This window comes from Polaromonas sp. CG_23.6 (assembly GCF_029892315.1).
In the GTDB taxonomy this organism is placed as follows: Bacteria; Pseudomonadota; Gammaproteobacteria; order Burkholderiales; family Burkholderiaceae_C; genus Polaromonas.
In genome coordinates this window covers 2,222,501-2,337,843 of record NZ_JARXUY010000001.1, presented here as the reverse complement: position 1 = coordinate 2,337,843, position 115,343 = coordinate 2,222,501, and the positions used below count along the sequence as shown (strand labels likewise).

Annotated in this window: 97 protein-coding genes, 3 tRNA genes, 5 rRNA genes, 8 pseudogenes and 1 riboswitch (2 of these 114 running past the window's edge); of the genes and pseudogenes, 48 read left to right on the top strand and 65 right to left on the bottom strand. The window is 56.4% G+C overall.

What is annotated here, in order from left to right:
• The 5 genes from H4V98_RS11025 to H4V98_RS11005 all read left to right on the top strand — a co-directional run.
• Positions 1–794, top strand: partial view of an ABC transporter permease subunit gene (locus tag H4V98_RS11025; protein ID WP_196863209.1) — the 3' portion only. The gene continues 217 nt to the left of window position 1, outside the view; the window shows 794 of its 1,011 coding nt (coding positions 218–1,011); its start codon lies beyond the left edge, outside the window; the stop codon is at positions 792–794.
• On the top strand, positions 791–1,696 hold the full coding sequence (locus H4V98_RS11020; protein WP_196863210.1) for an ABC transporter permease subunit: 906 nt from the start codon (positions 791–793) through the stop codon (positions 1,694–1,696). The genes H4V98_RS11025 and H4V98_RS11020 overlap by 4 nt, the downstream gene beginning before the upstream one ends.
• Positions 1,697–1,829: 133 nt before the next feature.
• The gene (locus H4V98_RS11015; protein ID WP_196863211.1) at positions 1,830–2,846 is read left to right on the top strand and encodes an ABC transporter ATP-binding protein; all 1,017 of its coding nucleotides are present in this window, start codon (positions 1,830–1,832) and stop codon (positions 2,844–2,846) included.
• Positions 2,843–3,841: a peptide ABC transporter ATP-binding protein gene (locus H4V98_RS11010; protein ID WP_196863212.1), complete on the top strand. Its 999-nt coding sequence runs from the start codon at positions 2,843–2,845 to the stop codon at positions 3,839–3,841. The genes H4V98_RS11015 and H4V98_RS11010 overlap by 4 nt, the downstream gene beginning before the upstream one ends.
• A 131-nt stretch (positions 3,842–3,972) precedes the next feature.
• Positions 3,973–5,610, top strand: a complete 1,638-nt coding sequence (locus tag H4V98_RS11005) for an ABC transporter substrate-binding protein (RefSeq protein ID WP_280757504.1) — start codon at positions 3,973–3,975, stop codon at positions 5,608–5,610.
• Between the two features lie 146 nt (positions 5,611–5,756).
• On the opposite strand, the gene ygiD is transcribed toward H4V98_RS11005, so the two are convergent.
• A complete protein-coding gene (ygiD, locus tag H4V98_RS11000; RefSeq protein WP_196863213.1) occupies positions 5,757–6,611 on the bottom strand; it encodes a 4,5-DOPA dioxygenase extradiol in 855 nt (284 codons plus the stop codon).
• Positions 6,612–6,939: 328 nt separating this feature from the next.
• On the opposite strand from ygiD, the gene phaZ reads away from it, so the two are divergent.
• Both phaZ and rsxB read left to right on the top strand, forming a co-directional pair.
• The gene (phaZ, locus tag H4V98_RS10995) at positions 6,940–8,637 is read left to right on the top strand and encodes a polyhydroxyalkanoate depolymerase (RefSeq protein ID WP_280757503.1); all 1,698 of its coding nucleotides are present in this window, start codon (positions 6,940–6,942) and stop codon (positions 8,635–8,637) included.
• 70 nt (positions 8,638–8,707) lie between these two features.
• Complete coding sequence (gene rsxB, locus H4V98_RS10990) at positions 8,708–9,388, top strand: electron transport complex subunit RsxB (protein ID WP_348535223.1); 681 nt, start codon at positions 8,708–8,710, stop codon at positions 9,386–9,388.
• A 235-nt stretch (positions 9,389–9,623) separates the two neighbouring features.
• Here the strand turns inward: rsxB and H4V98_RS10985 are convergent, their stop codons facing one another.
• The 5 genes from H4V98_RS10985 to scpA are packed head-to-tail and all read right to left on the bottom strand — an operon-like array spanning position 9,624 to position 16,932.
• Entirely contained in the window at positions 9,624–10,106 is a 483-nt protein-coding gene (locus H4V98_RS10985) for a VOC family protein (RefSeq protein WP_196863302.1), read from the bottom strand.
• Complete coding sequence (locus tag H4V98_RS10980; protein WP_196863215.1) at positions 10,106–12,154, bottom strand: acetyl/propionyl/methylcrotonyl-CoA carboxylase subunit alpha; 2,049 nt, start codon at positions 12,152–12,154, stop codon at positions 10,106–10,108. The genes H4V98_RS10985 and H4V98_RS10980 overlap by 1 nt, the downstream gene beginning before the upstream one ends.
• A 20-nt stretch (positions 12,155–12,174) precedes the next feature.
• Positions 12,175–13,707, bottom strand: a complete 1,533-nt coding sequence (locus H4V98_RS10975; RefSeq protein ID WP_196863216.1) for an acyl-CoA carboxylase subunit beta — start codon at positions 13,705–13,707, stop codon at positions 12,175–12,177.
• 49 nt (positions 13,708–13,756) lie between these two features.
• A complete protein-coding gene (gene meaB / locus H4V98_RS10970) occupies positions 13,757–14,779 on the bottom strand; it encodes a methylmalonyl Co-A mutase-associated GTPase MeaB (RefSeq protein WP_280757502.1) in 1,023 nt (340 codons plus the stop codon).
• Positions 14,776–16,932, bottom strand: a complete 2,157-nt coding sequence (scpA, locus tag H4V98_RS10965; RefSeq protein WP_196863217.1) for a methylmalonyl-CoA mutase — start codon at positions 16,930–16,932, stop codon at positions 14,776–14,778. The genes meaB and scpA overlap by 4 nt, the downstream gene beginning before the upstream one ends.
• Positions 16,933–17,084: 152 nt before the next feature.
• On the opposite strand from scpA, the gene H4V98_RS10960 reads away from it, so the two are divergent.
• A complete protein-coding gene (locus H4V98_RS10960; protein ID WP_196863218.1) occupies positions 17,085–17,720 on the top strand; it encodes a GntR family transcriptional regulator in 636 nt (211 codons plus the stop codon).
• Positions 17,721–17,723: 3 nt separating this feature from the next.
• On the opposite strand, the gene H4V98_RS10955 is transcribed toward H4V98_RS10960, so the two are convergent.
• The 5 genes from H4V98_RS10955 to H4V98_RS10935 all read right to left on the bottom strand — a co-directional run bounded on the left by H4V98_RS10955 (position 17,724) and on the right by H4V98_RS10935 (position 24,063).
• The gene (locus tag H4V98_RS10955; protein WP_231374698.1) at positions 17,724–19,319 is read right to left on the bottom strand and encodes a SpoVR family protein; all 1,596 of its coding nucleotides are present in this window, start codon (positions 19,317–19,319) and stop codon (positions 17,724–17,726) included.
• The gene (locus H4V98_RS10950; RefSeq protein WP_196863219.1) at positions 19,316–20,587 is read right to left on the bottom strand and encodes a YeaH/YhbH family protein; all 1,272 of its coding nucleotides are present in this window, start codon (positions 20,585–20,587) and stop codon (positions 19,316–19,318) included. Before H4V98_RS10950 ends, H4V98_RS10955 begins: the two co-directional genes overlap by 4 nt.
• A 57-nt stretch (positions 20,588–20,644) precedes the next feature.
• The gene (locus H4V98_RS10945; RefSeq protein ID WP_196863220.1) at positions 20,645–22,567 is read right to left on the bottom strand and encodes a PrkA family serine protein kinase; all 1,923 of its coding nucleotides are present in this window, start codon (positions 22,565–22,567) and stop codon (positions 20,645–20,647) included.
• A 213-nt stretch (positions 22,568–22,780) separates the two neighbouring features.
• A complete protein-coding gene (gene dusA, locus H4V98_RS10940) occupies positions 22,781–23,794 on the bottom strand; it encodes a tRNA dihydrouridine(20/20a) synthase DusA (protein ID WP_196863221.1) in 1,014 nt (337 codons plus the stop codon).
• Positions 23,795–23,931: 137 nt separating this feature from the next.
• Positions 23,932–24,063 (bottom strand): hypothetical protein, encoded by a 132-nt coding sequence (locus H4V98_RS10935; protein ID WP_255532164.1) that lies wholly within the window; start codon positions 24,061–24,063, stop codon positions 23,932–23,934.
• Positions 24,064–24,256: 193 nt separating this feature from the next.
• Here H4V98_RS10935 and H4V98_RS10930 point away from each other — a divergent pair, with 193 nt between their 5' ends.
• Positions 24,257–25,777, top strand: coding sequence for a M14 family metallopeptidase (locus tag H4V98_RS10930; protein WP_280757501.1), 1,521 nt, complete (start codon positions 24,257–24,259; stop codon positions 25,775–25,777).
• A gap of 177 nt (positions 25,778–25,954) precedes the next feature.
• Positions 25,955–26,332, top strand: coding sequence for an RNA-binding protein (locus tag H4V98_RS10925; protein WP_231374699.1), 378 nt, complete (start codon positions 25,955–25,957; stop codon positions 26,330–26,332).
• Between the two features lie 133 nt (positions 26,333–26,465).
• Here H4V98_RS10925 and dnaB read toward each other — a convergent pair whose 3' ends face one another.
• The 10 genes from dnaB to ppsA form a co-directional block, all read right to left on the bottom strand.
• Positions 26,466–27,875, bottom strand: a complete 1,410-nt coding sequence (dnaB, locus tag H4V98_RS10920; RefSeq protein WP_196863222.1) for a replicative DNA helicase — start codon at positions 27,873–27,875, stop codon at positions 26,466–26,468.
• Positions 27,876–28,073: 198 nt separating this feature from the next.
• Complete coding sequence (gene rplI, locus H4V98_RS10915; RefSeq protein ID WP_196863223.1) at positions 28,074–28,526, bottom strand: 50S ribosomal protein L9; 453 nt, start codon at positions 28,524–28,526, stop codon at positions 28,074–28,076.
• Between the two features lie 12 nt (positions 28,527–28,538).
• Positions 28,539–28,823 carry a 30S ribosomal protein S18 gene (gene rpsR, locus H4V98_RS10910; RefSeq protein WP_011801778.1) on the bottom strand — a complete coding sequence of 95 codons (285 nt, stop codon included), beginning with the start codon at positions 28,821–28,823 and terminating at the stop codon, positions 28,539–28,541.
• 10 nt (positions 28,824–28,833) lie between these two features.
• Positions 28,834–29,151, bottom strand: a complete 318-nt coding sequence (gene priB, locus H4V98_RS10905; protein WP_196863224.1) for a primosomal replication protein N — start codon at positions 29,149–29,151, stop codon at positions 28,834–28,836.
• A 46-nt stretch (positions 29,152–29,197) separates the two neighbouring features.
• Positions 29,198–29,563 (bottom strand): 30S ribosomal protein S6, encoded by a 366-nt coding sequence (gene rpsF / locus H4V98_RS10900; RefSeq protein ID WP_196863225.1) that lies wholly within the window; start codon positions 29,561–29,563, stop codon positions 29,198–29,200.
• Between the two features lie 79 nt (positions 29,564–29,642).
• The gene (locus tag H4V98_RS10895) at positions 29,643–31,823 is read right to left on the bottom strand and encodes a sodium:solute symporter family protein (RefSeq protein WP_196863226.1); all 2,181 of its coding nucleotides are present in this window, start codon (positions 31,821–31,823) and stop codon (positions 29,643–29,645) included.
• Between the two features lie 2 nt (positions 31,824–31,825).
• Positions 31,826–32,089, bottom strand: coding sequence for a DUF4212 domain-containing protein (locus tag H4V98_RS10890; protein WP_196863227.1), 264 nt, complete (start codon positions 32,087–32,089; stop codon positions 31,826–31,828).
• Positions 32,086–32,715 (bottom strand): tetratricopeptide repeat protein, encoded by a 630-nt coding sequence (locus H4V98_RS10885; protein WP_196863228.1) that lies wholly within the window; start codon positions 32,713–32,715, stop codon positions 32,086–32,088. Before H4V98_RS10885 ends, H4V98_RS10890 begins: the two co-directional genes overlap by 4 nt.
• Entirely contained in the window at positions 32,706–33,002 is a 297-nt protein-coding gene (locus tag H4V98_RS10880) for a hypothetical protein (RefSeq protein WP_196863229.1), read from the bottom strand. The genes H4V98_RS10885 and H4V98_RS10880 overlap by 10 nt, the downstream gene beginning before the upstream one ends.
• Positions 33,003–33,112: 110 nt before the next feature.
• Complete coding sequence (gene ppsA / locus H4V98_RS10875) at positions 33,113–35,512, bottom strand: phosphoenolpyruvate synthase (protein ID WP_196863230.1); 2,400 nt, start codon at positions 35,510–35,512, stop codon at positions 33,113–33,115.
• Between the two features lie 177 nt (positions 35,513–35,689).
• Here ppsA and H4V98_RS10870 point away from each other — a divergent pair, with 177 nt between their 5' ends.
• The 3 genes from H4V98_RS10870 to ahpF all read left to right on the top strand — a co-directional run bounded on the left by H4V98_RS10870 (position 35,690) and on the right by ahpF (position 39,029).
• Positions 35,690–36,511 (top strand): pyruvate, water dikinase regulatory protein, encoded by an 822-nt coding sequence (locus H4V98_RS10870; RefSeq protein WP_196863231.1) that lies wholly within the window; start codon positions 35,690–35,692, stop codon positions 36,509–36,511.
• A 263-nt stretch (positions 36,512–36,774) separates the two neighbouring features.
• A complete protein-coding gene (gene ahpC / locus H4V98_RS10865; RefSeq protein ID WP_196863232.1) occupies positions 36,775–37,347 on the top strand; it encodes an alkyl hydroperoxide reductase subunit C in 573 nt (190 codons plus the stop codon).
• A gap of 83 nt (positions 37,348–37,430) precedes the next feature.
• Positions 37,431–39,029: an alkyl hydroperoxide reductase subunit F gene (ahpF, locus tag H4V98_RS10860; RefSeq protein ID WP_196863233.1), complete on the top strand. Its 1,599-nt coding sequence runs from the start codon at positions 37,431–37,433 to the stop codon at positions 39,027–39,029.
• A 291-nt stretch (positions 39,030–39,320) separates the two neighbouring features.
• Here ahpF and H4V98_RS10855 read toward each other — a convergent pair whose 3' ends face one another.
• Genes H4V98_RS10855 through H4V98_RS10810 form a run of 10 tightly spaced genes read right to left on the bottom strand, consistent with a single transcriptional unit; the run spans position 39,321 to position 48,420 of the window.
• Complete coding sequence (locus H4V98_RS10855) at positions 39,321–40,535, bottom strand: glycosyltransferase family 4 protein (RefSeq protein WP_280757500.1); 1,215 nt, start codon at positions 40,533–40,535, stop codon at positions 39,321–39,323.
• Positions 40,532–41,281: a polysaccharide deacetylase family protein gene (locus H4V98_RS10850; protein WP_196863235.1), complete on the bottom strand. Its 750-nt coding sequence runs from the start codon at positions 41,279–41,281 to the stop codon at positions 40,532–40,534. The genes H4V98_RS10855 and H4V98_RS10850 overlap by 4 nt, the downstream gene beginning before the upstream one ends.
• An 18-nt stretch (positions 41,282–41,299) precedes the next feature.
• Positions 41,300–42,799, bottom strand: a complete 1,500-nt coding sequence (gene rng / locus H4V98_RS10845; protein ID WP_196863236.1) for a ribonuclease G — start codon at positions 42,797–42,799, stop codon at positions 41,300–41,302.
• Positions 42,800–42,817: 18 nt separating this feature from the next.
• Positions 42,818–43,420: a Maf family protein gene (locus H4V98_RS10840; RefSeq protein WP_196863237.1), complete on the bottom strand. Its 603-nt coding sequence runs from the start codon at positions 43,418–43,420 to the stop codon at positions 42,818–42,820.
• Between the two features lie 21 nt (positions 43,421–43,441).
• Positions 43,442–43,909 carry a 23S rRNA (pseudouridine(1915)-N(3))-methyltransferase RlmH gene (gene rlmH, locus H4V98_RS10835; RefSeq protein WP_196863238.1) on the bottom strand — a complete coding sequence of 156 codons (468 nt, stop codon included), beginning with the start codon at positions 43,907–43,909 and terminating at the stop codon, positions 43,442–43,444.
• The gene (gene rsfS / locus H4V98_RS10830) at positions 43,906–44,772 is read right to left on the bottom strand and encodes a ribosome silencing factor (RefSeq protein ID WP_196863239.1); all 867 of its coding nucleotides are present in this window, start codon (positions 44,770–44,772) and stop codon (positions 43,906–43,908) included. Before rsfS ends, rlmH begins: the two co-directional genes overlap by 4 nt.
• A gap of 29 nt (positions 44,773–44,801) precedes the next feature.
• Positions 44,802–45,434 (bottom strand): nicotinate (nicotinamide) nucleotide adenylyltransferase, encoded by a 633-nt coding sequence (gene nadD / locus H4V98_RS10825; RefSeq protein WP_196863240.1) that lies wholly within the window; start codon positions 45,432–45,434, stop codon positions 44,802–44,804.
• On the bottom strand, positions 45,431–46,354 hold the full coding sequence (gene hemF / locus H4V98_RS10820; RefSeq protein ID WP_196863241.1) for an oxygen-dependent coproporphyrinogen oxidase: 924 nt from the start codon (positions 46,352–46,354) through the stop codon (positions 45,431–45,433). The genes nadD and hemF overlap by 4 nt, the downstream gene beginning before the upstream one ends.
• A gap of 9 nt (positions 46,355–46,363) precedes the next feature.
• Positions 46,364–47,656 carry a phosphoribosylamine--glycine ligase gene (gene purD / locus H4V98_RS10815; RefSeq protein ID WP_196863242.1) on the bottom strand — a complete coding sequence of 431 codons (1,293 nt, stop codon included), beginning with the start codon at positions 47,654–47,656 and terminating at the stop codon, positions 46,364–46,366.
• 38 nt (positions 47,657–47,694) lie between these two features.
• Positions 47,695–48,420: a YebC/PmpR family DNA-binding transcriptional regulator gene (locus H4V98_RS10810; RefSeq protein ID WP_196863243.1), complete on the bottom strand. Its 726-nt coding sequence runs from the start codon at positions 48,418–48,420 to the stop codon at positions 47,695–47,697.
• A 92-nt stretch (positions 48,421–48,512) separates the two neighbouring features.
• Here H4V98_RS10810 and H4V98_RS10805 point away from each other — a divergent pair, with 92 nt between their 5' ends.
• The 5 genes from H4V98_RS10805 (at position 48,513) to H4V98_RS10785 (ending at position 53,223) form a co-directional block, all read left to right on the top strand.
• Complete coding sequence (locus tag H4V98_RS10805) at positions 48,513–50,030, top strand: helicase HerA-like C-terminal domain-containing protein (protein ID WP_196863244.1); 1,518 nt, start codon at positions 48,513–48,515, stop codon at positions 50,028–50,030.
• Positions 50,031–50,067: 37 nt separating this feature from the next.
• On the top strand, positions 50,068–50,697 hold the full coding sequence (upp, locus tag H4V98_RS10800) for a uracil phosphoribosyltransferase (RefSeq protein ID WP_196863245.1): 630 nt from the start codon (positions 50,068–50,070) through the stop codon (positions 50,695–50,697).
• Positions 50,698–50,829: 132 nt separating this feature from the next.
• Complete coding sequence (aat, locus tag H4V98_RS10795) at positions 50,830–51,594, top strand: leucyl/phenylalanyl-tRNA--protein transferase (protein WP_196863307.1); 765 nt, start codon at positions 50,830–50,832, stop codon at positions 51,592–51,594.
• Entirely contained in the window at positions 51,591–52,349 is a 759-nt protein-coding gene (locus H4V98_RS10790) for an arginyltransferase (protein WP_196863246.1), read from the top strand. The genes aat and H4V98_RS10790 overlap by 4 nt, the downstream gene beginning before the upstream one ends.
• 94 nt (positions 52,350–52,443) lie before the next feature.
• A complete protein-coding gene (locus tag H4V98_RS10785) occupies positions 52,444–53,223 on the top strand; it encodes an IclR family transcriptional regulator (RefSeq protein ID WP_196863247.1) in 780 nt (259 codons plus the stop codon).
• Between the two features lie 133 nt (positions 53,224–53,356).
• Here H4V98_RS10785 and pbpG read toward each other — a convergent pair whose 3' ends face one another.
• The 6 genes from pbpG to H4V98_RS10755 form a co-directional block, all read right to left on the bottom strand.
• Complete coding sequence (gene pbpG, locus H4V98_RS10780; protein ID WP_196863248.1) at positions 53,357–54,445, bottom strand: D-alanyl-D-alanine endopeptidase; 1,089 nt, start codon at positions 54,443–54,445, stop codon at positions 53,357–53,359.
• 193 nt (positions 54,446–54,638) lie between these two features.
• A complete protein-coding gene (locus H4V98_RS10775; RefSeq protein WP_196863249.1) occupies positions 54,639–56,177 on the bottom strand; it encodes a 2-isopropylmalate synthase in 1,539 nt (512 codons plus the stop codon).
• Between the two features lie 259 nt (positions 56,178–56,436).
• On the bottom strand, positions 56,437–57,249 hold the full coding sequence (pssA, locus tag H4V98_RS10770; RefSeq protein ID WP_196863250.1) for a CDP-diacylglycerol--serine O-phosphatidyltransferase: 813 nt from the start codon (positions 57,247–57,249) through the stop codon (positions 56,437–56,439).
• Positions 57,250–57,484: 235 nt separating this feature from the next.
• Complete coding sequence (gene ilvC / locus H4V98_RS10765; protein ID WP_196863251.1) at positions 57,485–58,501, bottom strand: ketol-acid reductoisomerase; 1,017 nt, start codon at positions 58,499–58,501, stop codon at positions 57,485–57,487.
• A gap of 66 nt (positions 58,502–58,567) precedes the next feature.
• On the bottom strand, positions 58,568–59,059 hold the full coding sequence (gene ilvN / locus H4V98_RS10760; RefSeq protein ID WP_196863252.1) for an acetolactate synthase small subunit: 492 nt from the start codon (positions 59,057–59,059) through the stop codon (positions 58,568–58,570).
• A gap of 113 nt (positions 59,060–59,172) precedes the next feature.
• Positions 59,173–60,951 (bottom strand): acetolactate synthase 3 catalytic subunit, encoded by a 1,779-nt coding sequence (locus tag H4V98_RS10755; protein WP_280757499.1) that lies wholly within the window; start codon positions 60,949–60,951, stop codon positions 59,173–59,175.
• 326 nt (positions 60,952–61,277) lie between these two features.
• On the opposite strand from H4V98_RS10755, the gene H4V98_RS10750 reads away from it, so the two are divergent.
• The 6 genes from H4V98_RS10750 to H4V98_RS10725 all read left to right on the top strand — a co-directional run bounded on the left by H4V98_RS10750 (position 61,278) and on the right by H4V98_RS10725 (position 64,733).
• Positions 61,278–61,844, top strand: coding sequence for an RNA polymerase sigma factor (locus H4V98_RS10750; protein WP_196863308.1), 567 nt, complete (start codon positions 61,278–61,280; stop codon positions 61,842–61,844).
• Positions 61,841–62,290, top strand: a complete 450-nt coding sequence (locus tag H4V98_RS10745; protein WP_196863254.1) for a DUF3619 family protein — start codon at positions 61,841–61,843, stop codon at positions 62,288–62,290. Before H4V98_RS10750 ends, H4V98_RS10745 begins: the two co-directional genes overlap by 4 nt.
• Positions 62,287–63,045: a DUF3106 domain-containing protein gene (locus H4V98_RS10740; protein ID WP_280757498.1), complete on the top strand. Its 759-nt coding sequence runs from the start codon at positions 62,287–62,289 to the stop codon at positions 63,043–63,045. Before H4V98_RS10745 ends, H4V98_RS10740 begins: the two co-directional genes overlap by 4 nt.
• Before the next feature lie 119 nt (positions 63,046–63,164).
• Complete coding sequence (locus H4V98_RS10735) at positions 63,165–63,677, top strand: RDD family protein (protein ID WP_280757853.1); 513 nt, start codon at positions 63,165–63,167, stop codon at positions 63,675–63,677.
• Between the two features lie 43 nt (positions 63,678–63,720).
• Complete coding sequence (locus H4V98_RS10730) at positions 63,721–64,125, top strand: diacylglycerol kinase (RefSeq protein WP_196863257.1); 405 nt, start codon at positions 63,721–63,723, stop codon at positions 64,123–64,125.
• Positions 64,126–64,142: 17 nt separating this feature from the next.
• Positions 64,143–64,733: a TIGR00730 family Rossman fold protein gene (locus tag H4V98_RS10725; RefSeq protein ID WP_196863258.1), complete on the top strand. Its 591-nt coding sequence runs from the start codon at positions 64,143–64,145 to the stop codon at positions 64,731–64,733.
• A 4-nt stretch (positions 64,734–64,737) separates the two neighbouring features.
• On the opposite strand, the gene H4V98_RS10720 is transcribed toward H4V98_RS10725, so the two are convergent.
• Positions 64,738–65,076, bottom strand: a complete 339-nt coding sequence (locus H4V98_RS10720; protein WP_196863259.1) for a P-II family nitrogen regulator — start codon at positions 65,074–65,076, stop codon at positions 64,738–64,740.
• A gap of 86 nt (positions 65,077–65,162) precedes the next feature.
• Entirely contained in the window at positions 65,163–66,851 is a 1,689-nt protein-coding gene (locus H4V98_RS10715; protein ID WP_196863260.1) for an NAD+ synthase, read from the bottom strand.
• Between the two features lie 35 nt (positions 66,852–66,886).
• Between H4V98_RS10715 and H4V98_RS10710 the strand changes: the two genes are divergently transcribed.
• The 5 genes from H4V98_RS10710 to H4V98_RS10690 all read left to right on the top strand — a co-directional run bounded on the left by H4V98_RS10710 (position 66,887) and on the right by H4V98_RS10690 (position 72,059).
• Positions 66,887–68,173, top strand: coding sequence for a GNAT family N-acetyltransferase (locus H4V98_RS10710; protein ID WP_196863261.1), 1,287 nt, complete (start codon positions 66,887–66,889; stop codon positions 68,171–68,173).
• Entirely contained in the window at positions 68,170–68,499 is a 330-nt protein-coding gene (locus H4V98_RS10705; protein ID WP_196863262.1) for a hypothetical protein, read from the top strand. The genes H4V98_RS10710 and H4V98_RS10705 overlap by 4 nt, the downstream gene beginning before the upstream one ends.
• An 80-nt stretch (positions 68,500–68,579) precedes the next feature.
• Complete coding sequence (locus H4V98_RS10700) at positions 68,580–69,380, top strand: hypothetical protein (protein ID WP_231374700.1); 801 nt, start codon at positions 68,580–68,582, stop codon at positions 69,378–69,380.
• 421 nt (positions 69,381–69,801) lie between these two features.
• Positions 69,802–70,770 (top strand): cation diffusion facilitator family transporter, encoded by a 969-nt coding sequence (locus tag H4V98_RS10695; RefSeq protein WP_196863264.1) that lies wholly within the window; start codon positions 69,802–69,804, stop codon positions 70,768–70,770.
• Between the two features lie 131 nt (positions 70,771–70,901).
• Complete coding sequence (locus H4V98_RS10690) at positions 70,902–72,059, top strand: YihY/virulence factor BrkB family protein (protein ID WP_196863265.1); 1,158 nt, start codon at positions 70,902–70,904, stop codon at positions 72,057–72,059.
• A gap of 368 nt (positions 72,060–72,427) precedes the next feature.
• Here the strand turns inward: H4V98_RS10690 and H4V98_RS10685 are convergent.
• From H4V98_RS10685 to H4V98_RS10655, 7 genes and pseudogenes are all read right to left on the bottom strand, one after another.
• Positions 72,428–72,664, bottom strand: a pseudogene (locus H4V98_RS10685) (tetratricopeptide repeat protein); the annotation flags it as partial.
• A gap of 31 nt (positions 72,665–72,695) precedes the next feature.
• On the bottom strand, positions 72,696–73,322 hold the full coding sequence (locus tag H4V98_RS10680; protein WP_280757185.1) for a plasmid pRiA4b ORF-3 family protein: 627 nt from the start codon (positions 73,320–73,322) through the stop codon (positions 72,696–72,698).
• A 44-nt stretch (positions 73,323–73,366) separates the two neighbouring features.
• Positions 73,367–74,971, bottom strand: a complete 1,605-nt coding sequence (locus H4V98_RS10675; RefSeq protein WP_280757186.1) for an IS66 family transposase — start codon at positions 74,969–74,971, stop codon at positions 73,367–73,369.
• Between the two features lie 137 nt (positions 74,972–75,108).
• Positions 75,109–75,456 carry an IS66 family insertion sequence element accessory protein TnpB gene (gene tnpB / locus H4V98_RS10670; RefSeq protein ID WP_280757187.1) on the bottom strand — a complete coding sequence of 116 codons (348 nt, stop codon included), beginning with the start codon at positions 75,454–75,456 and terminating at the stop codon, positions 75,109–75,111.
• Complete coding sequence (locus tag H4V98_RS10665; protein WP_280757188.1) at positions 75,453–75,848, bottom strand: transposase; 396 nt, start codon at positions 75,846–75,848, stop codon at positions 75,453–75,455. Before H4V98_RS10665 ends, tnpB begins: the two co-directional genes overlap by 4 nt.
• A gap of 108 nt (positions 75,849–75,956) precedes the next feature.
• Positions 75,957–76,826: pseudogene (locus H4V98_RS10660) on the bottom strand (DUF6817 domain-containing protein); the annotation flags it as partial.
• 134 nt (positions 76,827–76,960) lie between these two features.
• Positions 76,961–77,458 carry a hypothetical protein gene (locus H4V98_RS10655; RefSeq protein WP_196863267.1) on the bottom strand — a complete coding sequence of 166 codons (498 nt, stop codon included), beginning with the start codon at positions 77,456–77,458 and terminating at the stop codon, positions 76,961–76,963.
• A gap of 444 nt (positions 77,459–77,902) precedes the next feature.
• Here H4V98_RS10655 and H4V98_RS10650 point away from each other — a divergent pair, with 444 nt between their 5' ends.
• The gene (locus tag H4V98_RS10650; protein ID WP_196863268.1) at positions 77,903–78,685 is read left to right on the top strand and encodes an extensin family protein; all 783 of its coding nucleotides are present in this window, start codon (positions 77,903–77,905) and stop codon (positions 78,683–78,685) included.
• A gap of 123 nt (positions 78,686–78,808) precedes the next feature.
• On the opposite strand, the gene H4V98_RS21590 is transcribed toward H4V98_RS10650, so the two are convergent.
• Positions 78,809–79,081, bottom strand: coding sequence for a hypothetical protein (locus tag H4V98_RS21590; protein WP_348535232.1), 273 nt, complete (start codon positions 79,079–79,081; stop codon positions 78,809–78,811).
• Positions 79,082–79,639: 558 nt separating this feature from the next.
• Between H4V98_RS21590 and H4V98_RS10640 the strand changes: the two genes are divergently transcribed.
• Complete coding sequence (locus H4V98_RS10640) at positions 79,640–80,908, top strand: DEAD/DEAH box helicase (protein WP_280757497.1); 1,269 nt, start codon at positions 79,640–79,642, stop codon at positions 80,906–80,908.
• 30 nt (positions 80,909–80,938) lie between these two features.
• On the opposite strand, the gene H4V98_RS10635 is transcribed toward H4V98_RS10640, so the two are convergent.
• The 6 genes and pseudogenes from H4V98_RS10635 to H4V98_RS10610 form a co-directional block, all read right to left on the bottom strand.
• Positions 80,939–81,268, bottom strand: a complete 330-nt coding sequence (locus H4V98_RS10635; protein WP_280757496.1) for a DUF6172 family protein — start codon at positions 81,266–81,268, stop codon at positions 80,939–80,941.
• A gap of 102 nt (positions 81,269–81,370) precedes the next feature.
• Positions 81,371–81,922, bottom strand: a complete 552-nt coding sequence (locus H4V98_RS10630; RefSeq protein WP_196863271.1) for a thioredoxin domain-containing protein — start codon at positions 81,920–81,922, stop codon at positions 81,371–81,373.
• Positions 81,923–82,070: 148 nt separating this feature from the next.
• Positions 82,071–82,349: a hypothetical protein gene (locus H4V98_RS10625; protein ID WP_196863272.1), complete on the bottom strand. Its 279-nt coding sequence runs from the start codon at positions 82,347–82,349 to the stop codon at positions 82,071–82,073.
• On the bottom strand, positions 82,336–82,713 hold the full coding sequence (locus H4V98_RS10620; protein ID WP_280757495.1) for a hypothetical protein: 378 nt from the start codon (positions 82,711–82,713) through the stop codon (positions 82,336–82,338). Before H4V98_RS10620 ends, H4V98_RS10625 begins: the two co-directional genes overlap by 14 nt.
• A 259-nt stretch (positions 82,714–82,972) precedes the next feature.
• Positions 82,973–83,130, bottom strand: a pseudogene (locus H4V98_RS10615) (alkanesulfonate monooxygenase); the annotation flags it as partial.
• 222 nt (positions 83,131–83,352) lie between these two features.
• Positions 83,353–84,384, bottom strand: a complete 1,032-nt coding sequence (locus H4V98_RS10610) for a sulfate ABC transporter substrate-binding protein (protein WP_280757494.1) — start codon at positions 84,382–84,384, stop codon at positions 83,353–83,355.
• 149 nt (positions 84,385–84,533) lie between these two features.
• Between H4V98_RS10610 and H4V98_RS10605 the strand changes: the two genes are divergently transcribed.
• Together H4V98_RS10605 and mnmC are read left to right on the top strand one after the other, a co-directional pair.
• Entirely contained in the window at positions 84,534–84,815 is a 282-nt protein-coding gene (locus H4V98_RS10605) for an oxidative damage protection protein (protein WP_196863275.1), read from the top strand.
• 9 nt (positions 84,816–84,824) lie between these two features.
• Positions 84,825–86,735 carry an FAD-dependent 5-carboxymethylaminomethyl-2-thiouridine(34) oxidoreductase MnmC gene (gene mnmC, locus H4V98_RS10600; protein ID WP_280757493.1) on the top strand — a complete coding sequence of 637 codons (1,911 nt, stop codon included), beginning with the start codon at positions 84,825–84,827 and terminating at the stop codon, positions 86,733–86,735.
• A gap of 67 nt (positions 86,736–86,802) precedes the next feature.
• Here mnmC and H4V98_RS10595 read toward each other — a convergent pair whose 3' ends face one another.
• A complete protein-coding gene (locus H4V98_RS10595) occupies positions 86,803–88,005 on the bottom strand; it encodes an ABC transporter substrate-binding protein (RefSeq protein ID WP_280757852.1) in 1,203 nt (400 codons plus the stop codon).
• Positions 88,006–88,275: 270 nt separating this feature from the next.
• Between H4V98_RS10595 and H4V98_RS10590 the strand changes: the two genes are divergently transcribed.
• The 9 genes from H4V98_RS10590 (at position 88,276) to H4V98_RS10550 (ending at position 97,763) form a co-directional block, all read left to right on the top strand.
• The gene (locus H4V98_RS10590) at positions 88,276–89,067 is read left to right on the top strand and encodes a sulfite exporter TauE/SafE family protein (RefSeq protein ID WP_280757492.1); all 792 of its coding nucleotides are present in this window, start codon (positions 88,276–88,278) and stop codon (positions 89,065–89,067) included.
• 56 nt (positions 89,068–89,123) lie between these two features.
• The gene (locus H4V98_RS10585) at positions 89,124–90,956 is read left to right on the top strand and encodes a nitrite/sulfite reductase (protein ID WP_196863278.1); all 1,833 of its coding nucleotides are present in this window, start codon (positions 89,124–89,126) and stop codon (positions 90,954–90,956) included.
• A 46-nt stretch (positions 90,957–91,002) separates the two neighbouring features.
• Entirely contained in the window at positions 91,003–91,416 is a 414-nt protein-coding gene (locus H4V98_RS10580; RefSeq protein ID WP_196863279.1) for a DUF934 domain-containing protein, read from the top strand.
• 11 nt (positions 91,417–91,427) lie between these two features.
• The gene (locus H4V98_RS10575) at positions 91,428–92,213 is read left to right on the top strand and encodes a phosphoadenylyl-sulfate reductase (protein WP_196863280.1); all 786 of its coding nucleotides are present in this window, start codon (positions 91,428–91,430) and stop codon (positions 92,211–92,213) included.
• The gene (cysD, locus tag H4V98_RS10570) at positions 92,210–93,163 is read left to right on the top strand and encodes a sulfate adenylyltransferase subunit CysD (RefSeq protein WP_196863281.1); all 954 of its coding nucleotides are present in this window, start codon (positions 92,210–92,212) and stop codon (positions 93,161–93,163) included. Before H4V98_RS10575 ends, cysD begins: the two co-directional genes overlap by 4 nt.
• Entirely contained in the window at positions 93,163–94,476 is a 1,314-nt protein-coding gene (locus H4V98_RS10565; RefSeq protein ID WP_196863282.1) for a GTP-binding protein, read from the top strand. The genes cysD and H4V98_RS10565 overlap by 1 nt, the downstream gene beginning before the upstream one ends.
• A gap of 174 nt (positions 94,477–94,650) precedes the next feature.
• Entirely contained in the window at positions 94,651–94,980 is a 330-nt protein-coding gene (fdxA, locus tag H4V98_RS10560; RefSeq protein ID WP_196863283.1) for a ferredoxin FdxA, read from the top strand.
• 74 nt (positions 94,981–95,054) lie between these two features.
• Positions 95,055–96,155 (top strand): NAD(P)/FAD-dependent oxidoreductase, encoded by a 1,101-nt coding sequence (locus H4V98_RS10555; protein ID WP_196863284.1) that lies wholly within the window; start codon positions 95,055–95,057, stop codon positions 96,153–96,155.
• Positions 96,156–96,288: 133 nt separating this feature from the next.
• Positions 96,289–96,401, top strand: a riboswitch (TPP riboswitch).
• Between the two features lie 57 nt (positions 96,402–96,458).
• On the top strand, positions 96,459–97,763 hold the full coding sequence (locus H4V98_RS10550; RefSeq protein ID WP_196863285.1) for a cytosine permease: 1,305 nt from the start codon (positions 96,459–96,461) through the stop codon (positions 97,761–97,763).
• Here the strand turns inward: H4V98_RS10550 and thiD are convergent.
• Together thiD and H4V98_RS10540 are read right to left on the bottom strand one after the other, a co-directional pair.
• Complete coding sequence (gene thiD / locus H4V98_RS10545) at positions 97,747–98,604, bottom strand: bifunctional hydroxymethylpyrimidine kinase/phosphomethylpyrimidine kinase (RefSeq protein WP_196863286.1); 858 nt, start codon at positions 98,602–98,604, stop codon at positions 97,747–97,749. The two genes, H4V98_RS10550 and thiD, sit on opposite strands and share 17 nt — an antisense overlap.
• A 281-nt stretch (positions 98,605–98,885) precedes the next feature.
• Positions 98,886–98,961: transfer RNA gene (locus tag H4V98_RS10540), tRNA-Asn, on the bottom strand.
• A 230-nt stretch (positions 98,962–99,191) separates the two neighbouring features.
• Between H4V98_RS10540 and serA the strand changes: the two genes are divergently transcribed.
• Both serA and H4V98_RS10530 read left to right on the top strand, forming a co-directional pair.
• The gene (gene serA, locus H4V98_RS10535) at positions 99,192–100,421 is read left to right on the top strand and encodes a phosphoglycerate dehydrogenase (RefSeq protein ID WP_196863287.1); all 1,230 of its coding nucleotides are present in this window, start codon (positions 99,192–99,194) and stop codon (positions 100,419–100,421) included.
• A gap of 95 nt (positions 100,422–100,516) precedes the next feature.
• Positions 100,517–100,696 (top strand): annotated as a pseudogene (locus H4V98_RS10530) (transposase); the annotation flags it as partial.
• Positions 100,697–100,887: 191 nt separating this feature from the next.
• Here H4V98_RS10530 and H4V98_RS10525 read toward each other — a convergent pair.
• A complete protein-coding gene (locus H4V98_RS10525; protein WP_231374701.1) occupies positions 100,888–101,127 on the bottom strand; it encodes a transposase in 240 nt (79 codons plus the stop codon).
• A 142-nt stretch (positions 101,128–101,269) separates the two neighbouring features.
• Here H4V98_RS10525 and H4V98_RS10520 point away from each other — a divergent pair, with 142 nt between their 5' ends.
• Complete coding sequence (locus tag H4V98_RS10520) at positions 101,270–101,581, top strand: hypothetical protein (protein ID WP_231374702.1); 312 nt, start codon at positions 101,270–101,272, stop codon at positions 101,579–101,581.
• A gap of 33 nt (positions 101,582–101,614) precedes the next feature.
• Here H4V98_RS10520 and H4V98_RS10515 read toward each other — a convergent pair.
• Positions 101,615–103,169, bottom strand: a pseudogene (locus H4V98_RS10515) (IS3 family transposase).
• A 59-nt stretch (positions 103,170–103,228) separates the two neighbouring features.
• On the opposite strand from H4V98_RS10515, the pseudogene H4V98_RS10510 reads away from it, so the two are divergent.
• The 3 pseudogenes from H4V98_RS10510 to H4V98_RS10500 all read left to right on the top strand — a co-directional run.
• Positions 103,229–103,426 (top strand): annotated as a pseudogene (locus H4V98_RS10510) (IS3 family transposase); the annotation flags it as partial.
• Positions 103,427–103,669: 243 nt separating this feature from the next.
• Positions 103,670–105,225, top strand: a pseudogene (locus H4V98_RS10505) (IS3 family transposase).
• A 40-nt stretch (positions 105,226–105,265) separates the two neighbouring features.
• Positions 105,266–106,198, top strand: a pseudogene (locus H4V98_RS10500) (IS66 family transposase); the annotation flags it as partial.
• A 227-nt stretch (positions 106,199–106,425) separates the two neighbouring features.
• Here H4V98_RS10500 and rrf (H4V98_RS10495) read toward each other — a convergent pair.
• The 7 genes from rrf (H4V98_RS10495) to H4V98_RS10465 all read right to left on the bottom strand — a co-directional run.
• Positions 106,426–106,538 (bottom strand): 5S ribosomal RNA (rrf, locus tag H4V98_RS10495).
• A gap of 160 nt (positions 106,539–106,698) precedes the next feature.
• Positions 106,699–109,581 (bottom strand): 23S ribosomal RNA (locus H4V98_RS10490).
• Between the two features lie 365 nt (positions 109,582–109,946).
• Positions 109,947–110,022 (bottom strand) — tRNA-Ala (locus H4V98_RS10485).
• A 47-nt stretch (positions 110,023–110,069) separates the two neighbouring features.
• Positions 110,070–110,146 (bottom strand) — tRNA-Ile (locus H4V98_RS10480).
• Between the two features lie 128 nt (positions 110,147–110,274).
• A 16S ribosomal RNA gene (locus H4V98_RS10475) occupies positions 110,275–111,811 on the bottom strand.
• A gap of 413 nt (positions 111,812–112,224) precedes the next feature.
• Positions 112,225–112,337 (bottom strand): 5S ribosomal RNA (gene rrf / locus H4V98_RS10470).
• Positions 112,338–112,497: 160 nt separating this feature from the next.
• A 23S ribosomal RNA gene (locus H4V98_RS10465) occupies positions 112,498–115,343 on the bottom strand; it runs 37 nt beyond the window's last position.
• Together the 16S, 23S and 5S rRNA genes with 2 tRNA genes alongside form the textbook arrangement of a ribosomal RNA operon.

Here is a 115,343-nt window from a genome sequence, read left to right as displayed (position 1 = left end):
TGCTCGAGGGAGACCTCGGCAAGTCGCTGATCACCCAGGAACCGGTCCTCAGCGAATTCATGACGCTGTTTCCGGCCACCATTGAACTGGCCGTCTGCGCCATTCTTTTCGCGCTGCTGATCGGCATTCCGGCCGGGATTCTTGCGGCTGTCAAGCGAAACTCCATCCTTGACCACGGCGTGATGGGCATTTCCCTGACGGGTTATTCAATGCCGATTTTCTGGTGGGGGTTGCTGCTGATCCTGCTTTTTTCAGTCCAGCTGGGATGGACGCCGGTGTCGGGCCGCATGTCCGTACAGTACTACATTGAGCCAACCACAGGTTTCCTGCTGATCGACTCGCTCCTGTCAGACGACAAGGGCGCCTTCTGGTCGGCGGCTTCGCACCTGATTTTGCCGACGATTGTGCTGGGTACCAATCCGCTGGCCGTCATTGCGCGCATGACGCGCTCGGCCATGCTTGAAGTGCTGGGTGAGGACTACATCCGTACTGCGCGCGCCAAGGGCCTGTCCAACCTGCGCGTGGTGGCCGTTCATGCCCTGCGCAACGCCTTGATTCCGGTGGTCACCGTGATAGGACTGCAGGTCGGCGTGCTGTTCACTGGCGCCATCCTGACCGAAACAATTTTTTCATGGCCCGGTGTCGGAAAATGGCTAATTGAAGCCATCAGCCGGCGCGACTACCCGGTGCTGCAGGGCGGCATCCTGCTGCTGGGCGCCATTGTCATGGCGGTCAACCTGCTGGTGGACATCACCTACGGCATCATCAATCCCCGCATCAGGCACCAGCGATGAGCACGGTTATTTTGAAAACGAAGCTTTCCAGCGGACCCGCCCCGGTCCATCCCTTGCGCGAATTCTGGAGCTATTTCAGCGCCAACCGTGGTGCCGTGATGGGTTTGGTTGTTGTCGTGACGGTGCTGCTGGTGGCCTTGTTTGCCCCGTGGCTGGCACCGCATTCCCCCAACATCACAGACAGCACTGTTTTCCTGCAGCCCCCCGCCTGGCAAGTGGGCGGCTCCTGGTCCTACCCCCTGGGCACCGACGCCATTGGCAGAGACATCCTGTCTCGCCTGATGTACGGCGCGCGGCTGTCGCTGGTCATCGGCCTGGCTGTGGTGGCGATATCGGTGGTGGTGGGCACCGTGCTGGGTCTGCTGGCCGGATTTTTCCGGGGTGTTTTTGAAATTGCCATCATGCGGCTAATGGACATCATCCTGACCCTGCCCAGTCTGTTGCTGGCCATTGTCATCGTCGCCATTCTGGGCCCCGGCCTGATGAATGCGATGCTGGCGGTGGCCATCGTGGTGTTGCCGCATTACGTGCGTATTACACGCGCAGCAGTTATTGCCGAAACATCCCGAGACTACGTCACCGCAGCCCGCATGAGCGGCGCGGGCCGGATGCGGCTGATGTTCAGCGAAATTTTGCCGAATTGCGCTGCGCCGCTGATCGTGCAGGCGTCACTTGGTGTTTCCACTGCCATTCTTGACGCTGCGGCGCTTGGCTTCCTGGGTTTGGGGGCGCAACCACCTTCACCCGAATGGGGCACCATGCTGGCGGATGCCCGTGAATTCGTGCTGCGCGCCTGGTGGGTCGTGACCTTTCCCGGGCTGGCCATCCTGATCACCGTTCTGGCCTTCAATTTGCTGGGCGACGGACTGCGCGATGCGTTCGACCCCAAACTCAAACGATGAATAAGATCTATATACACCCGATAGACCTCTTCGCAAGTAACAGCACGGAGAAGGCCTTGCCGGGCCGCAGGTGTTGTCCCCAGCGCGGGGATCCGGCTACACGCAGTGAGCCGAGAAGGGGCAGGATTTAAACATGGCTCTGCTTGAAATAGAAAACCTGTCCGTCGAGTTTCCCTCGCAAAACGGCGTGATGCATGCGGTGGACGGCGTCAGCCTGTCGCTGGAAGAAGGCGAAGTCCTGGGCATCGTCGGCGAATCCGGCTCCGGCAAAAGCGTTACCATGATGGCCCTCATGGGCTTGGTGGCCTTTCCAGGCCGGGTGCGCGCCGACAAGTTGCGTTTTGCCGGCCACGACCTGTTTTCACTGTCGGATGGCGAGCGCAGCAAGCTCACCGGCAAGGACGTGGCGATGATTTTCCAGGACCCGACCACCAGCCTGAACCCGTGCTTTACCGTCGGCTTCCAGATCACGGAGACGCTGCGCCTGCATCTGGGCCTGGACCGCAAGGCCGCCACACGCCAGGCCATCGAGCTGCTGGAGCAGGTTGGCATTCCAGCGCCCGAAAGTCGGCTCAAGGCGTATCCGCACCAGCTGTCAGGCGGCATGAACCAGCGCGTGATGATTGCCATGGCGATTGCCTGCAATCCGCGCTTGTTGATTGCCGACGAGCCGACCACCGCCCTCGACGTGACCATCCAGGCGCAAATCCTTGATCTGCTGCGCAGCCTGCAAAAGGAACGTGGCATGGCGCTGGTGCTGATCACCCACAACATGGGCGTTGTGTCCGAGATGGCGCAGCGCGTGGCCGTCATGTATGCCGGCCAGATCATGGAAGAGCAAAGCGCCCACGCCTTGTTCAACAGTCCCCAGCATCCCTACACCGAAGCATTGCTGGCCGCGCTGCCCGAGCGCAGCGATGGCAACAGCCGGCTGGCGACTATTCCCGGCATGGTGCCCGGCCTCTACGACCGGCCAACCGGCTGCCTGTTTGCACCGCGCTGCGCCTACGCCACCGAGCATTCGCGAACCGTGCGCCCGGCGCTGCGCGCCTGGCAGGACGGCATGGTGCGCTGCCACTATCCGCTGGGCGACCCCGGCAGGGAAGCGGCCATGGCGCACGACAACCCCATGCCGGAAACCGCACGATGAGGAGCCCAGCCCCAGTGACCGCGCCCGTGGTCGAAGCCAAAAACCTCAAGCGCGTCTATGAAATCCGGCGTGGCTTCATGGCCAGGCCCGATCTGCTTCAGGCTGTCGGCGGCGTGTCGTTCACCGTCCACGCCGGCAAGACGCTGGCTGTGGTCGGTGAATCGGGCTGCGGAAAATCAACGCTGGCGCGCATGGTGTCGCTGATTGAAACCCCAAGCAGTGGCGAACTCAGCATCACCGGCGTCGATGCGGTGCACGGTTCAGACGAACAGCACTTGAAGCTTCGCAAGGCGGTTCAACTGGTGTTCCAGAACCCCTACGGATCGCTCAACCCGCGAAAGAAAATCGGTGCCATTCTGGAAGCACCGCTTGAAATCAATACGCCCCTGACGGCGCCCGAGCGGGCCGAAAAAGCGCAGGCCATGCTGGCACTGGTCGGCCTTCGGCCCGAGCATTACGACCGTTATCCGCACATGTTTTCCGGCGGTCAGCGCCAGCGTGTCGCCATTGCCCGCGCGCTGATGCTGAACCCGGCGCTGGTGGTGGCCGACGAGCCGGTGTCGGCGCTGGACGTGTCGATTCAGGCGCAGGTGCTCAACCTGCTGGCCGACCTGCAGCAGTCGATGGGGCTGGCGTATCTCTTCATCTCGCATGACCTGGGCGTCGTGCGCCACATCGCCCACGACGTACTGGTGATGTACCTGGGCCATGCCGTCGAACAGGGCGAGAAAAACACGCTGTTCGCACAACCGCTGCATCCCTACACCCAGGCTTTGCTGGCTTCGACCCCCAGCCTGGCCGGCAGCAGCGTCATCAAGCACCGCATCGTGCTCAAGGGCGAACTGCCTTCGCCTCTCAATCCACCCAAAGGCTGCGTGTTTTCCACCCGTTGTCCGCATGTGACCGAACGCTGCCGTGCCGAAAGACCGGAGCTTCGCGATGTTGCCGGCCGGCGCGTTGCCTGCCACTATGCCGAAAATTTTATGGTTGCGTGAACTCAGGAACAACACCTTGCCCTCTTTGTTGCGAACCCTTTTCGAATGACCAGCAAGCACACGCCAAGCGTGTGGGAAGTCTGGCCGCCAGCCCGCTGCGATGCAGCACCAACCTCGAAGGAAGTCGTCAGATGAAACAGACCCTCACCCCTGCCAGCCGGCTGCGTCCCCTGAAGCGCACTCTGATTTGCGCGCTGGCTCTGCCCGCATTGCTGGCGCTTTCGCCGGTATCGGCCAAAACCCTGGTGTTTTGCTCCGAAGGCAGCCCGGAAAACTTTTATCCCGGCGTGAACACCACGGGCACGTCCTTTGATGCCAATGACCCCATCTATAACCGCATCGTCGAGTTTGAGCGTGGCGGCACCACTGTGGTGCCAGGGTTGGCCGAAAAGTGGGACATCTCGGCCGACGGCAAGGAATACACCTTTCATCTGCGCAAAGGCGTGAAATGGCATAACACGAGCAAAAGCTTCAAGCCCACGCGCGACTTCAATGCCGACGATGTGCTGTTCATGTTCGAGCGTCAGTGGAAGGAAGACAACGCTTTTTTCAGGGTCACCAGCCCCAACCACTCCTATTTCAGCGACATGGGCATGCCCAAGCTGCTGACATCGGTACAAAAGGTTGATGACTACACCATCAAGATTACGCTGAACAAGCCTGAAGCGCCTTTCCTGGCCAATCTGGCAATGCCTTATGCGGCTGTCCAGTCGAAGGAATATGCCGATGCCATGTTGAAAGCCGGCACACCGGAAAAGATCGACCAGGACCCTATCGGCACAGGCCCTTTCTCGCTGCTTCAGTACCAGAAGGATGCCGTCATCCGCTACAAGGCGTTTCCCCAGCATTGGGCCGGCAAGGCCAAGATTGACGACCTGATTTACTCGATCACGCCCGATGCGTCGGTGCGCTGGGCCAAGTTGCAAAAAGGCGAATGCCACGTCATGCCCTACCCCAACCCGGCTGACCTGGAGGCGATTCGCAAGGATCCGAACGTGCAGGTTCTGGAGCAACCAGGACTCAACGTCGGCTACCTGGCTTACAACACCACTAAAAAGCCGTTTGACGACGTGCGCGTGCGCAAGGCCATCAACATGGCAATCAATAAAAAGGCCATTGTGGACGGCGTGTATCTGGGAACCGGAATCGTCGCAAAGAATCCGATTCCGCCAACGATGTGGTCCTATAACGACGCCATCAAGGATGACGAGTACAACCCTGAAGCTGCCAAGAAATTGCTGGCGGCAGCCGGCTACCCGGACGGATTCACCACTGATTTATGGGCCATGCCGGTGCAGCGCCCGTACAACCCGAATGCCAAACGGATTGCCGAGCTGATGCAGGCTGATCTGGTCAAGGTCGGCGTCAAGGCTGAAATCAAGAGCTTTGAATGGGGCGAATACCGCAAGCGGATGCAGGCCGGCGAGCATCAGATGGGCATGCTGGGCTGGACCGGCGACAACGGCGATCCGGACAACTTTTTGTACACACTGCTGGGCTGCGCTTCGGCGCAGTCGGTCAGCGGAAGCAACATTGCCAAGTTTTGCTACCAGCCGTATGAAGATATTGTGCTGAAGGCCAAAACCGTGACCAGCATGGCCGAACGCACCAAGCTGTACCAGCAGGCGCAGGTAATTTTCAAAGAGCAGGCACCCTGGTTCACCATTGCCCATGCTGTGCAGATCAAACCAGTCCGCAAAAACGTCATTGACTTCAAGAACTCGCCGTTTGGCCGGCATAACTTCTACGGCGTCGACATCAAGGAATAAGCAGCCTGGCCTGCCTGCAAGGGTCCGCCACCTACCATGCCAGTCAGCGATCAACTGACCGGCATTTTTATTTTATTAGTAGTAATTTATGGCATTTGCGCATACTGGTATTGCTTTAGCAGCTACATCTTTCATAGCATTGACGTTCAACCCCAGACCATCGAGCGCATGGAGATCGAGCCGCCCTGGAAGCTGGTGTTAAAAAACCGCATCGGTTCGCGCGCATCAACCGCACCGGCCGCATACAGCAATGGCAAGTAATGCTCATGGGTCGGATGGGCCATGCTGGCCAGTGAACCCAGCTTCTGAAAATTGGGCAAGGCATCCAGATTGCCTTGCTGAAGTTGCCCGCCTATGGTCTGGTCGAACTCCAGCGCCCAGTCAAAAGCCTGGTTGCCGCTGGCGCCGCGCTGCATCTGGCGCAGGTTGTGCACGATGTTGCCGCTGGCCACAATCAACACGCCCCGGTCACGCAGCGCCTTGAGCTGCTTGGCCAGGGCGTAATGGTCTTCGGGCGCGCGTCCGTAGTCCATGCTGAGCTGGATCACCGGAATGTCGGCGTCGGGAAACATTGGCTTGAGCACTGACCAGGCGCCATGGTCCAGACCCCATTCACCAGTATCAAGCCCCAGCGGCGCCGACGCACGCTGCCGGACCAGCACGCTGATGGCGCGCGCCGCATCTGGATCGCCGGGTGCAGGGTATTGCTGGTCAAACAGTTCCTGCGGAAATCCGCCAAAGTCATGAATGGTCTTGGGTTGCGCCATGGCGGTGAGCCACCAGCCTTGCGTCAGCCAGTGGGCCGAAATGCACAGGATCAGTTGCGGTCGGGGCAGTTCTGTGCCAAACCGGGCACCCAGGGCCTGCCAGCTTCGCCGGTATTCGTTGTCGCCAATGGCATTCATTGGACTGCCATGCCCAATGAACATGACCGGCAATCTGTCAGATTTTTTCAGCGACGGCAAGCTGTCAAGGGAATGGGCATTTAGCGGGTTGAGCATGTTTGTCCTCTGGAAATGATGAAGTAGAAAGTCTTGCTCAGTAGATTGCTACAAAATTGATATTTTGGCGAAGAGTTCCTTCAAAGCTTGGCGAGCTTTTCCGATACCGCAAACCAACTCTTCTTGTTTTTATAAGAAATTTTCTCTAGCATAGAGTTCCATCAAAGACTTGGTCTCAATACCTAAAATGAGGTATTCTGTTTTTATAAATTTGTTATTTTTTGTTAGAAATTGGCAATTATCCCTAGTTGACAAGTAGCTTCGACTGTTATATTGCACTGCAACATATTTGGTTTTTTAAAATTTTTCATAAAAAAGGTTCCTCCCGATGCTGTACAAACTCTATGAATCCCAGCGCACGTTGATGGAGCCGTTTGTTGACTTTGCGCAGGCAGCGGCAAAGCTCTATACCAGCCCTTTGTCACCCCTTGGTAAAACTCCGCTGTCCCAGCGTGTCTCGGCCGGCTACAGCCTCATGTACCGGCTTGGCAAAGACTACGAAAAGCCATCGTTCGACATCCATCAGGTGGATGTTGACAAGCAAGGTGTAAGTTTGGCGATCCATGAGCGCATCGAAGTTGACAAACCTTTTTGCGAGCTGCGCCGATTCAAGCGGTTCACAGATGATTCTGACACGCTCACGCAACTCAAAGACCAGCCAGCCGTGCTGGTGGTCGCGCCCTTGTCGGGCCATTACTCCACTCTGCTGCGTGACACAGTCAAGACCATGCTCAAAGACCACAAGGTCTACATCACCGACTGGAAAAATGCACGTGATGTGCCGCTGTCCGAAGGCGCTTTCCACCTCGACGACTATGTGAACTATGTGCAGGAATTCATTCGCCATCTGCAAGGCAAATACGGCAATTGCCATGTCATCAGCGTTTGCCAACCCACCGTGCCTGTATTCGCGGCGATTTCGCTGATGGCATCCCGCGGAGAAAAAACCCCGCTGTCCATGATCATGATGGGCGGCCCGATTGATGCACGCCTGTGTCCCACATCGGTTAACAACCTGGCGACGACCAAGCCCTACGAGTGGTTTGAAAACAATGTGATCTATGCCGTGCCTGGAAACTTTGCTGGCAAGGGACGACGTGTCTACCCCGGCTTCCTGCAGCATACCGGTTTTGTGGCCATGAACCCCGACCGCCATGCCACCAGTCACTATGACTTCTTCAAGAATTTGATCAAGGGCGACGACGTCAGCACAGATGCGCATCGCAAGTTCTATGATGAGTACAACGCTGTTCTTGATATGGACGCCGACTATTATCTTGAAACCATCAAAACGGTTTTCCAGGATTTCAAACTCGTCAATGGCACCTGGGACGTAATGTCCACTGAAGGTAATCTTGAGCGCGTCAAACCGGGCGACATTAAAACTACGGCCGTGATGACCGTGGAAGGCGAACTGGACGATATTTCCGGCTCCGGCCAGACCCGCGCGGCGCTTGACATGTGCAGTGGCGTGGCAGCAGGCCAAAAGGTCCATCTGGAAGCCGAAGGCGCTGGCCATTACGGTATTTTCAGCGGTCGACGCTGGCGTGACGTGGTCTATCCAGCGGTAAAAAGCTTCATTCTCCAACATAACGAGCCACTCGCACACATTGGAAAAGCGCCAGTAGCAGCTAAAAAAGCAGCTAAGCCGGTGAATCAGCCAACACTGGAAACTCCTTCAACACTCAAGACATCAACGACCTTGGTCGCCGCTGAAGCTGAGAAACAAGCTGCCAAGCGCGGCACCAAGACTGCAACCACAACACCCGGGCTTAAATCAAAAGTGGCGGCTGCGGAATCACCGGCAAAAGAGATTCCGAACGGCGCAGAAAAACCTCCAGTGGGCAAGCCTGTGCTGATGGCCGTCAAAAATACAGCGAACAAGCCGGAATTTGTTTCCAAGAACAACCCGACTGCAGAGGCACAGACTACGACCATGCCGGATGCAACCGTGGCCTCGGCCCCGGATTCAGGGGTCAAAGCATCAACCGACACGCCTATTCCTCCGGAAAAATCAGCTGCATGAGAAAGCTTGGCGCGGTCCAACATGTGACAGCGCCTTAAAAGCGGTTTGACAACCAGTGGGACAATAGGTTGTGACGCCAACCTATCCCAACACTCTGTTTGACCGCATCAATTCAGCACTCCCCCAGACGCAATGCACGCGCTGTGGCTACATAGATTGCGCGGCCTACGCGCAAGCCATTGTTTCAGACCAAGCGGCCATCAACCAGTGTCCGCCCGGCGGAATCGAAGGAATAAGGCGCCTGTCAGCCATAACAGCCTTGCCGGTGCTGCCGCTGAATCCCCTGAATGGACTGGAAGGGCCGCGTTCCGTTGCTTTCATCGATGAAGACTGGTGCATCGGTTGCACCTTGTGCATCAAGGCCTGTCCAGTGGATGCAATCGTCGGCAGCAACAAAATGATGCATACCGTGATTGAGCCCGTCTGCACGGGATGCGAGTTATGCCTGCCGGTTTGCCCTGTCGACTGCATCAAGCTGGAAGACGTCACCGGGACCCGCACAGGCTGGAATGCCTGGTCAGAGCCTCAAGCACAAGCCGCACATGCACGCCATGAAGTTCATAAGCATAGAAACAATCGGGACAAGCACAAAGTCTCTGAAATTTCTGAAGAAACAGCAGCTACGACGATGAAGCCGGCAAGCCAGCAGTCTGCCCGGACGCAGCCGGCTACCGACGAGGCTGAACGCAAACGCGCAATCATCAAGGCAGCACTGGAACGGTCACGCGCCCAGCGTGTGCCAAAGACATGAACTTTGGGTTGCGCGGAAAATACTTCCAGATTGAATCCTGGCATTGACATCAGTTGGCAACGAAATTCCTGCATACGACACAGTCAACAAACACTTCGCCCCTTTGGTTCAAAAAAGGCACTGAGAAATGCATGCGTGGCTTGGGACCTTCGACACGGAGTCGACTCTCTGCGGTTAACGCAACAGTCTGACGGAAAAATTCAACGCGGTGTCGTGACCAAGTCACTTTTCAGCGTTAGGTTTGTGCACTGAACGCGTTGATGACTTCTTCCGGAGCCTGGACCATTTCAATCAGCACGCCCTCGCCAGCGATCGGAAACTCTTCATTCGACTTGGGATGCAGGAAGCAGATGTCAAAACCCGCTGCCCCCTTACGGATGCCGCCCGGCGCAAAGCGAACGCCCTGCGCCGTGAGCCATTGCACTGCAGCGGGCAGGTCGTCAATCCACAAACCAACATGGTTGAGCGGCGTGGTGTGGACTGCCGGTTTTTTATCAATATCCACCGGCTGCATCAGGTCCACCTCAACCTTGAACGGGCCGGTGCCGATGCTGCAGATATCTTCATCGACATTCTCGCGTTCACTGACGAAGTTACCGGTGACCTCCAGCCCCAGCATATCGACCCACAACCGGCGAAGCCTGTCCTTGTGAGTGGCGCCAATGGCGATCTGCTGGATGCCCAGCACCTTGAACGGGCGCTTGTCAGCCGCCGCCATCATACAAACTCCACAATCGGCTGGTCCACGCTCAGCGACTCGCCCCTGGATGCCAGTACCTTGCCAACCACCCCGTCTGCCATGGCGAACAGCACGTTTTCCATCTTCATGGCCTCGATCACGGCCACGCGCTCGCCGGCCTGCACCTTTTGACCGACTTGCACCGACACCTCAGCCAACAAGCCAGGCATGGGCGAAAGCACAAAGCGACTCATGTCCGGCGGTGCCTTGAAAGGCATCAGCGCATGAAACCCGGCGGCACGCGGCGACAAGACCATGGCATCGAGCCGGGTGCCGTTGTGAATGATGCGTATCGCCAGTGGATTCTTGCCCACGCCACGTTCGACCTGCGCGGCAAACGGCTGCCCATTGACAGTGCCGCGAATGCGCGCACCGCCCAGATGCCAGCCGCTACATATTTCATAGCGCTTATCACCCGTCTGTACTGCGCTGGAGCCTGAAACGGCTTGATAATCCCGCACCACTGCAGGTTGCGCGGTGTTTTCACCGCTGTCGCCCAGGCCAATCACCACATACTCTTCGCCCACCGTGACGCCATGGCCCGGCAACTGGCCGCTGATGCCAGCAGCCCTCGCCAGGATGCGGCGATTCACATACGCAGCCAATGCCACCAAAAAGTCGGCATCTTCATGCGGCACGTCTTCGGCACGGAAACCGTTGGCGTAGTTTTCGGCAATGAAACCGGTGTTGAAGTCGCCGGCCACAAACTTCGGATGCGCAAGCAAGGCCGCCTGGAATGGAATGTTGCTGCTGACGCCGCGAATCACAAAGCTGTTCAGCGCCTCGCGCATCTTCGCAATGGCGTCATTGCGGTCAGTGCCGTGCACGATCAGCTTGGCAATCATCGAGTCATAGAACATCGGAATCTCGCCGCCGTCCTGCACGCCGGTATCGACCCGCACGCCGTGTAGGTGTTCGATGTCCGATGCAAACATCGTTTCCTTGGGTGGCTGAAAGCGCACCAGCCGGCCCGTGGAGGGCAAAAATCCCCGGAAAGGGTCTTCGGCATTGATGCGGCATTCAATCGCCCAGCCGTCGCGCTTGACCTGATCTTGCGTGAGCGGCAACGCTTCGCCAGCCGCCACGCGAATCATCAATTCCACCAGGTCCAGGCCGGTGATGCATTCAGTGACCGGATGCTCGACCTGCAAGCGAGTGTTCATTTCCAGGAAATAAAAGCTCTGGTCCTTGCCAACGACAAACTCGACCGTGCCGGCCGACTGGTAGTTCACGGCCTTGGCCAGTTGCACCGCCTGCTCGCCCATCGCCTTGCGCGTCTCGTCGCTGATGAAGGGCGATGGCGCTTCTTCGATCACCTTCTGGTGACGGCGCTGGATCGAGCACTCGCGTTCATTCAGGTAGATTACATTGCCATGGCTGTCGCCGATCAACTGGATTTCGATATGGCGCGGTTCCTCGACAAACTTCTCGATAAACACCCGGTCGTCGCCAAAGCTGTTACGCGCTTCGTTGCGGCAACTGGTGTAGCCCTCGAACGCTTCCTTGTCGTTGAAGGCGACACGCAAACCCTTGCCACCGCCGCCAGCGCTGGCCTTGATCATCACCGGGTAGCCGATACTCTGCGCAATTTCCACCGCTTTTTCAGCCGTTTCAATCGCGTCGTTGACGCCCGGAATGCAGTTCACGCCCGCAGCCCCTGCCAGCTTCTTGGATTCGATCTTGTCACCCATGGCGGCAATCGAATAATGCTTGGGGCCGATGAAAACAATGCCTTCTTCCTCCACCCGCTTGGCAAAGCCCGCATTTTCACTGAGGAAACCGTAGCCGGGATGCACCGCTTCGGCGCCAGTCTGCTTGCAGGCGGCAATGATTTTTTCGGCTTGCAGGTAGCTGTCACGGCTTGGCGCGGGCCCGATGTTGACGGCTTCATCGGCCAGTTCGACATGGCGGGCATCCTTGTCGGCGTCTGAATACACCGCCACCGTCTTGATTCCCATCTTGCGGGCGGTAAGAATAACCCGGCAGGCAATTTCGCCCCGGTTGGCGATCAGAATTTTGGTAAACATCGTATTTTTTCCTCGGGCGCTTAGAGTGGAATATTGCCGTGCTTGCGCCACGGATTTTCAAGCTTCTTGTCCTTGAGCATCACCAGCGAGCGGCAGATGCGCTTGCGGGTTTCGTGCGGCAGGATCACGTCGTCGATGAAGCCGCGCGCGCCGGCGACAAACGGATTGGCAAACCGTGCCTTGTATTCGGCTTCCTTGGCGGCGAGCTTGACCGGGTCGCCCTTGTCTTCGCGAAAGATGATCTCGACCGCGCCCTTGGCGCCCATGACGGCAATTTCGGCATTCGGCCAGGCAAAGTTCACGTCGCCGCGCAGGTGCTTGGAACTCATCACGTCATATGCGCCGCCGTAGGCCTTGCGGGTGATGACGGTGATTTTTGGCACCGTGCATTCGGCATAGGCATACAGCAGCTTGGCGCCATGCTTGATGATGCCGCCGTATTCCTGCGAGGTGCCGGGCATGAAGCCGGGCACATCGACAAAGGTAATGACCGGAATGTTGAAGGCATCGCAAAACCGCACAAAGCGTGCCGCCTTGATGGAGCTTTTGATGTCAAGGCAGCCGGCCAGCACCAAAGGCTGATTGGCGACAATGCCGACCGACTGTCCTTCCATGCGGGCAAAACCGATGATGATGTTCTTCGCGTACTCGGGCTGGATCTCGAAAAAGTCGCCATCGTCGACCGTCTTGGTGATGAGTTCCTTCATGTCGTACGCCTTGTTGGCGCTCAAGGGCACCAGCGTGTCCAGGCTCATGTCCATGCGGTTGGCCGGGTCGGCGCTGGGGCGCGTCGGCGCTTTTTCGCGGTTGTTCAGCGGCAGGTAGTTGTACAGGCGGCGCAGCATGATGAGCGCTTCGACATCGTTCTCGAACGCCAGGTCGGCCACGCCACTCCGGGTGGTGTGGGTGATGGCGCCGCCCAGTTCTTCGGCTGTTACTTCCTCATGCGTCACGGTCTTGACCACTTCGGGGCCGGTGACAAACATGTAGGACGAGTCCTTGACCATGAAAATGAAGTCGGTCATGGCCGGTGAATAGACCGCGCCGCCTGCTGAAGGCCCCATGATCATGCTGATCTGCGGAATCACGCCGCTGGCCATGACGTTGCGCTGGAACACGTCGGCATAACCGCCCAGCGACGCCACGCCTTCCTGAATGCGCGCCCCGCCCGAATCGTTCAGGCCGATCACCGGCGCGCCGACCTTCATCGCCTGGTCCATCACCTTGCAGATTTTTTCGGCATGGGCTTCGCTCAGGGCGCCGCCAAACACGGTGAAATCCTGGCTGAAGACAAACACCAGCCTGCCATTGATCATGCCGTAGCCAGTGACCACGCCGTCACCCGGAATCTTGTTGTCCTGCATGCCGAAGTCGCTGCAGCGGTGTTCGACAAACATGTCCCATTCCTCGAATGTGCCTTCGTCCAGCAATACGTCCAGACGCTCGCGCGCCGTCAGCTTGCCTTTTCCATGCTGCGCATCAATGCGCTTTTGGCCCCCGCCCAAGCGGGCCGCCGCGCGCTTTTTTTCCAATTGCTCAAGAATTTCCTGCATACATCGCTTTCTTTTGATTCTGACTCTATGCTACTTATTTAATAGCTGGTTATGCCCGCTGCATGTGCGCAAAGAGCAGATTTCGTGCTGCAGTCGAGGCAGGAAGCTGGCCATTGTCCACTTGTTCCAGCAGGGACGGCAACAGGGCGCTGACCGCCGGGTCCTGGCGAAATGCCAGTTTCAGGCCGGCATCGATGCGTTCCCACATCCAGCTCAGCGCCTGATGCTGGCGCCGGCTGGCCAGCTTGCCGTTTGCCGTCTGCAAACCTCTGAACTCCATCACCGCCGCCCAGAATGCATCGACGCCCTTGTTGTGCAGAGCGCTGAGCTGCAGAACTTGCGCATGCCACTGCTTGTCAAAGTCAGCCGCCTGCGCAGCGCCCATGGCGTTGTTGACCAGGCCAAACAGGCGCATGGCCGACTTGATCTGGGCCTCAGCGCGCATTGCGGCGATAGCGTCAATGTCGGCCTTGTTGATGATGACCAGATCGGCCAGTTCCATCACGCCCTTCTTGATCGCCTGCAAATCATCGCCCGCGTTGGGCAGTTGCATGACCACGAACATGTCGGTCATGTTGGCCACGGCCGTTTCGGACTGGCCGACGCCGACGGTTTCGACAATCACCACGTCGTAGCCGGCCGCTTCGCAAACCAGCATGGCTTCGCGGGTTTTCTCTGCCACACCGCCCAGGGTGCAACTCGAAGGACTGGGCCGGATATAGGCTGATTCGTGAACCGAGAGCATTTCCATGCGCGTCTTGTCGCCCAGAATGGAGCCGCCCGACACGCTCGATGAGGGGTCAATGGTCAGCACCGCCACCCGGTGGCCCTGCTTGATCAGGTACAGGCCCAGCACTTCAATGAAGGTGGATTTTCCGACACCCGGCACGCCGCTGATGCCAAGGCGAAACGCCTTGCCGGTGTGCGGCAGCAGCGTGGTGAGCAACTCGTCGCCCTGCGTGCGGTGGTCGGCGCGGGTCGATTCGAGCAGGGTGATGGATTTGGCAATGGCGCGGCGCTGTTGAACCGCGTTGCCGTGCAGCACGCCTTCCAGCAATTCGCCCTCGATCACTTGATAGCAGCCCGGATCTGCTCCAGCACGTCCTTGGCGCTGGCCGGAATCGGCGTGCCGGGGCCGTAGATGCCCTTCACGCCGGCGTCGTACAGCATGTCATAGTCCTGTCGGGGAATCACGCCACCGACGAACACGATGATGTCGTCCGCGCCCTGCTTTTTCAATTCGGCAATGATGGCCGGCACCAGCGTCTTGTGGCCGGCGGCCAGCGTTGAAACGCCCACCGCATGCACGTCGTTTTCAATCGCCTGGCGGGCGCATTCCTCTGGCGTCTGGAACAGTGGGCCCATGTCCACGTCAAAGCCCAGGTCGGCAAATGCGGTGGCAACGACCTTGGCGCCCCGGTCATGGCCGTCCTGGCCGAGCTTGGAAATCATCACGCGCGGGCGGCGGCCTTCGGCTTCGGCAAAGTTGTTGATTTCGCTCTTGAGCGTTTCCCAGCCTTCGGCCGAGTCGTAGGCGGCGGCATACACGCCGCTGACCTTTTGCGTGTCGGCGCGGTGGCGGCCGTACACTTTTTCAAGCGCGTCGCTGACCTCGCCCACCGTGGCGCGCAGCCGCATCGCCTGGATGCTCAGGTCGAGCAAGTTGCCAGAATTGTTCTCTGCTGCAAAAGTAATAGCATCTAATGCATGCTGTACCTGCGCAGAGTCGCGTTTTGATCTAATTTCTTTCAGCCGTTCGATCTGCCCGTCACGCACCGCCACGTTGTCGATGTCGCGAGCGTCAATCGCGTCTTCGGTCTTGAGCCTGTACTTGTTGACACCGACGATCACGTCCTTGCCGCTGTCGATGCGCGCCTGTTTTTCTGCCGCCGCCGCTTCGATCTTGAGCTTCGCCCAGCCGCTGTCCACAGCCTTGACCATGCCGCCCATGGCTTCGACTTCTTCGATGATTGTCCAGGCGGCGTCGGCCATGTCCTGCGTCAGCTTTTCCATCATGTAGCTGCCCGCCCACGGGTCAATCACGCTGGTGATGTGGGTTTCCTCCTGGATGATGAGCTGGGTGTTGCGGGCAATGCGCGAACTGAACTCTGTGGGCAGCGCAATTGCCTCGTCAAAAGAGTTGGTGTGCAGGCTTTGCGTGCCGCCGAATACAGCCGCCATGGCTTCGATGGTGGTGCGCACGACGTTGTTGTACGGGTCCTGCTCGGTCAGGCTCCAGCCGCTGGTCTGGCAGTGGGTGCGCAGCATCAGGCTCTTGGGGTTCTTCGCATCGAAACCCTTCATGATGCGGCACCACAGCAGGCGGGCGGCGCGCATCTTGGCGACTTCAAGGTAGAAATTCATGCCGATGGCCCAGAAAAAGCTCAGGCGTCCGGCAAATCCGTCAACGTCCAGGCCCTTGCCCAGGGCAGTCTTTACATACTCCTTGCCGTCGGCCAGGGTAAATGCCAGCTCCAGCGCCTGATTCGCGCCGGCTTCCTGCATGTGGTAGCCGCTGATCGAGATCGAGTTGAACTTGGGCATGTTCTGCGCCGTGTACTCGATGATGTCGCCAATGATGCGCATGCTGGGCGCAGGCGGATAGATGTAGGTGTTGCGCACCATGAACTCTTTGAGCACATCGTTCTGGATCGTGCCGCTGAGCTGGTCTTGGCGCACGCCCTGCTCTTCTGCCGCGACCACATAGCCGGCCAGCACCGGCAGCACGGCGCCATTCATGGTCATGGAGACGCTGACCTTGTCAAGCGGGATCTCGTTGAACAGGATTTTCATGTCCTCCACGCTGTCAATCGCCACACCGGCCTTGCCGACGTCGCCGGTGACGCGCGGATGGTCGGAGTCATAGCCCCGGTGCGTGGCCAGGTCAAACGCCACCGACACGCCCTGCCCGCCAGCGGCCAGCGCCTTGCGGTAAAACGCGTTGGATTCTTCAGCCGTTGAAAAGCCTGCGTACTGGCGGATGGTCCACGGACGCACCGAATACATCGTGGCCTGCGGGCCTCGAATAAAGGGCTCGAACCCAGGCAGCGTGTTGGTGTAGGGCAGGTCCTTGATGTCCTCGGCGGTGTACAGCGGCTTGACGCTGATGCCATCAGGCGTTTGCCAGTTCAGGGCATTAACGTCACCGCCCGGTGCGGATTTGGCGGCTGATTTGGCCCAGGCTTCCAGGGTGACTTCATTGAAAGAATCAGGCGTTGAACTCATGGCGGGTCGGCATTCTTGGTTGAGCCTGCGAAGCTCCCATGTTTCAACAGGAAAGCCCCAAGGCAAGCAGATAACAATGGCGGAATTTTACATTATTTATAATTATTGATTCAAAATACTTCAACGAACTTTGCCTTAGACTACGGATCCTTATGGCCGAAACCTCTCTTTCTCCCCGAGCGCTTTACGTAGAAGTTGCCGAGCTTTTGCGTCAGCGCATTTTTGAACGAGAACTCGCCCCCGGTAGCTGGATTGACGAACTCAAGCTTGCCGAAGAATACGGCATCAGCCGCACGCCCTTGCGCGAAGCTTTGAAAGTGCTGGCCACCGAAGGTCTGGTGACCATGAAGGTGCGACGCGGAGCCTATGTCACCGAAGTTTCGGACAGCGACCTTGTCGATGTCTACCACCTGCTGGCCTTGCTGGAAAGCGACGCCGCCGAAGTGGTGGCGACCAAGGCCACCGATGTGCAGATCAGGGAACTTCAAGTTTTGCACAACGAACTGGAAAAAGCAGTCAAAAACCGGGAACGGTTTTTTGAAATCAATGAAACTTTTCACATGCGGCTTCTGGAAATTGCCAATAACCGCTGGCGCGACCAGATGGTGGCCGACCTGCGCAAGGTAATGAAACTGAACCGGCACAATTCACTCTTGAAAAGCGGCCGTATCGAGGAATCGCTGCTCGAACATCGCGCCATCATGGCGGCGCTGGTGGCGCGTGATGCTGCTGAAACCGCGCAACGCATGCGCGCGCATTTCAAAAGCGGGTTGAACGCCGCAGCCTGAAATTCAGCCCGTGCTGCCGTTGCGCGGGGGCAGCGGCGTCACTTCCCATTGCTTGATGGTCTTGCCCTTTGCATCAACACTTTCCAGCCGCACCATGAAGCCCCACAAGCGCCCGACATGCTTGAGGACTTCTTTGACTTCTTCATTCAGCGGCCGGCTGTTGTGCTGGGTATGCCGCAGGGTCAGCGAACGGTCACCACGCACATCCACATTCCAGACCTGGATGTTGGGTTCTTGATGGCTTAAGTCGTACTGACGGGCCAGCGCCTCGCGCACATGCCGGTAGCCGCTGTCATCATGAATGGCCGACACTTTGAGTGCCAGTTCCTTGGAGTCATCAAGGATGGAGAACAGGCGAAACTCGCGGATCAGGCGTGGCGAAAGGTACTGCCCGACAAAACTCTCATCCCGAAAATTACGCATGGCATGGTCAAGTGCCTCGTGCCAGTCTGTACCTGCCATGTCAGGGAACCAATGGCGGTCCTCGTCGGTCGGGTGCTCGCAGATGCGGCGAATGTCGGTGAACATGGCAAAGCCCAGCGCGTAAGGATTGATTCCTTGAAAGCCGGGATGCGTCAGCGGTGGCTGGAAAATGACGTTGGTGTGCGAGCGGAGGCTCTCGATCATGAATCCGTCGCTCAGCAGGCCCTCGTCATACATTGCGTTGAGCAGCGTGTAATGCCAAAAAGTTGCCCAACCTTCGTTCATGACTTGGGTTTGCCGCTGCGGATAAAAATATTGGGCAATTTTTCGCACAATACGAACGATTTCTCGCTGCCAGGGCTCCAGCAGAGGCGCATTTTTCTCAATGAAATACAGCAGGTTTTCCTGGGGATCGGCGGGAAAGCGCGAAGTGGCTTTTTCAACCTGCTTTTCAGCCGCCCTGGGCAAGGTGCGCCACAAGTCATTGACCTGCTGCTGCAGGTAGTATTCGCGTTCATTGCGCCGCGACTCTTCCTCTGCCAGCGAGAGTTTTTGTGACCGCTGGTAGCGGTCCACGCCGTAGCTCATCAGGGCATGGCAGCTGTCGAGCAGTTCTTCGACATCGTCAAGCCCGTGCTTTTCCTCGCACTCGGCGATATAAGCCTTGGCATACACCAGGTAATCGATGATGGAAGTCGCATCGGTCCACATTCTGAAAAGGTAGTTGCCCTTGAAAAAGGAATTGTGCCCATAGCAGGCATGGGCCATGACCAGGGCCTGCATCGGCAGCGTGTTTTCCTCCATCAGGTAGGCAATGCAGGGGTTGGAATTGATGACGACCTCATAGGCCAGTCCCATGTGCCCGCGGCGGTAGCTTTTCTCGCTGGCGATGTATTGCTTGCCAAACGACCAGTGCCGGTAGTTCACAGGCATGCCCACAGACGCATAGGTGTCGATCATCTGGTTGGCAGTGATCACCTCCAGTTGCACAGGGTAAGTGTCCAGCCTGAAGCGCCTGGCCATGCGCTCGATTTCGCCATGGTAGGTTTCGATCAGCTCAAACGTCCAGTCCGACGGACTTGGCAGTATGTCATGCCGCTCTGCTAGGCGCTGGAATGGCGCTGCAGGTTCGCCATGAACTTTCGCAGCACCGGTAGAAGGCGGGGTTGCGCTCATGCAGCACTTCCTTTCTTGAACAGTTCTCGAAACACCGGGTAGATGCCAGAGGCATCGGTGACTTTTTGCATGGCGAAATGCGGCTGGCTTTTGCACACCAGGGCGTATTCTTCCCACAGGGTCTGGCTTTCCTCCGCCACTTGCAGATAGGCAAAGTAACGCGAAACCGGCAACAGCTTTTCCACAAGCAGTGCGCGGCATTTGGATGAATCCTGAAGCCAGTTGTCGCCGTCAGATGCCTGGGCACCGTAAATACTCCATTCACTGGGGGAATAGCGTTGCTGGATGATCTGGTGCATCAGCGTCAAGGCGCTGGACGCCACCGTGCCCCCGCTTTCGGTCGAGTGAAAGAATTCATCCTCAGACACCTCTGCTGCCTGTGTGTGGTGGCGGATGAACACAACGTCCGTCTTGTCGTAATGGCGCCTCAAGAACAGATACAGCAAGATGAAAAACCGCTTGGCCATGTCCTTTCGCGTTTCATTCATTGAGCCAGACACATCCATCAAACAGAACATGACAGCGCGCGACGCCGGTAGCGGGGTGCTGACACGGTTGCGATACCGCAGGTCAAACGGGTCCAGAAATGGAATTTGCTGAAGACGAAGCTTCAATGTGTCAATTTCACCTTTCAACGCGAGTATTTCGCCGGCGGGAGAACGTGAGTCCAGCAACAGCACTTCCAACGCCAGTTCCAGCCGATCCAACTGGCGCCGCACATCGCCACCCATGGCAATCCGGCGGCTCAGTGCCTTGCGCATAGAGCGCACCACATGCAGGTTGGTCGGCGTGCCTTCTGAAACAAAGCCGGCCCGGTGGGATTTCCATTCAGGCACATCGGGCAACAACTGGGTACGCAGCAGCCGCGGCAGGGCCAGGTCGTCAAAAAAGTACTGCATGAACTCTTCGCGGGTGATACGGAATTCAAAATCGTCCTGGCTGCTTCCATCCTGGCCTGCACCTGAACCGTTTCCCGCACCGCCCCCACCCGGTGGACGTCCGATCTGGTCGCCACGCACATACTCCCGATTCCCGGGATATACACGCTCCTGACTTCCCCCTGCACCATGCCCAAACACAGGCTCGGAGACATCGCGCCGCGGCAGGGTAATGTTTTCGCCTTGCTCGATGTCATGAATGCTGCGGCCCGACACCGCCTGCCGCACCGCTTCGCGGATCTGACTTCTGTAGCGACGCAGGAAACGTTCCCGGTTGCCTATGGATTTGTTCTTGCCCGACAAGCGTCTGTCGATAACCTGCTGGAGCATGGATTTCTCCGGTTGTGAATGGACAGCCAATCAGTCTGCAGCGAAACGCGCAGGTTGTCAGGAACTCTTGCGAACCCGGAGATACCACTCGCAAAGCAGGCGAACCTGGCGGGCGCTGTAGCCCTTGTCCATCATCCGGTTCAGGAAGTTTTCATGCTTTTGCTTTTCCTCAGCGCTTGCCTTGGCGTTGAATGAGATCACGGGCAACAAGTCCTCCGTGTTGGAAAACATCTTCTTCTCGATCACCGCGCGCAGTTTTTCATAACTGGTCCAGTTCGGATTCTTGCCGGCATTGCTGGCGCGGCTTCGCAGCACGAAATTGACAATTTCGTTGCGGAAATCTTTCGGATTGCTAATGCCTGCGGGCTTTTCGATTTTTTCGAGTTCCGCATTGAGCGATGCCCTGTCAAAAATCTCGCCGGTGTCGGAGTCTCTGAACTCCTGATCCTGAATCCAGAAATCCGCATAGGTCACATAGCGGTCAAAAATATTTTGCCCATATTCCGAATACGACTCCAGGTAAGCCGTCTGGATTTCCTTGCCGATAAATTCGGCATAACGTACCGCCAAGTATTCCTTGATGAATGCCAGGTAGCGCTGCTCGACCTCAGGCGTAAATTGCTCGCGCTCGATCTGCTGCTCCAGAACGTACATGAGATGGACCGGATTGGCGGCGATTTCACTGGAATCAAAATTGAACACTTTGGACAGAATCTTGAAGGCAAAGCGTGTCGATATACCCGTCATTCCTTCGTCAACGCCGGCATAGTCGCGGTACTCCTGATAACTCTTGGCCTTTGGATCAGTGTCTTTCAGGTTCTCTCCGTCATACACCAGCAGCTTGCTGAAAATGCTGGAATTTTCAGGGTCCTTCAGACGCGTCAGCACGGCAAATTGCGCCATCATCTTCAGCGTTCCTGGCGCGCAAATGGCGCCTGACAACGATGAATTGCGGATCAGCTTTTCATAAATGCGGATTTCCTCCGAGGCACGCAGGCAATATGGCACCTTGACGATGTAAATGCGATCCAGAAAAGCTTCGTTGTTCTTGTTGTTCCGGAAGGCTTTCCATTCGCTTTCGTTCGAATGGGCCATCACGATGCCGTCAAATGGAATTGCCCCGAAACCCTCGGTTCCCTTGAAGTTGGCCTCCTGGGTCGCCGTGAGCAAGGGATGGAGAACCTTGATGGGCGCCTTGAACATCTCGACAAACTCCAGTAGTCCTTGGTTGGCCAGGCACAAGCCGCCTGAATAGCTGTAGGCGTCCGGGTCATCCTGGGCGAACAATTCCAGCTTGCGGATGTCGATCTTGCCCACCAGTGTCGAGATGTCCTGATTGTTCTCATCGCCCGGTTCGGTCTTGGCGATGGCACACTGCTTGAGGATCGAAGGGAAACGCTTGACAACGCGAAATTTACGTATGTCGCCGCCATACTCCTCAAGGCGCTTGACCGCCCATGGCGACATGACACGCTGCAAATAACGCGGCGCGATGCCGTACTGGCTTTCAAGCAGGGGAATGTCCTCGGCGTTGTTGAACAGGCCTAATGGCGACTCGTTGACCGGTGAATTTTTCAGCGCGTACAAGGGCACTTGTTCCATCAGTTGTTTGAGCCGTTCGGCAATTGAGGACTTTCCACCGCCCACCGGACCCAGCAGGTAAAGAATCTGCTTCTTTTCTTCCAGCCCTTGTGCCGCATGGCGGAAATATGACACCACCTGCTCGATCGGATCTTCCAAGCCGTAAAAATCACGGAAGGCCGGATAGATCTTGATGACCTTGTTGCCAAAAATACGCGAAAGACGCTGATCGCGGTGCGTGTCGAACACCTCGGGCTCCCCAATGGCAGAAAGCATTCGCTCGGCCGCTGTGGCATAAACCAGCGGATTGCTTTTGCAAAGATCGAGGTATTCCTCAAGGGATAGCTCTTCTTCCCGTGTTTGCTCGTAGCGCGTTAGAAAATTACGGACGACATCCATAGAACCTCCCTTGCATGCTGAACTTGATGACGCAGTGACTAGAACCGGAGACCTGAACAACCTGACTCTACAATTTTCCCCATCTGAAATTTGTATTCAAGGTTATTAACAAGCAGATTAATTTTTTCAAAGAAGTTTGCGCGTCATCAATTAGCTCATGCATGAGCCCGTCAAAGTCTTTAAAGTAATCGCTCGTGTGACTACCTTTGAGAGTCAGGCAGCCGTCAGCGCGTCATGGTGGGCCAAGGCCATAACATCGTGTGGCTCAAGCGCTTTGAGTTTATGGTCGCTCCACACCTGACGCCAACGGCGTGAGCCCGGCAAACCATGGCGTAAACCCAGCATGTGGCGGGCAATGGCACTGAAGGCAGTCCCATTTGCAGTGGCTTCACGCAGCATGTAGTCGCACATCAATGCTTCTACCTCCTCACGGGTTTTGATCCGACCGCCGGAACCAAAAAAATCTTCATCCCATGATGTCAGCCACCAGGGATTGTGATAGGCCTCACGGCCAATCATCACGCCGTCAACTTCAAGCAATTGCGCACTCACCTCTTCACGGGTGTTAACACCGCCATTGATGCAAATCGTGAGATTTGGAAACTCTTTTTTCAGGCGGTGAACCATTTCGTAGCGCAGCGGTGGCACTTCGCGATTTTCCTTGGGGCTCAAGCCTTTCAACCAGGCATTACGGGCATGAACAATGAATGTGTTGCAGCCTGCTTTGCTGACAGTGCCGACAAAATCGCGCACGAACCCATAGGATTCGTCTCTGTCGATTCCAATTCGGTGTTTCACGGTGACAGGAACATCCACAACATCGACCATAGCCTTGACGCAATCAGCAACCAGAGTCGGATCACCCATCAGGGAAGCGCCGAACGCGCCCCGCTGCACCCGTTCGCTTGGACAGCCGCAATTGAGATTGATTTCGCGGTAACCCCACGCTTCACCCAGTCTGGCGCAATGCGCCAAGTCTTTCGGCTCGCTGCCACCGAGTTGCAACGCAACCGGATGCTCCTCGGCATCAAAGCGCAAATGTCTGCCCGCATCGCCATGAATCAGCGCACCAGTCGTCACCATTTCGGTATAGAGCAGCGCGTGTCGTGAGAGCAAACGATGAAAATAGCGGCAATGCCGATCAGTCCAATCCATCATGGGCGCAACGCTCATTCGCCAAGGAGAAGTGACATGAATCGAAGGATCGATAGAAACAGGAATTGACATTGCTCCATTTTCCCTGAAAGCTGCAAAGACCATCACTAAAGGCTTCCCCGTTTTTATCAATCTTTCTGCCACAGAGCATGCAAACCGTGTTGTAAAAGCGCTGCAAGTTAACATCGTTGCTTTGAAAATTCTGCGAATCACGCCTGACCCATGGTCAAAACCGCCGTCACAAGGATGATCACCATGCATTTCTCTTTCTCACCTGCTGTCAGTCGCGGCGCATCTCCCTGCCATCTCCCTGCAAGTTTGATCATGACCGCTTCGCTCATTTTTCTGACTGCCTGCACCTCCGTACAGTTGCCGCCGTGGGTCCCCGGAACACCGCGCCCGTCTGCTCCTGCAAACACAGGGCCCGTAACGATTTTGGTGGAACCAGGGGTTGTCGTGCAAACGACTCCAGTGACTCTACCTTCGGTCATTCCGTCTTTGCCCATCGAAGCGCCACCCCCTTATGGGCCGGCAGTGGCTGCCCGATTCACATCACCCACCATCGTCTATAGCACCCCGGGGCTTCAAACAGGTCATACAAATTTCACGACGCAGGCTGAAATCCACAACTGGCTGAACGATCAGGCAACCGCCTTGTCCCGGTCGGTCGGGGTCAAGGCAGCGCTATTGCCAATGGGATCTTCGCAGCAAGGTCAACCGTTGGAAGCGCTGGTTTTGACCAGGGGAACAGGCACTGACCCTGCCAGTCTTTTGGCCACAGGGCGCCCTACGGTGCTGTTGATCGGCCAGCAGCATGGCGATGAACCCGCAGGCAGCGAAGCCCTGCTGGTCATCGCCCGGGAACTCGCGCAAGGCCTGCTGCAACCGCTGCTTGAACGCATCAATGTTGTGATTGTTCCGCGTATCAACCTTGATGGCGCGACCCGGGGTGAAGCCTTGGGTGCCGGCGGCCAGGACATGGCGCGTGATCATTTGCTGCTCAGCACACCGGAAACCCAAGCGCTGGCCCGGCTGAGCCGCGATTACCAAGCAACTGTTGTCGTGGATGTCGGGGAGTATCAGGTGTCGGACATTTACCAGCAAAAGTTTGGTGCAGTTCAGAAGTCAGATGTTCTCCTGCAATACTCCAGCACGGCCAATTTGCCAGAGTTTTTAACAAAGGCGGATGAAGAATGGTTTCGGCGCCCATTGCTTGCAGCGCTTAAAGGTCAAGGCTTGAGCACCGATTGGTACTACAGCACTTCAGCGGACACGGCAGACCGGACAGTGTCCATGGGTGGCCCTGAACCTGTCACGATCCGCAATGTGGAAGGTTTGAAAAATGCAATCAGCGTAGCAATCTACTCGCGCGGAGCAGGCCTGGGACGACTGCATCTCCAACGGCGGGTGCATACCCATGTCACCGCCATCACTAGCATCCTGGGCAGCACAGCGCAGAGAGCCAAAGACCTGAGCCAGTTGCGTCCTTACCTCGACAAGGAAGTCGCTGGCATGGCCTGCAAAGGCCAGGCGGCAATCGAGGTCGCGAACACGCCAGCACAGTACGATCTGCAAATGCTTGATCCCATCACCGGCGTCGACAAGAGCGTAACGGTAGACTGGGAATCAGCACTGGCGCTGAGAACCCTCAAGTCGAGGGTTCGGCCATGCGGTTACTGGATTGCAGGATCTTCCAAAGTGGCCGTTGAACGTTTGCGACTGCATGGGGTGAAGGTACTTGAAGTGCTTGAACCCAGTGCCATGCTGGGCGACATTTACCGCGAAACAAAGCGCGCAGGAATTGACAAGCAAGAAGGCGCAATAACGAATGGCCGGCCCGCACCGAAAATCGAGGTTTTGCTGGTAAGGGGAGTAATCGATGCACCTGTGGGAAGCTATTACATCCCCTTAAATCAGCCTTTAGCCAACCTGGCCATCGCAGCGTTGGAACCCGACACACAAAGCAGCTTCTTTACAAATCGGCTGGTGAATAATCTCGCAGGCATTGCACGTGTCATGTCCGAACCCTCGTTAAAGTCCGAGGAGTTGCCTTGACGTCACGGCGGTTTGAAGTTCTTTCAGCACGTTTTATATCGGTAGATGCTATGGATGCAGGGAATTTTCTCTCCGTGACCTTGTAAACTGACCTACAGAAAAAATTTTTAGAGTGTGGCGTAATGGCAACTCAACCAAGGAGAAAGTGCTGTGCAACCATTTTTTATAACTTCCAAAATGACGACAATCCAAGGGGTTTTTTACCCTACGGGATACGCATTTGTCGTGTTTCCAGACGCTGAAAACGCTCAACAGGCAGCCCAGAAAATCGAGCAGGCTGGATTCAACGAACAAGACGTCATGTTTCTTACTCCTTCGGTAATATTGCGGGAAATCGGCAGGATCGACGGCGAATCCTCTGTCGAACTGCCCTCTGTCGGAACCGAAGGTGCAACCGTCAATAAATACATTAACCTGGCGCGTGAGGGGCATCATGCCTTGATGGTCAAGGCACCCTCAGATGACGATGCGAAACGACTGATGACAGTGGTGAGGGAATTCCCTTTTTCATATGCCCAAAAATACCACATGCTGGCCATGGAAGACCTTGAATAAGCTTCCAATGGCGGCTTTGAGCGTTATTCAAATTAATAATAAACATTGCTCTACACCTTGAAAAGCCTTTATTTTTAGCTATTAAATATATAGCAAACTCTGCTTATCCAGTATGCGCCAAGATCGATTTTTATCAAAAATCACCCGAACTGTGGGCCAAGCTTTCAAATTTCGTGATCCGGTTGATAAAGGCCAGTTTGACGGTTCCTGTGGGTCCGTTACGTTGCTTGCTGATGATGACCTCAGCCACACCCGGTTCCTTGCAAGCCTCTTTTGTGTAGTACTCATCGCGATAAATGAACATGATGATGTCGGCATCTTGCTCGATGGCTCCGGATTCACGCAGGTCGCTCATCATCGGTCGTTTGTCGGTACGCGACTCAACCCCACGGCTTAACTGCGACAGCGCGATCACAGGGCATTGAAGCTCTTTGGCCAGCATTTTCAGACCGCGTGAAATTTCTCCCACGGCAGTTGCCCGGTTTTCATCCGCCATGCCGCTTGATACGCTCATCAGTTGAAGATAATCGACGACGATCAAACCGAGTTTGCCGCACTGGCGCGCCAAGCGTCTTGCATTGGCACGCAGTTCACTGACCGTTAAGCCTGCAGTCTCGTCAATATGGAGCGAAATAGTTCTCAGCTTTTCTATGGCTTCCGTCAGTCGCGGCCATTCCTCATCGGTCAAGGCGCCGGTACGCAAATGCGTCTGATCTATGCGGCCAATCGAGCCGACGATACGCACTGCCAATTGAGAGGCCCCCATTTCCATGGAGAAAACAGCAACCGGCAGTCCTTCATGCAATGCGACATGCTCGGCGATATTGATGGCGAGTGCAGTTTTTCCCATGGAGGGACGTGCAGCCAGAATGATCAGGTCACCCGCCTGGAATCCCGATGTCATACGGTCCAGGTCAACAAAACCGGTGGGCACGCCGGTGACATCGTTGGGATTCTCAGACATCTCGGTGACGCGGTCCAGCAGGTCCACCACCAGCGTATCCATACTCTGAAAGCCCTGCTGTGACCGGCCGCCTTGCTCGCCAATGTTCAGGATTTTTTGCTCGGCCTCATCAAGAATTACCGTGACGGACTTGCCTTGCGGATTGAAGGCATTGGTCGCGATCTCGTCCGATGCGGCCACCAGTTTGCGCAAGATAGAACGTTCCCGCACAATTTCGGCATAACGCCTGATGTTGCTGGCACTGGGAACATACTGGGCCAGTGCGTTGAGGTAGCTCAGTCCGCCTATTTCGTCATTTTTGCCCAGACTCTGCAGACGTTCGAAGACAGTGATGATGTCAGCCGGCTTGGACGCATTGATGAGCCAACCAATGGCACCATAAATAAGCTGGTGTTCATGACGGTAAAAATCCTGATCTGCAAGAAGATCGCCAACACGGTCCCATGCGCTGTTGTCGAGCAACAGACCGCCCAAAACACTGGATTCGCCTTCAATAGAGTGCGGTGGAATTCTGAGTTGGGCAATCTGGCGGTCAGCGCTGTAAGCTGAATCAGAAAAAGGAGAAAGTACGGCAGACATGGGATTCCTTGGGAAGGCTGAATGTTAAGCCTTAAGCCTTGAAACGCACGAGACGAACGTTTGTGAATTTGGAAAATCAGGTGAAAATGTGGTCGAAAGCCGTTTGCACTCTCGTTTCACAGCCTATCGATTACCTGTTTACTCCAAGAAAAAAGCCGCTCCGAAGAGCGGCTTTTTAAAAGGGATCAGACAACCTGATTAGGCAGTTTCGCCGTAAACCGTCACGGTGATGTCGACCACCACGTCAGTGTGCAAGGCGACGTTGACCAAGTGGTCGCCGACTGTCTTTATCGCGCCATTTGGCAAGCGAATCTGCGATTTGGAAACCACAAACCCTTGCTTAGTCACCTCTTGGGCGATGTCAGCATTGGTAACAGAGCCGAACAAGCGGCCGTCAACACCTGCTTTTTGCGTCAGCTTGACGGTGGTACCACCGAGCTTTTCACCTTGAGCCTGCATTTCAGCCAGTTTGGCTGCAGCAGCTTTTTCAAGCTCGGCACGCTTGACTTCGAATTCCTTGATAGCCGCTGCGGTAGCGCGGCGGGCGCGGCCGAAAGGGATCAGGAAATTGCGTGCATAGCCGTCTTTAACTTTGACGACGTCACCCAGATTTCCAAGGTTCACGACTTTGTCGAGCAGAATAATTTGCATGGTCGTATCTCCTTACAGGCTGCGGTGCTGATCGCTGTAAGGCAGCATCGCCAAGAAGCGAGCGCGCTTGACAGCGGTGTTGATCTGGCGCTGAAAAATAGCGCGAGTGCCGGTCAGGCGTGCGGGAATAATTTTTCCATTTTCAGAAACGAAATCGCGCAGAGTGTCGATATCTTTGTAATCGATTTCTTCAACGCCTGCAGCTGTGAAGCGGCAAAAGCGCTTGCGCTTGAACAACAGCGATTGAGTATTGCGCTTGGGGCGCTTGTCTTTGTTAAAACGTTTTGGTCCGGCCATGATGGACTCCTTAAATAGGGTTCAGTACTTGCTCTGCCTGAGGGATCGGGTGAAGAGCTTGAATATGAAAAACAACGCCTTTACTGGTACGCGCATTGATCAGAAATCCGGTAAACCTGAAGGACTTGGCTAGAGGAAGCTTGACGGCTTGCTCAGCCAGCGTTCCAAAAGCAACGGCCCTTATTGTCAACTTGACTTTCCTGTTTACTCCTGCCTCAAGAACTTCAGACTCATGTTCAAGAATGAAATTAATGGCGGAAATTCCAGAGGGCGTGTATCGCAGAGGACTTAGCTCGGCGATACATGCATTCAAATCAACCTGGTTCACTACGATTAATGTTCCACGTCACCTAGGCGTTCAACGGCATGAGCGGTTAACCCGCAAATTCCTGCTGTTGGGTTTTACGGGCTTCTTCCCTCTCGACATTACGCATCATGAGGGAAGGTCCGGTTTCGGCCTTCTTCTTCACCACGGTCAGGTGGCGCAACACGGCGTCGTTGAATTTGAACGCATGTTCAATTTCTTCCATCACGGCCTGGCTGGCTTCGATGTTGATGCAGAGGTAATGGGCTTTGGCCAATTTCTGGATCAGGTACACCAACTGGCGGCGACCCCAATCTTCAACGCGGTGCACAGTGCCGCCGCCGGCGGTAATCATGCCCTTGTAACGCTCCAGCATGGCTGGGACTTGCTCACTTTGATCCGGATGGATCAGCAAGACGATCTCGTAATGACGCATAACTCTCCTTTTGGTTAATTTAAGCTGCCCCAGCGTCGAACCTGAATGGTTTTTGGGTGCAGCAAGGCGAAGCCCATGATTATAGCCCGTCGGGTATTTGCTTTTTTGATGTCTTGTCTTCTCGGTCTACTGATTCAGCAAAAGACCGTTGATGAACTTTCAAATCTGGGTACCGAATGTAGTCAACAAATGCCTGGATATCCTGAGTGGGTGGTTTTGTAATAAGGCTGACCAGAATGATCACGGCAAAACCAACCGGCACGCCAAAAAGTCCGGCCGAAATAGGGTCGATTCCCCACCAGAGCTGAACCGGAGAAACGATTCCAAAGGTATCGCGTAACCATGGTTGATTGATCACCATGTAATAGGTTGTGACGCCCAGACCCGCCATCATTCCCATCGTGGCTGCTGGACCAGTTGCGCGTTTCCAGAAAATGCCAATGCTCAGTGCCGGAAAAAAAGAAGCGGCAGCAAACGAAAAAGCTGCAGACACCAGAAAAAGAATGTCGGCAGGCTTTTGGGCTGCCACATAGGCAGCGAGCAGGGCCATCACAAGCAGGAGTATTTTTGACAAGGTAACACGGCTGACAGTCGAGGCATTCGGATCAATCATCTTGTAATAAAGGTCATGGCCCAAGGCGTTGGCAATGACGAGCAGCAGTCCATCCGCGGTAGACAACGCAGCGGCCAGTCCGCCTGCGGCAACCAGGGCTGAAATAACATAGGGCAATCCCGCCAGCTCGGGCGTGAGCAACACCACGATGTCGCCGCCGATTGTCATTTCATTAAGCTGCAAGAGATTGTCCATGTTCACATCGACCACGGACAGCAACGCCGGATCGACCTTGTTCCACTCATGAACCCATGCTGGCAACTGGTCAAAAGGGGTGCCAACCAGCACAGTAAAAATTTCGTACTTCACCAGTACAGCCAGTGCAGGTGCAGTGCAGTACAAAAGAAAAACGAAGAACAGGGACCAGGTTACCGATTGCCGCGCTTCCCGAACACTGGGGACCGTGTAGTAACGCATCAGAATGTGCGGCAAGGCCGATGTTCCGACCATCAGGCAAAAAACCAGGGCCAGGAAATTGCGTCTTGACAGGTCATATATCGCTTGTTCTTGCGGCGTTCCCTCAGGATTGCCCAGGAACTGCGCTGCGTGGGCAGGCATGCCGTTCAGAGGCTGGCTTTTGATTTCGTTTGCGGCCTTAGAAACAGACCATTCACGAAGCGCCGTTTCCTCATCTTTTGGCAGGGCTGCCAAGGCCTTGCCCGCCGCAGAAATTTCAGCTACCGATGCATTACCGGCCTTGAGCGCAGCTACCTTTTGGGTGGCGGCGAGTTTGTCGGCAGCCATGGCCCGCGCAGGGTTCTTCATTTTTTCATCCAGCGCTTTTGCACGTTGGCTGAATATGGCGCGAACCTCCAGTTCCTTGGGGTCAAACGTCAACTCTTTTTCCTTGGCAGTCACTTTCTCAAGTTGGTAGCCATAAATCGCCTGGGGAACCGGAATACCCGTCTGTTTGACCGACAGCCAGACCACCGGAATCAGGTAGGCAATCAGTAAAATTATGTATTGCGCCACCTGCGTCCACGTCACCGCGCGCATTCCCCCCAAAAATGAGCAGACCAGTAAGCCGCCAACCCCCAAAAAGATGCCCAGTTCAAAAGCGATGCCGGTCAAATAGGAGGTGATCAGACCCACACCGTAGATCTGTGCAACCAGATAAGTGAACGAGCAAAGTATGGCAGCAGCCAGTCCTATAAACCTTGGCAGATGGCCACCATAACGCTCACCGAGAAAATCCGGAATCGTGAACTGCCCAAACTTTCTCAGGTAGGGAGCCAGTACCAATGCCACCAGGCAATAGCCGCCCGTCCATCCCATGAGGAACGCCAGCCCGCTGTAACCCGTCAGGTAAAGGGTACCCGCCAGCCCCAGGAAGGAAGCCGCCGACATCCAGTCGGCGCCTATCGCCATACCGTTGTAGATGGCCGGAACGCGCCGGCCGGCCACGTAATATTCGTTGGCATCGGTGGTTCGGGTCAATATGCCGATGCCTGCATATGTGGCAATGGTTGACAACAAGAACGTCAGGCCAATCCAAACGTGCGGCATGCCCAGCTGTTCAAGTCCCCCCAGCAGTAATACGTAAATGACCACGCCGAGGGTGAACCATAAATAAATACGGTCCAGCTGGGATTTAAAGCTCTTTTTCGAACGCGAAGATGCTTCACGATGACCTGACAACCCAGCCATGTTTAGTCGTCCTTGTGATCAAGGCCATGCTCGGCATCCAGCTTATTCATGTACCAAGCATAAAAACCGACCAATAAGCAATAAATCATCAAGGATCCTTGCGCGCCCATCCAAAAGCTGAACGGCCAGCCGAAGAAGTTAAAGGTCAGAAACCGCGCAAAATAAACAACTCCAAAGGTAGTGATGAACCAGACGATCAACAATACAGACGTGACCAAAAGGGTTTTCCGCCAGTAGCGACGATGCAATTCACCAGGTGTTGTCATGCCCCAGTCCATTTTTCTGACGATTTGGCCAAGCAACCATGCTGTTCAATTTCGCGTTCGAGTTGCGCACCCACCTTCGGTTCAAACCGGCGCAGGTGATCAAGAACCTGAAGGGCTTTCTCTGGAGCCCCCAATGCCAAATCAACATGCGCCAGCCGATACCAACCATGGGGAGCCATAGGCTGCAGGCTCGTGACTTGCTTCAGTGCATTCCTGGCATCATGCAGCTTGTCCTGCCGGATCAGGACCAGTCCAAGGCCATACCAGGCCTGGTCCATGCTAGGACATTGTCCGATAGCATTCTCAAATGCAGTACAGGCCTCTTCATGACGGTCTGTCTGCTGAAGCACATAAGCCAAATTGAACCAGACAGTTCCCAATTCCTCCTTCGATGCCACGATACGCGTGAGCTGTTGCAGAATCAAAACTGACTCATCAAACCGATTGAGATATGCCAGCACATGGGCGCAGCTGGCAAGCGCATGACAGTCTGCGGGCCAGAGTTCAAGAATTCTGTCGAATCGCGACAGTGCCTTTGTGTGATTGCCGAGTGCCAGCAGTACCAGCGCCTGCATTTTTAAAAAAAGGTACACAAGATGCTGATTCAGTGCTGGTTTTACTTGCATAAATTCACACCCGTCTGGAGGCAGATGCCAATCTTGGCCATGCTGGCTGCGGTCCAAATGAGCAGCATGAGGAAAAAAGCAACCAGCGGCAGATGGCGATCCAGCACTATTTTGGGTGAAAGCCAGCGAGCTGCTCTAACCCAAGGGTGTCCCAGCAATTGGAGAAAAGCATAAAAGGGATTGCCATTGCGTCTGGCACCCGTCAGAAATCCCAGAAGCCATTGTCCACACAGCGAAAGAAGCGCAATTTCCGCAACAAGTTTGAAGGCTGTGACCACAATCAACATGTTGGTCGGCACAAGAAACAAAAATGCACTTCGATTATCAAATAGTGAAATGCAAATGACTGACAGCCCGGATCAGTCAAGAAAATTCCTTGTGCGGCAGGTTGGTCAGATCAATCAGCCAGACGTTTCCAAGTCTCGATCACGGTATCAGGATTCAACGAAATAGAACCAATTCCCTGTTCCTTGAGCCATTGGGCAAAGTCCGCATGATCGCTGGGGCCCTGCCCGCAAATACCCACATATTTCCCCTGACGCTTGCACGCTGAAATAGCCATGCTGAGCAAAGCCTTGACGGCTGGATCGCGCTCGTCAAAGTCCTTGGCCAGAATCTCCAGACCCGAATCGCGGTCCAGACCCAGCGTAAGTTGCGTCAGGTCGTTCGAGCCTATGGAAAAGCCGTCAAAAAACTCAAGAAATTGCTCGGCCAGCACCGCATTGCTCGGCACTTCGCACATCATGATGATTCGCAGGCCTTTTTCGCCGCGCTTGAGGCCGTGTTCAGCCAGCAAATCAGTAACGGCCTTGGCCTGTCCCAAGGTACGGACAAACGGCACCATGACCTCGACATTCGTCAGCCCCATATCATTGCGAACCCGCCTGAGGGCTTCGCATTCCATGGCAAAGGCTTCGCGGAAATCAGTGCTGATGTAGCGTGCGGCGCCGCGAAATCCCAGCATTGGATTTTCTTCTTCAGGCTCGTAGCGCGAGCCGCCAATCAGCTTGCGGTATTCGTTGGACTTGAAGTCCGACAGGCGAACAATGACCGGCTTGGGCCAGAACGCCGCGCCAATGGTGGCAATACCTTCAGCCACCTTGTCAACATAAAACGCACGCGGCGACGCATGGCCGCGCGCTACGCTTTCCACTGCTTTTTTCAGGTCTGGGTCAACATTTGGATAGTCCAGAATTGCCTTGGGATGCACGCCGATGTTGTTGTTGATCACAAACTCCAGCCGCGCCAGACCCACGCCCTGATTTGGAATCTGGCAGAAGTCAAAAGCCAGTTGCGGGTTGCCCACATTCATCATGATCTTGATGTCAATTGGCGGCATCTCGCCTCGCTCGACTTCCGTGATTTCGGTTTCCAGCAAGCCGTCGTAGATCGTGCCGGTGTCGCCTTCAGCGCAGCTCACCGTCACCAGCATGCCGTCCTTGAGTTGCCCGGTGGCATCACCGCAACCCACCACAGCCGGGATGCCAAGTTCACGCGCAATGATCGCCGCGTGGCAGGTACGCCCACCGCGGTTGGTAACAATGGCACTGGCTCGCTTCATTACCGGCTCCCAGTTGGGGTCAGTCATATCGGTAACCAGCACATCGCCTGGACGAACCTGGTCCATGTCCTTGATGTCGTACACGATGCGAACCGGGCCGGTGCCTATTTTCTGGCCAATCGCGCGGCCTTCGGCCAGCACGGTGCCGGTTCCCTTTAGCTTGTAGCGCTGCTCAGCCTTGCCCTTGGCCTGGCTCTTCACGGTTTCTGGACGCGCCTGCAAGATATACAACTCACCGTCCGTTCCATCTTTACCCCATTCAATGTCCATCGGGCGGCCATAGTGGTTTTCAATGATCACCGCATAGCGCGCCAGTTGCTCGACATCCGCGTCGGTTAATGAAAAGCGATTACGCAGCTCAATCGGCACATCAGTGGTCTTGACCAGCTTGCCATTGGATTTTTTTTCTTCTGCTGTGGTGAACTCCATCTGCAGGAGCTTGGAGCCCAGGTTTCGGCGTATGACCGCACGGTTGCCAGCATTGAGCATCGGCTTGTGAACATAAAACTCGTCCGGATTCACAGCGCCCTGCACTACTGTTTCTCCCAGGCCGTAACTGGAAGTGATGAACACCACATCCTCGAATCCGCTTTCGGTGTCGATGGTGAACATCACCCCGGCAGCGCCCAGGTCACTTCGCACCATGCGCTGCACGCCGGCAGAAAGGGCCACGTCGGAATGGGCAAAGCCCTGGTGGACACGGTAGCTGATGGCGCGGTCGTTGTAGAGGGAAGCAAACACCTCTTTCATCTTGTGCAGCACATCCTCAATGCCGACAACATTCAAAAAGGTTTCCTGCTGGCCGGCAAAGGACGCATCGGGCAGATCTTCTGCCGTGGCTGATGAACGTACAGCAAAACTGGCCTGCGAATTGCTCGCGCTCAGGCTGGCAAAGCTGCTTCGTACAGCCTGCTCGAATTCAGGGGGAAAAGGTTGTGCCTCTACCATTTGACGAATCTGCGCACCGGCTTGGGCTAGCGCCCGCACATCTTCGGTATCAAGCGCGTCAAGGACGGCATTGATTTTTCCATCAAGTCCGGCATGGGCCAGAAACTCGCGAAACGCGTGCGCCGTGGTGGCAAAGCCAGTCGGCACCTGCACACCCTGCGGACCGGTGGGCAGTTGCGAAATCATTTCGCCCAGGCTGGCATTTTTGCCGCCGACCGAATCGACATCGGTCATCCTCAGGTTTTCAAACGGCACAACCAAGGCGTTTGCGTCAAACAGGTTAGACATGGAAATACTCCGGGAGGTTAAAAATCGGCGATATCAGTGCAGTGCAGCCTTAAACCTGATTGTTCTTTTTGAGGGCTTGGCTGGCGCACTGAACCATAAACTGGATAATTGACCCGATTGTAGGGGGCTGTCATCCAACCCCCTTCCCTCGTTTTTCATCTGCCTGAATCGAGCATCATGTCAAATCGCACCGTGTTTTTCATCTCTGACGGCACCGGCATCACGGCGGAAACCTTTGGCAACGCCATCCTGGCCCAGTTCGAGATCAATCCTCGCCATGTTCGCCTGCCCTTCATCGACACCGTTGACAAAGCCCATCAGGCGATCCGGCATATCAACCACACTGGCGACCTGGAAGGCAAGCGGCCCATTGTTTTCACAACGCTGGTAAACATGAATATCCTGGCGGTCATCAAGGCGCAATGCAACGGCATGCTGCTGGACATGTTTGGCATGTTTGTCGCGCCTCTGGAAAGCGAACTGGGCATCAAGTCAAACCATCGGGTTGGCCGTTTTTCAGATGCCTCCAAGAGCAAGGCCTATGACGACCGTATCGAGGCAATTAATTTTTCGCTGGCGCACGACGATGGCCAAAGCCATCGGGACCTTGCGGGCTCTGACGTGATCCTGGTCGGTGTAAGCCGCAGCGGAAAAACCCCGACGACGTTATACCTGGCCATGCAATACGGTTTGAAAGCGTCAAATTACCCATTGATTCCGGAAGACTTTGATCGTCGGCAGTTGCCACCGGCGCTGGTGCCTCATCGCAAAAAAATCTTTGGGCTGACGATCAATCCTGAACGCTTGAGTCAGATACGCAATGAACGTCGGCCTAATTCAACCTATTCCAGCCTGGCCAACTGCCGGCACGAAATTCATGAAGCCGAGGCCATGATGCGTCGCGAAGGCATTCGCTGGCTGTCCACTACGACCAAGTCCATCGAAGAAATTGCCACCACGATTCTTCAGGAAATCAAACCGGAACGGCTTGAGTATTGATTGTGTAAATTGCAGGTTTTTTTCATGTACAGCAGTTCGCTATGATTTAAATAGCAGCTCACATATGACCCTATTGCGCAAAAGCCTGTTTATGCTGAAAATTTAGTTTTGCTTTGAATAAAAATTTCACCATTCCTGAAGCCTCAACGACGAAATAGCCATCCTCAATTCAATGTATAGATAAAACCTATTTTATTTATGTACTTATAAGTCTTAAACTATGGCTTCAGTTAGATTTCTAACCAACCCGAAAGTAAAAATTCATGTCCCTGATCAATACCGAAGTCGTCCCATTCAATGCCACTGCCTACCAAAATGGAAAGTTTGTACCGGTAAGCAACGAGAAGATCAAAGGCAAATGGTCAGTATTTGTTTTCTTCCCAGCAGCCTTCACTTTTGTATGCCCTACCGAATTGGGAGACCTGGCTGATAACTATGCTGAATTCCAAAAAATGGGTGTCGACATCTACGGTGTCTCAACCGACACCCACTTCACGCATAAAGCATGGCACGACAGCTCGCCTGAAATGAGCAAAGTCCAGTACGCTTTGGTGGGCGACCCGGCACATGTTTTGGCTAAAGGCTTTGACGTTTTGATAGAAGATGGCGACGCCGCCGGTCTGTGCCTTCGCGGTACGTTCATTGTCAACCCGGAAGGCAAGATCCAGACCATTGAAGTGCACCCAGACGGCATTGGCCGCGACGCCAAGGAATTGTTGCGCCGCCTCAAGGCAGCCCAGTACATCGCCGCTCATCCTGGTGAAGTTTGCCCCGCGAAGTGGAACGAAGGCGCCGAAACGTTGAAGCCTTCGTTTGACCTGGTCGGCAAGATCTAAGTAAACCTGTGAGCGCTACAGCCCGGGCGCGAATGCACCCGGGCTTTTTTATTTCTCTACGTAATTCTTAAAGTGGGACTTCCATGCTCGACGCCAGCACAAAAGCACAATTGAACAGCTACCTCGAACGCGCTACGCAGCCAATTGAAATCGTAGCCTCGCTTGACGAAAGCAAAGCGTCGGGAGAGTTGCAGTCGCTGCTAAAAGATATTGCCGACGTCTCCCCGCTGGTCAAGGTCAGCGAAAGTCGCGACGACAACCACCGCAAACCGTCATTTTCCATCAACCGTCCAGGCGAAAACCACGGCCCTCGCTTTGCCGGCCTGCCGATGGGCCATGAATTCACCTCGCTGATCCTCGCCCTGTTGCAAATTGGCGGTTATCCGCCTAAGGTGGAAGCGGATATTCTTGAACAAATTCGCGCCCTTGATGGAGACTTCAAATTCGAAATTTATGTCTCATTGACCTGCCACAGTTGCCCTGACGTGGTGCAGGCCCTTAACTTGATGGCTGTTCAGAATCCGCGCATCACTAACACCATGATCGACGGCGCATTGTTCCAGGATGAAGTCAAGGAACGCCAGATCATGGCGGTGCCGACCGTGTTTCTCAATGGCACTGAATTCAGCCAAGGGCGCATGAGCCTGGAAGAAATACTGGCCAAGATCGACACCAGTGGAGTTGAGCGCGAAGCCAGGAAAATCGCTGCCAAGGCGCCGTTTGATGTACTGATCGTTGGTGGTGGTCCTGCCGGTGCAGCTGCTGCGGTATATGCTGCGCGCAAAGGAATTCGAACCGGCGTCGCATCAGAACGCTTCGGTGGACAAGTGCTTGACACACTGGGCATCGAAAACTTCATTTCACTGCAACATACCGAAGGCCCGCAGTTTGCAGTCGCGCTTGAACAGCATGTACGTGATTACGATGTCGACATCATGAATATGCAGCGCGCCAAGTCGCTGATTCCCAACGCCGGTCCGGGCAAGGACATGATCGAGATTCAGCTCGACAGCGGTGCTTCCCTTCAAGCCAGATCAGTCATCATTTCGACAGGCGCACGCTGGCGCAACATCAACGTGCCAGGTGAGCATGAATACAAGAACAAGGGTGTCGCTTATTGCCCGCACTGCGATGGCCCCCTGTTCAAGGGAAAACGCGTCGCGGTCATCGGAGGTGGCAATTCAGGCGTTGAAGCGGCCATCGACCTGGCAGGTATTGTTGGACATGTGACGTTGATTGAATTCGACAGTGCACTGCGCGCTGATGCCGTCTTGCAGCGCAAGTTGCACAGCCTGAAGAACGTGAGCGTATTCACGCATGCTCAAACGACTGAAATTACTGGTGACAGTCAGAAAGTGAACGGTTTGGTGTACAAAGATCGTTCAAGCGGCGAGTTACGCAAGGTTGAACTTGAAGGTGTTTTTATCCAGATCGGCCTGATTCCCAACACTGACTGGCTCAAAGGAACGGTTGAGCTGTCTAAGCATGGCGAAATTGTGGTCGATGCAAGGGGACAGACATCGTTGCCGGGAGTTTTTGCAGCGGGTGATGCAACAACCGTACCTTTCAAGCAGATTATTATTGCGGCCGGTGATGGTGCCAAGGCAGCATTAAGCGCTTTTGACCATCTGATTCGCACATCGGTGCCAGTGGTTGAATTGGAGCCAGTTTTGGCAGACTGAAGTTAACCATGTGTATCAGGTTGCGCGTTGCCTGGTACACATCGGTATGTCATATCTTGAAATTGAAATTCATGTTTGGGCTACACGCTAACGCGCATGTCGGCACCCAAATTAAATCCGGATGCGAATCTTGGTCAGAGACACAAGCTTCAATATTCCCATAAAGCAGGTTTTTCAAACAGTGGATGACTGCTGACATATATCAGATCCAGATCACAAAACAAAAGCCCCAAATTATGTTGTTTGGACTTAGCTGAAGCTTATTGTCGCGAGGCTGAATTTGTGTTTGATTTACTGTTGGTTTTTGACAGCATTTGTAGCTTCGTATACATCCATATATAACTCTTCCTGCTTCAGTGCAAGCCGACTCCACTGGTAGCAACTTGCAAATGCTGTCGCTCCCTTGCTCAACTTTTCACTCAACAGTGGTTGGTTCTGCAATTGCTCTAAAGCGCGCTGTAGCTTGAATGGGTCCAACGGATCGTCAAGGATCAGCGCATTTTCACCATCCTGAAGAAGACCGGCGACACCACAGTATTCAGCACTGCTTACCACTACCGGCAGTCCGTATGACATGGCTTCAAGCACGACCATGGCAAAAGTGTCCTCAAGTGTTGGATGCGCAAGGCAATCGGCAGATTCATAAGCAGGAGCAACATTTTTCAATGAACCCAAAAAAAAGACCCTGGATGCTAAATTTAGAACTTTCACCTGCTCGTTGAAAGCAGGCATTTCAGTCAGATTTCCAACAACAGCCAAAATAAATCCAGTTGGGCATTTACTGAGTGCCGCTAGCAAGGTTTTTAGTCCTTTTTTGCGGTAGTCATTGGCGACAAACAATACGCAATATTTATCCTTGGGCAAACCTAATAGCGACCTTGCCCTTTTTTTCCTTAGCTGCGTTAGTGGCAAAAGGGGCGGCGAAATTCCAGGTGTAACGACAGAAATCATCCCTTCGCAATCAGGATAGGTAGCGTCCACAATCTTCCAAAGACTTTCAGAAGTGACCACTATTTTTCTGTTGGGACGAAACTTGAACCGCAAATGCTCTAGTGCTAGGTAAGCCAGTAAACGTGGACTGGCCACTACCTTGATCCACCGAAAAACTTTCCGCCAGCCCCAAAGCTCGCGAAAAAGCGTGTATTTCACAGGTAACACATGCACAGTTTGAACGTCACCATGCCATGTATTTTCATGGGAGTGAACGACATCGAAACCACTTCGAGTTGACCACCATGTGCAGGTGGCAAACCACAACTGATTAACCCATCGGGGTTTGCGCATTGGCATTGAAACCCGGTGATAAGCGACGCCAGGCCAGTTATGGGCTATTTCCTGAGCAAATACATGAATGTCATGACGGGAAGCCAGTTGCTCAACCAGCGCAATTGAGTAGCGCTCTGCGCCACCACCAGTTGTAGAAAATGTCCGGTTGAAAACGGCAATTCGCAGCCGTTTTTTTTCACCAACAAAACTTTCAGCAGAATTTGGCGTGAGCGAACTCATTTTTTTCGGCGGTCTTCATAAGCAGTTGCAATCTTGAGCCAGAACACAGGCAGCGACGTTGAACGCAAGATAGGTACCCGGGGCAATTGCAGCATGTCCATTTCGGGATGACAACGGCTGCGCTGCGTGGTGGTGGCAGTCACAAACCCAAGGGTATCAACCATCCCAATATGTTCTGGTTGGTAGCGACCATACGGATAGCAAAAGTGCTGCACCGGAGTTTTCACTACCGATTCGAGCTCGGTTTTTCCCAAGGCAATTTCAAGACGACATTTGTTTTGGTCGTTAGCCGTTAGATCAATGTGCTGCCGGGTATGCGATCCTACTTCCTGCCCAGCAAAAACCCATTGACGCAATTGAGCTTCATTCATCAATGCAGTCTGTGCAATACCCGTTTCTAAATCCCAGACATTGGTCTTGCCAAGCAGTCCGCTGAGGGCATAACAAGTCGAAGAAAAACCATGCTTCGTCAATGAGGGCAAGGCATTCGACAGGTTATTCAAGTAGCCATCATCGAACGTTATTCCTGCCACCTTGCCTTTTTTATGACCATTCAAATAGGGTTCCAAAGCAGTCATGGACAATCCTTGATAGCCAAGCCGTTCAAGCCAAGCCATTTGCCTGGCAAAGGCTTGTGGCGCCACGTACAGACTTCGAAAGGGGCTGCCCTTCGCCGGTGCGGCAGCAATCTGGTGGTAAACCAGAATCGGGATAGGCTGGGTGTTTGCGGTAAATCTGTTGGACATGCTCGGACCGTTTGAATATCAAAGCAATACGATGTCGTATTGCTCTTGGGCCATCACCGCTTCGGCCTGCAGGGAAATGGGTTTGCAAATAAATTCGCTCAGACTCGCAAGGTGCTGGCTTTCCTCATCCAGAAATAATTCGATTACTTTGGGAGAAGCCACAATCCTGAATTCCCGGGGGTTGAACTGGCGTGCTTCACGCAAAATTTCACGCAGGATGTCATACGTCACACTGCGGGCCGTTTTGACAATTCCTTTTCCGCTACAGGCGTTGCAAGGTTCACACAGCTGATGCGCCAATGACTCCCGCGTTCGCTTGCGAGTCATTTCAAGCAATCCCAATGCTGAAAACCCATTCACTGCGGTTTTGATTCGATCTCTCTCCAATTGCTTTTTAAATTCAGCCAATACCCCATCACGGTGATTTTCCTTACACATGTCGATGAAATCGACAATGACAATACCGCCCAGGTTGCGCAAACGGAGTTGCCGCGCAATGGCTTGCGCAGCCTCCAAATTGGTTTTGTAGATGGTTTCGTCAAAGTTTCGGGCACCAACGAAGCCCCCTGTATTCACGTCAACCGTGGTCAATGCTTCCGTCTGGTCAACCACCAGATAGCCACCGGACTTGAGGTCCACCCGACGACCCAGCGCTTTTGCAATTTCCTCGTCAATGCTAAACAGATCAAAAATAGGCCGCTCACCACTGTAAAGATGAAGCTTTGAAACCGTCGAGGGCATGAACTCCAAAGCAAAAGCTTTGAGTTTTTCAAACTGTTCACGCGAATCGATGCGAATGGTTTGTGTATTTTCCAGCGCCATATCGCGCAACACGCGCTGCAACAGGCTCAAATCCTGATGCAAAACAGACGCTGCCGGCATGCGCAAGGAAGCCTGCTTGATACGAAGCCAGGTTTTTCGCAGGTAAGCAATGTCTTCAGCCAGTTCAATGTCGGTGGCGTCCTCGCCATTAGTCCGAAGAATAAAACCACCGCCCATGTCGGCGACCAAAGACTGAACCCGCTGACGCAACTCTTCGCGCTGGCGGGGCAGAATTTTTTGCGAGACGCCAATGTGGTTATCTTGGGGCAAAAAAACCAGCAAACGACCGGCAATGCTGATCTGAGCCGTCAAGCGAGCACCTTTGGTGCCCATCGGATCCTTGAGAACCTGCACCATCAAAGCCTGTCCTTCGAACAACTGCTTCTCAATCGGCTGCAGTGAAGGACTTCCAGACGCCGCAGCGGTGGCACCCGGAACAGCTTCGGATTCGGCATGGCGGCTGTTGATACTGCTCATCAAATCGGCCACATGCAAAAATGCGGCGCGGTCCAAGCCGATGTCGATAAACGCGGACTGCATTCCCGGCAGCACACGTACTACCTTGCCCAAGTAGACGTTGCCAACCAAGCCGCGCTCAAGCGTTCGCTCTACTTGCAATTCCTGCACGGCAGCATGCTCCACCACTGCAACACGTGTCTCTTGAGGCGACCAGTTGATCAGAATTTCTTGTTGCATTGTTCTCAAACAGTAAGACTAAATGGCAAGTCCAGCAGATCGAAGCAGCAAGGCCGTTTCCCATAATGGCAACCCCATGATTCCACTGTAACTCCCGCTGATTCGGGTGATATGCATTGACGCTCTGCCCTGTATGGCATAAGCACCTGCCTTGCCCAGAGGCTCTCCAGTGGCTGCATAGCGGCTGATTTGTTCGGCTGTCATGGGCTCGAAGCTGACGTTTGAACTACTGAGAACGGAAAAACGCTCTTGGCCCGACTGAATATTGACCGCCGTCAAAACTCTATGCGTTTTACCAGATAGTTCAGACAGCATGCGCTCGGCATGACCCCTGTCATCGGGCTTGCCATAAATAGTGCAGCCGAGGGCCACGGTGGTGTCAGCGCAGAGGATAGGCGCTGATGGCAGTTGGCGCCGGGCCAAGCGTGCTGAAGCGCTATCGAGTTTGAGGCTTGTCACCCGTTTGACATAGCGTGCTGGCGCCTCGTTGTCCAATACCACTTCCAAGGCTTCAGTGTCTTCGGTCACATCGGGCAGCAGCAGTTCGTACCGAACACCTAATTGTTCAAGCAACTGCCGCCGTCTTGGACTTTGAGAGGCCAGATAAACAAACTGAACCATGCTGAACTCGCCTGCAAAAAGTTATTCGCGATGGTAGGGATGATTGATCGTGATGCTCCAGGCACGGTAAAGCTGTTCAATCAGCAATACACGTACCATGGCATGCGGCAAGGTCAAATCAGACAGGCGAATGCGTTGATGGGCCGACTGCTTGAAGCCAGCGTCCAGTCCATCCGGACCGCCAATCACAATGGCGATGTCATCCCCGGACAGCTGCCAGGTCTTTAGATTTTCTGCCAGCGCCATCGTGGTCACAGCCGTACCACGTTCATCCAACGCCACGATCCGGCAGCCTCGGGCAATGGCACCTTCAATGCGGGTGCGCTCTGAGGCAAGCAAGGTTTCCAGGGTTTTAGATCCCCGCGGTTCGGTTTTGACCGCCCTAAGTTCAACTTTCAACTCGGGCGGAAAGCGTTTGGCGTAGTCGTCATAAGCCGTCTGCGCCCAATCGGGCACCTTCTGGCCAACGGCGACAATCGTCAGCCTCATTCGCTCCGGGTCGTGGTTTTCTTCACGGCTGTCTTTTTGGCAGCAGGCTTCTTGACGGACATCTTGACCGCAACTTGCTTGGCTGCAACTTTCCTGGTCAGAGGAATTTTCACAATCGGTGTCTTGACAACAACCTTTTTGACAGCTGTTTTGGCTGCCAATGGCTTGGACTCGGCTGAAGCCACCCGGGAAGACGGTTTGCGTGCTTTGATCAGCTTCGCTTCAGGTTCGGTAGCCGGCGCACTCGCATTGCGCTTAGCCGTCCAGTCATGCGTTTTTCCAACGCGACCGACGTAAGTTCCATCATCGGTTCGTGCCAGCGTTGCGGCGTCCGACAAACTTTCGTCGTTGACGCTTTTTGTACTTTTTGACAGTTTGGCAGGAGATTTTGACTTGCCACCGGTTGCAACACGCGACTTGGCTGGCTTCATCTCAGCTTTAACCTCGACCTTGGCAGCCTTAGGCAGTGGAGTGGGGGCACCAAGCTTGAGTTTGATGGGCTTTTCGCCCCACAGTTCTTCGAGGTTGTAATACTGGCGAATCGTGGGTTGCATGATGTGGGCAACGGCGGCTCCGCAGTCAACGATGATCCACTCACCGTTGTCTTCGCCCTCAATGCGGGGCTTGGCAAAACCGGCGTCGCGCACAGCGTCGCGCACGCTGGCAGCAAGCGCCTTGGTCTGGCGGTTGGACGTGCCCGAAGCAACAATCACGCGCTCAAACAGCGATGTGATGTGTTCGGTATCAAACACCTGAATGTCTTGCGCCTTGACATCTTCAAGCCCATCGATAATGGCGCGCTGAAGTTTTTGGACATCTTTTTTGCCCTCGGTGCTTGAGGTTTTGACAGTGGTGGGGGTCATGCAATACTTTGCTTCATAGAGGTGAAAAATTAACCGGCGTCGTACAGTTGATAGTGCGAAATATAACGTGCCACAGACTCAGGAACGAATTTTCTGGCGTCTTCCGCAGTGGCCGCGCCTGAAGCCATCATCTGACGAATCTGGGTGGCGCTGAAGGGCATCAAGGGTAGCTTGAGAATGAGAAACCGGGAATTGTGCGGCGCATAAATATCAAACTCAGTTTGAGTCAGCGCGGATTCAGTGCGATCAGCTATACAAATTATAGCTATTTCAAGAATCTCTCTCCATTGATGCCATCGGTCAAAGCTCATAAACTGATCAGCGCCTATGAACATATAGAGCTGGCACCCTGAATTCTCGGTTTGCAAAGCCTTGAGGGTATCAAGGGTAAATGTAGGTCCAAGGCGCTGCAATTCACGCGCATCTACCACGACACGCTCAATGTTGCCGAACGCCAGCCGAGCCATGGCCAGACGGTGTTCGGGGGCACTGAGCACACGGGCCTTGTGCCATGCATGGCCGGTGGGAATAACATGCAGCACATCAAGATTGAACTGCTCCAGCGCAGCCTTGGCCAATGCCACATGGGCATTGTGTGGCGGGTCAAACGAACCGCCGAACACGCCAATGCGTTTGGGCTGTCCAGCAGCGTTGGTGCTCAAACCCAGTCCCGCCTGACAAGAAATTCTTTGTACAAGCGTTCCTCTGGTGATCCGGCCACACTGGGCCGTTGGTAGGACCAACTTGCCAGCGGCGGCATCGACATCAGGATTGATTCAGTGCGTCCACCAGACTGCAGCCCAAAATGAGTTCCGCGGTCCCACACCAGGTTGAACTCGACATAACGGCCTCTGCGGTACAACTGAAAATCGCGTTCGCGTTCTGTGAAAATGCTGTCCTTGCGGCGTTTGATGATTGGCAGATATGCCTGCAGGAATGAGTCGCCTACAGCCTGCATCATCGTCAAGCTTTGTGCCAGGCCAAGCTCCTGAAAATCGTCGAAAAACACGCCGCCGACACCGCGTTGCTCCTGGCGGTGCTTGAGAAAAAAATATTCGTCGCACCACTGCTTGAAACGTGGGTATTTGTCTTCGCCAAACGGTGCAAGCGTGTCCTTGCAAACCTGGTGAAAATGCACCGCGTCTTCGTCAAAACCGTAAAAAGGCGTCAGGTCCATGCCGCCGCCAAACCAGCAGACCGGCTCGGCGGCTTCACCAACAGGGGTTGCCGCCAGCATCCTCACATTCATGTGTACCGTCGGCGCATAAGGGTTGCGCGGATGGAACACCAGCGAAACGCCCATCGCCTCAAACGGTGCGCCTGCCAACTCCGGTCGATGCTGGGTGGCAGAAGACGGCAGCCTGGGACCACGCACATGCGAAAAGCCGCAGCCGGCGCGCTCGAATACATTGCCCTGCTCGAGAATTTTGGTGATACCGTTGCCCTGAAGCATCTCGCCCGGTTCCTTTTGCCAGGAATCGCTGACAAAGGGCTGGCCGTCAATTTCAGCAACGGCATTGGTGATGCGCTCCTGAAGATCCAGCAAAAAAACGCGAACGGCGGAAAGATCAATGCTGGACATAACTGGTTCTCAAGACTTGATGGCCCGGTAACCGATGTCCTTGCGATACTGCGCACCATCGAAATCAATGCCTCGGGCCACTTCGTAAGCCCGCTGCTGTGCTGCCTTGACCGTGCTGCCGAGCGCCGTTACGCAAAGCACGCGACCACCCGAAGTGAGCGTCGCACCGTTCTGCCGTTGCGTTCCTGCATGAAATACCATGCAGTCTTCAGCGGGTGCAGGCAAGCCGTGGATGGCATCACCCTTGCGCGGATGCAGCGGATAACCGTACGCAGCCATCACCACGCCCAGCGCTGGTCTGCGGTCCCATTCCATTTCCACCTTGTCCAGGATTCCCGAGGTGGCAGCCATCAAGACCTCGAACAGGTCGGTTTTCAAGCGCATCATGATGGGCTGGGTTTCCGGGTCGCCCATGCGGCAGTTGAATTCCAGCGTTTTGGGCTTGCCTTGGGCATCGATCATGAGGCCGGCGTATAAAAATCCGGTGAACGGAATGCCGTCTTTTTCCATGCCGCGGATGGTAGGCATGATGATTTCGCGCATTGCCCGTGCGTGGACATCGGGCGTGACCACCGGGGCTGGCGAATAAGCGCCCATACCGCCCGTGTTAGGCCCCTGGTCGCCGTCAAGCAAACGCTTGTGGTCCTGGCTGGTGGCCATGACGGCTACATTCTTGCCGTCGCACATGACGATGAAACTGGCTTCCTCTCCTTGCAAAAATTCTTCAATGACAACCCGCGCACCGCCTTCGTTGTGGCTCACGCCCAGCGGATTGAATTCCGGGTCCGGCGCCAGCATGAATTCGATTGCCTCGTGCGCCTCGTGCAGGGTCATGGCCACCACCACACCCTTGCCGGCGGCCAGGCCGTCAGCCTTGACTACGATGGGCGCACCTTTTTCGTCGACATAAGCATGCGCTGCTGCTGCGTCGTTGAAGGTTTCGTAATCGGCGGTCGGAATATGGTGGCGCTTCATGAAGGCCTTGGAAAACGCCTTGGAGCTTTCCAGTTGTGCCGCCGCCTTGGTCGGGCCAAACACCCGCAGACCGTGCGCGCGAAACTCATCGACGATGCCGGCGGCCAGGGGCTGCTCGGGACCAACGACCGTCAAGGCTATCTTTTCAGTAGCTGCCCAAGCACGTAGAGCCTTCGGATCAGTGATATTTATATTCTCAAGCCGGGAATCGAGAGCGGTTCCGCCATTGCCTGGCGCGACATAGACCGCCTGCACCCTAGGCGACTGGGCCAGTTTCCAGGCCAGCGCATGTTCACGGCCACCGCCGCCCACCACCAAGACTTTCATGAGGAAGCTTTCATTGTTGTTGTGTTTTCTACAGGGTTTTATTCGGAAAGTTCGGCATTATGAAAGACATCCTGCGTGTCATCCATGTCTTCCAGCACATCCAGCAGTTTTTGCATCTTCTGGGAATCTTCTCCGTTTAACTCGATGGCGTTGTCGGCGCGCATGGTGACTTCGGCCAGTTCGGCGACCAAGCCGGCGGCTTCCAAGGCGCTCTTGACAGTTTCCAGTTCGGTGTAAGGCGTCAGCACCTCAATGGCACCATCCTCGTGGGCAATCACATCGTCGGCGCCGGCTTCCAAGGCAATTTCCATCACTTGGTCCTCGTTCGTACCGGGCGCAAAAATAAGCTGGCCGCAGTGCTTGAACTGAAACACCACCGAGCCTTCGGTTCCCATGTTGCCGCCATGCTTGGAAAATGCATGGCGAACTTCGGCCACGGTGCGCACCTTGTTGTCGGTCATGCAGTCCACCAAAATTGCGGCTCCTCCGATGCCGTAGCCTTCGTAACGGACTTCTTCGTAGTGGACGCCTTCGAGATTGCCCGTGGCCTTGTCGATGTTGCGCTTGACTGTGTCGGCCGCCAGGTTAGCTGCCTTTGCCTTTTCAACAGCCAGGCGCAGGCGTGGGTTTGTGGCCAGGTCGCCGCCGCCCAAACGCGCGGCCACCATGATTTCGCGTATCACCCGCGTCCAGACCTTGCCGCGTTTGTCGTCCTGACGACCCTTGCGGTGTTGAATATTCGCCCATTTACTATGACCAGCCACGGAAAATCCTTCAGCAATTGATTTAATCTACAGCGTTCATTTTACTTTTCGCTTGTGCAACTTTCACGCCGTTTTATCAGGAACTCCACATCATGGCCGAGCCGCTCCTCATTGCCAAAAATTCCCTGACTCAATGTGAGCTGCTGCCGGCACTGGCAAACCGGCATGGCCTGATCACCGGTGCCACTGGAACCGGCAAGACGGTTACCCTGCAGACACTGGCTGAAAGCTTTTCCAGAATCGGCGTACCGGTCTTCATGGCAGATGTAAAAGGCGATCTGACCGGCATAAGCCAGGCTGGCGTCATTGGTGAAAAACTGGCAAGTATTCTGAAAGAACGAGGGCTGGTGCCGCCCGGGCCGCTGGCATGTCCCGCCACGTTGTGGGATGTTTTTGGCGAGCAGGGCCATCCGGTGCGTGCTACGGTGTCCGACATGGGCCCCTTGCTGCTGGGCCGCATGCTCAACCTGAATGAAACGCAAGCCGGTGTGCTGAACCTGGTCTTCAAGATCGCCGATGACAACGGCCTGCTGCTGCTCGACCTCAAGGACCTGCGTGCCATGCTGCAGTACGTGGGAGACAACGCCAGCCAGTTCACCACCCAGTACGGCAATGTCAGTGCCGCCAGCGTCGGCGCAATTCAGCGCGGGCTGATGCAGATCGAAACCCAGGGCGGCGACAAATTCTTTGGTGAACCGTTGCTCAACATCAGCGACTTCATGCAGACCGACAGTGCAGGTCATGGCGTCATCAACATCCTGGCGGCTGACAAGCTGATGCATTCACCACGCCTGTACGCGACTTTTTTGCTGTGGATGCTGTCCGAGCTGTTTGAGCAGTTACCGGAAATCGGCGACCCGGACAAGCCCAAGCTGGTGTTCTTCTTTGACGAAGCACATTTGCTGTTCAACGATGCGCCCAAGGCACTGGTCGAACGCATTGAACTGGTGGTGCGTCTGGTTAGATCTAAAGGCGTTGGGATTTACTTCGTGACGCAAAACCCGATGGATATTCCGGATTCGGTGCTGGCACAGTTGGGCAACCGCGTACAGCATGCCTTGCGCGCCTACACGCCGCGCGACCAGAAAGCGGTCAAGGCTACAGCACAAACCATGCGGCAAAACCCAGGACTGGACATTGAAACCGCGATCACCGAACTGGCAGTGGGCGAGGCGCTGGTGAGTTTCCTCGACACCAAGGGCCGGCCCAGCGTTACCGAGCGCGTCTTTGTGCTGCCTCCGGGCAGCCAGCTTGGCCCGATCTCGCCGCAGCAACGCCAACAACTGCTTCAAGACTCGCTGGTAGCCGGTGTTTATGAAAAGGAAATCGACCGCATATCGGCCTACGAGATGCTGCAGGAGCGCGCCAATACAGCGGCCAGCCAGCCAGCTGCCTTGCCGAATGGCGGTGCGGCAGGCCAATCGGCGTCAGGCGGCATGCTGGGCGGCCTGAACGACATGCTGTTTGGCCGCACCGGTCCGCGCGGTGCAAAATATGACGGATTGGCGCAAAGCATGGCCAAGTCTGCCGTCCGCACCATGGGGTCGACGGTCGGGCGCGAGATTATCCGTGGTGTACTGGGAAGTCTGTTCGGCGGCAAAAAACGCTGACAATCGGTTCCCGACACCCTAAGAAAGCCGTCCCTTCATGAGCAATGTTCACCTTATCAACCACCCGCTGGTGCAGCACAAGCTGACGCTGATGCGCCGCAAGAACGCTTCGACCAGCACCTTTCGCACCCTGCTCAGCGAGTTGAGCAACCTGATGGCCTACGAAGTCACGCGCGACATGCCGCTGCAGGACATCCAGGTGGAAACGCCGCTGGAAACCATGACCAGCAAAATCATCGATGGCAAGAAGCTGGTTCTGGTGTCCATCTTGCGCGCCGGCAATGGTTTCCTCGATGGTTTCCTGAACGTCGTGCCTGGCGCCCGCGTGGGCCACATCGGCCTGTACAGAGACCCGAAAACCCTGGAGCCGGTTGAGTATTACTTCAAGATGCCGCAGGAAATGGAAGCGCGCGACATCGTCATTGTTGACCCGATGCTGGCCACAGGCAATTCGGCCATTTCGGCAGTGGCCAGGCTCAAACAACTTAAACCCAAGTCGATCAAGTTTGTGTGCCTGCTGACCTGCCCGGAAGGTGTGGCAGCCTTGCAAAAAGCCCATCCCGACGTGGCCATCTACACCGCAGCAATTGACCGGCAGCTTAATGAGCATGGTTACATCCTGCCGGGTTTGGGCGATGCCGGGGACCGTATTTTCGGAACCAAATAAGGCATTTACGCATATGAGTATTGATTAAGCAGCTATTTTTTTCATAGCATCGAAAATTGATGTTCTGACCGCTCCCGGCTATTTAACCTGAAGCTTTTCATGCCTTTTCCAAAGGAAACTTCCCAAGCCGTCATGCCTGCGCTGCCATGGCTTGGAGCTGGCCAGGATTTTCCCCCGTTGGAAAACGCTTGGTGCATAGCCGATCCGGCGCCCGGCCTGCTGGCGGCTGGGGAAACATTGGATGCCGCAACCTTGATTCGGGCTTATTCAGGCGGTATTTTTCCCTGGTTCAGCCTGGGGCAACCGGTGCTCTGGTGGAGTCCTGATCCGCGCATGGTGCTTCAAACGGCTGACTTCAAACTGCACCGGTCGCTGCGCAAACGCATTGTTCATTTCATCAACGATATCTGCTGTGAAATCAGGTTTGACACCGCCTTTGAGCGCGTCATCGGCGCTTGCGCCAGCAAAACCAGAATGGGCCAGTCGGGAACCTGGATTGTTTCGGAAATGGAACAGGCTTATGGCGAATTGCACCGCGCAGGACATGCCCACAGTGTAGAAACCTGGATCAATGGAGAACTTGCCGGTGGCTTGTACTGCGTCAACCTCGGCGGCATGGTTTTTGGCGAATCAATGTTTGCGCACCAGACCGATGCCTCCAAGATCGCCCTGGCCGCGCTGGTAGCTTTTTGCCGTGACAAGGGGATCACCATGATCGACTGCCAGCAGAACACCGGCCACCTTGCGTCACTGGGCGCGGTTGAAATAAGCCGCGCGACGTTTGCCGCTCACCTGCGCTGCCATGTGAATGAAAACACGCCCACATGGCATTTTGATTCTCTATACTGGCAAGAACTTTTGAAGGCAACAGCAATTGAGTTGCCCGCTACACCGTGACGCATCTCAAAGACCTGCCGCTTCACACCTTGCAGTTTTACGCAACTGCGCCCTACCCCTGCAGCTACCTGCCGGCCCGGCAGGCCCGTTCGCAGGTGGCAACACCCAGCCACCTGATCCACAACGATACCTATTCCGAACTGGTCACGCAAGGTTTCCGGCGCAGTGGCATGTTCACCTACCGGCCTTATTGCGATGGATGCCAAGCCTGCGTACCGCTTCGCGTGCCTGTCGACACCTTCGCGCCAGACCGAAGCCAGCGGCGTGCCTGGAAGCGTCATCAAACCCTTACAGCCGTCAGCCTCAAACTGTGTTTTTTGCCGGAACACTACCAGCTTTATCTGCGCTATCAGAACAGCCGGCACGCCGGCGGCGGCATGGACCATGACAGCATCGACCAGTACACCCAGTTCCTGCTGCAAAGCCGCGTCAATTCAAGACTGGTGGAGTTTCGAGAACCCATGACCAACGGCGAGGCCGGCGCACTCAAGATGATTTCAATTCTGGATGTGCTGGAAGACGGAATTTCAGCGGTATATACCTTTTATGAACCTGAAGCCGGCGCAGGCTATGGTAACTACGGTGTGCTCTGGCAGATCGATCAAGCCCGACAACTCGGCTTGCCGTTTGTCTACTTGGGTTACTGGATTGCCCAAAGTCCCAAGATGAGCTACAAGCTCAACTTCAGTCCCAGCCAAATATTACTAAACGGCAAATGGATTGATTCGCGAACCATCAATGCCAACGCTGTATAAGCAAAATACACAATTCAGCGGCTAAGCTTTGTGCTTATTCAACAATAATCAGGCAATTTTTCACAAGGTAAAATTTGCTGCAGAAAGCCTGCACATGATAAAACCCGATAGCGATCTTCCCGCCAAACCGACCGTACAGGTGATCGAACGCATCTTTACCCTGCTGGATATTCTGGCCCACCATGAAGAAGCGGTTTCCCTCAAGGAAATCAGCGAACAGTCCGGTCTTCATCCTTCCACGGCGCACCGCATTTTGAATGATCTGGCGTTGGGCCGTGTTGTGGAACGGCCGACAGCGGGAAACTACCGCTTGGGCATGCGTCTGCTCGAACTTGGCAACTTGGTCAAAGCGCGTCTCAATGTCCGGGATGCGGCCCTCATTCCCATGCGCGAGTTGCACAAATTGACACAGCAACCTGTGAACCTGAGCATGCGTCAGGGTGACGAAATTTTGTATGTAGAGCGCACTTACGGCGAACGATCGGGCATGCAGGTGGTACGCACGATAGGCGGTCGGGCGCCACTGCATTTGACGTCTGTAGGCAAACTTTTCCTCGCGTCCGACGATCCCCAGCGACTGGGCGCCTACGCCACACGGACGGGTTTGCCTGGGCAAACGCGCAACAGCATCACCGAATTGGGAGTGCTGGAACGCGAACTTTCCAAAGCCCGCCAGTACGGGTTTGCGCGCGACAACGAGGAACTGGAACTGGGGGTTCGCTGCATGGCGGCCGGCATTTATGACGACCAGAACAAGCTTGTGGCGGGCCTTTCGATTTCAGCGCCTGCTGACCGTCTGGACGACAACTGGCTGCCCAAACTGCAAGCCACAGCCAAGGAGATCTCGAAGGCGCTAGGCTATATTTCAAGATAAAAAAACGAATATTTCGCTTACTGCTGCAATGTTCTTTGCTATAAATACTATAGCAATATAAAGTACAGTATTTAACGATTTTTCTTGAAAATACACATCGGCAGGCTTTATCCGGCTAGGCAATCGCGAACCATTAACCGCTGGTGTGTTTGTCGGAAGCGCTAATCTTGATCTTTTGATCTGCCACCGGGTTGGTTTCGACCCAGCGCCGCACGCGCTCCGCATCGCCCAAGCGGCTCAGCTTGCCGGCCGAATCCAGAAACACCATAATCAACTTGCGGCCTGCGATTTTGGTCTGCATGACCAAGCACTGACCGGCTTCGTTGATGTAGCCTGTCTTTTGCAAACCGATGTCCCATTCCGGGTTTTTTACCAGTCGATTGGTATTGTTGTACTGAAGGGTCCGACTGCCAATCGCCACCTGATAACCCGGAGACGTCGTCAATTCACGGAGCACCGGGTCACCATGTGCTGCATTGACCAGCACAGCGAGGTCTTGGGCGCTGGACTGATTACGGCTGGAAAGTCCGGTAGGTTCAGCATAGCTGGTGTCGTTCATGCCCAACATCTTTGCCTTGGCGTTCATCAGACTGACAAAAGTCGCCATGCCACCAGGGTAGGTGCGACCAAGGGCATGTGCAGCCCGATTTTCGCTAGACATCAGCGCCAGGTGCAGCATTTCTCCGCGCGACAGCGTGGCGCCAACGCTAAGCCGCGAACGGCTGTGCTTTTCAGTGTCCACATCGTCCTGCGTTACAGTGATCATTTCCTCCATGGGGAGCCTGGCCCCGCTGATGATTACGCCTGTCATCAATTTGGTCAAAGACGCAATGGGCAGCACCGCATGTTCGTTCTTGCTGAACAGCACTTCGCGCGTGTCTTGATCAATCACCAGCGCCACGCTGGATTTCAGATCCAGCGGATCAATTGCGCTGTGCAGGCCAGCCATCTGGCCAAAAGAAGGAATGGCGGGGATGATGGCCTGAATAATCGAAGGACGCTTGGCACGAGTTACCTTGGAGCTTGCTTCGAAACGTACGTTTTTCCGGACTGATGTTATTTTTTTAAGAGCTTTCGATTTTTCGACATGTGGTTTCTTGACAATCGCCCGCTTGGATGACGATTTTGCCGATGCGGCGTGGGCTGTCGGTGCTACCAGAGCAAACGACAAAGCAAAAAATCCGACGATTTTTAGTGCGCGACTAAAAAGCTGTTTGGACATGGTGAATATGGCCTGTTTGGGTTGCGATGGATAGAAAGGCTGAAGTGTATAGAAATAGAAAAAGTCACGCAATATCAGGAGCTTGCGTGACTTTCTTAAATAACTACCAGAGTCTCTTGCTTAGACTGCCTTACAGAACATAAGGCTCGTGCTAAGCCCTTGAATCTAAAAGGTATTGTTAAAAATTAAGCACTTAACCCTGGGCAGCAACCTTGACAGCTTTACTTTGAAGTTTATTCAAAGCACTTAAATAAGCTTTGGCCGAGGCCACCACGATGTCAGGATCGGAGCCTGTTCCATTCACGACACGTCCGCTATTTTGTAAGCGCACTGTCACTTCACCCTGGCTTTCGGTTGAACCACTGATGGCATTTACCGAATAAAGTACCATTTCAGCACCGCTTTTGACATGGATTTCGATCGCCTTGAGCGATGCATCTACAGGGCCATTTCCATCGGATTGTCCTTTGACCTCTTTTCCGGCGACAGTAAAAACGACGCAAGCCTGAGGACGTTCCCCAGTTTCGCTGTGCTGTGACAGGGATACAAAACCATACTGCTCGTTACTGTGGGTAACGCTTTCATCGCTGACCAAAGCAAGAATGTCCTCGTCAAAAATATCACTCTTGCGGTCTGCGAGATCCTTGAATTTTACGAAGGCATTGTTGATATCGGTTTCGCTTTCCATAGCAACGCCAAGTTCCTGCAGGCGCTGCTTGAAGGCATTTCGTCCGCTCAGCTTGCCCAACACAATCTTGTTAGCCGACCAGCCCACATCTTCTGCACGCATGATTTCGTAAGTGTCGCGCGCCTTGAGCACACCGTCCTGATGAATACCAGAGGCATGGGCAAAAGCGTTGGCGCCAACAACCGCTTTGTTAGGCTGCACGACAAAACCGGTGGTCTGGCTCACCAGACGGCTGGCTGCAAGTATTTGCTGTGTATCGATTCCCAAGTCGAGATCAAAGTAATCCTTGCGTGTTTTGACCGCCATCACCACTTCTTCAAGTGAACAGTTGCCAGCGCGTTCGCCCAGGCCGTTGATGGTGCACTCCACCTGCCGGGCGCCGCCGATCTTCACGCCTGCAAGTGAGTTCGCAACGGCCATGCCCAAGTCGTTATGGCAGTGCACTGACCAGACCGCCTTGTCACTGTTGGGAATGCGCTCACGCAGGTTTTTTATGAAGTTGCCATACAACTCAGGAATTGCATAGCCCACGGTGTCAGGAACATTGATGGTGGTTGCACCTTCGTTGATGACTGCCTCAATTACGCGGCACAAAAAATCCGGATCGGAGCGATACCCGTCTTCGGGACTGAACTCGATGTCTGCCATGAGGTTGCGGGCAAACCGCACAGACATCTTCGCCTGTTCAAACACCTGGTCGGGGGTCATTCGCAGCTTTTTTTCCATGTGCAGGGCACTTGTCGCCAAAAAGAGATGCAAACGACCCGCATTCGCCGGCTTCAGCGCTTCGGCGGCCCGCGATATATCACGGTCGTTGGCACGAGCCAGCGAACAAATAGTGGAATCCTTGATCACTTCTGCAATGGCCTTGACACATTCAAAGTCCCCGTTCGAACTGGCCGCAAAACCAGCCTCGATCACATCAACCTTCAACCGTTCCAGTTGTCGTGCAATGCGCAGTTTTTCGTCACGGGTCATGGAAGCGCCAGGCGATTGCTCTCCGTCGCGCAAGGTGGTGTCGAAAATAATGAGTTTGTCAGTCATGGGAATTCTCTCGATTCGATGGGATTGGCAGGGTTGCAAAAGGGCAGCAAGGCTGAGGAAGAGCGTCAGGACATAACGTTAAGCAGGTTTTAATGACATTAAAGTGTCCGGTTATAAAAAACCAGCAACAAAAAAAACGGCCCGTTGCTGGTGCAAACGGGCCGTCGAATCAGGTGTACGCGTACGCTACCGTCTCCGCCCGTTGGCAGATAGCAGTAGTGCTAGCGAAGTATTTTTCATCAGTTCAATGTACCACAACTTATTTGTGCAGGCCGCGTTCGTCAGGTTCGTCGGTTGAGGTTGAAATCATACTGGTCTGCTGGCCATTCGCCTTGCGCCAGCCGTACAGCACATAACCCGACAATCCATAAATCACAAACAAACCGAATATTACTGTTGGAGGATCAATGTTGATGATGGCAATTCCAAGTGCGATCAGCACGATGACGAAAAAAGGAACGCTGTGCTTCATTTGCACATCCTTGAAGCTGTAGAAAGGCAAGTTGGTGACCATGGTCAGGCCGGCATACAGCAGCAATCCGAAGGTGATCCAGCGCACATCGTCGCCATCAATGCCCAAGTCGTTCATAAGCCAGATATACCCTGCCACCAGAGCGGCAGCCGCAGGAGAAGGCAAACCCTGAAAAAACCGCTTGTCGACCACTGCCGTGTTGACATTGAACCGTGCTAGCCGCAAAGCTGCGCAGGCGCAATAAACAAAAGCGCCAATCCAGCCCCAGCGACCAAGGCTGGTCAGTGCCCAGATATAAGCAATTAACGCGGGTGCTGCGCCAAACGAGACCATGTCTGACAGCGAATCCATCTGTTCACCAAAAGCGCTTTGGGTATTGGTCATTCGTGCTACCCGACCATCCAGACTGTCCAGCACCATGGCACAAAATACGCCGATGGCAGCCTGGTCAAACCGTCCGTTCATGGCCATGACAATGGCATAAAACCCGCCAAACAGCGCAGCCAGCGTAAACAAATTCGGCAGTATGTAAATGCCTTTGCGCCGTTTACGTGGTAAAACTTCGTTGGCTGTTGTCAGATTTTCATCGCCATCATGCATAAAAATTACTCCTCAGACGCGGCCGATACGCGCAAATAGCTATTGAATTCATAGTGCAGCAAGTTAGGGTTCCACACAAGAAATTGCATTGTGAACAATGCGTTCTCAGCATAGGGGTTCATATGGGTCGGGACAAATATCTATTTTCTGACCGCAGCAGTTTTCACCAACGCCATTGAAAAAGCCGCGCAATATTTTTGCGCGGCTTTTTAAAAAACCGTTGTGATCGAAATGATCAATTGCGCGTCTGGTCAACCAACTTGTTCTTGGCAATCCAAGGCATCATGGCGCGGAGTTTACCGCCCACTTGCTCGATCTGATGCTCGGCATTCAAACGACGGCGGCTGATCAAGGTTGGCGCGCCAGCAATATTTTCCAGCAGGAAGCTCTTGGCGTATTCCCCGGTCTGGATGTCCTTGAGGACAGCACGCATGGCGTTCTTGGTATCTTCGGTCACGATGCGCGGGCCGGTCACGTACTCGCCGTACTCGGCGTTGTTAGAGATCGAGTAGTTCATGTTGGCAATGCCGCCTTCGTAGATCAGGTCCACGATCAGCTTGAGCTCGTGCAAGCACTCAAAGTACGCCATTTCAGGCGCGTAACCGGCTTCCACCAGCGTTTCAAAGCCAGCCTTGATCAGTTCAACCGCACCGCCACACAAGACAGCCTGCTCGCCGAACAGGTCGGTTTCGGTTTCTTCACGGAAATTGGTTTCAATGATGCCCGCCTTGCCGCCGCCATTGGCCATGGCATAGCTCAAGGCCAGATCGCGGGCTTTGCCAGACTTGTCCTGATGCACGGCAACCAGGTGAGGAACACCGCCGCCCTGTGTATAGGTATTGCGTACGGTATGACCGGGCGCCTTGGGAGCAACCATCCAGACGTCAAGGTCATCGCGCGGAATCACGGCACCGTAATGCACGTTGAAACCGTGGGCAAATACCAACGATGCGCCCTGCTTGATGTTGGGTGCTACATCGTTTTTGTAAACCGAACCGATTTGCTCGTCAGGCAACAGAATCATCACCACGTCCGCAGATTTGACAGCATCAGCCACTTCGGCCACGTGCAGACCGGCTTTTTCAACCTTGGGCCACGAAGCGCCGCCTTTGCGAAGACCTACGACAACCTTGACACCGCTGTCATTCAGGTTCTGAGCATGAGCATGACCCTGGCTGCCGTATCCGATGATGGCGACGGTCTTGCCCTTGATCAGGCTTAAATCACAATCCTTATCGTAAAAAACTTTCATCTGTCGCTCCTAAATAATCAGCAAAAAAATAAAACTGCCAGATCCAATATTGGGATTCCAGCCATATCAGACCCTTAGAATTCGCTCGCCACGGCCTATGCCGCTTGAACCGGTTCTCACCGTCTCCAGGATGGCGCTGCGGTCGATTGCATCAAGGAACGCATCGTTCTTGGTTTGATCGCCCGTCAGTTCAATCGTGTAACTCTTCTCTGTCACGTCAATAATTCGCCCGCGAAATATATCAGCCATGCGCTTCATTTCTTCGCGCTCCTTGCCAACCGCACGCACCTTGACCATCATGAGTTCCCGCTCGGTGTAAGAACCTTCGGTCAGGTCAACGACCTTGACCACTTCGATCAGGCGGTTCAGGTGCTTGGTAATTTGCTCGATCACGTCATCCGAACCCGAGGTCTGGATGGTCATGCGAGACAACGTCGGATCTTCGGTTGGCGCGACAGTCAGGCTCTCGATGTTGTAACCGCGCGCCGAGAACAGGCCGACCACGCGGGAAAGAGCGCCCGGCTCGTTTTCCAGCAAAACTGCAATGATGTGTTTCATATAGATAGATTCCTCTTTTCGCTGCCCTCCCCTGCGCACGGTAATGCGCAGACTCGGCAGGCAATAGATTCGTCAGTTGACGGGGTGAATGAATAGGAGAAATTTCGATGCGATCAGAGATCTTCCGAACCCAGCAGCATTTCAGTGATGCCTTTGCCGGCCTTGACCATCGGAAACACGTTTTCCGTCGGATCGGTTCTAAAGTCCATGAACACGGTGCGGTCCTTGAGCTTGCGCGCTTCACGAAGCGCCGGCTCCACATCTCCTGGCTTTTCGATCAGCATGCCGACGTGGCCATAAGCTTCAGCGAGCTTGACGAAATTGGGCAGCGCGTCCATGTAGCTGCTGCTGTAGCGGCCGGAATATTCGATTTCCTGCCACTGACGCACCATGCCAAGGTAGCGGTTGTTGAGCGAAACGATCTTGATCGGCGTGTTGTACTGCAGGCAGGTTGAAAGTTCCTGAATGCACATCTGCACCGAGCCCTCGCCGGTAATGCAAAACACTTCCGAATCCGGCTTGGCGAGCTTGATGCCCATGGCGTAGGGAATACCAACACCCATGGTGCCCAGGCCTCCCGAGTTGATCCAGCGGCGTGGCTCGTCGAACTTGTAGTACTGGGCAGCCCACATTTGGTGCTGCCCGACATCGGACGTAATGTAAGTATCTGCGTCCTTGGTCATGTTCCAGAGCGTCTCAACCACATACTGCGGCTTGATGACATCGCCAGTGCCCATGCTGTACTTCATGCAATCCCGCGAGCGCCACGCATCAATCGTGCTCCACCAGCCGCCCAGCGCATCGGCATCAGGCTTGAGGCCCGACTCGCGAATCATGGCAATCAGTTCGGTCAGCACATCCTTGACATCACCCACAATGGGAATATCAACTTTCACACGCTTGGAAATGCTCGACGGGTCGATATCGATGTGAATGATCTTGCGTTCGTTTTGAGCAAAATGCTTGGGATTGCCGATCACGCGGTCGTCAAAACGTGCGCCGACAGCCAGTAAGACGTCGCAATTTTGCATGGCATTGTTGGCTTCGAGCGTCCCATGCATGCCGAGCATGCCCAGAAATTTCTTGTCACTGGCGGGGTAAGCTCCCAGGCCCATGAGCGTGTTGGTGCAGGGGTAGCCCAGCATGTCCACCAGGGTGCGCAACTCTTGCGATGCATTGCTGAGCAGTACGCCGCCACCGGTGTAGATATAGGGACGCTTTGCCGCCATCAGGAGATGAAGCGCCTTGCGAATCTGCCCGGCATGGCCTTTGCGAACCGGGTTGTAGGAACGCATCTCGACGGTTTTTGGATACCCGGTGTAAAGCGTTTTGTTGAACGAAACGTCTTTGGGCACATCGACCACCACCGGACCGGGGCGACCGGTGCGAGCTATATGAAAAGCTTTTTTCATGGTCTCAGCCATGTCACGCACGTCCTTGACCAGAAAATTGTGCTTCACGATGGGGCGGGTGATACCCACCGTGTCGCATTCTTGGAAGGCATCCAGGCCAATGGCAGCGGTCGGCACCTGGCCACTGATGATGACCATGGGAATGCTGTCCATATAGGCAGTTGCAATGCCGGTCACGGCATTGGTCAGGCCGGGACCCGAGGTAACCAAGGCCACGCCCACATCGCCAGTGGCGCGTGCATAGCCATCGGCGGCATGCACCGCAGCCTGCTCGTGACGCACCAGCACATGCTGAATGGAGTCCTGCTTGTAAAAAGCGTCGTAAATATGAAGAACCGCACCGCCAGGATAGCCCCAGATGTACTTGACACCTTCAGCTTGAAGCGATTTCACGAGGATTTCAGCGCCTCGCAGGTCTTGAGATTGAGTTTGAGCAGATGCTGCCGCGGCGGAAGCAATTTCCGCTTTTGTGATTTCCATGATGAACCTTTGTGAATTTCTCTAACGAAATACCTAGGGTGCCTCTTGGCTCGCTCTTGTGAAGCCGCGTCGAGACTTGAGGCCAAAACCATAAGCAGAAACATAATCTGCCGAGCCATGACCCGTTTGCCTTTTGATGTGCAGGCAGCATTATGGCATTGCGCGCGACTTGCCGACGTTTTTTAACCCGCCAATGTCCGAACAGGCAGTTCCGTAACAGGCGTAAACGCGATGCGATAATTTCACACTGGCTATCGGCCGAAGGCAACGCAGCGACACATCAAGTCCTTAGCGCTTTGAAAACGCTGGACAACAGGGACTCACAGTTGGCAACTGAACAAGAACTTTCCGATTTTTTGAAAAGCGTTGAAAAAAGAGCTTTCAAGCGGAGTATTTACCACGTCCGCGATGAAGAAGCAGCGCTTGACATCGTTCAGGACAGCATGATGAAACTGGCCCAGTACTACGGCGACAAGCCGGCGGCAGAACTGCCCATGCTGTTTCAGCGAATTCTTTCCAATACGACGCTGGACTGGTTTAGGCGCCGGAAGACGCGTAACGCCCTTTTTTCCAACTTGAGCGAGTTTTCTGTATCCGGAGAAGATGGAGATTTTGATCTTCTGGAAACTTTGGAGAGCCTGACCAACTCCGAAGGAACAGAAAGTGCGCAGGACGCCACTGAACGGGCGCAGATTTTGCGTGCAATCGAAGTTCAGATTCAGGCGTTACCGGATCGTCAACGGGAAGCCTTTCTGATGCGTTACTGGGAGGAAATGGATGTAGCTGAAACAGCCGCTGCCATGGGTTGCTCTGAAGGCAGCGTCAAAACTCACTGTTCTCGTGCAGTGCACGCTCTCAGCAAAGCGCTGAGCGCCAAAGGAATCAAACTATGAAAATTTCTTCAAAGAAAATATCTGTCAATCTGCAAGACAGATTTGGTATCAAAACCGCATCCTATCTCTCCGCCGGTTCGGCAGAATTGCCCCATGACATTTCCGAACGGTTGCGGTCGGCCCGCGTGCAGGCAGTTTCCAAGCGCAAGATTACCAGCACCCAAACCGCAGTCGGAGTGATGAACTCAGGGGGTAGCGCAGCGCTGACATGGGGGTCCACCAGCGAAGGATTGAGCTGGTGGAACCGAATTGGCTCAGTGCTGCCCTTGATTGCACTGGTCGTGGGCCTGTTGGCAATCAATTCGTTTCAAAGAGACAACCGGACTCAGGAACTGGCCGAAGTGGATGCGGCGCTGCTGACCGATGACTTGCCGCCGGCTGCATTTGCTGACTCGGGTTTTGTTCAGTTCCTAAAAATTGCACGCCAGTCAGACAGCTCCAAATGATGCTCCCTGCTGATTTTTCCCCGCAGTTATGCACCGGCGTTTTTAATGGGGCGATAGCGCACCCAACGGTGGCTCCTGTGCGTTCAGTTTTGTTGGGGCTGGCGGTTGTCATTGTGCTTGCATGGCCACCCACCGCTTCATCACAACTTCAACATCCATCACCTTCAGCCAGCAGTGGATCGACTTCAGGCAATACCTCGGCAACCGGCCCTTCCTGGTCCCAGTTGACGCCATCGCAACAGCAAGCACTGGCACCGCTGGCGTCGAGCTGGAACACCGGCATGAGCGATCCGCAAAAACGCAAGTGGCTGGAGATCTCAAAAAACTATGCTGCGTTCACCCCTCAGGCCCAAGCCACGCTGAACAGCCGCATGAATGAATGGGTTGCCCTCAGTCCCCAGCAGCGAGCACAGGCACGGTTGAATTTCGGCAAGACGCTGGAGTTGTCCAGACAGTTGACAGCCGAAGAGAAAAAAGCCAAATGGGACGCCTACCAAGCCTTGAGTACTGAAGAAAAACAAAAACTTGCTGCTTCCGCCAGCCCGAAGCCAAGTGGCGCAGCCACTGCCGTGAAGCCCGTGGCACCGCAAAAGCTGGCAACTGTTCCGGCACGGGCTGTCAGCCAGCAGGTTTTAACCCCTACACCTAGAATCAACCCTTTGCCTTCAGCTCCAGTGCCACAACCGACAGCCCCGCCTCTGCCTCTGCCTCTGCCTCTGCCTCTGCCTCTGCCAGCAAATAGCTCGGCACAATAGCGCCAAAGAAACGGCCACGCATAACAGGCCTTCCTTCTGGCCTATCGGCGCAGCGGCTTCCTGCGCGCATTCACTATTAAGTTATTTCCTTGATTGCAAAAGATATTCAAATACCGTCTATTCCAAGGCGCATGGCCTGCTGGATGTATGAAGGCATGCTCATGTTTGGCGTGGTGTTCATCGCAGGATATCTGTTCGGCACATTGAGCCAGACGCGCAATGCGCTGGACAACCGCCATCCATTACAGGCATTCGTGTTTGTGGTCTTTGCTGTCTACTTTGTCTGGTTCTGGGCCAAAGGCCAGACACTGGCCATGAAAACCTGGCATATTCGCGTCGTCGATACCAATGGGCAACCAATCACCCAGCAACGCGCACTGCTTCGTTACTTGCTCAGCTGGATGTGGTTTCTGCCGCCCTTGGCAGCAAGCTGGATGCTGGGAGTGTCGGCAACCAAAGGCGCCTTTCTGACCCTGGCCTGGGTGGTTATTTGGGCCATCCTGGCGCGCTTTCATCCGCAGCGGCAATTTTGGCATGATGCCTGGGCAGGCACCCGGTTGATCACCTCGATCACCCCACCCAAGGCCAAACCTTCGGCATCCGCCAAGGCGGTAGTTTCAAGGTCTACCTGAAGCCATTTGTCCTGAGTCATAGTGCGCTGCGAAAATCATCGTCATGCCTGAACAATTTCCTTTTTCCTCTCCTGCCAATCCCCAGAAAAGCCGCCGTGGCCTGAGCCGTATCTGGCATGCTGCCGGCTATTCTCTGGCCGGCTTGCGCACGGGGTGGAACGAAACGGCTTTCCGACAGGAGGCGCTGGCCTCAATGGTGCTTGTGCCGGCTGCATTCTGGTTGGGCCGCAGCTGGATGGAAATCGTCCTGCTGGCAGGAACCGTGATGCTGGTCATGATTGTCGAATTGCTCAACACTGGCATTGAAGCAGCCATCGACCGCATTGGGCCCGAATGGCATGAACTGTCCAAACGCGCCAAGGACACGGGCAGCGCCGCGGTACTGCTTTGCCTGCTGCTTTGCGCAGGCACCTGGACCTTGGCGCTGGCCAACCGATTTGGCATATGAATCTTGATATATCCAGTATGAACAATCCTTCTTTTTCCTTGTGCGTGTACTGCGGTTCGCGTTCCGGTAACAGCCCCGTATTTGCCGAACTGGCGCGGCAGGTTGGCACCTGGATTGGCCGTCATGGCGGCCAGCTGGTGTATGGCGGCGGTCACGCTGGTTTGATGGGCATCATGGCCGATGCAGCGCTCGCGGCTGACGCCCGGGTGATCGGCGTGATTCCAAAAGCGCTGGTCGAAAAAGAATGGGCGCACACGGGTTGCACAGAACTGCATGTGGTCGAAAACATGCACGAGCGCAAGCGCATCATGGCCGAGCATGCAGACGCTTTTCTGGCACTGCCTGGCGGCATCGGGACACTTGAAGAATTCTTTGAGGTCTGGACTTGGCGCCAACTCGGCTACCACGACAAGCCGGTCGGCCTGCTTAACCTGGACGGCTTTTACGACAGCCTGCTGACGTTTCTCGGATCAGCGGTCACCGACGGCTTCATGAATGAGTGGCAGATGGGACTGATTCGCACCGGCAGCGATGCAGATCAGCTGATGGCCGAACTGGTGCAGGCGGCTGGAACGGCCTTGCCGACAGTGCAGCTGGACCAGATCTGAGCGGTTAAATCGCTGTTTCGTCTTCTTCGCCGGTACGGATGCGCAACACACGCTCGACGCTGGTGACAAAAATCTTGCCGTCGCCGATCTTGCCAGTACGCGCCGCTCGCACAATGGCTTCCACGCAGCGATCAACATCGTCGGTCTTGACGACCACTTCGACTTTGACCTTGGGCAGGAAATCGACGACATACTCGGCGCCGCGATACAGCTCGGTATGGCCTTTCTGACGCCCAAAACCCTTGACTTCCGTAACGGTCAAACCGGTCACGCCGCATTCTGCAAGGGCTTCGCGCACTTCTTCGAGTTTGAAAGGCTTGAGGATGGCGGTAATTTGTTTCACAAAAAGTCTCTCTATAAGTCTGAAAACTGAAGGACAAAAAGCTGGCGGCTGTCGGCAATGTCACGAGGATGAATCGCGGCCAATCGTCATGCGCCAAACTTGCTGGTAATAGGATAACGCCAATCCTTGCCAAAACTCCGGTGGCTCACACGAATGCCTACGGGCGCTTGGCGCCGCTTGTATTCGTTAATACGGATGAGCCGTGCCACCCGCTCGACCACAGCCCGCTCAAAGCCAGCGTCCACAATGGCATCCACGCTCTGGTCGTTTTCCATGTAGCGTTTCAAAATGGCGTCAAGCACTTCGTAAGGCGGCAAACTGTCCTGGTCCGTCTGGTCGGCGCGCAGTTCGGCGCTGGGCGGGCGCGTGATGATGCGCTCGGGGATCGGCGCGCTGCATGTACCGTAGGGGTCGTTTTCGTTGCGCCATTGCGCCAGCCGGAACACTGTGGTTTTCAGCAGGTCCTTGATGACCGCAAAGCCGCCGGCCATGTCGCCATACAGGGTGCAATAGCCGGTGGCCATCTCGCTCTTGTTGCCGGTGGTCAGGACGATGGAGCCGAATTTGTTTGACAGCGCCATTAAGAAAACGCCGCGGATGCGCGCCTGGATGTTTTCCTCGGTGGTGTCCTCGGGCAGCCCCTTGAATTCGCCGGCCAGCGAGGCTTTGAAGGCTTCAAATTCGGGAATGATCGAGATTTCGTCGTAACGTACGCCCATGCGTTCGGCCATGTCACGCGCATCGATCCAGGAAATATCGGCCGTGTAGGGGGATGGCATCATCACCGTGCGCACCTTGTCTGGCCCCAGCGCATCAACCGCAATGGCCAGCACCAGAGCCGAATCGATGCCGCCCGACAGCCCCAGAATCGCGCCGGGAAAGCCGTTCTTGCCAAGATAGTCGCGCACGCCCAGCACCAGTGCATCCCACAGGTCGGCCTCGGGGCTGCGCAAGGGCACGCTTTCTGCTACCATTTCAATAGCGCCTTGCACCCGTCCCGCCTGCGCAAAGAACAGTTTTTCCTTGAAACTCTCGGCGCGGCCGGCAAGCGAGCCATCGGCCTGCAGGGCAAACGAATGGCCTTCAAAAACGATTTCGTCCTGTCCGCCAACCAGGTGTGCGTACACCAGCGGCAGACCGGTCGCCAGGCAGCGTCCGCGCATCATCAGTTCGCGCTCGCTGCCTTTGCCAACGTGGAACGGCGAAGCATTGATCACCACCAGCAACTCGGCACCGGCCTGCCTGGCCAGTCGCGCCGGTTCCTCGAACCAAGCGTCTTCGCAGATCAACAGGCCGATGCTGACAGCACCAACCCCTTCTCCGGCCTGAAATACGCAGGTGCCTTGTCCTGGCGTGAAATAGCGGCGCTCGTCGAACACCTGGTAGTTGGGCAGTTCGCGCTTGGCATAGGTATCAATGACGCGGCCTTCGCGCAATACCCGGGCGGCATTATGACGTTGCTGCACCGCCACGCTGCGGGTGCGCAGGCCGAGTCCGCTGTCGCCGTGCGTGGGCGTGCCGACCACGACAGTCAGGCCTTTTAACCCGGCCAGTTCACGGGCCACGAGATTCACGGCATCATCACAGGCTTGGATAAACGATGTCCGCAAAAACAGGTCTTCGGCTGCATACCCGCATATTGCCATTTCCGGCGTCAGTACCAGCCGGGCACCCTGTTGGTAGGCGGTGCGGGCAGCGGCGATAATTTTTTGCGCATTGCCCGTCATGTCGCCGACACAGTAGTTCAATTGGGCAACGCAGATTTTGAGTGACATGTGGAAACCGAACCCTGAAAAACGCCAAGAAACACGTGAAAAAAAACTCAAACGATTATGTCATTCGCATTCTGGATTCGCCGCTGGCTGTGAATGCCGGTGAGTGGAATGGTTTACTGGCCGCACAAAGCCCGGCCGGCATCCTGAACCCTTTTATGCGCCACGAGTACCTGGCCGCGCTGCACACCAGCGGCAGCGCTACACCGAAAACCGGCTGGACGCCCCGCTTTGTCACACTCTGGCAGGGCGACACGCTGGTAGGCGCCTGCGCCCTGTATCTCAAGGCGCATTCCTATGGCGAATATGTTTTTGATTGGGCCTGGGCCAATGCCTATGCACAAAACGGCCTGGACTATTACCCCAAGGCACTGATCGCCGTGCCGTTCACGCCGGTTCCCGGCGCACGGCTGCTGGCACGCGATGCGGCGGAGCGAGCGCTGCTGGTCAAGGCACTGGTGGCCTGGTGCGATGAGGAAAAACTGTCTTCCATGCATGTGTTGTTTGCCGACGAAGACGATGTGAAGGCCTGCGAGGACGCAGGGTTGATGCTGCGTCACACGGTGCAGTTTCACTGGACTGCCCCGCCTACCGGCTACCGCGACTTCGACGACTTCCTGATGACACTGAGCCAGGAAAAGCGCAAGAAAATCCGCCAGGAACGCCGCAAGGTGCGGGACGCGGGCATCACTTTTCGCTGGTCGCTGGGAGCGCAGATTTCAAGCGCCGACTGGGATTTCTTCTACCTCTGTTATGAACGCACCTACCTGGAACATGGCAATGCGCCTTATCTGAGCCGCGACTTCTTTCATTGCATGGAGCGCAGCATGCCGGAGAACTGGCTGCTCTTCGTGGCAGAACATGATGGCGCCGCCATTGCTACGAGTTTGATAGCAGTCAACTACTGCCCTGACTGCGCAAGCGGAACTTTTGATGCGAAAAATCTCACATCGGCAAAAGACAGCATGGAGAATCCGCTTTTTCAGGGGCTGACCGCTTATGGGCGTTACTGGGGCGCATTGGCACGGGTCGACTGCCTGCACTTCGAGGCGTGCTATTACCAGCCCATCGAATGGTGCATTGCGCATGGCTTTCAAAGTTTTGAAGGCGGCGCCCAGGGCGAGCACAAGATGGCGCGCGCGCTCCTTCCCGTCAAGACCACCAGCGCACACTGGCTGGCGCACCCGTCTTTTGCCGACGCCGTCGAACGTTTCCTGGAACGCGAAGGTGCGGGCATCGACCATTACCTGGAAGACCTTGAGCGGCGCAGCCCCTTCAAGGCACACGCTCCTCAGCCCCCTTCTGATTCGAGAATGCCCTCATGAGTGAAAAAACTGCCCCCTACACCCTCCGGATGGTGGACGCCACCGGCATCAGCGCTGCCGAACGCAGCGCTGCCGAACTGCGTTTTCGCATGGCGCTGGAAGATGGCGTCGGCGGCCGCGAACTGGTTGTGCCCACGCTGCAGGCCTGCATGCTGGCGCGGTCACTCACCGGCCAGCTGACGCCCGAAGAACTGGCGCATGCCGACCATGATGCAGAGCGCGAAGTGATCGCGCTGTGGGAAAGCGCCGAGGACCAGGCCATCATGACAGCCCTGAAACCACTGAGCCGCGACACGGGCAATGCACGTTTCGAAATCAGCCTCTGAACATCAGTGATGCACTTTTACCGCTTCTTTATCGATAGCTGCTTATGCCCGCGCGGATTGCGCAAAACGCTTTTCTGACCATGAATTGCGTGTCCAGCCCCGAAAATTCTTTGCCCGCAGCAATCGCGCCTTTGGCAGAAGCTGTCGTTCAACCGGTCATCCCGCTTGGCCGCACCCATGCCCGGCGGCTGCGCGAGATTTACCGCTCGGCTGGCTGGCCCTGCCAGGACATGGTCGAGATCGAACTGCTGGCCGGCGGCATGCTGGAGCGCGTCGCCGGTCCAGCCGGCCACGAAACCCTGCGCGTGAGTGATGCGGGCGTTGCCTGGCTGGCGGCCACATTGGCCGTCAACCGCTCGTCCCTGTCGGCGCATGAAGCGCTGGTGGAACGCGTGGCTTGCGAAATGGTGCGCGCCGGCCGCATCGCCTGGCGTACCCTGAGCCTACGAGCGCAACTGCCACCAGCCGCAGAAGGCGAAAAGGCCCGATGGTGCATGGTGCGGCCTGACGTGTTCTCAATCCGCAACACCACAGTCGAGACCTACCTGGAGCCAATCGTTCACGAGATCAAGGTCAAGCGCTCGGACCTGCTCGGTGACTTGCGCCGGCCCGACAAGCGAGGCGCCTACCTCGACCTGGGCGGCGAATGCTGGTACGTGCTGGGCTGCGACGCCAAAGGCCGGCCGATTGGCGCAGCCGATGAAATTCCTGTCGAATGCGGCGTGATGCAGCTTGAAAACGACCGTCTGGTGGTGAGCCGGGCCGCACCGCGACGTGCAAGGCAAAACCTGCCGCTGGGCGTTTGGATGGCGCTGGCCAAGGCAACGCCAGTGGCTGGAGTGAACGATGGCGTGCAGGGCCTGCTTGGCGAGTGCGGCTAGGGCGCAAACCGAGGTGGACCCGGTCATTCGGCCCAGTTAACAAGTTTTTCAAGTGGCTTGTGCGGTATCAGCTGCCTTGGCCCACGGCGCTTGCATTTGGCTGAAGATTTGCGTGCAGCGTATTTTCAATAGCCAAACCTGGCGGCCCCGTACGATGGAGAGTTTGCGAAAAAGTGCGTATTGATCCTATTTTCTGTCACGGCCTGAATTTTGCCGAGTTGGGTGCCCATGCATCAATGTCCATGCGGCCTGGAAGCGCAAGATTGGCGGCAGTCCCCAATCAGGGCAAGTAGTGCGCTTTGCGCAATTCTCAGGCAACCTTAAGCAACAGCGGCCAGAATCTGGATTTGACTGGCGCCACAAGGCAATCTTTGCATCTCGATTCCGGGCATGCGTTCGCTGCCCTGCAAGAACAACTCCCATGAACTTCAACGACCTCGCCGACGATCCCGAAGACGCTCAACACACCCCGGCCGAGCGCGCGACAGCCGCTTCACGCAGCACCTGGGTCAGCGTGGCGGTCAACATCGTCCTGTCCGCTGCTCAGATTGGTGTTGGCATCCTGTCGAAATCCCAGGCACTGGTAGCAGACGGCATACATTCGCTGTCTGACCTGGTCTCTGATTTCGTGGTGCTATTTGCCGGACACCATAGCAAAAAGGATGCAGATACCGACCACCCGTATGGCCACCAGCGCTTTGAAACCGCCGCATCGTTGGCGCTGGGTGTGATTCTGCTGGCCGTGGGCGGCGGCATGCTGTCGTCGGCGGTGGGCAAGCTGCAGTCGCCAGAGACCGTGCCGCAGGTGCATGCCAGCGCGCTATGGGTCGTGGGTGGTGCCCTGATTGCCAAGGAATCCCTGTTTCGCTACATGCTGGCTGTGGCCAAGCGCGTCAAGTCAAGCATGCTGGTGGCCAATGCCTGGCATGCACGGTCGGACGCAGCTTCGTCGCTGGTCGTGGGCATCGGCATCATTGGAAACCTGGCGGGCTACCCGATACTCGATCCGATTGCAGCGCTGATTGTCGGCTTCATGGTCGCCAAAATGGGCTGGAGCTTTGGCTGGGACGCCATGCACGACCTGATGGACCGCGCCGTGAACGAGCAGGAAGTCGAGGCAATTCGGCGTACGCTGGTGGAAACACCCGGCGTCAGGAATGTGCATGACGTGCGCACCCGCAAGATGGGCGACATGATCGTGGTCGATGCGCATATCGAGGTTGATGCACTGATCACGGTGGAAGCCGGCCATGACATTGCCGTCAGAGCGCAGCAGCGCGTGCTCCAGCGACACCGGGTGCTGAACCTGATGACACACGTAGACCCCTGGCGCCGTCCCGACCGGGACCATGGGCCGCCAATTCAATCTGCGCCTGTCGTCACGCCTTGAGCGCGGTCGAAGGCGATGCTCAGTCGCCCGCCGCCTACAGCATCCGTGAGTTCAGGCCGACGATGGCACTGGCAGGCACTTGGCAAACTGGTCGGGAAAATGCACTTGATATTTCAAGGCCACTAAAAACCATGAACCTTCAACATTTCTATCAGCTTGCCAAAAAATCTGTCGTCGCCTGGATCGACGATTACGCGCCCAGCATGGGTGCAGCCATTTCCTACTACACGGTATTTTCGATTGCACCGCTGATGATCATCGTGATTGCAGTGGCCGGCTTTGTCTGGGGACGCGAAGCCGTCCAGGGTGAAATCGTCGGCCAGTTGTCCGGCCTGATCGGCAAGGAAGGTGCCCAGGGCATTCAGGCATTGATCGAAAGCGCCAGTCAGCCCACGCAGGGGCTGGTTGCCACGGCTATCAGCATCGTGGTGCTGGTGATCGGTGCGACCACGGTTTTTGCCGAATTGCAAAGTGCCCTGGACCGGATCTGGCAGGCGCCCAAGGCACCCCAGGTGTCAGGCATCTGGGCCATCGTTCGCAGCCGCTTGCTGTCACTCGGTTTCATTTTGGGTCTGGGCTTTTTGCTGCTGGTGTCGCTGGTCAGCGGCGCTGCCCTGGCTGCTTTTGGCAGCTGGATCGGCAGGCTGCTGCCCGGCTGGGAAAACCTGCTTTTCGTCATCAACATCGTGTTTTCCATCGGCATTGCGACGGTCTTGTTTGCGATGATTTTCAAGGTCATGCCGCAGGTCAAGGTGGGATGGCGTGACGTATGGACAGGGGCATTGGTCACTGCCGTACTGTTCGAGGTGGGCAAGTGGCTGATCAGCCTGTACATCGGCAAAAGCAGCATCACCTCCTCCTTCGCTGCCGCAGGCTCGCTGGTGGTACTGCTGGTGTGGGTGTATTACTCGGCTCAGATTTTCCTGCTCGGCGCTGAATTCACCTGGGTATTTGCCAATGAACATGGTTCGCTGGCCGGTCAGCAAAAGCCAGAAACCGGCACCCTTGCGGCGCGATCTTCTGACTCAGCCAGCCGGCAGGACCAGAATCATCAGCCAGCCAGTAATTTGCCTGACCTGCCCTTGCGGGACGATCTGGTCGTCATCGGCCCGCTTTCGTCCCGCCCTGCCCCGGTCGACAGCGCGTTCAGCCCGAAAGCGCCGCGCCCTGTCAGCCTGAAGGAACGGGCCGTTGTGTACGCGGGCAGTGCGGCTGCCTACCTGGCGTTGCGCTTGTTGTTCAAGCGCAAAGGGAAAGGCCGAAAACGCACCGGCTTGCCTGGCGCCTGACGGAAAAAATCCATGGCGCCAAGAAAACCTTCAGTCGTTCTGTGTGTTCAGGCCGCAGTGTTAAAAATCCGGGATTCACCCACGGCCTGCCGGCGCAAAAACGGGTCCACTGGAAGCGAGGCATTCATGAAGTGCGAAGTGGGCTGGCAGCTTGCTGGCCTTCATTGAACGCATTGGTGCCGGTCTCCAAACTGTTTTTTGTTATTAAACAGGCGGCACGCGCTTGTGTCCATTGCCTGAGCAGCTATGAATCCTGTAGCAAAATCTGTAGCTCACTTTGCGCGCCGCCTGGTAAAGCAAGCATTATTTGACCCATGGCTCGCAGTTGGACTTGTCTGCACATGCAACCGGTGCAGGCGGCCACCAGGTCAATGACTGGCAGCGCGCAATGCCAGGTTGTTGAGCTTGTCCAGACGTTCCGGCCAGTTTCGTGTCTGCGCGCCCTGCAGCAGGATGCGGCCCCAGGCCAGCCAAGCATCCCAGCCAATGCGCTTGTCCCATGACGTTCCCCAACATGCCAGCATCTGCAGCCCGCTGGCGGCGGCGGCTTCGGCGCGCTCAAATTCACCGACCGTCAGGTACAACTGTGCCAGCACGATCTGTGGGTAAGCGTCCGCCCAGTACCCGTATTGAAACTCAAGACTCTGTGTGGTTGAGCCACTGGTTGATTTGGGCCACGTCGAATGCGGCAGGGTCAAACGGGCGGCCGATCCATTTTTTAAGTTCGTCGTGCTCCGGGTGGGCTGGATCGGCCAATGCCTGCACGAAGTCCTCGTAGCCCGGCGCGCCGCCTACATCCTCAGGCGGACAGGCGTTTTCTCCGGCCAGGCACAACGCCAGCGACAGCGGCGCGTCAAGCGTGACGGTTTTTTCCACCTTGACCTTGTGGCGCCAGTTGTCCCCGAAGTCGTAGACGTAGAGGAACGTCCTGCGCGCGCACAGCGCCTCTTCAAGCGTGACGCTGGCCTCATCGATCACGCCTTCAGGCAAGTCCCAATCCGGCTCCAACGGGCCGTAATTAGCATCGGCAAAGACGAACTCATGCAGATGCCCGCCTTGCCAGCCCGTGCCCCACAGGAGCGCGACATGCAGGCGCGAGAGGTCGATCGTGGTGGGCACCAAGAGGCGGCGCCAGACCTTGGGGTACACCCATTCAAGCTCGACATGGAGTTGGTACGCCCGCAGTTCGCCATTTGCATTGGCTGCGGTTTTGGCCCCGGGTTTCTTCGCGCCTCCTGGCAGTCGGTGCAGCTTGGCAGTCATGTTTGGCTACTGTAGCGAAATCGGTGGACAGGCCGTGGCCCGCATCAGGCTGCGCGCGCCATGTCCTGCGTTTGCTGGGCTGCTGGCCACGCAGGCCGGAGCCGCTCGGCCACCCGCCAGGGCAGCAACTCGTCAATCCGGTTGATCGGATGGTCGGCAATGCGCTCCAGCACATGGTGCAGGTAGGCCTGGGGATCAATGCCATTGAGCTTGCACGAGCCGATCAGGGTGTAAATCACGGCGGCGCGCTCGCCGCCGGCGTCTGAGCCAAAGTGCAGGTAATTCTTACGCCCGAGGACGACTGCGCGCAGCGCCCGCTCGGCCGCGTTGTTGTCCATCTCGATGTGCCCGTCGTCCACGAAACGCGTGAGCGCCTGCCAATGGTTCAGCGAGTAACCAATGGCCTGCGCCATGGACGACTTGGCCGAGAGCTGGCCAAGGGCGTCATGGAGCCAGCCGTGCATCGCCTCGACCAGGGGTTTGGCGCGGCTTTGCCGCTGGCGCCGGCGTTCCTCTGCGGGCTTGCCCCGAATGTCTTTCTCGATGGCGTACAGCACCCCGATGCGCAGCAGCGCCTGATGGGCCAGCGTGCCGGGCATCTCGTCCTGTCCCTTGTGGATTTCATAGTACTTTCTCCGGGCATGAGCCCAGCAAGCCGCTTCGACGACCTGGCCATCGGCAAACAGGGCGTCGTAGCCCGCGAACGCGTCGGCCTGCAAGGTGCCGGCAAAGCCCGCGAGGTGGCCCCTGGGATGCTCGCCTTTGCGGTCCGGGGAATACTGAAACCACACCGCTGGCGGCGACGCATCGCCGCTTGGCCTGTCATCGCGCGCGTACACCCACAGCCGGGCCGTGCGGGTCGTGCCACGGCCCGGGCTGAGCACCGGCACGGGCGTGTCATCGGTGTGGATCTTGCCCGCCCGCAGGACGTAGCGGCGCACGGCATCGGCCAAAGGCTGGAGCAGCCGCGCCGCGCCGGCCACCCAGTCCGCCAGCGTGGAGCGCTCAAGCACCACGCCCTGGCGGGCGTAGATCTGGCTCTGGCGGTACAGCGGCAGGTGGTCGCAGAACTTGCCCACCAACACCTGCGTGATGAGTCCGGCGCCTGCCAGGCCACGATCAATGGGACGGCTCGGCGCGGAAGCCTGCACGATCGTGTGACAGCGGACACAGGCGAGTCTGGGGCGCACGTGGCGCACGACCCGGAAGCTGCCAGGCTGGTACTCCAGCACTTCGGAGGTGTCCTGGCCAATTTGGCGCAGTTCGGTGCCGCACCCCGGGCAAGTGCAGTCGCTTGATGCGAGGTGAATCATCTCCTGGCGCGGCAGATGCCCGGGCAGTTGGCGGGGGGCGGTGCGGCGGGAAGCGGCCTGGCGCTTTTTGCGGGCGTCCTCAAGGTCGGCGACGGGGGCGCCTTGCAAGGCCTCCCCCGCGTCACCCGCTGGCACGAGTGCCACGCCAGGCGCCTGCACTTGTGACTGGGCGCTGTCCACCTTCTCGCTCGAGCGCCCGTAGCGCATGCGCCTGAGATGGAACAGCTCCAGCGTGAGTTTGTCGATGGCCAGGCGCAGCGCGCCGATCTGCTCGTCACGCTGCGCGACGCCTTGCTTCAAGGCATCGATTTGTTGCAGCAGCGCGTGTGAACTCATGGGCGCCACTTTGCCAGCAAAACCGGCACGCCAAAAGAAGGGGTTTCACGGTTGCGGGTAGCCCCCGCATGTGGTGTTACCTCCACCCGGCTCCCCGTGCGCGCCCCTTCGGCAGAGCAGGTCATCCGTTCATGAACTCAGGCAGCGAGCGTGGGCTGCCAGGTGCGCACCGGCATGCGCCAGTCGATGCCTTCGAGCAGCATGGACAACTGCGCCGGGCTCAGCGAGACCGCCCCGGCGTCGGCCTGCGGCCAGACGAAGCGGCCCCTCTCCAGGCGCTTGGCAAACAGGCACATGCCCTGGCCGTCCCACCACAGCAGTTTGACGATGTCACCGCGCCGGCCCCGAAAGACAAACACATGGCCCGAGAAGGGATCTTGCGCCAGCGCGCCTTGCGCCAAGGCGGCCAGGCCGTCAAAGCCTCGGCGCATGTCCGTCAGGCCAGCGGCCAGCCACACGCGCGTGCCCGCCGGCAGGCCGATCACGGCGCGTCCCGCAGGGCCTGGAGCACGCAGCGCACACTGGCCGGATCGACGCTGCCGCGCAGTCGCACGCGCGCGCCGCCCACTTCAATCTCGATGACGCCGGCCGCCGGTGCCCGCACCGTTGGCGCTGGCAAATCGATGACCGCGCTTGCCGGTGGCAAGGGATCCATCGTGACCGGCAGCAGTACGGCCTGCGTGACGGGCTTGAGCCGCGCCGGGCGGCCAGATTGTGCGCGCCGCCACTTGAACAGCAAATTGGCATTGATGCCGTGCGCCAGCGCGATGGCCGCGACCGAGGCGCCGGCCTGCTCGGTCAGCTTGACGAGCTTGCGTTTGAAGGCTGCGCTGTGTCTGCGCTTGGTGGCCTTGAGGGGATCTTTGGGAGGTTCCATGACGGTGTGCACTTGTCCGGGTTGAGTGCACACCATGATGGCGTGCAACTCCCCGGATACTGCCCGGCCCATCAACCTCGCGCAAGAATGGTATTCGTCGGACGCTTACATCTGTGGCTCGCCGACCCACGGATTGAGCGCCACAGCCTGTTCGAGCACCGCGGTTGCCGCGTCGGCATCCACCAGCGGCTGGTCCTGCTGAATCACCGACCAGTACAGCGACAGGGCTGCCGCTTCGTCACGCGGTGTCAACAGGTTGCGGCATTGGTCAAACACCGGCGGCATGGGCAGCAGGCCTTCGAGGGCCGGATGGCGAAGCGCTGCGCCAAGTTGGGCTGCCTGCGTGACCATGCGAGACGTTGGCCGCATCGGACCAGGCCAAAGCGACGCCGCCCAATGCACTGGCGCCGCCAGCGTGTTGCGGTGGTCGGGGTATCGCGAAAAGATGTCGTCCTGCCAGCTGTACCACTGCTCGGCGGTGTCAGCCATGGTGAGAACAGTGAAGGCCGCCACTTCTTCGGGCGCCAGCCGCTGCGCCTGTCCATCGCCCTGAAGCAGCAGGCTGCCATCGGCCGCCATGCCGCCTTGAAGCACAGCCTGCACAAAGCGGGTCCGCGACATGGTGCAAAACAGATGCACCAAGCGCTCCGCTTCTTCGCCGATCAATTCGCGCACACGGGCGCGCTCGCTGGCCGGGTCAAACTTCACCAGGTCAACATAGGCGTTGCCGTACACGCTATGCAGCAGACCCAGCATCCGCACATGCACCGGTTGCTGCCAGAGCGTCAGAGTGCGTGCCACGCCCTGCAAATGATGGCGAAAGGTGCCGGCCTTGTGCCAGTCCTGGCCCACATTGCGCGCCAGCACGGTGGGCACCACAGGACCCAGGTCGACATCGTGGGTCAGCCATTCTTCGTCAAGCAGTGTCACGGCTCGTTCAAACAGGGTGTTGTCAAGGGAATGAAATTCAGGATTCATTGGTTCTCCATGGTGGAAACAGTCGGTTTTCAGGCCCCGCGCGACGTATGACGCTGCAAGGCCCTCCAGATTCGCTGTTCATTGTGACCCGTGAAGCCAAGCCGTGGGACAAACACTGGATTCGCAAAGCAGCGCTAGATGTCGCGCTCGGCAATCGCCGCTACGGCCAGCCGCTCGCTTTCACGCAGGAAGTGCTTCGCCTTTTCAGGGCCGTGCCTTTTTTCAATTGCCTTGCCAATCGGCTCGATCAATGCCTTCAACTCCAGCAGCGTTGAGGCCCGTTCAATGCGAAGCTGGTGGATGAAACCGCGAAGCCCGAGCAAGGCTTTGGTTTGCTCGACCAGGTAGCCATACAGCGCATTGAATCGTTCAAGCTTGCGGGTTGGCGTGGCCGTCACGGGTGTCACCGGTTCGGTCGGGGTCGATTTTTTCCCCTCGACCGGTGTGGCGCTGCCCTTGAATTTACGGTCAATGAAGCCACCGTGCAACAAAATTTCCAGCCCATCGACCGGCAAATTGGCCTCCTGGATCAGCCGGTTGACTTCGTCCGACTCGCGCACGCTGTCCACCAGTATCAAGATACCGACCAGCCTCGCATCCAGGCTGTGCGTGGGGGCCAGCAGTTCATTCATGCCCTTTTCTGTCTTTTTATAAACGGCCATAAAGGTGCACTTGTACAAAGCATTCAGTCTACAAAATTTGTCCGGCCTGCCAATTTCATGGCAGTCCATATATTGGCAGTTGAGCAGGCATCAACAGCACTGCGGCGTGAACCTTTTTCGCACCCACGAGTCATCAGGACGTTGCACTTGTCATAGCAGCATCAGCCATGGAATGCAAAATCTTCCCCTGCAACTGGCCCGATTTTCCACTGATGCGTCGTTGGATTCAGCATTTCAAGATGAAAGGACAGGCAGCAAAAGTTTCTTGGTGATACAAACAATCAGGGCAGTTATTTCAGCAGACAGGCCGCTAATCCGGCAAGACATTCCTGAGTTATTTAGCTGAATCCCGGTTTTCGCTTGCGTTGCCAAAGGCCAGCAGGCGTGTCTTGATAAATGCGTTGCCACAAAACCATGCCTACACCCTCTTCTCCACCACCTCCCTCGGCTGGCCGGTCACGCAACTCGCACACCACGGCCATCGTTTTATGGAGCCTTGTTGTCGCAGCAGGCTATGGGCTTTACAGCGGACGCCTGGTAATTCCCGAGCGCTTTAACCCTTTGGCACCGCTTGATGTCATGGCGCCGCCAAACCTGTTGACCCCCTACAAACTCTCGCGTGCCCGCAGCAGCCCTGAGCAATGCCTGGCATCGCTAGAGCAGACCGGCATGCAGTACGACGTGCTGCCCGACCGCATGACGGCGCCAGGCTGTGGTTTTGAAAATGCAGTCCGCCTGAAAAGCGCAGGTGTTCGCATCGGCTCACCGCTGTCACTCAGTTGCCCGATGGCGCTGTCGTTTTTCATGTGGGAAAAGCATGCACTTCAGGCCGCCGCGCAACAGCATTTCGGCCAGCGTGTCGCCGCCATTGACCACCTGGGCAGTTACGCCTGCCGCAACATCAACCGGGGCGAAGGCAATTCACCGGACGCGCCAGGCGACGCACGAAGCCGGCATGCCACGGCCAACGCACTGGACATTGCCGGCTTCACGCTCGAAAAAGGCCAGAAGATCACGGTATTGAAAGACTGGTCGAACACTGATGATCCTTTGGTGGCGGGACCGCACGAGCAATTTCTGAACGATGCACATGCCGGGGCGTGCCAGTTTTTCAACGGCGTGCTGGGCCCTGACTACAACGCGGTGCACCGCAACCATTTCCACCTGGAAACCGGCGGCTACAGCATGTGCCGATAGCGCAAGCCAGCCTCTTTTGCTATTCAATTAATAGCTAATAAGGCATAATCAGCTTGCGCAATAGATCAATTCAACACAAATATTGACTTGTTGACCTGTCCGAATCTAGACTGGCTGCCCCCTTCACGCCCTTACAAGCGCCGCGCCGCAACATGCCGCTAGGCCCGAAAGCGACGGGGCAAAGTGCTTCACAAATTTCGGGGTTGACGTGGTGGCCGTTGCTGTAAAGCTAGCGCTGACAAAAATGGCCGTCGCCGCAAAGTGCATTGAACGGCAACGGCACCTGGTTGCCGACCTTGAGTTTTCCCTCGACGCACCTACTTCCTCAATCACGCGGGTGAACTCATGGCCAAAGGTGGTGCCCACACGGGTTTTGGGCACGAGGCCGTGGAACAGATGCAGGTCTGAGCCGCAGATGCAGGCGCGGTTGACGCGGATGATGGCGTCGCCCGGGTGTTCAATGCAAGCACGAATTTTTGCTCAGCGCGCACCCGGTGTAAGCCGCGGCAATTCATTGCCAGCATGTTTTTCGCTAGTTTAAAAAAGGTCGGTGGAGACAACTACGAAAACGAAAGCGGGTAACACCCTTCGTAGGCGGGTCAACGCAGCCAGGGTAAGAAGCGCCTGACGGAGCGTGGCCCGGAAGATGACAATTCCCGGACGCATCACTCGCTGCGGCGTTCTCGCTGCACGCAGGCAAGCCGCAGCGCATTTCCCGCTGAATTCAAGTAAAAACACACTCTAGCGCACGTTCTTATTACGAAAGCAGCTATGGATTCAATAGCATCCGGAGGCAACGTCCGATGCCTGCCTGACGGGCGCACACGAATGTTGAACAGGCGCTGAAAGGTCGGGGCTTAAACTTGCGGGTTCTGGCGACAACCGGTCGCAGCACTTAACCGGCTTTTAGCGTCTTCCCTTTTGTCTTCTGCCTTTCTTCCGAGCCCCTTTTCCATGCCTTTTTCATCCCTCGGCTTTTCGCCGGCCTTGCTGCCCGTGCTGTCGCGCGCGATTGCCGACATGGGCTACCTGGCGCCCACGGCAGTCCAGGCAGCGGCAATTCCCGCCATTTTGCAAGGCCGCGACATTGTGGCCTCAGCCCAGACCGGTTCAGGCAAAACGGCGGCTTTCGCCCTGCCCTTGCTGCACCGGCTGGCCGAATCGCCCGTTGGTGCCCGGCGGCGCATTCGCGGCCTGGTGCTGGTGCCTACGCGCGAACTCGCGGCCCAGGTGGGCGAAGCCCTTGTCAGCATGGCCAAATACCTGCCGCAGCGGCTGAAGGTTGCCGTGGTGTTTGGCGGCGTGTCGATCAATCCACAAATGATGAACCTTCGGGGCGGGGCCGACATCATCGTCGCCACGCCAGGCCGGTTGATCGACCTGATCGACCACAAAGCGCTAACGCTGGACGCCGTTGAGACCCTGGTGCTTGATGAAGCCGACCGGCTGCTGGACCTGGGATTTGGCGAAGAGCTGGGTCGCATTCTGCAGCTGTTGCCGGTGCAGCGCCAGAACCTGTTTTTCTCGGCAACCTTTCCGCCGGCCATCGAAGCACTGGCCGCCCGCATGCTGCGCGAGCCCTTGCGCATTGAGGTGCAGGCTGCGCCACAAGCCGAGCCCGACATTGCGCAGCGCGCCATTGAGGTTGATCCGAGCAGGCGCACGCAGTTGCTGCGCCATTTGGTGCAGACTGAAAAATGGAGCCGAGTGCTGGTGTTTGTCGCGACAAAGCATGCCGCCGAGATCGTGGCCGACAAGCTGCGCAAGGCCGACATCGAGGCAGAACCCTTTCACGGCGAACTGAGCCAGGGCAAGCGAACGCAGGTGCTGCTCGACTTCAAGGAAAAGCGGGTGCAGGTGGTGGTGGCTACCGACGTGGCTGCGCGGGGCCTGGACATTGTGCAACTGCCGGTGGTGGTCAACTTCGATCTGCCGCGCTCGTCAAGCGACTACACACACCGCATCGGCCGCACCGGACGGGCCGGTGAAAGCGGCATGGCGATCAGCTTTGTCAGCGCCGGCACAGACGCGCATTTCCGGCTGATTGAAAAGCGCCAGCGCCTGAACGTGCCGCGTGAACAGGTCGCCGGTTTCGAGCCTCTTGAAATCGTTCAGCCCAATGCGGCAGATCCGCTGTCGGTAGGCGGTATCAAGGGCAAGCGCCCGAGCAAGAAGGACAAGCTGCGTGAAGCGGCCGGCCAGATCAAGCCGGCGCAAGACTAATAATCTTTTGGTCGGGACTGTCTGCAGCGTTTATTCGAAGTCTGCGTCGTTGCCCGAATCGGCTTGTGCGCCCTGCGGCCGGGCGCTGCGGTGGCCATGCCTGGTGACCACCTCGACATAAAACTGCTCGGCACCTTCCAGCACAGCCGTGTCGATCGATGTCATCAGCGCGGCAAAGTGAACCACGGCCGCCGTGGCTTCGTTGCTGCCGAACTTGCACTCAAAATCCCAAAAATCCACGCCTGCGGGCAAAGCCCGGCTGCGTTCGCGCTTGACGTATTTGCGAATGTCGTGCTTGCTGGCTTCAACCAGACGGTCGCGGTTCTTGCCTTCGATGTTAAGGAGGAATGTTTTTCTCACGGAATGGTCCTAATGGGGGTTTGATGCGATTCACCCCTTGCGGACGTGACTCAGAAGCGGACCATTATCGGTCCAGCGTTGGCAGCCTCTTGGCAGCCGGGTTCAACTGCGTTGCAGCAATGCCTTGTCAACCGCATCGTGCAGGTGCTGCAGTCCAAACGACACATCGATGAACGTGCCATTGACATAAAACGCAGGCGTCGAGCGCACAACCAGGTGCTGGCCGCCCAGCATATGCTCCTGCACCCGCTGGAGATAGACATGGTCGGACATTTCGTTGGTATAACGCGCCATGTCCAGACCAACCTGACCGGCATAGTCCAGCAAATGCTTTTCCTTCAGATGCTGCGCATGGGTGAACAGCAGGTCATACATGGGCCAGAAGCGGCCTTGCGCACCGGCTGCTTCGGCGGCTTCGGCCGCGAGTTCAGCACGCGGATGCACTTCACGCAGCGGAAAATGGCGAAACACAAAGCACAGCTTGTCGCCAAAATGAGCCCGCAGAATATTCACTGCGCCGTAGGCCTGGCAGCAAGCCGGGCATTCGAAGTCACCGTACTCAACCAGCGTGACCGGAGCGGATACCGACCCGCTGATGTGGTCAGTTGCCTCGTCAGGTTGCAGCACGGACACTTTTCTGGAATGGGGGTTCATGACGGGTTTCCCTTTACATGTCGCTTGCCCTTGACTGACAAAAAATCCAGCAGGCCCGGGTTTGTACTATGCACTGCCGGACATTGAAAAATCAAGTCTTGGGCAAATCAGCGAATTCCGATGGCGAAATCGGCGAACCGGCGAGGCCTCAGGTCACGGACGCCGCTGCGGCTGCAGCAGCCGACGCAGCGGCAGCCGCCTCAAGCGCTTCGTCCAGCCCTTTGCAGGAAGGTGAGCATACGGCTTGGGACTTGCCCAGCACCTTGCGCGTGCCCATCAGAGAGCGAGCCCGATGCTTTCCGCACATGAAGCACGACATGGTAGCCGCGCCAAACGACGTGGTAGCCGCAAAGGGCGAACCCGAAACTTTGGATTTATAGCGCAGGCCGTCTGCGAGTACTGCGGTTTTTGCGTCAGCTCTTGCCATGGGTAGGGTCTTCCTTATGTGATGGATTGGAACGGTCCATGGCCCGACGCATCGCGCGGTCCAGAACCTCTTTGGCTTGCCGCTCTGCAGCGAGTGAAGCGTCCAGCGCCGAGCGGCAAAGCCCGGCATGCTGGTAATAAACGTTCTCGTACAGTTCGGCTGCAGCAGGATGGCTGTCGAGCAAGGCGCCGAGCGCCGTTCCCGGCTCGACTTCGCCCAACTCGCTCACCAGATGCTGAACGACCGAGCGGTACTGTTCGGCACCAACCGGCACAGCGCTGCGCTCCAGTCGCTCAAGCAGTTCAGCGAGCACATGGGTCACGGTCAGATCGGTTTTGCGGGCGTTTGATTTAATGGCGTTCATGTTATAGATTTGGGGGTTCCATCCCCAAATTCAAGCACTTTGCCAGTCGGCGTCACCAGGGTTGGATCGGCGGCCGGGCCACTTAAAGCCCAGCCCGACAAACGTTATCGCTATATTATTTATAGCTTTTCACGCTTGCCTGTCGTGGGTTGGAGACGTATTTTACCGTTAAAACCAAAGCAAGTCACTATCCCGGGTGGCAACGAGGTCTTTACAGCCCCGTTTTCAGCCCGGCGGCCAGTCCGGACGCACGGCTTCAGCGGCACGTCAGCGCAATCAACACGCTGGAGGCGTGGACCCACGGCTCTTCGCGTAAGCGACAAGTGGGATCAGCACGGCGTCGTTGCCTTGCGTGTCGGCGGCCACGGCGACCTGTTTGAGGCAGTCAAAGCTGACTTCACTGGCACCTTTTCTGATACCAAGGTAGCGGCTGTCGCCGTGGGCGGGGACGAATCAGAAAATTGCCTATTGAATGCTGCTTCATGAGTTGTTGGTGATTGCCCGAAGCGCTACTTGCTTCATACAGAGAAAGCATCATTCCCGCGACCCGAACGGGCCGGGGAATCAGGCAGGGCTTGAAAAAGGCGTCGGCCACGCGCTGCTGGTCGGCCATGGTGGTTAGGCCAGCGGGCATGAAGCTCACTTTTGCATGTAGATCTGGTCGAACGAGCCACCATCGGCAAAATGGTCCTTGTCGGCCTTGGTCCAGCCGCCAAAACCCTGGTCAATCGTAAACAGTGTGAGCTTGGGGAACTGGCTGGCGTACTTGGCCTTGGCTTTTTCGCCGGTCGGTCGATAGTGGTTGCGCCCGGCAATGTCCTGGCCCTCGTCGGAATACAGGTAGTCCAGATACGCGGCGGCCACGGCGCGTGTGCCTTTCTTGTCCACGTTCTTGTCGACCAGCGCCACCGTGGGCTCGGCCAGGATGCTGATCGACGGCACCACCACCTGGAACTTGTCGGCGCCAAACTCTTTCAGCGCCAGGAAGGCTTCGTTTTCCCAGGCCAGCAGCACGTCGCCAACGCTGCGCTGCACGAAGGTGATGGTCGAGCCGCGCGCGCCGGTGTCGAGTACCGGCACGTTCTTGTAGAGCTGGCCGACGAACTCCCTGGCCTTGGCATCGCTGCCGGCGTTCTTGCGCTTGGCAAATTCCCAGGCGGCCAGGTAGTTCCAGCGCGCGCCGCCCGACGTCTTGGGGTTGGGCGTGATGACGGACACGCCGGGTCTGGCCAGGTCGTCCCAGTCCTTGATGGCCTTGGGGTTGCCCTTGCGTACCAGGAACACGATGGTCGAGGTGTAGGGCGCCGAGTTGTGCGGCAGGCGCTTTTGCCAGTCCTTCGGAACCAGGCCGCCGTTCTTCACCAGCGCATCAACATCGCCGGCCAGCCCCAGCGTGACCACGTCGGCGTCGATGCCGTCGATCACCGAGCGCGCCTGCTTGCCCGAGCCGCCATGCGACTGCTTGATGCTCACGTCCTGTCCGGTCTTGGCCTTCCAGTATTTGGTGAAGGCGGCGTTGTAGTCCACATAGAGTTCGCGGGTCGGGTCGTAGGACACGTTAAGCAGCCTGACCGGCGCCGTCTGGGCTTGGCTGGACAGCACTGCCCCGGCCAAAGCCATGGCCAATGCGGTGCGGCCTGAAAGATTGATAAAGTACCTGCGTGAGTTCATGGTTTGCTTCCCTTGTTTTGAAAAATCGCATTCAAATGCGGACAAAATGGATTCTGGATGTCGGCAATGAAAAACATAACGAATAAAAACTTAGTTCTTTATTCGAAAAAAATCTTTAGACTTTTAAACACCCCGAAAGAACTCTCTACATGGCACGTCTCGTTAACTGCATCAAGCTCGGCAAGGAAGCCGAAGGGCTGGACTTTCCACCGTATCCCGGCCCGCTGGGCAAGCGCATTTATGAAGAAGTCAGCAAGCCGGCCTGGGCGGACTGGATGAAGCAGCAAACCATGCTGGTCAATGAAAACCGACTCAACCTGGCCGATGCGCGCGCGCGCCAATACCTGGCGCGGCAGATGGAAAAGCATTTCTTCGGCGATGGCGCCGATGCGGTGCAGGGCTACGTTCCGCCGACGCCGCCCGGCGCCTGAGCGCGGCCAATGGCGGAGCGCATTGAATGGCTGGAAGACGGCGCGGCAGGCGTCAGCCCCTACAGCCCGCGCTTTGGCGACCACTACTGCAGCGAGAGCGGCGGGCTGGAACAGGCGCGCGAGGTTTTCCTCAAGGGCTGCGGCCTGCCAGGCGCCTGGCAAGCCCAGCCGCAATGGTGCGTCCTGGAAACCGGCTTTGGCCTTGGGCTCAATTTTCTCGTCACCTGGGCCGCGTGGAAGGCTGACCCGCAACGCCCGCGCCTGCTGCACTTTGTCTCAATAGAGTCTTTTCCAGCCAGCGCTGGCGACGTGCTGCGCAGCGCCTTGACGCATCCCGAACTGATTCCGTTCGCGCAAGCTTTGAAAGAGCAACTCTGGGGCCTGCTGCCCGGCGTGCACCGGCTGGTCTTCGAGAGTGGGCAGGTGCTGCTCACCCTGTGCATCGGCGACGCCAAGGCAATGCTGCGCGAATCCGCATTCGAAGCCGATTCGGTGTACCTCGACGGCTTCAGCCCGCAGCGCAACCCTGACATCTGGGATATGCATACCTTCAAGGCCGTGGCGCGCTGTTGCCGCCGCGGCACGCGCATGGCCACCTGGACGATTGCGCGCAGTGTGCGCGATGCCCTGACGCAGGCTGGCTTCATCGTTCGCAAAGTTCCCGGTACTCCCCCGAAACGCGACACCCTACAGGGGGAATACAACCCGGTTTGGGAACCCAAAAAGACCCGGCCCGCGCTGGCGCGCACGCAAGCGGCACGCTGCATCGTCATCGGCGCGGGACTGGCCGGCGCGGCCGTCGCGGCCAGCCTGGCGCGACGCGGCTGGCAGGTCACGGTGCTGGACGCCGCCGACGCGCCTGCGACCGGGGCATCGGGTTTGCTGGCCGGCGTGCTGGCGCCGCATGTTTCGCCCGACGACAGCCTGCTGTCACGCCTGTCGCGCGACGGCATCAGAGCCATGCTGCAACAAGCAAAAAGCCTGCTCGAAAATGGCCGCGACTGGCGCCCAAGCGGCGTGCTGGAGCGCTGCGTGGAACATTCGCGCCAGTTGCCCGCCGCGTGGCAACACGGACAGGCGCTGGCCGATGCCGCGCGCGACTGGACGCAGCCGGCCACGCCGGCACAGCTCGCCGCAGCCGGCCTGCCCCCCGAAACCCCGGCCTTGTGGCATGCGCAGGGCGGCTGGATCAAGCCGGCGCGGCTGGTCGCGGCCTGGCTGGCCACGCCGGGCGTCACCTGGCGCGGCAACGCGGCCGTCAGCCAGCTGGTGCGGCATGCCGGCGCATGGCAGGCGCTTGACGATGCAGGACATCTGCTCGCACAGGCCGGGCTCGTGGTGCTGGCAGCCGGCCCCGGCACGCGTGCGCTGGCCGAAAGCGCCGCGCTGGAACATTCACTGGCGCTGCAACCGATTCGCGGACAGGCCAGCTGGGCGTTACATGCGCCAGAAGACACCGCTGGCCAGGCCAGTCGGGCCAGGGCGATGCCGCCATTTCCGGTCAATGGTCATGGCAGCCTGGTGCCCGCCGTGCCGCTGGCGGGCGGGCTGGCCTGGGTCGCCGGCTCAAGCTTCGAACGCGACAGCACCAGCACCCGGCTGCGGCCTGCCGACGATCACCAAAATTTCAGCAAGCTGCAAACCCTGCTGCCCGCCGCCGCTCAGGCGCTGGCGCCGCAGTTTGACAGCGGCCAGGTGCAAGGCTGGGCCGGCATTCGCTGCGCCACGCCCAGCCGCCTGCCCTCGCTGGGAGCGCTCGAAGGTGTGCCGGACGCGTGGGTCTGCAGCGGCATGGGCTCGCGCGGGTTGACCTTCGCGGCCCTGTGCGGCGAGTTGCTGGCCGCCCGGCTGCATGGCGAGCCGCTGCCGCTGGAGCAGCGCCAGGCCGATGCCCTGCTGCCGCAGTACGTGACCCGCTAATCTTTATAAAAAGTGCTGTTTGCGCACAACCGGTGAACACAAGCAGCTATTGATTCAATAGCAGGCATCATTTCATCGCATCAGCCGGCCGGCGCGCCTTCACATACGCGTCGCTCGGCAAGTACGCCTTGCCGTCGGCATAGCGCCAATTTGTCATCGTGCCTTTGCCGCCACGCAGGTCAAGCTTGCCGACGTAGGCGCCCATGGTCGATTGGTGGTCGATGGCGCGAAACTCGGCCGGGCCGAACGGGGTGCTGAATTTCAGGCCGCGCAGCGCGACGACCAGCTTTTCGTTATCGGTCGAATTGGCCTTCTTGATGCCGGCAAAAATGGCCTGCATGGTCGAATAGCCGACGACCGAGCCAACCTTCGGGTATTCATTGAAGCGGCGGTAGTAGTTGGCGGCAAAACTCGCGTGCTCGCGCGAGTCGATCTGGTCCCAGGGATAGCCGGTGACAATCCAGCCCCTGGGCGTTTCGTCTTTCAGCACGTCGAGGTATTCGGGCTCCCCCGACAGCAGAGACACCACCGGCACCTTGGGGAAAATACCGCGCTGGTTGCCTTCGCGCACCAGCTTGGCCAGGTCGGCGCCAAAAGTCACATTGAAAATCGCGTCAGGCTTGCTTTGCATGGTGGCTTGCAGGGCGGTGCCGGCGTCCAGCTTGCCCAGCGCCGGCCACTGTTCGCCGACAAACTCCACATCGGGCCGCTTTGCCTTGAGCAATTCCTTGAAGCTGGCGACGGCGCTCTGGCCATATTCGTAGTTGGGCGCAATCGTCGCCCAGCGCCTGGCGGGCATCTTGGCCGCTTCCTCGACCAGCATGGCGGCCTGCATATAGGTGCTGGGGCGCAGGCGGAAGGTGTAGCGGTTGCCCTTGTCCCAGACGATGGCGTCGGTCAACGGCTCGCTGGCGATGTACACGCGCTTGTTTTTCTGCGCGTGGTCGCTCAGTGCCAGTCCAACGTTGGACAAATAGCCGCCGGCCAGGACATCGACCTTTTCGCGCGCGGTGAGTTCGATGGCGTGGCGCAGTGCTTCCTCGGGCTTGCCGGCGTCGTCGCGGGCAATCACCTCGACCTTGCGGCCCAGCAGGCCACCGGCGGCGTTTATTTCCTCGACCGCCAGTTGCCAGCCCTGGCGGTAAGGCAGGGTGAACTGCGGAATGGTCGAGTAGCTGTTGATTTCGCCAATCTTGATAGGCTGGTCAGACGCTGAATGTGCACAAAGGGCTGTGGCCAACAACACACCGCCCAGCAAGGCAGGTTTCATGAATGTCAAGATTTTCTCCAGAAGTAAAGCGATCGGGTGGTCGTATGGAGGCCATGCAGCAGAGCGGCCGCCATGCAAGCCCGTGACTGTACAGCGGACAAGTCAACCTGCACGCAACTGCAACATTAGGCGATGCGATGCGACTTGGGTATCGAACAGCAGAAAACCATACCCAGGCCGCATGCAGACGGGTGAATAAGCTTATTCGCATAAACGAACAACAAAACTGTTGTTTGGTTTTATAAGCGCCGCCATTACATTTTTGTCCTTATGCATGATTTCGCTTTTATCTTCGCCGGATTTTTCGTTGGGACCGTGGTGGGCCTGACGGGTGTGGGCGGCGGTTCGCTGATGACGCCGCTTCTGATCTTCGTGTTCGGCGTCAAGCCGCACCTGGCGATTGGCACCGACTTGCTGTTTGCCGCCTTCACCAAGATGGGCGGCACGGTAAGCCTGGCGCGCGCCCGGGTCGTGGACTGGCGCATCGTCGGGCAGACGGCGCTGGGCAGCATTCCGGCCTCGTTGGTGACCCTGTATTTTCTGCAGCGCCTGGGCCCTGCCAATCCGGCGACGCAGACGCTGATGACCACGACTTTGGGCTTGGCGCTGATGCTGACCGCCGCCTCCACCTTTTACAAGGTCGTTCGCGGCAAGTCGTCGCCCATTCGCGTTACGCCTGAACAACTGGCGCAGGCCACGCGTGCGCGCCACTGGAGTTTCCCTGTGCTGTTTGGCGCGGTGATTGGCGTGTTGGTGACGCTGACGTCAGTGGGCGCCGGCGCCATTGGCGTGATCGTGCTGATGCTGCTTTACCCTGCCCTGCCGTTGCCGCGCATTGTCGCCGCTGACATCGCGCATGCCGTGCCGCTGACGCTGGTGGCGGGCCTGGGCCATGCGGCCATTGGCTCGGTCGACTGGCTGCTGCTGGCCAAACTGCTGGCCGGCTCGCTGCCCGGCATTTTGCTGGGCACGTATTTGATGCGCAAGACGCCTGACCGGGTGATTCGCTCACTCTTGTCGGTGCTGCTGGCCTATGCCGGCGCCAAGCTGATTTCGTTGTAATTCAAGCCATAACGACAAACCCTCTTTTTTAAATAATTTTTAGACTGCTGATCTCCATGTACCAATACACCGAATTTGACCGCCAGTTTGTAAAAGCACGTGCCGACCAGTTCCGCGATCAGCTGACCCGCTGGCAGGCGGGCTCACTGGCCGAAGACGAATTCAAGCCGCTGCGCCTGCAAAACGGCTGGTATGTGCAACGCTACGCACCCATGCTGCGCGTGGCCGTGCCTTATGGCGAACTGTCCAGCCGGCAAATGCGCGTGCTGGCCAAAATCGCCCGCGAATACGACCAGCCCGACGCCGCCCTGCTGGCCGATGCTCAAGCCATGCAGGACAAGCTGGGCGCCGTGCCTTTGAGCAACGGCCTGTCGGTGCACACCAAGCTGACCAAGGGCTATGCCCACTTCACCACCCGCACCAACGTGCAGTACAACTGGATACCGCTGAGCGACGCAGCCGACGTGATGGACCTGCTGGCCAGCGTGGACATGCACGGCATCCAGACCAGCGGCAACTGCATCCGCAACATCACCAGCGACGCGCTGGCCGGCATTGCACCCGACGAGATCGCCGATCCGCGACCGTTTGCAGAAATCATGCGCCAGTGGAGCACGCTGCACCCGGAGTTCGCCTTCTTGCCGCGCAAGTTCAAGATCGCATTGAACGGCGCCCTTGAAGACCGCGCCGCCATCGGCTGGTACGACGTCGGCCTGCAACTGCTGCGCAACGAGGCCGGCGATCTCGGCTTCAAGGTGCTGGTCGGCGGCGGCATGGGCCGCACGCCAGTGATTGGCAGCGTGATTCGCGAATTCCTGCCGTGGAACCAGGTCATGAATTACATCGAGGCGGTGATCCGCGTCTACAACCGCTACGGCCGTCGAGACAATGCATGGAAAGCGCGTATCAAGATCCTGGTGAAGGCTGAAGGCCAGCGCTATATCGACCAGGTCGAGGCCGAGTTCAAGCAAATCGTCGAGCAAGACGGCGCGCCGCACCTCATCACCCAGGCCGAGTTTGACCGCGTGTCCGCCTGCTTCGTCCCGCCTGTTGTTGTCCAGCGCGAGCGCACAGTGGACGAACAGGCCCAGCACGAAGCATTGCGTACGCAAGCACAGGGCAATACCGAATACGCCCGCTGGCTGCAACGCAATGTCAGGGCGCACCAAAACCCCGCGCTGCGCGCCGTTTCGCTGTCCTTCAAACGGCTCGGCCAAGCCCCCGGCGACGCCACAGGCGAACAGATGGACATCGCTGCCGATCTGGCCGACCGCTTCAGCGCCAGCGAATTGCGCGTCACGCACGAGCAAAACCTGTTGCTGCCGTGGGTGCATGCCGACGACCTGCCCGAGTTGTGGCAAGCAGCTAAAGCGGCCGGTCTGGCCCGCCCCAACATCGGCCTGCTGACCGACATGATCACCTGCCCTGGCGGCGATTTTTGTTCGCTGGCCAATGCGCGCTCGATTCCGATCGCCGAAGCCATCACCGAGCGCTACCAGGACCTGGACGAACTGCATGACCTGGGCGAGATCGACCTGCACATCAGCGGCTGCATCAACTCCTGCGGCCACCACCACAGCGGCCATATCGGCATCCTGGGCGTGGACAAGGATGGCAAGGAGTGGTACCAGGTGTCGCTGGGCGGCGCAGATGGCTCGCTGCTGTCCGGCCCGGCCATGCCAGGCAAGACCGTCGGCCCGTCGTTTTCAGCCGCCGAGGTGCCCGATGTGGTGGAAGCGCTGATTGACACCTATGTAGCGCAGCGCAACGGCCGTGAAACCTTCATCGACACGCTGCGCCGCGTGGGTCCTGACGCTTTCAAGCTGGCCGCCAATGCAACGCGCGTCAGCACCAAACGCAGTGAAAGCGCCGAAAGCGCTACCGCCTGAACCCCTTGTTGATATTCATACCGAACCTTGAAACCGGAGAAACACCATGAAATTGATAGCATCCAACGACGACTCGATAAGCGCCAGCGGCCAAAATACTATTGAAATGGCGAATGACGCTGATCCAAGTGAAGTTTCCCTGGAGGGGGTAGAGCGCGTGCAGTTGCACTTTCCCAAATTCAGCGACGGCCGCGCGTTCAGCCAGGCGTTTTTGCTGCGCCGCCGACTCGGCTTTCAAGGCCAGATTTTTGCCACCGGCGACGTGCTGGTCGACCAGCTGGCGCAAATGAAGCGCAGCGGCTTTGACGTGGCCGTGCTGCGCGCCGACCAGCCCCTGGACGTGGCGCAGCGCGTGCTGGCCGCCTACCCCGGCTACGGTGTGGGCAAGTACCAGGGCGACGCGGTCGACACCCGCCCCCATTTCGTCAACACCTCGCCAGTGACTGCACTGGCCGCTTAAGGAGACCGTACATGAGTGCCATTTCGCTCTACGCACGACCTTCGCCCGACCTGGCACAAAAAATCGCGCACAGCCTGGCGCTGCTCGAATCAAGCGCCATCAAATATTCGCCGCTGACCCAGGCCTCCAGCCTCGGCGCCGAAGACATGGTGGTGACGCACCTGATGTACGAGGCCGACCTGTGCGCCGGCATGTTCGTGCTAGACACCGAAATGCTGCACGTAGAAACCATGGCCCTCATTGACCGCATCGAGGCACGCTACCAGCGCCGCGTCAGTGTGTACCGTCCCGACCCAGAGGCGGCGGCAGCCTTTGTGCAGGCCAACGGCGACGAAGCCATGTACCGGAGCCTGGCACTGCGCAAGGAGTGCTGCGACATCCGCAAGATGGAGCCGCTGGCGCGCGCACTGGACGGCAAGAAGGGCTGGATCACCGGCCTGCGCCGCGAGCAGTCCAGCGCCCGGGCCGAAGTGCCCTACGTCGAGCACCAGGCGGGCCGCGCGAAGATCAACCCGCTGGCCGACTGGACGCTGGGCGATGTCTGGCATTACATCTCGGTCAATGCCATTCCCTACAACCCGCTGCACGACCAGTTCTACCCCAGCATCGGCTGTGCGCCCTGCACCCGCGCCGTGACGCTGGGTGAAGATATCCGCTCTGGCCGCTGGTGGTGGGAAAACGAAAGCGCCAAGGAATGCGGCCTGCACGTCGCTGCCGACGGCACCCACGAAGCACAGGAACCCGCCGCGTTCGAACCGCTTTCCAGCATCATCCCTATCCGAGAAATACCCGCATGAACGCCCGACTGGAAATCAACCCCATCAGCCATGAACCCGACTTGCTGGCCAAGCTCAGCAATTCACACCTCGACGCGCTGGAGGAAGAAACCATCTTCATCCTGCGCGAAGTCGCCGCCGCCTTCGAGCGCCCGACGCTGCTGTTTTCGGGAGGCAAGGATTCGCTGGTGATGCTGAAATGTGCCGAAAAAGCGTTTGGCATCGGCCGCCTTCCGTTTCCGCTCCTGATGATCGACACCGGCCACAACTTTCCGGAAGTGATTGATTTCCGCGACATGCGCGCGAAGGAACTGGGCGCCAAGCTGATTGTGCGCCATCTCGATGATTCGATGAAGCGCGGCACCGTGCGCCTGGCGCATGCCGACGAGCCGCGCAATGCGCACCAGTCGGTCACGCTGCTGGAGGCGATTGACGAATTCCGCTTTGATGCGCTGATCGGCGGCGCCCGTCGTGATGAAGAAAAAGCCCGTGCCAAGGAGCGCATCTTTTCGCATCGCGACAGCTTCGGCCAGTGGCAGCCCAAGGCACAGCGGCCCGAGTTGTGGACGCTGTTCAACACCCGGCTGCAGCCCGGCGAGCATTTCCGCGTGTTCCCGATCTCCAACTGGACCGAACTGGACGTGTGGCAGTACATCGAGCGCGAACACATCGCACTGCCCTCTCTCTACTACGCGCACCAGCGCCAGATCGTCGAGCGCAAGGGCCTGCTGGTGCCCGTCACCGAGCTGACCCCGGCCCGCGCAGGCGAAGAGGTGGTTGAAAAGACCGTGCGTTTCCGCACCCTGGGCGACATCACCTGCACCTGCCCGGTGGACAGCCTGGCCGCCACCGCTGCTGAAATCGTGATCGAGACGCTGGCCGCCGATGTCAGCGAACGCGGCGCCACGCGCATGGACGACAAAACATCCGACGCTTCGATGGAAAAGCGCAAGAAAGACGGGTACTTCTGATGACTACTATTGATTTGATAGCTGACGGCGAACAGCCAGTAAGCGCAACAGGCCGAAATGATCTGAAATCGGCGCTGAAGTTCATTACCTGCGGCTCTGTCGATGACGGCAAAAGCACCTTGATTGGCCGACTGCTGGTGGACAGCAAGGCGGTGCTGCAAGACCATCTGGCGGGCGTACAGCGCGCCGGCGAAACCGACCTGGCGCTGCTCACCGACGGCCTGTCGGCCGAACGTGAGCAAGGCATCACGATCGACGTCGCCTACCGCTACTTCGCCACTGAAAGCCGGAAGTTCATCATAGGCGATGCGCCCGGCCACGAACAGTACACCCGTAACATGGTCACCGCCGCTTCCAGCGCCGACGCGGCCGTGGTGCTGGTCGATGCCACCAAGCTCGACTGGAAAAATCCGGCCATGGAACTGCTGCAGCAAACCCGCCGCCATTCGCTGCTGGTCAACCTGCTGCGCGTGCCGTCCATCGTGTTCGCGGTGAACAAGCTTGATGCGGTGGAAGACGCCACTTTGGCCTTCAACAATATCAGCACCGCGCTGGCCGCTTTTGCCGAGGCTGCAAAAATCCCGGTCCGCGCGACAGTTCCGGTGTCGGCGCTCAAGGGCTTAAACGTAGTCGATGGCAAACCCGGCTGGTGCGGCTATGAAGGCCTCTCGCTGCTGGCATTGCTGGAGCAGCTGCCCTCTACACCCGCAGATACCACTGAAGCTCTGGCGTTTCCGGTGCAATGGGTTGAAAAGTTTTCTGCCTCGGCCGACACCTCGCAGGGTCGGCGCATTTTCTGGGGCCGCGTGGCCACTGGCAGCCTGCAAGCTGGCCAGAGCGTGACCATCCTGCCAAGCGGGCAAACCGCCATCGTCGCGCAGGTGCTGGGCCACACCCGCCAGCCCCAATCAGTCATGGCCGGACACAGCGCCGGCATTGTGCTCGACCGCGAGGTGGATGTGTCGCGCGGCGACTGGCTGCTGGCGCCCGATACTTTCACGCCCTCGCGCGAGGTGTCGGTCACCATGGCCTGGATGGACGACGAGCCGTTGGTAGCCGGCCGAGTGTATTGGGCATTACAGGGTCACCGCTGGGTCAAGGCCAAGGTCAAACGCATCGTGCACAAGCTCGACGTCAACACACTGGCCGAAGAAGACGCCAGAGAACTCCCGCCCAACGCCATTGGCCATGTCGAACTGACTTTTCAAGAGCCGCTCGTCACGCTGCCTTATTTGCGCTCGCGCGTTTTGGGCTCTCTGGTGCTGGTCGATACCGCCTCGCACAAGACATCCGGCGCTGCGCTGGTTCTGTAAACTCACGCTTTTTTTCATCCTTCCCAGACCCGTTTTTTACATCGTCCGAAATACTTCAAATCTTGACGCATCACTTGGGGAATCCGTTGGTTTCCACAGGTATGCGTTGGGTCAAGTGAATGCGTCGGGCATTGCCTTAAAATTCAGGGTTTCCACCGACAAGCCCATAACACCATGACCCACGTCGTTTCCGACCCCTGCATCCGCTGCAAATACACCGATTGCGTGGACGTTTGCCCCGTGGACTGTTTCCGCGAAGGCCCGAACATGCTGGTGATTGATCCGGACGAATGCATCGACTGCGCAGTGTGCATTCCGGAATGCCCGGTCAACGCCATCTATGCCGAGGAAGACCTGCCGTCCGACCAATTGCATTTCATCAAGATCAATGCCGACCTGACCAGTGCGCCCGGCTGGAAAAGCATCACCAAGCGCAAGGAAGCCTTGCCAGACGCCGACGATTGGAAAGACAAGACCGGCAAACTGCCCGAACTGGTGCGCTGACCGTTTTCACTGACATGGGTACTGCCGACGCCGGGCTCGCTCCAGAGCTTTCACACAATTCAAGCCAAGAAATTATGGAACCACAACTGAACCAAGAAGTGATCAACACCGCAGCCCAGCACGACGGCCCCATCGAAACCGATGCCGTCATCGTGGGTGCAGGCCCCGTTGGGTTGTTCCAGGTGTTTGAACTCGGCCTGCTGGAAATCAAGGCCCATGTCATCGACTCCCTTGCCTACCCCGGCGGCCAGCCGATCGAGTTGTACCCTGACAAGCCGATCTACGACATTCCGGCCATTCCGGTCTGCACCGGCAAGGAACTGACCGACAACCTGATGAAACAGATCGAGCCCTTCGGACCGACCTTTCACCTGGGCCAGGAAGTCAGTGCGGTGGAAAAGCAGGAAGACGGCCGTTTTTTCGTTGAAACTTCCAAAGGCACGAAATTTCTGACCAAGACCATCTTCATCGCCGCTGGCGTGGGCGCTTTTCAGCCCAAGCTGCTGCGGGTTGAGGGCCTGGAAAAATTCGACAACAGCCAGTTGTTCTACCGTGTCAAGAACCCGGCCGACTTTGCAGGAAAAAACCTGGTGATCATCGGCGGCGGAGATTCCGCGCTCGACTGGGCATTGAACTTTGTTGCGGAAGGCCCGAACAAGGCCGAGAGCGTTATCCTGATTCACCGCCGCGACGGCTTCAAGGCAGCGCCAGCGAACGTTGCCAAGATGAAGGAGCTGTGCGATGCCTACGAGATGCAATTCATCGTTGGCCAGGTCACCGGGTACGACGAAAAAGACGGCAAGCTGACTGCGGCCAAGGTAACAGGATCCGATGGCATCACGCGTGTGGTGCCGCTGGATGTCTTGCTGGTGTTTTTTGGCCTGAGCCCCAAGCTGGGCCCAATTGCCCTGTGGGGCCTGGACATCGAGCGCAAGCAACTCAAGGTGGACACCGAGAAATTTTCAACCAACATTCCAGGAATTTTTGCAGTGGGTGACATCAACACCTACCCTGGCAAGAAAAAGCTGATCCTGAGCGGGTTCCATGAGTGCGCACTGGCTGCATTCGGCGCCGCGCCCATCATTTTTCCGGACAAGAAAATTCATTTGCAGTACACCACCACCAGCCCTAAATTGCACAAGGTGCTGGGTGTGGAGTCGCCGGTTTTCGACTGACAGGCGTTGCACCATTTATGTTAAAGCCCGTCTTGTGCGGGCTTTTTTCATGGCTGACCGGCATGTCCTCGACCATGCTGCACAAGCATTTGGACGGAAAATTCTTCTACAATTCTCGCTGTGTTTGAAAAAGCACTTTCGCTGGGGGTGTTACCGGGTCTTGCCAAGGGTGAGCACGGAGACTGAGAAAGTCCCTTTGAACCTGACTGAGGTAATCCTCGCGCAGGGAAGCATGCTTCAGGCATCCGCCGTTCTGCCGGTGCGTCTGGCAAGCCGCTCTGCCATTGATGAACGGTATTGCCGATGGCCTTCACTTCTTTTCCATCACCGGGCGGCAACACTGCGCTGACGCCTTTGCCTGCGGGCGAACGACTGTTCGGCTGGCGCGACCATGCGGCACTCTGGCTGAGCCTGGGTGTGGGCCTGCTGGTCATGCAGATCGGCGCCTACCTCGTGCCCGCACTGGGAACCCAGGCCGCGCTGATGGTGATCGTTTTTGGTTCGGTGCTGGGCGCAGGCCTGCTGGCCTGGACGGCCAAGATCGGCTGCGACAGTGGCTTGTCCAGCGCCGGCCTGATGCATGCCACTTATGGCAGCAGCTTTGCGCGCCTGCCAGTATTGCTCAACATTGTGCAGCTCATCGGCTGGACCACGTTTGAGTTGGTCGTAATGCGTGACGGTACCGTGGCCATTGCACGGCAATCAGGCGGTTTCAGCGCGAGCTTGTGGCCGGTGCTGGCAACAATCCTTTGGGGTGCTGTGCTGCTGGCGCTGCTGTCGGGATCAATGGTCAAGCTGGTACGCAAGTTCATTGGCCGTTACGGCTTGCCGCTGATTTTTGCGTCGCTGGTGTGGTTGAGCTGGCAATTCCTGTCCAAGGCCAGTGCGCAGGGCTTGTCCGAAATATGGAATCGGACCGGCAATGGCAGCATGAGCAGCCTGTCCGCACTGGACCTGGTGATCGCCATGCCGGTGTCCTGGTTGCCACTGGTTGCTGACTTTGCGCGCCATGGCCGCAATGGCAACAGTGCGCTGCGTGGCACTTGGCTGGGTTATGCCGTGGCCAATATGTGGTGTTATTCACTGGGCTTGCTGGTGGCGTTGACAACGCCCAGCACTGATCTGGTGGCGGCCTTGCTGCTCGCGCAGGGTGGATTGATTGCACTCGGGTTGATTTTGATCGACGAGGTGGACAATGCCTATGGGGACGTTTATTCGGGCTCGGTTGCTGGCCACAGCCTGCAGCCACGCTGGAGCGTTCGACGCTGGGGCATGTCCCTTGCGATAGTTTGTACGGCGCTCGCGCTGGTGCTGCCGATCCACAGCCTGGAGCCGTTTTTATTGATGCTCAGTTCGGTATTTGTTCCACTCTACGGTGTGATCTTGGCGCGACTGGCAGGCCAGCCAAACGTGGTGCAGCTGATGACACAACGCAAAGTCGACACCAGCGCCGTGGTCATCTGGTTGCTGGGAGTGGCCTGCTACCACCTGTTTGCACAATTTTCTCCTCAATGGGGATCGGCCTTGCCCACACTGGTACTGACTTTTGTGCTGGCGTGGTTGACACGCAGTTTGTTGAACAGGCCAGAGGTCAGCGTAGCGGCTTAAGGCGCATGATCAGCGGTGCATGGCTGTGGTTCAGCGGCCCGCTACCGGCGCCAGTACGCACTGTCGCGCTGGCTTCAAGCGCGGCGCGCACGTAGCATCGTGCCGCCTCTACGGCGTCCAGCAAGCCTGCGCCCAGCGCCAAGTGGGCAGCAACGGCGGAAGACAGGGTGCAGCCGGTGCCGTGGGTATTGGCGGTGTGGATGCGCGGCGCACGCATCCAGTGCGCCGCACTGTTTTTCACTAAAAACAGATCACACACCTGATTACCAGCCAAATGGCCGCCCTTGAGCAAGACAGCCTGTGCGCCCATCGCCATCAACTCGTGTGCGGCAGCTTCCATATCGCCCTCGTGATGCAAAGGACGCCCCACCAGCAGGGACGCCTCGTCCAGGTTGGGCGTGACCAGCATCGCACGCGGAAATAATTCGCGCACCAACAGGTCAATGGCCGGATTGTCAATCAGCACGGCGCCGCTCGTGGCGATCATCACGGGATCAAGCACCACGTTTTGCAAGCCATGGCGGTCAATCGCATCGGCCACGGTCTGCACAATCTCGGGCGTATGGAGCATGCCGATCTTCACCGCATGGGCGCCGATATCCTCCATCACCGCATCAATCTGGTCACGAAGCATCTCTGGCGGCACCCCATGAATAGCCCGTACCCCTTGCGTATTTTGGGCTGTCAATGCGGTGATGGCGGTCATGCCAAAACAACCCAAAGCCGCAAAGGTTTTAAGGTCGGCCTGGATACCGGCACCGCCGCCACTGTCCGACCCAGCAATTGCGAGAACGCGTAAAAATTCGAAATTTCGGGGAGATTGGATTTTTTTTTCAGTCATAGCTTTTTTTAATGCACTTTCAATTCATCGTCAAACACAAACACAATGAATTGGACTGACATACCTGACGCTTACTGATACGGACAAGACCTGAAATTTGCCTAACATCGCAACATAAAGCCCAACCGGCTGAGTTTTTTGTCTTCTGGTGTTTGACCACATAGTGCCTACACGTTACAAAAAGCTGTTTTGTTGCCTAGATGAGAAATTGGATGCGAAAATTAAAAAGCCCCGGCTACCATCTAAGTAACGTCGGGGCTTTTGCCTTTAAGGCTAATAATTGGCTCCTCAACCTGGGCTCGAACCAGGGACCTACGGATTAACAGTCCGGCGCTCTACCAACTGAGCTATTGAGGAATCTAGCCTCAAATTATAGCGTTAAATTTCGGGGCTTTTTACGATGTCTTCGTTTCGGTGAAGGTTTTAGGTGGACCCGTCCGATTCAGGCAAGGAATGGTAAAAAACAATGCCGCAACAATTTTTTAGGCATTCCGACAATCACCGGGGTCAAGCGTGCCCTAGCCTGACTTCAATCTCACGACGATAGATACTGTCACTCGTAATCATTACCCAAGCAAAACTATTTCATGATCAAAACCTCAACGGACAAAAACAAAATTAAATTTCTATTGCTGGAAGGCATACATCCTTCAGCCGTTGATGTACTAAAAACTGCAGGCTATACCCAGATCGAAAGCTTGGTAGGTGCTTTACCGGACGAGGAACTCAAGCGCAAGATTGCAGATGTCCATTTTGTCGGGATCCGATCGCGCACACAGTTGACTGCGGAAGTGTTTGCCCATGCGTCGAAACTTGCCGCAGTCGGTTGCTTTTGTATTGGCACCAACCAAGTCGATCTAATGGCAGCGCGCGAACGCGGTATTGCCGTATTCAATGCGCCCTTCTCAAACACCCGTTCAGTTGCCGAACTGGTGCTGGCCGAAGCTATTTTGCTGCTGCGTGGCGTACCTGAAAAAAGTGCCGTCGCCCATCGGGGCGGGTGGCTCAAGTCTGCAGAAAATGCTTATGAAATTCGCGGCAAGACATTGGGTATCGTTGGTTACGGCTCAATTGGCACACAACTCTCGGTATTAGCCGAGGGACTTGGCATGCGTGTGGTGTTTTTCGATGTGGTTACCAAACTACCCCTTGGCAATGCGCAGCAAGTGGGCAGCTTGAAGGATCTGCTGGCGCAGTCGGATGTCGTTACGCTGCATGTTCCCGAAACACAGGCAACACAATGGATGATTGGTGCCGTCCAGATTGCCCAAATGAAGCCTGGTAGCGTGCTGATCAATGCTTCGCGCGGAACTGTGGTCTCCATTGAACCACTAGCTGAAGCCTTACGGCAGAAAAAACTATTGGGCGCTGCGATTGATGTTTTTCCACTTGAGCCGCGTAGCAACAAGGACATGTTTGAATCCCCTTTGCGCGGACTTGACAATGTCATCCTGACGCCGCATGTTGGTGGTTCGACGATGGAAGCACAAGCCAACATTGGCATTGAGGTCGCTGAAAAACTGGTGAAATACAGTGACAACGGCACTTCAACCTCTTCCGTTAATTTTCCGGAAGTAGCTTTGCCGGCACATCCAGGAAAACACCGTTTACTTCACATTCACCGTAATGTGCCTGGCGTGCTTTCGGAAATCAATCAGGTTTTTTCCGATAACCAAATAAATATCGCAGCGCAGTACTTGCAGACCAATGAGGCTGTTGGCTATGTGGTGATCGATATCGATGCAGGGAATTCTGATAGGGCACTTGCCAAGCTGGCCAATGTCCGAGGAACTATTCGCAGCCGCATTCTTTTCTAGAAAATTCTTACTGGAATTGAAGTGGAGTCAGAATTTAGTACGGATTATTGGCGCCGACCGAAATTTGACCATCTGGGGGTGCGGCGGAAGCCGGAATGCAGATCAAGGAGATCGGGCGCAATCACTACTTCAGTGATGCGTCGTTTTACAAGTGGCGCTCCAAGTACGGCGGCATGAATGCCTATGAGGCCAAACGGCTACGCGAACTGGAGATGGAGAACGGCAAGCTCAAGCGACTTCTGGCCGAGGCCCATCTGGACATCCACGCCCTAAAGAGTTTCTTTTGCACAAAGCCCTAGGAGTCTGGGCGCCAGACCGATTTAAACAGGCACAAAGTGGTTGAGAGTCCGCTCATGCGGTCTGGCCCATGGTGAACGTGTCCGTCACCCTCATCGGCGCGGCCTGCAAAGACCATGTCAATCAGGCGCAAGTGCGTGATTTTGACAATATTGATGCACTTTGCGCCTCAACTCGCCCGCATCGCCCCCATTCTGCGCAGATTGAGCGCCAGGCAAACGAGCTTGAACTCGGCTTTTACATTTTCCAGACCCCGCATGCTGAACTGGCGAAACCCCAGAACGTTCTTGATCCAGCCGTTGGGCGGCTCGGCAATCCACTTGCGCTTGCGGTAGTCATGCTTGGCTGCGTATTCCACGCGATGGCGGACACGATTCCATGCTGATGGCGGACAGTGGTCCACCGTCATCGCGGACACCGTTCCACGGTGAAGGCAGACAGCGTTCCATTTTGAAGGCGGACACCCCAGCAGTGCCCTGAGTGACCCAAACGAGGCGTAGGCTGTCCGGTTTTTTGACCGGAAACCAGCTATGCCCACACCAAGGGTCACCATGAGCAAGATTCGACACACATTGCAGCTGCTGCACAGCGGCAACCTCAGCACGCGCCAAATCGACGCAGCACTGGGCATCTCCAAATCCACCGTCAGCGACATCGCCAGCTACACCCGCGCCGCCGGGCTCGACTGGAGCGAAGCCCAGCATTTAAGCGACGAAGAACTCCAGGCCCGGTTGTATCGGCCGCCGGTGGCACGCCAGTCCCGCCAGTTCGAGCCCGATTACGCCGAACTGCACAGCGAACTCAAGCGCGCCGGCGTTACCCTGCAACTGCTGTGGGAGGAGTACCAGCGCCAGCACCGGTGAATGTCAAGCTACTTGTCGCCTGTGAGGCTGAAGTTAGGCGGCTTTTTTGTACTCCTTGTCGTCCTCCTTTTGGTCGGTTTCCACTTGCTGATCGGGATTCAAGTGAACGACGCTCACGGGCTGCCAGTTGCGCGTGGCGCCGCTCCAGCGCTGGGGGTTGGCCGCCTTTGCCGCTTCATAGACGTCTGTGCGCTTTGACAGCAGCGCGCCGTCCTGGCCTGCATGGCGCTCCTGGGGGGTGACGAAACGAATAGCGCTGTGTCGATGTTCCAAGTTGTACCAGCGCACAAACCCACCCACCCACTGGCGGGCCGCCAGCAGGTGCTCGAACGATTGGCGCGGATAGTCGGGACGGTATTTGAGCGTCTTGAAGAGCGATTCGGAATAGGGGTTGTCATTACTGACGGCCGGGCGGCTGAGCGAAGGCATCACGCCCAGTGCCTGCAAGGTGGCCAGCATGGCTGCGCCCTTCATCGGGCTGCCATTGTCCGAATGCAGCACCACCTGCTGGGGGCGGATGTTTTCCCGCAGGCAGATGCCCGGCATGACCTCGCTGGCCAGTTCGCTGCTCTCAACCTCATAAACCTGCCAGCCGACAATTTTTCGGCTGAAGATATCGAGGAACAGGTACAGGTAGAAGTACCGGCCCATGACGCGCGTGGGCAGGTAGGTGATGTCCCAGCTGAACAGCTGCCTGGGCGCCGTGGCGCGCAGCGCACGCGGCTTGCTGCGCGGCTGCTTGGGTCGTTCTGCGCCACGGTGCTGGAGCTGGCGCTCGGCCCTGAGCACGCGGTAAAAGGTCGACTCGGAAGCGATGTACTGGCCCCGGTCAGCCAGTCGGGGAACGATTTGGCTGGGCGCCAAGTGACCAAATTCCTCGGAGTTGGCGACTGCCAGCAAGCCCTGGCGCTCCAGTGCACTGAGCCGATTCATGGGAACTTGCACCCGCGCGGGGCGTCGGTCTCCTTGGGATTCGTCGCGCTGCCAGCGCTGCAGTGTGCGCTCGCTCAGGCAAATCGCCGCGCATGCTCTATCCTGGCGGGCGCCTGCCGCAGTGGCGTCGGCCACCAGACCCATGACTTGGCGGCGCTGCGCGAGGGCGGTCGTTTGACCTCGTCCTCCCACAGCGCACGGAACTTTTTTTGCAGAATCAGCAAAGCCGCTGCCTCTGCCAGGGCTTTTTCCTTGCGCACCAGTTCACGCTTGAGCTGCTCGTTTTCATCTTGCAGATTGCGTAGCTCGCCCGTGCCTGAAACCGCTTTCGTTGGCGCGCAGAACGCCGCTTGCCAGCTCGTCAGGTGATGGGCAAATAACCCGTGCTCACGGCACCAAGCCTGCAGGGCCTCGCCTGATAAGCCATGGGTTTCGTGCAAGGCCAGCAGTTGCTCCTGGGCGGTCCAGTCCTGAGGGCGCTTTTCCTTTGCCTGCGAAATGCCGGCTTTGTTTGCCATTCCTTTTTTGACCCAGTTCCTGGCTGTGTGGTAGTTGATGTTCAGCTCCTGGGCAACGGACTCAATCGTGCGCTCTCACGGGACAGCAGCTTGATGATGGCTTGTTCGACAAATGCGTCGGAATAGTTTGTTTTCATGGGTATCTGTGCTTCTAAAAAGAACTTTTTAGAGGCGACATGTAGTCTGACACAGGGGGGTGACGCCAGCGCAGCGCCATGCCGGCTTAGACCTGGCACTGCTTGAGGAGCGCAAGCTCGTCTATGAACGAGCCCGCCAGAACAACCCCCAACGCTGGTCAGGGCAGCCTCGCCAGTGGACGTATGTCGATGTCGTGCACCTGAACCCAGAAACCCCGCAAATCAAGGAGTCTCAACACACGCAAAAAACAGCCTGACTCCACTTCACTTTAGGCGACAACTTCCTTGACAGCCACCGCTACCGGGACCGTCTGCCCGGCGTAGTCCACGAACAGCTTGTCGCCGGCCTCGTGGGTCTGGCGCATCGAGCGCTTCAGGCGCCTAGCCCACTGCTGGTACTTCTCGCAAAAGGCGCTGTACTTGTAGGCTGCGCCCTGGTGCCCCCCTGTGTCAGACTACATGTCGCCTCTAAAAAGTTCTTTTTAGAAGCACAGACACCCATGAAAACAAACTATTCCGACGCATTTGTCGAACAAGCCATCATCAAGCTGCTGTCCCGTGGAGAGCGCACGATTGAGTCCGTTGCCCAGGAGCTGAACATCAACTACCACACAGCCAGGAACTGGGTCAAAAAAGGAATGGCAAACAAAGCCGGCATTTCGCAGGCAAAGGAAAAGCGCCCTCAGGACTGGACCGCCCAGGAGCAACTGCTGGCCTTGCACGAAACCCATGGCTTATCAGGCGAGGCCCTGCAGGCTTGGTGCCGTGAGCACGGGTTATTTGCCCATCACCTGACGAGCTGGCAAGCGGCGTTCTGCGCGCCAACGAAAGCGGTTTCAGGCACGGGCGAGCTACGCAATCTGCAAGATGAAAACGAGCAGCTCAAGCGTGAACTGGTGCGCAAGGAAAAAGCCCTGGCAGAGGCAGCGGCTTTGCTGATTCTGCAAAAAAAGTTCCGTGCGCTGTGGGAGGACGAGGTCAAACGACCGCCCTCGCGCAGCGCCGCCAAGTCATGGGTCTGGTGGCCGACGCCACTGCGGCAGGCGCCCGCCAGGATAGAGCATGCGCGGCGATTTGCCTGAGCGAGCGCACACTGCAGCGCTGGCAGCGCGACGAATCCCAAGGAGACCGACGCCCCGCGCGGGTGCAAGTTCCCATGAATCGGCTCAGTGCACTGGAGCGCCAGGGCTTGCTGGCAGTCGCCAACTCCGAGGAATTTGGTCACTTGGCGCCCAGCCAAATCGTTCCCCGACTGGCTGACCGGGGCCAGTACATCGCTTCCGAGTCGACCTTTTACCGCGTGCTCAGGGCCGAGCGCCAGCTCCAGCACCGTGGCGCAGAACGACCCAAGCAGCCGCGCAGCAAGCCGCGTGCGCTGCGCGCCACGGCGCCCAGGCAGCTGTTCAGCTGGGACATCACCTACCTGCCCACGCGCGTCATGGGCCGGTACTTCTACCTGTACCTGTTCCTCGATATCTTCAGCCGAAAAATTGTCGGCTGGCAGGTTTATGAGGTTGAGAGCAGCGAACTGGCCAGCGAGGTCATGCCGGGCATCTGCCTGCGGGAAAACATCCGCCCCCAGCAGGTGGTGCTGCATTCGGACAATGGCAGCCCGATGAAGGGCGCAGCCATGCTGGCCACCTTGCAGGCACTGGGCGTGATGCCTTCGCTCAGCCGCCCGGCCGTCAGTAATGACAACCCCTATTCCGAATCGCTCTTCAAGACGCTCAAATACCGTCCCGACTATCCGCGCCAATCGTTCGAGCACCTGCTGGCGGCCCGCCAGTGGGTGGGTGGGTTTGTGCGCTGGTACAACTTGGAACATCGACACAGCGCTATTCGTTTCGTCACCCCCCAGGAGCGCCATGCAGGCCAGGACGGCGCGCTGCTGTCAAAGCGCACAGACGTCTATGAAGCGGCAAAGGCGGCCAACCCCCAGCGCTGGAGCGGCGCCACGCGCAACTGGCAGCCCGTGAGCGTCGTTCACTTGAATCCCGATCAGCAAGTGGAAACCGACCAAAAGGAGGACGACAAGGAGTACAAAAAAGCCGCCTAACTTCAGCCTCACAGGCGACAAGTAGCTTGACATTCACCGGTACCGCCAGGAAGGCATCTTTGCCCGCGCCGGCTTGGCGATTGCCCGCTCCACGCTGGGCGCCTGGGTGGGCATGTGCGGCGTTCAACTCCAACCCTTGGTCGATGCGCTCAAGGGCGAAATTCTCAGCCACGCCGTGCTGCATGCCGATGAGACGCCTGTAGCGATGCTCAAACCCGGCAATGGCAAAACGCACCGCGCTTACCTGTGGACTTACGCGCCGGGCGCCTTTGAAGACCTGAAGGCCGTGGTCTATGACTTTTGCGAGAGCCGCGCGGGCGCGCATGCCAGAAGCTTTCTGGGTGATTGGCAAGGCACGCTGGTGTGCGACGATTACGTCGCCTACAAGCCGCTGTTCACTCAGGGCATCCAGGAGGCGGGCTGCATGGCGCACGCCAGGCGCCATTTCTTCGAGTTGCATGTCAATCACCAGAGCCAGATTGCCGCCCAAGCGCTGCACTACATCGCCCAGCTCTACGAGATCGAGCGCGAGGTCAAAAGCCTCTGCGCGGATGAACGTCAGCGCATCCGCCAGGCCCGGTCAAAGCCACTGGCCGATGCGCTGCACCAATGGATGGTGCTGCAACGCAGCCAGATCCTGGACGGCTCAGCCACGGCCAAGGCACTCGATTACAGCTTGAGGCGCTGGGGCGCACTCATGCGTTTCCTCGATGACGGGCAATTGCCGATCGACAACAACTGGGTGGAAAACCAAATCCGGCCCGTGGCCGTGGGCCGCTCGAACTGGCTGTTCGCCGGCTCACTCAGGGCCGGGCAACGCGCCGCTGCCATCATGAGCCTGATCCAGAGCGCCCGACTCAACGGGCATGACCCGTACGCCTACCTCAAGGATGTCTTGACACGGCTGCCGACACAAAAAAACAGCCATATCTCAGAGTTGCTGCCTCACCGCTGGAAGCCTGCACAGCCTTGACCGCTGGCGTCAAGCTGTGTTCGCTGGCTGCTTACAGAGATTTGAGCCTCCTCAAAACTCGGGGCGGTTCACACTGCTACGGATTCAATATGTGTTGCCCGGACGCATACGGTGTATTGCCCGGTTGCTTATCGCTTACCAAGCGTTGTCCAAGCAAACAAAAGCAAGCCAAAAGAAAAAGCCCGGTCGATCATGAGATCAACCGGGCTGGTTCAGGGGCTATAAGAGCCTGACGATGACCTACTTTCACACGGGAATCCGCACTATCATCGGCGCTGAGTCGTTTCACTGTCCTGTTCGGGATGGGAAGGAGTGGTACCAACTTGCTATGGTCATCAGGCATAACTGGTTGACGAAATGCTTCCCACACGGGAAGCAGTCCATCGAATTCATAGAGCAAATCAGCTTGTAATTTAGATTGTTGCACAGTTCCTGTTGGAACTGTATCTTTTTTGAATGCGTCAGTCTTGGCATAACACCTTTGAATTAATCAAAGTTATAGGGTCAAGCCTCTCGAGCAATTAGTACTGGTTAGCTTAACGCATTACTGCGCTTCCACACCCAGCCTATCAACGTCCTGGTCTTGAACGACTCTTCAGGGGGCTCAAGGCCCCGGCAGATCTAATCTTGAAACGAGTTTCCCGCTTAGATGCTTTCAGCGGTTATCTCTTCCGAACTTAGCTACCCGGCAATGCCACTGGCGTGACAACCGGTACACCAGAGGTTCGTCCACTCCGGTCCTCTCGTACTAGGAGCAGGCTTCCTCAAATCTGCAGCGCCCACGGAAGATAGGGACCAAACTGTCTCACGACGTTTTAAACCCAGCTCACGTACCTCTTTAAATGGCGAACAGCCATACCCTTGGGACCGGCTACAGCCCCAGGATGAGATGAGCCGACATCGAGGTGCCAAACACCGCCGTCGATATGAACTCTTGGGCGGTATCAGCCTGTTATCCCCAGAGTACCTTTTATCCGTTGAGCGATGGCCCTTCCATACAGAACCACCGGATCACTATGTCCTGCTTTCGCATCTGCTCGACTTGTCAGTCTCGCAGTTAAGCACGCTTATGCCATTGCACTATCGTCACGATGTCCGACCGTAACTAGCGTACCTTCGAACTCCTCCGTTACACTTTGGGAGGAGACCGCCCCAGTCAAACTGCCTACCATGCACTGTCCCCGATCCAGATAATGGACCTAGGTTAGAACCTCAAACACACCAGGGTGGTATTTCAACGTTGGCTCCACCGAAACTAGCGTCCCGGCTTCAAAGCCTCCCACCTATCCTACACAGGTCTGTTCAAAATCCAATACAAAGCTACAGTAAAGGTTCATGGGGTCTTTCCGTCTTTCCGCGGGGAGATTGCATCATCACAAACATTTCAACTTCGCTGAGTCTCAGGAGGAGACAGTGTGGCCATCGTTACGCCATTCGTGCAGGTCGGAACTTACCCGACAAGGAATTTCGCTACCTTAGGACCGTTATAGTTACGGCCGCCGTTTACTGGGACTTCAATCAAGAGCTTGCACCCCATCATTTAATCTTCCAGCACCGGGCAGGCGTCACACCCTATACGTCGACTTTCGTCTTAGCAGAGTGCTGTGTTTTTAATAAACAGTCGCAGCCACCGATTTTTTGCAACCTCGTTTAGCTCCAGGAGTAAATCCCTTCACTGACTAGAGGCACACCTTCTTCCGAAGTTACGGTGTCAATTTGCCGAGTTCCTTCTCCTGAGTTCTCTCAAGCGCCTTAGAATACTCATCTCGCGCACCAGTGTCGGTTTGCGGTACGGTCGTGTGTAGCTGAAGCTTAGTGGCTTTTCCTGGAAGCAGGGTATCACTCACTTCGGCTGCAAGCAGCCTCGTTATCACCCCTCATCTAAGCCCGGCGGATTTACCTACCAGGCACGACTACAGGCTTGAACCAACATATCCAACAGTTGGCTGAGCTAACCTTCTCCGTCCCCACATCGCACTACACATCGGTACAGGAATATTGACCTGTTTCCCATCAGCTACGCATCTCTGCCTCGCCTTAGGGGCCGACTCACTCTACGCCGATGAACGTTGCGTAGAAAACCTTGCGCTTACGGCGAGGGGGCTTTTCACCCCCTTTAACGCTACTCATGTCAGCATTCGCACTTCTGATACCTCCAGCAGGGTTTACACCACCACCTTCACAGGCTTACAGAACGCTCTCCTACCACGTGCCATAAATGGCACATCCGCAGCTTCGGTAACTGGCTTAGCCCCGTTACATCTTCCGCGCAGGACGACTCGATCAGTGAGCTATTACGCTTTCTTTAAATGATGGCTGCTTCTAAGCCAACATCCTGACTGTTATAGCCTTCCCACTTCGTTTCCCACTTAGCCAATTTTAGGGACCTTAGCTGGCGGTCTGGGTTGTTTCCCTCTTGAGTCCGGACGTTAGCACCCGGTGCTCTGTCTCCCAAGCTGTACTCATCGGTATTCGGAGTTTGCCTTGGTTTGGTAAGTCGCCATGACCCCCTAGCCAAAACAGTGCTCTACCCCCGATGGTAATACTTGAGGCACTACCTAAATAGTTTTCGGAGAGAACCAGCTATTTCCAAGTTTGTTTAGCCTTTCACCCCTATCCACAGCTCATCCCCTAGTTTTGCAACACTAGTGGGTTCGGACCTCCAGTGCATGTTACTGAACCTTCATCCTGGCCATGGATAGCTCACTTGGTTTCGGGTCTACACCCAGCGACTGTTCGCCCTGTTCGGACTCGATTTCTCTACGGCTTCCCTATTCGGTTAACCTTGCCACTGAATGTAAGTCGCTGACCCATTATACAAAAGGTACGCAGTCACCCCTTTCAAGGCTCCTACTTTTTGTAAGCACACGGTTTCAGGATCTATTTCACTCCCCTCCCGGGGTTCTTTTCGCCTTTCCCTCACGGTACTAGTTCACTATCGGTCAATGATGAGTATTTAGCCTTGGAGGATGGTCCCCCCATATTCAGACAGGATTTCTCGTGTCCCGCCCTACTTTTCGCACGCTCAGTACCACAGGTCTCTTTTTGCATACGGGGCTATCACCCACTATGGCCAGCCTTTCCATGCTGCTTTGCTAAGAATCCTGATATCACGTGCAGGCTTTTCCGATTTCGCTCGCCACTACTTTCGGAATCTCGGTTGATGTCTTTTCCTCGAGCTACTGAGATGTTTCAGTTCACCCGGTTCGCCTCAATAACCTATGTATTCAGTTAAAGATACCTATTGCTAGGTGGGTTCCCCCATTCAGAAATCTCCGGATCAAAGCTAATTTGCCAGCTCCCCGAAGCTTATCGCAGGCTATCACGTCTTTCGTCGCCTATCATTGCCAAGGCATCCACCATGTGCTCTTATTCACTTGACCCTATAACTTTGATTTCTCGCCGTTATTTTCAAGGAATGATTGTCAGGTCTTTCACCTGACGCGTTATGCCGTATCTTTCAATTCGATCTAATTTGCACTTTCATGCATTTCCGCTCGAAATCAAAAGTTCATTTTGACGCAATCAAAATTTCTCTAAATTGCTACTGGCGGCACGGTCTGCACTAAACCTTTACGAATGTGCAGTTTCCGCCAGCAGCGCTGATTTAACTCTATGAATTTTTAAAGAACAGCCAATAATCGATTGATATAAATAAATAAATCAACCAACACAAAGCACTCTCAAAGAGAGTACTTTGCATTAGTAAATTGAGCCCTACCCTTTTTTCCCGGTCGGTGCTGGTAAGTGGTGGAGGATGACGGGATCGAACCGACGACCCCCTGCTTGCAAAGCAGGTGCTCTCCCAGCTGAGCTAATCCCCCAGGAACGAAATCCTTTGACTGCGTTCTGAAATTTCTCGACCCTGATGTGGTGGGTCTGGTTGGACTCGAACCAACGACCCCTGCGTTATCAACACAGTGCTCTAACCAGCTGAGCTACAGACCCTTTGAGTTCATCGAAGAACCTGAAGGCGGCACCAATCAGATAGCCTAGCTAAACGCGGGCCTATGCTGTTGTTTTAAACAACAACCGATAAGAATGGGCGTAAGAAGCGCAAATTGCTTCATTTCCAGAAAGGAGGTGATCCAGCCGCACCTTCCGATACGGCTACCTTGTTACGACTTCACCCCAGTCACGAACCCTGCCGTGGTAATCGCCCTCCTTTGCAGGTTAGGCTAACTACTTCTGGCAGAACCCGCTCCCATGGTGTGACGGGCGGTGTGTACAAGACCCGGGAACGTATTCACCGTGACATTCTGATCCACGATTACTAGCGATTCCGACTTCACGCAGTCGAGTTGCAGACTGCGATCCGGACTACGAATGGCTTTATGGGATTGGCTCCCCCTCGCGGGTTGGCGACCCTTTGTACCATCCATTGTATGACGTGTGTAGCCCTACCTATAAGGGCCATGAGGACTTGACGTCATCCCCACCTTCCTCCGGTTTGTCACCGGCAGTCTCATTAGAGTGCCCAACTAAATGTAGCAACTAATGACAAGGGTTGCGCTCGTTGCGGGACTTAACCCAACATCTCACGACACGAGCTGACGACAGCCATGCAGCACCTGTGTTACGGCTCTCTTTCGAGCACCAAGCCATCTCTGGCGAGTTCCGTACATGTCAAAGGTAGGTAAGGTTTTTCGCGTTGCATCGAATTAAACCACATCATCCACCGCTTGTGCGGGTCCCCGTCAATTCCTTTGAGTTTCAACCTTGCGGCCGTACTCCCCAGGCGGTCAACTTCACGCGTTAGCTTCGTTACTGAGTACTAATGCACCCAACAACCAGTTGACATCGTTTAGGGCGTGGACTACCAGGGTATCTAATCCTGTTTGCTCCCCACGCTTTCGTGCATGAGCGTCAGTACAGGTCCAGGGGATTGCCTTCGCCATCGGTGTTCCTCCGCATATCTACGCATTTCACTGCTACACGCGGAATTCCATCCCCCTCTACCGTACTCTAGCGATGCAGTCACAGATGCAATTCCCAGGTTGAGCCCGGGGATTTCACAACTGTCTTACATCACCGCCTGCGCACGCTTTACGCCCAGTAATTCCGATTAACGCTCGCACCCTACGTATTACCGCGGCTGCTGGCACGTAGTTAGCCGGTGCTTATTCTTACGGTACCGTCATGGGCCCGCCGTATTAAGGCAGACCTTTTCGTTCCGTACAAAAGCAGTTTACAACCCGAAGGCCTTCTTCCTGCACGCGGCATTGCTGGATCAGGCTTTCGCCCATTGTCCAAAATTCCCCACTGCTGCCTCCCGTAGGAGTCTGGGCCGTGTCTCAGTCCCAGTGTGGCTGGTCGTTCTCTCAAACCAGCTACAGATCGTCGCCTTGGTGAGCTTTTACCTCACCAACAAGCTAATCTGATATCAGCCGCTCCAATCGCGCGAGGCCTTACGGTCCCCCGCTTTCATCCTTAGATCGTATGCGGTATTAGCGTAAATTTCTCTACGTTATCCCCCACGACTGGGCACGTTCCGATATATTACTCACCCGTTCGCCACTCGCCACCAGGATTGCTCCCGTGCTGCCGTTCGACTTGCATGTGTAAGGCATGCCGCCAGCGTTCAATCTGAGCCAGGATCAAACTCTATAGTTTAATCTCTGCAATAATTTTCAACTCCGCACATCAGACCAAAGTCCAACGCACGAAGAAAACTCATAAAAACGGAATTGATGAGAAATCTTGACGACTTCACATTTTCTATCTCCATGAGCGTTTAAGGTCCAAAAGACCTGGTCACAAGTGACCTGGCTTTTCGCCCTTCAAACGCCCATACTTATCGGCTGTAAATTTTTAATGATCCTGGCGCTCTGCTCGACAGCTTTGCCGTCTTGCTTTGCACTGTTAGCTGTAATCAGCTGAGCCTCAAATTATATACCGCTTTTCTCGCAGTAGTCAAATTTTGTTTGACTTTTGTTTACATTCCAACGAATGCATACAAAAATCAACATGAAATCTTGAGACAAAACGCCCAGCTGATTTTCAGCTGGGCGTATGTCAATATAAGAGCCTGACGATGACCTACTTTCACACGGGAATCCGCACTATCATCGGCGCTGAGTCGTTTCACTGTCCTGTTCGGGATGGGAAGGAGTGGTACCAACTTGCTATGGTCATCAGGCATAACTGGTTGACGAAATGCTTCCCACACGGGAAGCAGTCCATCGAATTCATAGAGCAAATCAGCTTGTAATTTAGATTGTTGCACAGTTCCTGTTGGAACTGTATCTTTTTTGAATGCGTCAGTCTTGGCATAACACCTTTGAATTAATCAAAGTTATAGGGTCAAGCCTCTCGAGCAATTAGTACTGGTTAGCTTAACGCATTACTGCGCTTCCACACCCAGCCTATCAACGTCCTGGTCTTGAACGACTCTTCAGGGGGCTCAAGGCCCCGGCAGATCTAATCTTGAAACGAGTTTCCCGCTTAGATGCTTTCAGCGGTTATCTCTTCCGAACTTAGCTACCCGGCAATGCCACTGGCGTGACAACCGGTACACCAGAGGTTCGTCCACTCCGGTCCTCTCGTACTAGGAGCAGGCTTCCTCAAATCTGCAGCGCCCACGGAAGATAGGGACCAAACTGTCTCACGACGTTTTAAACCCAGCTCACGTACCTCTTTAAATGGCGAACAGCCATACCCTTGGGACCGGCTACAGCCCCAGGATGAGATGAGCCGACATCGAGGTGCCAAACACCGCCGTCGATATGAACTCTTGGGCGGTATCAGCCTGTTATCCCCAGAGTACCTTTTATCCGTTGAGCGATGGCCCTTCCATACAGAACCACCGGATCACTATGTCCTGCTTTCGCATCTGCTCGACTTGTCAGTCTCGCAGTTAAGCACGCTTATGCCATTGCACTATCGTCACGATGTCCGACCGTAACTAGCGTACCTTCGAACTCCTCCGTTACACTTTGGGAGGAGACCGCCCCAGTCAAACTGCCTACCATGCACTGTCCCCGATCCAGATAATGGACCTAGGTTAGAACCTCAAACACACCAGGGTGGTATTTCAACGTTGGCTCCACCGAAACTAGCGTCCCGGCTTCAAAGCCTCCCACCTATCCTACACAGGTCTGTTCAAAATCCAATACAAAGCTACAGTAAAGGTTCATGGGGTCTTTCCGTCTTTCCGCGGGGAGATTGCATCATCACAAACATTTCAACTTCGCTGAGTCTCAGGAGGAGACAGTGTGGCCATCGTTACGCCATTCGTGCAGGTCGGAACTTACCCGACAAGGAATTTCGCTACCTTAGGACCGTTATAGTTACGGCCGCCGTTTACTGGGACTTCAATCAAGAGCTTGCACCCCATCATTTAATCTTCCAGCACCGGGCAGGCGTCACACCCTATACGTCGACTTTCGTCTTAGCAGAGTGCTGTGTTTTTAATAAACAGTCGCAGCCACCGATTTTTTGCAACCTCGTTTAGCTCCAGGAGTAAATCCCTTCACTGACTAGAGGCACACCTTCTTCCGAAGTTACGGTGTCAATTTGCCGAGTTCCTTCTCCTGAGTTCTCTCAAGCGCCTTAGAATACTCATCTCGCGCACCAGTGTCGGTTTGCGGTACGGTCGTGTGTAGCTGAAGCTTAGTGGCTTTTCCTGGAAGCAGGGTATCACTCACTTCGGCTGCAAGCAGCCTCGTTATCACCCCTCATCTAAGCCCGGCGGATTTACCTACCAGGCACGACTACAGGCTTGAACCAACATATCCAACAGTTGGCTGAGCTAACCTTCTCCGTCCCCACATCGCACTACACATCGGTACAGGAATATTGACCTGTTTCCCATCAGCTACGCATCTCTGCCTCGCCTTAGGGGCCGACTCACTCTACGCCGATGAACGTTGCGTAGAAAACCTTGCGCTTACGGCGAGGGGGCTTTTCACCCCCTTTAACGCTACTCATGTCAGCATTCGCACTTCTGATACCTCCAGCAGGGTTTACACCACCACCTTCACAGGCTTACAGAACGCTCTCCTACCACGTGCCATAAATGGCACATCCGCAGCTTCGGTAACTGGCTTAGCCCCGTTACATCTTCCGCGCAGGACGACTCGATCAGTGAGCTATTACGCTTTCTTTAAATGATGGCTGCTTCTAAGCCAACATCCTGACTGTTATAGCCTTCCCACTTCGTTTCCCACTTAGCCAATTTTAGGGACCTTAGCTGGCGGTCTGGGTTGTTTCCCTCTTGAGTCCGGACGTTAGCACCCGGTGCTCTGTCTCCCAAGCTGTACTCATCGGTATTCGGAGTTTGCCTTGGTTTGGTAAGTCGCCATGACCCCCTAGCCAAAACAGTGCTCTACCCCCGATGGTAATACTTGAGGCACTACCTAAATAGTTTTCGGAGAGAACCAGCTATTTCCAAGTTTGTTTAGCCTTTCACCCCTATCCACAGCTCATCCCCTAGTTTTGCAACACTAGTGGGTTCGGACCTCCAGTGCATGTTACTGAACCTTCATCCTGGCCATGGATAGCTCACTTGGTTTCGGGTCTACACCCAGCGACTGTTCGCCCTGTTCGGACTCGATTTCTCTACGGCTTCCCTATTCGGTTAACCTTGCCACTGAATGTAAGTCGCTGACCCATTATACAAAAGGTACGCAGTCACCCCTTTCAAGGCTCCTACTTTTTGTAAGCACACGGTTTCAGGATCTATTTCACTCCCCTCCCGGGGTTCTTTTCGCCTTTCCCTCACGGTACTAGTTCACTATCGGTCAATGATGAGTATTTAGCCTTGGAGGATGGTCCCCCCATATTCAGACAGGATTTCTCGTGTCCCGCCCTACTTTTCGCACGCTCAGTACCACAGGTCTCTTTTTGCATACGGGGCTATCACCCACTATGGCCAGCCTTTCCATGCTGCTTTGCTAAGAATCCTGATATCACGTGCAGGCTTTTCCGATTTCGCTCGCCACTACTTTCGGAATCTCGGTTGATGTCTTTTCCTCGAGCTACTGAGATGTTTCAGTTCACCCGGTTCGCCTCAATAACCTATGTATTCAGTTAAAGATACCTATTGCTAGGTGGGTTCCCCCATTCAGAAATCTCCGGATCAAAGCTAATTTGCCAGCTCCCCGAAGCTTATCGCAGGCTATCACGTCTTTCGTCGCCTATCATT

Excerpts from the sequence above, each read along its gene's own strand:
- H4V98_RS11020 (WP_196863210.1), top strand. The coding sequence starts at position 791 with ATGAGCACGGTTATTTTGAAAACGAAGCTTTCCAGCGGACCCGCCCCG.
- H4V98_RS11015 (WP_196863211.1), top strand. The coding sequence starts at position 1,830 with ATGGCTCTGCTTGAAATAGAAAACCTGTCCGTCGAGTTTCCCTCGCAA.
- H4V98_RS11010 (WP_196863212.1), top strand. The coding sequence starts at position 2,843 with ATGAGGAGCCCAGCCCCAGTGACCGCGCCCGTGGTCGAAGCCAAAAAC.
- H4V98_RS11005 (WP_280757504.1), top strand. The coding sequence starts at position 3,973 with ATGAAACAGACCCTCACCCCTGCCAGCCGGCTGCGTCCCCTGAAGCGC.
- ygiD (WP_196863213.1), bottom strand. The coding sequence starts at position 6,611 with ATGCTCAACCCGCTAAATGCCCATTCCCTTGACAGCTTGCCGTCGCTG.
- phaZ (WP_280757503.1), top strand. The coding sequence starts at position 6,940 with ATGCTGTACAAACTCTATGAATCCCAGCGCACGTTGATGGAGCCGTTT.
- H4V98_RS10985 (WP_196863302.1), bottom strand. The coding sequence starts at position 10,106 with ATGGCGGCGGCTGACAAGCGCCCGTTCAAGGTGCTGGGCATCCAGCAG.
- H4V98_RS10980 (WP_196863215.1), bottom strand. The coding sequence starts at position 12,154 with ATGTTTACCAAAATTCTGATCGCCAACCGGGGCGAAATTGCCTGCCGG.
- H4V98_RS10975 (WP_196863216.1), bottom strand. The coding sequence starts at position 13,707 with ATGCAGGAAATTCTTGAGCAATTGGAAAAAAAGCGCGCGGCGGCCCGC.
- scpA (WP_196863217.1), bottom strand. The coding sequence starts at position 16,932 with ATGAGTTCAACGCCTGATTCTTTCAATGAAGTCACCCTGGAAGCCTGG.
- H4V98_RS10960 (WP_196863218.1), top strand. The coding sequence starts at position 17,085 with ATGGCCGAAACCTCTCTTTCTCCCCGAGCGCTTTACGTAGAAGTTGCC.
- H4V98_RS10955 (WP_231374698.1), bottom strand. The coding sequence starts at position 19,319 with ATGAGCGCAACCCCGCCTTCTACCGGTGCTGCGAAAGTTCATGGCGAA.
- H4V98_RS10950 (WP_196863219.1), bottom strand. The coding sequence starts at position 20,587 with ATGCTCCAGCAGGTTATCGACAGACGCTTGTCGGGCAAGAACAAATCC.
- H4V98_RS10945 (WP_196863220.1), bottom strand. The coding sequence starts at position 22,567 with ATGGATGTCGTCCGTAATTTTCTAACGCGCTACGAGCAAACACGGGAA.
- dusA (WP_196863221.1), bottom strand. The coding sequence starts at position 23,794 with ATGTCAATTCCTGTTTCTATCGATCCTTCGATTCATGTCACTTCTCCT.
- H4V98_RS10935 (WP_255532164.1), bottom strand. The coding sequence starts at position 24,063 with ATGAGCGAAGCGGTCATGATCAAACTTGCAGGGAGATGGCAGGGAGAT.
- H4V98_RS10925 (WP_231374699.1), top strand. The coding sequence starts at position 25,955 with ATGACGACAATCCAAGGGGTTTTTTACCCTACGGGATACGCATTTGTC.
- dnaB (WP_196863222.1), bottom strand. The coding sequence starts at position 27,875 with ATGTCTGCCGTACTTTCTCCTTTTTCTGATTCAGCTTACAGCGCTGAC.
- rplI (WP_196863223.1), bottom strand. The coding sequence starts at position 28,526 with ATGCAAATTATTCTGCTCGACAAAGTCGTGAACCTTGGAAATCTGGGT.
- rpsR (WP_011801778.1), bottom strand. The coding sequence starts at position 28,823 with ATGGCCGGACCAAAACGTTTTAACAAAGACAAGCGCCCCAAGCGCAAT.
- rpsF (WP_196863225.1), bottom strand. The coding sequence starts at position 29,563 with ATGCGTCATTACGAGATCGTCTTGCTGATCCATCCGGATCAAAGTGAG.
- H4V98_RS10895 (WP_196863226.1), bottom strand. The coding sequence starts at position 31,823 with ATGGCTGGGTTGTCAGGTCATCGTGAAGCATCTTCGCGTTCGAAAAAG.
- H4V98_RS10890 (WP_196863227.1), bottom strand. The coding sequence starts at position 32,089 with ATGACAACACCTGGTGAATTGCATCGTCGCTACTGGCGGAAAACCCTT.
- H4V98_RS10885 (WP_196863228.1), bottom strand. The coding sequence starts at position 32,715 with ATGCAAGTAAAACCAGCACTGAATCAGCATCTTGTGTACCTTTTTTTA.
- H4V98_RS10880 (WP_196863229.1), bottom strand. The coding sequence starts at position 33,002 with ATGTTGATTGTGGTCACAGCCTTCAAACTTGTTGCGGAAATTGCGCTT.
- ppsA (WP_196863230.1), bottom strand. The coding sequence starts at position 35,512 with ATGTCTAACCTGTTTGACGCAAACGCCTTGGTTGTGCCGTTTGAAAAC.
- H4V98_RS10870 (WP_196863231.1), top strand. The coding sequence starts at position 35,690 with ATGTCAAATCGCACCGTGTTTTTCATCTCTGACGGCACCGGCATCACG.
- ahpC (WP_196863232.1), top strand. The coding sequence starts at position 36,775 with ATGTCCCTGATCAATACCGAAGTCGTCCCATTCAATGCCACTGCCTAC.
- ahpF (WP_196863233.1), top strand. The coding sequence starts at position 37,431 with ATGCTCGACGCCAGCACAAAAGCACAATTGAACAGCTACCTCGAACGC.
- H4V98_RS10855 (WP_280757500.1), bottom strand. The coding sequence starts at position 40,535 with ATGAGTTCGCTCACGCCAAATTCTGCTGAAAGTTTTGTTGGTGAAAAA.
- H4V98_RS10850 (WP_196863235.1), bottom strand. The coding sequence starts at position 41,281 with ATGTCCAACAGATTTACCGCAAACACCCAGCCTATCCCGATTCTGGTT.
- rng (WP_196863236.1), bottom strand. The coding sequence starts at position 42,799 with ATGCAACAAGAAATTCTGATCAACTGGTCGCCTCAAGAGACACGTGTT.
- H4V98_RS10840 (WP_196863237.1), bottom strand. The coding sequence starts at position 43,420 with ATGGTTCAGTTTGTTTATCTGGCCTCTCAAAGTCCAAGACGGCGGCAG.
- rlmH (WP_196863238.1), bottom strand. The coding sequence starts at position 43,909 with ATGAGGCTGACGATTGTCGCCGTTGGCCAGAAGGTGCCCGATTGGGCG.
- rsfS (WP_196863239.1), bottom strand. The coding sequence starts at position 44,772 with ATGACCCCCACCACTGTCAAAACCTCAAGCACCGAGGGCAAAAAAGAT.
- hemF (WP_196863241.1), bottom strand. The coding sequence starts at position 46,354 with ATGTCCAGCATTGATCTTTCCGCCGTTCGCGTTTTTTTGCTGGATCTT.
- purD (WP_196863242.1), bottom strand. The coding sequence starts at position 47,656 with ATGAAAGTCTTGGTGGTGGGCGGCGGTGGCCGTGAACATGCGCTGGCC.
- H4V98_RS10805 (WP_196863244.1), top strand. The coding sequence starts at position 48,513 with ATGGCCGAGCCGCTCCTCATTGCCAAAAATTCCCTGACTCAATGTGAG.
- upp (WP_196863245.1), top strand. The coding sequence starts at position 50,068 with ATGAGCAATGTTCACCTTATCAACCACCCGCTGGTGCAGCACAAGCTG.
- aat (WP_196863307.1), top strand. The coding sequence starts at position 50,830 with ATGCCTGCGCTGCCATGGCTTGGAGCTGGCCAGGATTTTCCCCCGTTG.
- H4V98_RS10785 (WP_196863247.1), top strand. The coding sequence starts at position 52,444 with ATGATAAAACCCGATAGCGATCTTCCCGCCAAACCGACCGTACAGGTG.
- pbpG (WP_196863248.1), bottom strand. The coding sequence starts at position 54,445 with ATGTCCAAACAGCTTTTTAGTCGCGCACTAAAAATCGTCGGATTTTTT.
- H4V98_RS10775 (WP_196863249.1), bottom strand. The coding sequence starts at position 56,177 with ATGACTGACAAACTCATTATTTTCGACACCACCTTGCGCGACGGAGAG.
- pssA (WP_196863250.1), bottom strand. The coding sequence starts at position 57,249 with ATGCATGATGGCGATGAAAATCTGACAACAGCCAACGAAGTTTTACCA.
- ilvC (WP_196863251.1), bottom strand. The coding sequence starts at position 58,501 with ATGAAAGTTTTTTACGATAAGGATTGTGATTTAAGCCTGATCAAGGGC.
- ilvN (WP_196863252.1), bottom strand. The coding sequence starts at position 59,059 with ATGAAACACATCATTGCAGTTTTGCTGGAAAACGAGCCGGGCGCTCTT.
- H4V98_RS10755 (WP_280757499.1), bottom strand. The coding sequence starts at position 60,951 with ATGGAAATCACAAAAGCGGAAATTGCTTCCGCCGCGGCAGCATCTGCT.
- H4V98_RS10745 (WP_196863254.1), top strand. The coding sequence starts at position 61,841 with ATGAAAATTTCTTCAAAGAAAATATCTGTCAATCTGCAAGACAGATTT.
- H4V98_RS10740 (WP_280757498.1), top strand. The coding sequence starts at position 62,287 with ATGATGCTCCCTGCTGATTTTTCCCCGCAGTTATGCACCGGCGTTTTT.
- H4V98_RS10730 (WP_196863257.1), top strand. The coding sequence starts at position 63,721 with ATGCCTGAACAATTTCCTTTTTCCTCTCCTGCCAATCCCCAGAAAAGC.
- H4V98_RS10725 (WP_196863258.1), top strand. The coding sequence starts at position 64,143 with ATGAACAATCCTTCTTTTTCCTTGTGCGTGTACTGCGGTTCGCGTTCC.
- H4V98_RS10715 (WP_196863260.1), bottom strand. The coding sequence starts at position 66,851 with ATGTCACTCAAAATCTGCGTTGCCCAATTGAACTACTGTGTCGGCGAC.
- H4V98_RS10705 (WP_196863262.1), top strand. The coding sequence starts at position 68,170 with ATGAGTGAAAAAACTGCCCCCTACACCCTCCGGATGGTGGACGCCACC.
- H4V98_RS10700 (WP_231374700.1), top strand. The coding sequence starts at position 68,580 with ATGAATTGCGTGTCCAGCCCCGAAAATTCTTTGCCCGCAGCAATCGCG.
- H4V98_RS10695 (WP_196863264.1), top strand. The coding sequence starts at position 69,802 with ATGAACTTCAACGACCTCGCCGACGATCCCGAAGACGCTCAACACACC.
- H4V98_RS10690 (WP_196863265.1), top strand. The coding sequence starts at position 70,902 with ATGAACCTTCAACATTTCTATCAGCTTGCCAAAAAATCTGTCGTCGCC.
- H4V98_RS10680 (WP_280757185.1), bottom strand. The coding sequence starts at position 73,322 with ATGACTGCCAAGCTGCACCGACTGCCAGGAGGCGCGAAGAAACCCGGG.
- H4V98_RS10675 (WP_280757186.1), bottom strand. The coding sequence starts at position 74,971 with ATGAGTTCACACGCGCTGCTGCAACAAATCGATGCCTTGAAGCAAGGC.
- H4V98_RS10665 (WP_280757188.1), bottom strand. The coding sequence starts at position 75,848 with ATGGAACCTCCCAAAGATCCCCTCAAGGCCACCAAGCGCAGACACAGC.
- H4V98_RS10655 (WP_196863267.1), bottom strand. The coding sequence starts at position 77,458 with ATGAATGAACTGCTGGCCCCCACGCACAGCCTGGATGCGAGGCTGGTC.
- H4V98_RS10650 (WP_196863268.1), top strand. The coding sequence starts at position 77,903 with ATGCCTACACCCTCTTCTCCACCACCTCCCTCGGCTGGCCGGTCACGC.
- H4V98_RS10640 (WP_280757497.1), top strand. The coding sequence starts at position 79,640 with ATGCCTTTTTCATCCCTCGGCTTTTCGCCGGCCTTGCTGCCCGTGCTG.
- H4V98_RS10630 (WP_196863271.1), bottom strand. The coding sequence starts at position 81,922 with ATGAACCCCCATTCCAGAAAAGTGTCCGTGCTGCAACCTGACGAGGCA.
- H4V98_RS10625 (WP_196863272.1), bottom strand. The coding sequence starts at position 82,349 with ATGGCAAGAGCTGACGCAAAAACCGCAGTACTCGCAGACGGCCTGCGC.
- H4V98_RS10620 (WP_280757495.1), bottom strand. The coding sequence starts at position 82,713 with ATGAACGCCATTAAATCAAACGCCCGCAAAACCGATCTGACCGTGACC.
- H4V98_RS10610 (WP_280757494.1), bottom strand. The coding sequence starts at position 84,384 with ATGAACTCACGCAGGTACTTTATCAATCTTTCAGGCCGCACCGCATTG.
- H4V98_RS10605 (WP_196863275.1), top strand. The coding sequence starts at position 84,534 with ATGGCACGTCTCGTTAACTGCATCAAGCTCGGCAAGGAAGCCGAAGGG.
- mnmC (WP_280757493.1), top strand. The coding sequence starts at position 84,825 with ATGGCGGAGCGCATTGAATGGCTGGAAGACGGCGCGGCAGGCGTCAGC.
- H4V98_RS10595 (WP_280757852.1), bottom strand. The coding sequence starts at position 88,005 with ATGAAACCTGCCTTGCTGGGCGGTGTGTTGTTGGCCACAGCCCTTTGT.
- H4V98_RS10590 (WP_280757492.1), top strand. The coding sequence starts at position 88,276 with ATGCATGATTTCGCTTTTATCTTCGCCGGATTTTTCGTTGGGACCGTG.
- H4V98_RS10585 (WP_196863278.1), top strand. The coding sequence starts at position 89,124 with ATGTACCAATACACCGAATTTGACCGCCAGTTTGTAAAAGCACGTGCC.
- H4V98_RS10580 (WP_196863279.1), top strand. The coding sequence starts at position 91,003 with ATGAAATTGATAGCATCCAACGACGACTCGATAAGCGCCAGCGGCCAA.
- H4V98_RS10575 (WP_196863280.1), top strand. The coding sequence starts at position 91,428 with ATGAGTGCCATTTCGCTCTACGCACGACCTTCGCCCGACCTGGCACAA.
- cysD (WP_196863281.1), top strand. The coding sequence starts at position 92,210 with ATGAACGCCCGACTGGAAATCAACCCCATCAGCCATGAACCCGACTTG.
- H4V98_RS10565 (WP_196863282.1), top strand. The coding sequence starts at position 93,163 with ATGACTACTATTGATTTGATAGCTGACGGCGAACAGCCAGTAAGCGCA.
- fdxA (WP_196863283.1), top strand. The coding sequence starts at position 94,651 with ATGACCCACGTCGTTTCCGACCCCTGCATCCGCTGCAAATACACCGAT.
- H4V98_RS10555 (WP_196863284.1), top strand. The coding sequence starts at position 95,055 with ATGGAACCACAACTGAACCAAGAAGTGATCAACACCGCAGCCCAGCAC.
- H4V98_RS10550 (WP_196863285.1), top strand. The coding sequence starts at position 96,459 with ATGGCCTTCACTTCTTTTCCATCACCGGGCGGCAACACTGCGCTGACG.
- thiD (WP_196863286.1), bottom strand. The coding sequence starts at position 98,604 with ATGACTGAAAAAAAAATCCAATCTCCCCGAAATTTCGAATTTTTACGC.
- serA (WP_196863287.1), top strand. The coding sequence starts at position 99,192 with ATGATCAAAACCTCAACGGACAAAAACAAAATTAAATTTCTATTGCTG.
- H4V98_RS10525 (WP_231374701.1), bottom strand. The coding sequence starts at position 101,127 with ATGACGGTGGACCACTGTCCGCCATCAGCATGGAATCGTGTCCGCCAT.
- H4V98_RS10520 (WP_231374702.1), top strand. The coding sequence starts at position 101,270 with ATGAGCAAGATTCGACACACATTGCAGCTGCTGCACAGCGGCAACCTC.